At 34.9% G+C, this 115343-nt stretch carries 97 protein-coding genes, 1 tRNA gene, 5 pseudogenes and 1 riboswitch (1 of these 104 running past the window's edge); of the genes and pseudogenes, 15 read left to right on the top strand and 88 right to left on the bottom strand.

Features of this window, described 5'->3' with window-relative positions; genetic code table 11:
- The 4 genes and pseudogenes from AC6CHR_RS05965 to AC6CHR_RS05950 all read right to left on the bottom strand — a co-directional run.
- A protein-coding gene (locus AC6CHR_RS05965; protein WP_498247616.1) for a non-ribosomal peptide synthetase crosses the window boundary here: on the bottom strand, nucleotides 1–27 show its beginning. It extends 2595 nt beyond the left edge of the window; 27 of the gene's 2622 nt are visible here — the first part of the coding sequence; it begins with the start codon at nucleotides 25–27; its stop codon lies beyond the left edge, outside the window.
- Between the two features lie 46 nt (nucleotides 28–73).
- On the bottom strand, nucleotides 74–6361 hold the full coding sequence (locus tag AC6CHR_RS05960) for an amino acid adenylation domain-containing protein (RefSeq protein ID WP_498247615.1): 6288 nt from the start codon (nucleotides 6359–6361) through the stop codon (nucleotides 74–76).
- Between the two features lie 202 nt (nucleotides 6362–6563).
- On the bottom strand, nucleotides 6564–7238 hold the full coding sequence (locus AC6CHR_RS05955; RefSeq protein ID WP_498247613.1) for an MBL fold metallo-hydrolase: 675 nt from the start codon (nucleotides 7236–7238) through the stop codon (nucleotides 6564–6566).
- Nucleotides 7239–7735: 497 nt separating this feature from the next.
- A pseudogene (locus AC6CHR_RS05950) lies at nucleotides 7736–7882 on the bottom strand (GNAT family N-acetyltransferase); the annotation flags it as partial.
- A 167-nt stretch (nucleotides 7883–8049) separates the two neighbouring features.
- On the opposite strand from AC6CHR_RS05950, the pseudogene AC6CHR_RS05945 reads away from it, so the two are divergent.
- Nucleotides 8050–8293: pseudogene (locus AC6CHR_RS05945) on the top strand (IS3 family transposase); the annotation flags it as partial.
- A gap of 444 nt (nucleotides 8294–8737) precedes the next feature.
- The gene (locus tag AC6CHR_RS05940; RefSeq protein ID WP_498247612.1) at nucleotides 8738–9724 is read left to right on the top strand and encodes a DUF3231 family protein; all 987 of its coding nucleotides are present in this window, start codon (nucleotides 8738–8740) and stop codon (nucleotides 9722–9724) included.
- Between the two features lie 184 nt (nucleotides 9725–9908).
- Here AC6CHR_RS05940 and AC6CHR_RS05935 read toward each other — a convergent pair whose 3' ends face one another.
- Nucleotides 9909–10055, bottom strand: a complete 147-nt coding sequence (locus tag AC6CHR_RS05935; protein ID WP_498247611.1) for a hypothetical protein — start codon at nucleotides 10053–10055, stop codon at nucleotides 9909–9911.
- A 381-nt stretch (nucleotides 10056–10436) separates the two neighbouring features.
- Between AC6CHR_RS05935 and AC6CHR_RS05930 the strand changes: the two genes are divergently transcribed.
- Complete coding sequence (locus AC6CHR_RS05930) at nucleotides 10437–10604, top strand: hypothetical protein (protein ID WP_498247610.1); 168 nt, start codon at nucleotides 10437–10439, stop codon at nucleotides 10602–10604.
- A 75-nt stretch (nucleotides 10605–10679) separates the two neighbouring features.
- Nucleotides 10680–11186, top strand: a complete 507-nt coding sequence (locus tag AC6CHR_RS05925) for a hypothetical protein (RefSeq protein WP_498247609.1) — start codon at nucleotides 10680–10682, stop codon at nucleotides 11184–11186.
- 262 nt (nucleotides 11187–11448) lie between these two features.
- On the opposite strand, the gene AC6CHR_RS05920 is transcribed toward AC6CHR_RS05925, so the two are convergent.
- The 10 genes from AC6CHR_RS05920 to AC6CHR_RS05875 form a co-directional block, all read right to left on the bottom strand.
- A complete protein-coding gene (locus AC6CHR_RS05920) occupies nucleotides 11449–12756 on the bottom strand; it encodes a DUF4179 domain-containing protein (protein WP_498247607.1) in 1308 nt (435 codons plus the stop codon).
- Nucleotides 12749–13273 (bottom strand): sigma-70 family RNA polymerase sigma factor, encoded by a 525-nt coding sequence (locus tag AC6CHR_RS05915; protein ID WP_498247606.1) that lies wholly within the window; start codon nucleotides 13271–13273, stop codon nucleotides 12749–12751. Before AC6CHR_RS05915 ends, AC6CHR_RS05920 begins: the two co-directional genes overlap by 8 nt.
- A 422-nt stretch (nucleotides 13274–13695) precedes the next feature.
- Nucleotides 13696–13968: a hypothetical protein gene (locus tag AC6CHR_RS05910; protein WP_498247605.1), complete on the bottom strand. Its 273-nt coding sequence runs from the start codon at nucleotides 13966–13968 to the stop codon at nucleotides 13696–13698.
- A gap of 309 nt (nucleotides 13969–14277) precedes the next feature.
- Complete coding sequence (locus AC6CHR_RS05905) at nucleotides 14278–14910, bottom strand: lysozyme inhibitor LprI family protein (RefSeq protein ID WP_498247604.1); 633 nt, start codon at nucleotides 14908–14910, stop codon at nucleotides 14278–14280.
- A 242-nt stretch (nucleotides 14911–15152) separates the two neighbouring features.
- On the bottom strand, nucleotides 15153–15299 hold the full coding sequence (locus AC6CHR_RS05900) for a hypothetical protein (protein WP_498247603.1): 147 nt from the start codon (nucleotides 15297–15299) through the stop codon (nucleotides 15153–15155).
- A gap of 98 nt (nucleotides 15300–15397) precedes the next feature.
- Complete coding sequence (locus tag AC6CHR_RS05895) at nucleotides 15398–15616, bottom strand: hypothetical protein (protein ID WP_498247602.1); 219 nt, start codon at nucleotides 15614–15616, stop codon at nucleotides 15398–15400.
- Between the two features lie 165 nt (nucleotides 15617–15781).
- A complete protein-coding gene (locus AC6CHR_RS05890) occupies nucleotides 15782–16036 on the bottom strand; it encodes a hypothetical protein (RefSeq protein ID WP_498247601.1) in 255 nt (84 codons plus the stop codon).
- A 138-nt stretch (nucleotides 16037–16174) separates the two neighbouring features.
- Nucleotides 16175–16393, bottom strand: coding sequence for a hypothetical protein (locus AC6CHR_RS05885; protein ID WP_498247834.1), 219 nt, complete (start codon nucleotides 16391–16393; stop codon nucleotides 16175–16177).
- An 84-nt stretch (nucleotides 16394–16477) separates the two neighbouring features.
- Nucleotides 16478–16783: a DUF2332 family protein gene (locus tag AC6CHR_RS05880; RefSeq protein WP_498247833.1), complete on the bottom strand. Its 306-nt coding sequence runs from the start codon at nucleotides 16781–16783 to the stop codon at nucleotides 16478–16480.
- A 333-nt stretch (nucleotides 16784–17116) separates the two neighbouring features.
- The gene (locus tag AC6CHR_RS05875) at nucleotides 17117–18223 is read right to left on the bottom strand and encodes a glycosyl hydrolase family 18 protein (protein WP_498247600.1); all 1107 of its coding nucleotides are present in this window, start codon (nucleotides 18221–18223) and stop codon (nucleotides 17117–17119) included.
- Between the two features lie 354 nt (nucleotides 18224–18577).
- Here AC6CHR_RS05875 and AC6CHR_RS05870 point away from each other — a divergent pair, with 354 nt between their 5' ends.
- Together AC6CHR_RS05870 and AC6CHR_RS05865 are read left to right on the top strand one after the other, a co-directional pair.
- A complete protein-coding gene (locus AC6CHR_RS05870) occupies nucleotides 18578–18892 on the top strand; it encodes a hypothetical protein (RefSeq protein ID WP_498247599.1) in 315 nt (104 codons plus the stop codon).
- Nucleotides 18893–18947: 55 nt separating this feature from the next.
- Nucleotides 18948–19018 (top strand) — tRNA-Gln (locus tag AC6CHR_RS05865).
- Nucleotides 19019–19579: 561 nt separating this feature from the next.
- Here AC6CHR_RS05865 and AC6CHR_RS05860 read toward each other — a convergent pair.
- From AC6CHR_RS05860 to AC6CHR_RS05845, 4 genes are all read right to left on the bottom strand, one after another.
- Complete coding sequence (locus AC6CHR_RS05860) at nucleotides 19580–19963, bottom strand: VOC family protein (RefSeq protein WP_498247598.1); 384 nt, start codon at nucleotides 19961–19963, stop codon at nucleotides 19580–19582.
- Nucleotides 19964–20056: 93 nt separating this feature from the next.
- Nucleotides 20057–20335, bottom strand: coding sequence for an ArsR/SmtB family transcription factor (locus AC6CHR_RS05855; RefSeq protein ID WP_498247832.1), 279 nt, complete (start codon nucleotides 20333–20335; stop codon nucleotides 20057–20059).
- A gap of 696 nt (nucleotides 20336–21031) precedes the next feature.
- Complete coding sequence (locus AC6CHR_RS05850; protein ID WP_498247597.1) at nucleotides 21032–21658, bottom strand: class I SAM-dependent methyltransferase; 627 nt, start codon at nucleotides 21656–21658, stop codon at nucleotides 21032–21034.
- A 1201-nt stretch (nucleotides 21659–22859) separates the two neighbouring features.
- Complete coding sequence (locus AC6CHR_RS05845; protein ID WP_498247596.1) at nucleotides 22860–23015, bottom strand: hypothetical protein; 156 nt, start codon at nucleotides 23013–23015, stop codon at nucleotides 22860–22862.
- Between the two features lie 822 nt (nucleotides 23016–23837).
- Here AC6CHR_RS05845 and AC6CHR_RS05840 point away from each other — a divergent pair.
- Together AC6CHR_RS05840 and AC6CHR_RS05835 are read left to right on the top strand one after the other, a co-directional pair.
- Nucleotides 23838–24086 (top strand): hypothetical protein, encoded by a 249-nt coding sequence (locus AC6CHR_RS05840; protein ID WP_498247595.1) that lies wholly within the window; start codon nucleotides 23838–23840, stop codon nucleotides 24084–24086.
- 469 nt (nucleotides 24087–24555) lie between these two features.
- Nucleotides 24556–24995, top strand: a pseudogene (locus AC6CHR_RS05835) (IS3 family transposase); the annotation flags it as partial.
- A gap of 124 nt (nucleotides 24996–25119) precedes the next feature.
- Here AC6CHR_RS05835 and AC6CHR_RS05830 read toward each other — a convergent pair.
- Both AC6CHR_RS05830 and AC6CHR_RS05825 read right to left on the bottom strand, forming a co-directional pair.
- Nucleotides 25120–26928 (bottom strand): YhgE/Pip domain-containing protein, encoded by a 1809-nt coding sequence (locus AC6CHR_RS05830; RefSeq protein WP_498247594.1) that lies wholly within the window; start codon nucleotides 26926–26928, stop codon nucleotides 25120–25122.
- Nucleotides 26929–26930: 2 nt separating this feature from the next.
- Nucleotides 26931–28991, bottom strand: coding sequence for an efflux RND transporter permease subunit (locus tag AC6CHR_RS05825; RefSeq protein ID WP_498247593.1), 2061 nt, complete (start codon nucleotides 28989–28991; stop codon nucleotides 26931–26933).
- Between the two features lie 149 nt (nucleotides 28992–29140).
- Between AC6CHR_RS05825 and AC6CHR_RS05820 the strand changes: the two genes are divergently transcribed.
- Nucleotides 29141–29707, top strand: coding sequence for a TetR/AcrR family transcriptional regulator (locus tag AC6CHR_RS05820; RefSeq protein ID WP_498247592.1), 567 nt, complete (start codon nucleotides 29141–29143; stop codon nucleotides 29705–29707).
- 121 nt (nucleotides 29708–29828) lie between these two features.
- On the opposite strand, the gene AC6CHR_RS05815 is transcribed toward AC6CHR_RS05820, so the two are convergent.
- The 9 genes from AC6CHR_RS05815 to AC6CHR_RS05775 form a co-directional block, all read right to left on the bottom strand.
- Nucleotides 29829–34292, bottom strand: a complete 4464-nt coding sequence (locus AC6CHR_RS05815; protein ID WP_498247591.1) for a coiled-coil domain-containing protein — start codon at nucleotides 34290–34292, stop codon at nucleotides 29829–29831.
- Nucleotides 34270–35016: a DUF6063 family protein gene (locus tag AC6CHR_RS05810; RefSeq protein ID WP_498247590.1), complete on the bottom strand. Its 747-nt coding sequence runs from the start codon at nucleotides 35014–35016 to the stop codon at nucleotides 34270–34272. Before AC6CHR_RS05810 ends, AC6CHR_RS05815 begins: the two co-directional genes overlap by 23 nt.
- A 2-nt stretch (nucleotides 35017–35018) precedes the next feature.
- Nucleotides 35019–36527: a hypothetical protein gene (locus AC6CHR_RS05805; RefSeq protein WP_498247589.1), complete on the bottom strand. Its 1509-nt coding sequence runs from the start codon at nucleotides 36525–36527 to the stop codon at nucleotides 35019–35021.
- On the bottom strand, nucleotides 36518–37591 hold the full coding sequence (locus tag AC6CHR_RS05800; RefSeq protein ID WP_498247587.1) for a Wadjet anti-phage system protein JetD domain-containing protein: 1074 nt from the start codon (nucleotides 37589–37591) through the stop codon (nucleotides 36518–36520). The genes AC6CHR_RS05805 and AC6CHR_RS05800 overlap by 10 nt, the downstream gene beginning before the upstream one ends.
- A 133-nt stretch (nucleotides 37592–37724) precedes the next feature.
- The gene (locus AC6CHR_RS05795; RefSeq protein ID WP_498247586.1) at nucleotides 37725–38432 is read right to left on the bottom strand and encodes a M48 family metallopeptidase; all 708 of its coding nucleotides are present in this window, start codon (nucleotides 38430–38432) and stop codon (nucleotides 37725–37727) included.
- A 357-nt stretch (nucleotides 38433–38789) separates the two neighbouring features.
- Nucleotides 38790–44741 carry an LPxTATN C-terminal sorting signal domain gene (locus tag AC6CHR_RS05790; RefSeq protein ID WP_498247585.1) on the bottom strand — a complete coding sequence of 1984 codons (5952 nt, stop codon included), beginning with the start codon at nucleotides 44739–44741 and terminating at the stop codon, nucleotides 38790–38792.
- A gap of 282 nt (nucleotides 44742–45023) precedes the next feature.
- A complete protein-coding gene (locus AC6CHR_RS05785; RefSeq protein WP_498247584.1) occupies nucleotides 45024–45419 on the bottom strand; it encodes a VOC family protein in 396 nt (131 codons plus the stop codon).
- Between the two features lie 191 nt (nucleotides 45420–45610).
- The gene (locus tag AC6CHR_RS05780) at nucleotides 45611–46321 is read right to left on the bottom strand and encodes a GNAT family N-acetyltransferase (protein WP_498247583.1); all 711 of its coding nucleotides are present in this window, start codon (nucleotides 46319–46321) and stop codon (nucleotides 45611–45613) included.
- Nucleotides 46322–46552: 231 nt separating this feature from the next.
- On the bottom strand, nucleotides 46553–48835 hold the full coding sequence (locus AC6CHR_RS05775) for an ATP-dependent DNA helicase (RefSeq protein WP_498247582.1): 2283 nt from the start codon (nucleotides 48833–48835) through the stop codon (nucleotides 46553–46555).
- Between the two features lie 385 nt (nucleotides 48836–49220).
- Here AC6CHR_RS05775 and AC6CHR_RS05770 point away from each other — a divergent pair, with 385 nt between their 5' ends.
- Nucleotides 49221–51104, top strand: a complete 1884-nt coding sequence (locus tag AC6CHR_RS05770) for a sensor domain-containing diguanylate cyclase (protein ID WP_498247581.1) — start codon at nucleotides 49221–49223, stop codon at nucleotides 51102–51104.
- Between the two features lie 531 nt (nucleotides 51105–51635).
- Here AC6CHR_RS05770 and AC6CHR_RS05765 read toward each other — a convergent pair.
- Together AC6CHR_RS05765 and AC6CHR_RS05760 are read right to left on the bottom strand one after the other, a co-directional pair.
- A complete protein-coding gene (locus AC6CHR_RS05765) occupies nucleotides 51636–52694 on the bottom strand; it encodes an LLM class flavin-dependent oxidoreductase (RefSeq protein WP_498247580.1) in 1059 nt (352 codons plus the stop codon).
- Nucleotides 52695–53014: 320 nt separating this feature from the next.
- Nucleotides 53015–54916, bottom strand: coding sequence for a zinc ribbon domain-containing protein YvbJ (locus AC6CHR_RS05760; RefSeq protein ID WP_498247579.1), 1902 nt, complete (start codon nucleotides 54914–54916; stop codon nucleotides 53015–53017).
- Between the two features lie 251 nt (nucleotides 54917–55167).
- On the opposite strand from AC6CHR_RS05760, the gene AC6CHR_RS05755 reads away from it, so the two are divergent.
- Nucleotides 55168–55989, top strand: coding sequence for a zinc ribbon domain-containing protein (locus AC6CHR_RS05755; RefSeq protein WP_498247578.1), 822 nt, complete (start codon nucleotides 55168–55170; stop codon nucleotides 55987–55989).
- Between the two features lie 419 nt (nucleotides 55990–56408).
- On the opposite strand, the gene AC6CHR_RS05750 is transcribed toward AC6CHR_RS05755, so the two are convergent.
- The 16 genes and pseudogenes from AC6CHR_RS05750 to AC6CHR_RS05675 form a co-directional block, all read right to left on the bottom strand.
- A complete protein-coding gene (locus AC6CHR_RS05750) occupies nucleotides 56409–56969 on the bottom strand; it encodes an NAD(P)H-dependent oxidoreductase (protein WP_498247577.1) in 561 nt (186 codons plus the stop codon).
- 207 nt (nucleotides 56970–57176) lie between these two features.
- A complete protein-coding gene (locus tag AC6CHR_RS05745; RefSeq protein WP_498247576.1) occupies nucleotides 57177–57554 on the bottom strand; it encodes a DUF5367 family protein in 378 nt (125 codons plus the stop codon).
- A 294-nt stretch (nucleotides 57555–57848) separates the two neighbouring features.
- Complete coding sequence (locus AC6CHR_RS05740) at nucleotides 57849–58529, bottom strand: ABC transporter permease (protein ID WP_498247575.1); 681 nt, start codon at nucleotides 58527–58529, stop codon at nucleotides 57849–57851.
- A pseudogene (locus tag AC6CHR_RS05735) lies at nucleotides 58519–59262 on the bottom strand (ATP-binding cassette domain-containing protein); the annotation flags it as partial. The pseudogene AC6CHR_RS05735 and the gene AC6CHR_RS05740, both read right to left, overlap by 11 nt.
- A 526-nt stretch (nucleotides 59263–59788) precedes the next feature.
- On the bottom strand, nucleotides 59789–60349 hold the full coding sequence (locus AC6CHR_RS05730) for a YdhK family protein (protein WP_498247574.1): 561 nt from the start codon (nucleotides 60347–60349) through the stop codon (nucleotides 59789–59791).
- A 220-nt stretch (nucleotides 60350–60569) separates the two neighbouring features.
- On the bottom strand, nucleotides 60570–61112 hold the full coding sequence (locus tag AC6CHR_RS05725) for an NADPH-dependent FMN reductase (protein WP_498247573.1): 543 nt from the start codon (nucleotides 61110–61112) through the stop codon (nucleotides 60570–60572).
- Nucleotides 61113–61179: 67 nt separating this feature from the next.
- A complete protein-coding gene (locus AC6CHR_RS05720; protein ID WP_498247572.1) occupies nucleotides 61180–61503 on the bottom strand; it encodes an antibiotic biosynthesis monooxygenase family protein in 324 nt (107 codons plus the stop codon).
- A gap of 113 nt (nucleotides 61504–61616) precedes the next feature.
- Nucleotides 61617–62210 carry a TetR/AcrR family transcriptional regulator gene (locus AC6CHR_RS05715; RefSeq protein ID WP_498247571.1) on the bottom strand — a complete coding sequence of 198 codons (594 nt, stop codon included), beginning with the start codon at nucleotides 62208–62210 and terminating at the stop codon, nucleotides 61617–61619.
- A gap of 397 nt (nucleotides 62211–62607) precedes the next feature.
- Nucleotides 62608–63378, bottom strand: a complete 771-nt coding sequence (locus AC6CHR_RS05710) for a class I SAM-dependent methyltransferase (protein ID WP_498247570.1) — start codon at nucleotides 63376–63378, stop codon at nucleotides 62608–62610.
- Nucleotides 63379–63425: 47 nt separating this feature from the next.
- The gene (locus AC6CHR_RS05705) at nucleotides 63426–64178 is read right to left on the bottom strand and encodes a GNAT family N-acetyltransferase (protein WP_498247569.1); all 753 of its coding nucleotides are present in this window, start codon (nucleotides 64176–64178) and stop codon (nucleotides 63426–63428) included.
- 192 nt (nucleotides 64179–64370) lie between these two features.
- Nucleotides 64371–65456, bottom strand: a complete 1086-nt coding sequence (gene rsgA, locus AC6CHR_RS05700) for a ribosome small subunit-dependent GTPase A (protein ID WP_498247568.1) — start codon at nucleotides 65454–65456, stop codon at nucleotides 64371–64373.
- 194 nt (nucleotides 65457–65650) lie between these two features.
- A complete protein-coding gene (locus tag AC6CHR_RS05695) occupies nucleotides 65651–66901 on the bottom strand; it encodes an MFS transporter (RefSeq protein WP_498247566.1) in 1251 nt (416 codons plus the stop codon).
- 92 nt (nucleotides 66902–66993) lie between these two features.
- The gene (locus tag AC6CHR_RS05690) at nucleotides 66994–67590 is read right to left on the bottom strand and encodes a TetR/AcrR family transcriptional regulator (RefSeq protein WP_498247565.1); all 597 of its coding nucleotides are present in this window, start codon (nucleotides 67588–67590) and stop codon (nucleotides 66994–66996) included.
- A 437-nt stretch (nucleotides 67591–68027) separates the two neighbouring features.
- Nucleotides 68028–68723, bottom strand: coding sequence for a polysaccharide deacetylase family protein (locus tag AC6CHR_RS05685; protein ID WP_498247564.1), 696 nt, complete (start codon nucleotides 68721–68723; stop codon nucleotides 68028–68030).
- Between the two features lie 520 nt (nucleotides 68724–69243).
- On the bottom strand, nucleotides 69244–69630 hold the full coding sequence (locus AC6CHR_RS05680; RefSeq protein ID WP_498247563.1) for a TIGR04104 family putative zinc finger protein: 387 nt from the start codon (nucleotides 69628–69630) through the stop codon (nucleotides 69244–69246).
- Nucleotides 69611–69865 (bottom strand): DUF4190 domain-containing protein, encoded by a 255-nt coding sequence (locus tag AC6CHR_RS05675; protein WP_498247562.1) that lies wholly within the window; start codon nucleotides 69863–69865, stop codon nucleotides 69611–69613. Before AC6CHR_RS05675 ends, AC6CHR_RS05680 begins: the two co-directional genes overlap by 20 nt.
- 457 nt (nucleotides 69866–70322) lie before the next feature.
- Between AC6CHR_RS05675 and AC6CHR_RS05670 the strand changes: the two genes are divergently transcribed.
- Together AC6CHR_RS05670 and AC6CHR_RS05665 are read left to right on the top strand one after the other, a co-directional pair.
- Entirely contained in the window at nucleotides 70323–71339 is a 1017-nt protein-coding gene (locus AC6CHR_RS05670; RefSeq protein WP_498247561.1) for a DUF3231 family protein, read from the top strand.
- Nucleotides 71340–71444: 105 nt separating this feature from the next.
- Complete coding sequence (locus tag AC6CHR_RS05665; RefSeq protein ID WP_498247559.1) at nucleotides 71445–71744, top strand: hypothetical protein; 300 nt, start codon at nucleotides 71445–71447, stop codon at nucleotides 71742–71744.
- A 417-nt stretch (nucleotides 71745–72161) separates the two neighbouring features.
- Here the strand turns inward: AC6CHR_RS05665 and AC6CHR_RS05660 are convergent, their stop codons facing one another.
- The 31 genes from AC6CHR_RS05660 to AC6CHR_RS05510 form a co-directional block, all read right to left on the bottom strand.
- Nucleotides 72162–72728 (bottom strand): TetR/AcrR family transcriptional regulator, encoded by a 567-nt coding sequence (locus AC6CHR_RS05660; RefSeq protein WP_498247558.1) that lies wholly within the window; start codon nucleotides 72726–72728, stop codon nucleotides 72162–72164.
- 5 nt (nucleotides 72729–72733) lie between these two features.
- Nucleotides 72734–73447: an MBL fold metallo-hydrolase gene (locus tag AC6CHR_RS05655; protein ID WP_498247557.1), complete on the bottom strand. Its 714-nt coding sequence runs from the start codon at nucleotides 73445–73447 to the stop codon at nucleotides 72734–72736.
- Between the two features lie 332 nt (nucleotides 73448–73779).
- Nucleotides 73780–74937, bottom strand: a complete 1158-nt coding sequence (locus tag AC6CHR_RS05650) for an acyltransferase family protein (protein ID WP_498247556.1) — start codon at nucleotides 74935–74937, stop codon at nucleotides 73780–73782.
- 250 nt (nucleotides 74938–75187) lie between these two features.
- On the bottom strand, nucleotides 75188–75958 hold the full coding sequence (locus AC6CHR_RS05645) for a thioesterase II family protein (protein ID WP_498247555.1): 771 nt from the start codon (nucleotides 75956–75958) through the stop codon (nucleotides 75188–75190).
- A gap of 174 nt (nucleotides 75959–76132) precedes the next feature.
- Nucleotides 76133–76963 carry an ABC transporter permease gene (locus AC6CHR_RS05640; protein ID WP_498247554.1) on the bottom strand — a complete coding sequence of 277 codons (831 nt, stop codon included), beginning with the start codon at nucleotides 76961–76963 and terminating at the stop codon, nucleotides 76133–76135.
- Entirely contained in the window at nucleotides 76960–77913 is a 954-nt protein-coding gene (locus AC6CHR_RS05635) for an ABC transporter ATP-binding protein (protein ID WP_498247553.1), read from the bottom strand. The genes AC6CHR_RS05640 and AC6CHR_RS05635 overlap by 4 nt, the downstream gene beginning before the upstream one ends.
- A gap of 74 nt (nucleotides 77914–77987) precedes the next feature.
- Complete coding sequence (locus tag AC6CHR_RS05630; protein WP_498247552.1) at nucleotides 77988–78608, bottom strand: hypothetical protein; 621 nt, start codon at nucleotides 78606–78608, stop codon at nucleotides 77988–77990.
- 57 nt (nucleotides 78609–78665) lie between these two features.
- On the bottom strand, nucleotides 78666–79946 hold the full coding sequence (locus AC6CHR_RS05625) for a glycosyltransferase (RefSeq protein ID WP_498247551.1): 1281 nt from the start codon (nucleotides 79944–79946) through the stop codon (nucleotides 78666–78668).
- Complete coding sequence (gene rfbB, locus AC6CHR_RS05620; protein WP_498247550.1) at nucleotides 79939–81009, bottom strand: dTDP-glucose 4,6-dehydratase; 1071 nt, start codon at nucleotides 81007–81009, stop codon at nucleotides 79939–79941. The genes AC6CHR_RS05625 and rfbB overlap by 8 nt, the downstream gene beginning before the upstream one ends.
- Nucleotides 81009–81935 carry a glucose-1-phosphate thymidylyltransferase RfbA gene (rfbA, locus tag AC6CHR_RS05615; protein WP_498247831.1) on the bottom strand — a complete coding sequence of 309 codons (927 nt, stop codon included), beginning with the start codon at nucleotides 81933–81935 and terminating at the stop codon, nucleotides 81009–81011. The genes rfbB and rfbA overlap by 1 nt, the downstream gene beginning before the upstream one ends.
- A gap of 177 nt (nucleotides 81936–82112) precedes the next feature.
- Nucleotides 82113–83078 carry a dTDP-glucose 4,6-dehydratase gene (locus tag AC6CHR_RS05610; protein ID WP_498247548.1) on the bottom strand — a complete coding sequence of 322 codons (966 nt, stop codon included), beginning with the start codon at nucleotides 83076–83078 and terminating at the stop codon, nucleotides 82113–82115.
- 55 nt (nucleotides 83079–83133) lie between these two features.
- Nucleotides 83134–84339 (bottom strand): FAD-dependent monooxygenase, encoded by a 1206-nt coding sequence (locus AC6CHR_RS05605; protein ID WP_498247547.1) that lies wholly within the window; start codon nucleotides 84337–84339, stop codon nucleotides 83134–83136.
- Between the two features lie 107 nt (nucleotides 84340–84446).
- On the bottom strand, nucleotides 84447–85196 hold the full coding sequence (locus AC6CHR_RS05600) for a 4'-phosphopantetheinyl transferase family protein (protein WP_498247546.1): 750 nt from the start codon (nucleotides 85194–85196) through the stop codon (nucleotides 84447–84449).
- Nucleotides 85197–85237: 41 nt separating this feature from the next.
- The gene (locus AC6CHR_RS05595) at nucleotides 85238–85684 is read right to left on the bottom strand and encodes a 3-hydroxyacyl-ACP dehydratase FabZ family protein (protein ID WP_498247545.1); all 447 of its coding nucleotides are present in this window, start codon (nucleotides 85682–85684) and stop codon (nucleotides 85238–85240) included.
- Nucleotides 85685–85699: 15 nt separating this feature from the next.
- A complete protein-coding gene (locus tag AC6CHR_RS05590) occupies nucleotides 85700–86473 on the bottom strand; it encodes an enoyl-CoA hydratase/isomerase family protein (RefSeq protein ID WP_498247544.1) in 774 nt (257 codons plus the stop codon).
- Nucleotides 86470–87990 carry a phytoene desaturase family protein gene (locus AC6CHR_RS05585; RefSeq protein WP_498247543.1) on the bottom strand — a complete coding sequence of 507 codons (1521 nt, stop codon included), beginning with the start codon at nucleotides 87988–87990 and terminating at the stop codon, nucleotides 86470–86472. The genes AC6CHR_RS05590 and AC6CHR_RS05585 overlap by 4 nt, the downstream gene beginning before the upstream one ends.
- A complete protein-coding gene (locus AC6CHR_RS05580) occupies nucleotides 87972–88769 on the bottom strand; it encodes a 2-oxo acid dehydrogenase subunit E2 (protein WP_498247542.1) in 798 nt (265 codons plus the stop codon). The genes AC6CHR_RS05585 and AC6CHR_RS05580 overlap by 19 nt, the downstream gene beginning before the upstream one ends.
- Nucleotides 88769–88999, bottom strand: coding sequence for an acyl carrier protein (locus tag AC6CHR_RS05575; protein WP_498247541.1), 231 nt, complete (start codon nucleotides 88997–88999; stop codon nucleotides 88769–88771). Before AC6CHR_RS05575 ends, AC6CHR_RS05580 begins: the two co-directional genes overlap by 1 nt.
- A complete protein-coding gene (locus tag AC6CHR_RS05570) occupies nucleotides 88996–90906 on the bottom strand; it encodes an HAD-IIIC family phosphatase (RefSeq protein ID WP_498247540.1) in 1911 nt (636 codons plus the stop codon). Before AC6CHR_RS05570 ends, AC6CHR_RS05575 begins: the two co-directional genes overlap by 4 nt.
- A 17-nt stretch (nucleotides 90907–90923) precedes the next feature.
- Complete coding sequence (locus AC6CHR_RS05565; RefSeq protein ID WP_498247539.1) at nucleotides 90924–91970, bottom strand: 3-oxoacyl-ACP synthase III family protein; 1047 nt, start codon at nucleotides 91968–91970, stop codon at nucleotides 90924–90926.
- Nucleotides 91971–91987: 17 nt separating this feature from the next.
- Nucleotides 91988–92725 carry an SDR family NAD(P)-dependent oxidoreductase gene (locus tag AC6CHR_RS05560; RefSeq protein WP_498247538.1) on the bottom strand — a complete coding sequence of 246 codons (738 nt, stop codon included), beginning with the start codon at nucleotides 92723–92725 and terminating at the stop codon, nucleotides 91988–91990.
- A 10-nt stretch (nucleotides 92726–92735) separates the two neighbouring features.
- The gene (locus AC6CHR_RS05555) at nucleotides 92736–93479 is read right to left on the bottom strand and encodes an SDR family NAD(P)-dependent oxidoreductase (protein ID WP_498247537.1); all 744 of its coding nucleotides are present in this window, start codon (nucleotides 93477–93479) and stop codon (nucleotides 92736–92738) included.
- On the bottom strand, nucleotides 93466–94986 hold the full coding sequence (locus AC6CHR_RS05550) for a phytoene desaturase family protein (protein ID WP_498247536.1): 1521 nt from the start codon (nucleotides 94984–94986) through the stop codon (nucleotides 93466–93468). Before AC6CHR_RS05550 ends, AC6CHR_RS05555 begins: the two co-directional genes overlap by 14 nt.
- Before the next feature lie 114 nt (nucleotides 94987–95100).
- A complete protein-coding gene (locus tag AC6CHR_RS05545) occupies nucleotides 95101–95391 on the bottom strand; it encodes a phosphopantetheine-binding protein (protein WP_498247535.1) in 291 nt (96 codons plus the stop codon).
- A 36-nt stretch (nucleotides 95392–95427) separates the two neighbouring features.
- Nucleotides 95428–97764, bottom strand: coding sequence for a beta-ketoacyl synthase N-terminal-like domain-containing protein (locus tag AC6CHR_RS05540; protein WP_498247534.1), 2337 nt, complete (start codon nucleotides 97762–97764; stop codon nucleotides 95428–95430).
- Nucleotides 97765–97925: 161 nt separating this feature from the next.
- Nucleotides 97926–98216 carry a phosphopantetheine-binding protein gene (locus tag AC6CHR_RS05535; protein ID WP_498247533.1) on the bottom strand — a complete coding sequence of 97 codons (291 nt, stop codon included), beginning with the start codon at nucleotides 98214–98216 and terminating at the stop codon, nucleotides 97926–97928.
- A 785-nt stretch (nucleotides 98217–99001) separates the two neighbouring features.
- On the bottom strand, nucleotides 99002–99370 hold the full coding sequence (locus AC6CHR_RS05530; RefSeq protein ID WP_498247532.1) for a hypothetical protein: 369 nt from the start codon (nucleotides 99368–99370) through the stop codon (nucleotides 99002–99004).
- Between the two features lie 132 nt (nucleotides 99371–99502).
- Nucleotides 99503–100003 carry a GNAT family N-acetyltransferase gene (locus tag AC6CHR_RS05525; protein ID WP_498247531.1) on the bottom strand — a complete coding sequence of 167 codons (501 nt, stop codon included), beginning with the start codon at nucleotides 100001–100003 and terminating at the stop codon, nucleotides 99503–99505.
- Between the two features lie 78 nt (nucleotides 100004–100081).
- Nucleotides 100082–100612, bottom strand: coding sequence for a dihydrofolate reductase family protein (locus AC6CHR_RS05520; protein ID WP_498247530.1), 531 nt, complete (start codon nucleotides 100610–100612; stop codon nucleotides 100082–100084).
- A 269-nt stretch (nucleotides 100613–100881) separates the two neighbouring features.
- Nucleotides 100882–101202, bottom strand: coding sequence for a hypothetical protein (locus AC6CHR_RS05515; RefSeq protein WP_498247529.1), 321 nt, complete (start codon nucleotides 101200–101202; stop codon nucleotides 100882–100884).
- 173 nt (nucleotides 101203–101375) lie between these two features.
- Complete coding sequence (locus AC6CHR_RS05510) at nucleotides 101376–102131, bottom strand: hypothetical protein (RefSeq protein WP_498247528.1); 756 nt, start codon at nucleotides 102129–102131, stop codon at nucleotides 101376–101378.
- Nucleotides 102132–102273: 142 nt separating this feature from the next.
- Here AC6CHR_RS05510 and AC6CHR_RS05505 point away from each other — a divergent pair, with 142 nt between their 5' ends.
- Nucleotides 102274–103299: an acyltransferase gene (locus tag AC6CHR_RS05505; protein WP_498247527.1), complete on the top strand. Its 1026-nt coding sequence runs from the start codon at nucleotides 102274–102276 to the stop codon at nucleotides 103297–103299.
- Between the two features lie 37 nt (nucleotides 103300–103336).
- Here the strand turns inward: AC6CHR_RS05505 and AC6CHR_RS05500 are convergent, their stop codons facing one another.
- The 8 genes and pseudogenes from AC6CHR_RS05500 to AC6CHR_RS05465 all read right to left on the bottom strand — a co-directional run bounded on the left by AC6CHR_RS05500 (nucleotide 103337) and on the right by AC6CHR_RS05465 (nucleotide 111711).
- On the bottom strand, nucleotides 103337–103498 hold the full coding sequence (locus AC6CHR_RS05500) for a Spo0E family sporulation regulatory protein-aspartic acid phosphatase (RefSeq protein WP_498247525.1): 162 nt from the start codon (nucleotides 103496–103498) through the stop codon (nucleotides 103337–103339).
- Between the two features lie 515 nt (nucleotides 103499–104013).
- On the bottom strand, nucleotides 104014–105711 hold the full coding sequence (locus AC6CHR_RS05495; protein WP_498247524.1) for a methyl-accepting chemotaxis protein: 1698 nt from the start codon (nucleotides 105709–105711) through the stop codon (nucleotides 104014–104016).
- A gap of 168 nt (nucleotides 105712–105879) precedes the next feature.
- Nucleotides 105880–106109, bottom strand: a pseudogene (locus AC6CHR_RS05490) (IS5/IS1182 family transposase); the annotation flags it as partial.
- Nucleotides 106110–106227: 118 nt separating this feature from the next.
- The gene (locus AC6CHR_RS05485) at nucleotides 106228–106869 is read right to left on the bottom strand and encodes a 2OG-Fe(II) oxygenase (protein WP_498247523.1); all 642 of its coding nucleotides are present in this window, start codon (nucleotides 106867–106869) and stop codon (nucleotides 106228–106230) included.
- A 731-nt stretch (nucleotides 106870–107600) separates the two neighbouring features.
- Nucleotides 107601–108308, bottom strand: a complete 708-nt coding sequence (locus AC6CHR_RS05480) for a GntR family transcriptional regulator (RefSeq protein ID WP_498247522.1) — start codon at nucleotides 108306–108308, stop codon at nucleotides 107601–107603.
- A gap of 244 nt (nucleotides 108309–108552) precedes the next feature.
- On the bottom strand, nucleotides 108553–109962 hold the full coding sequence (locus tag AC6CHR_RS05475) for a GH1 family beta-glucosidase (protein ID WP_498247521.1): 1410 nt from the start codon (nucleotides 109960–109962) through the stop codon (nucleotides 108553–108555).
- A 768-nt stretch (nucleotides 109963–110730) separates the two neighbouring features.
- Entirely contained in the window at nucleotides 110731–110865 is a 135-nt protein-coding gene (locus tag AC6CHR_RS05470) for an anti-repressor SinI family protein (RefSeq protein WP_498247520.1), read from the bottom strand.
- Between the two features lie 27 nt (nucleotides 110866–110892).
- Nucleotides 110893–110979, bottom strand: a riboswitch (cyclic di-GMP riboswitch).
- An 84-nt stretch (nucleotides 110980–111063) separates the two neighbouring features.
- Complete coding sequence (locus AC6CHR_RS05465; RefSeq protein WP_498247519.1) at nucleotides 111064–111711, bottom strand: pentapeptide repeat-containing protein; 648 nt, start codon at nucleotides 111709–111711, stop codon at nucleotides 111064–111066.
- A gap of 313 nt (nucleotides 111712–112024) precedes the next feature.
- On the opposite strand from AC6CHR_RS05465, the gene AC6CHR_RS05460 reads away from it, so the two are divergent.
- Entirely contained in the window at nucleotides 112025–112795 is a 771-nt protein-coding gene (locus AC6CHR_RS05460) for a PAS domain S-box protein (protein WP_498247518.1), read from the top strand.
- 984 nt (nucleotides 112796–113779) lie between these two features.
- Here AC6CHR_RS05460 and AC6CHR_RS05455 read toward each other — a convergent pair.
- On the bottom strand, nucleotides 113780–115343 hold a 1564-nt coding region (locus AC6CHR_RS05455; protein WP_498247517.1), incomplete at its 5' end, for a class I SAM-dependent methyltransferase.

Below are 115343 nucleotides of genomic sequence, written 5' to 3'. Positions count from 1 at the left end.
ACTCTTTATAAATTTCGTACCAGTCATTTCAGTCACTCCTCTCAGCTCCATACCAACTCTAGTACTCCTCTTTTCAAAAAGAAAAATCAAAGTTTGGCACTTCCGCATGCATTATTTTTGGAAGTGCGGACAGTTGAATATCTTCTAGCTTCACATCAGGATTTTGGATAACTACATCAATGATTTCCATAAAATATTTTTGGAAGTTATCCATCGTTTCTGCTGTAAATAACTGTGTAACATATTCCCAATCAATTATTAACTTGTCTTCTAATTCATAGATTTGCATGTTTAGATCAAACATGACAAAGTGCTCATGCTCTGTAGACAAGCGAACATTTCCACCAAGGAATTTCATTTGGTATAAGTCAGTATTTTGTAAAGCGATCATGGTGTTAAAGAGTGGATTACGATTATATTGACGATCCTCTACCACTTCATTTACCAACTTTTCAAATGGGTACTCTTGATGTTCAAATACATCCATGCTTTTTTGTTTAACATCACGCACAAAGGCACTAAAAGATAAATTTGGTTGAGGGTAATTTCTAAGGCATAACGTGTTTACAAACATCCCCATAGCATTTTCTAGGTCTGGATAATTTCTTCCTGATACTGGTGTTCCTACTACAATATCTTCTTGTCCTGTAATCTTCATAAGGAACACATTATAAATTGAGACAAGTACTTGAAACAGAGTGGCTTCTTGCTTCAATGAGAAGCTGCGCAGGGCTACAGTTTGTTGTGCATTCATTTCAAAAGACAAAATCTCACCAGATAAATCAAGCTTATCCTGCCGTTTTTGATCAGTGGGTAGCTCTAAAGTTGGTGCCGGTTCTTTGAAGACATCTAGCCAAAATCTTGCTTGTGTTTTTTCGATTTCTTGTCTCCGCTCTTGATTCATCCATTCTGAGTAGTCTTTGTACTGAATAGGGAGCTCAGGGAGTATTTTCCCTTCATACAATGCTTGCAGTTCTTTAAAAAAGATGGTTAATGAGAATCCATCAGTAATAATGTGGTGCATTTCAATGAAAAGTTTGTGGGTTTTGTCCTCCATATTGACCAATCCCACTCTTAATAACGGGGCTTGAGATAAGTCAAATGGCCGCATATATGAGACTTCACGAAGAGCTTCTTCGGACTCGTAGTATTCCACATCCAACACAACATGCTCCCAAACCTTTTGGTTTACTTGTTCACTCACATATACAAACGAAGTTCTCAATGACTCGTGCCGCTCAATCATTTGTTGCAATGCAGTTTTGAATCTTACAATATCTAATCCTTGTTCAAGCATCACAGTAATTAATACATTGTAGTTAGTAAGTTCAGAATTCATCTCTTGCTGTGTATATATTCGTCCTTGTTGCGGAGACATTGGGTAATACTCTTTTGTCTGTGCAACTGGAATCGTGAACACTTCCTGATGAATATCATTTCCAATCTGTTTGGCCATAATTTCAATTGTTGGATTCTGAAGGATACTTGTTAAAGAAAGGCGGATTCCGAATTCCTTCTGAATATAAGCATGCAAGAGTGTAGCTGATAAAGAGTTGCCTCCTAAGTCATAAAAGTAATCGAATACACTAACCTTATCCAAACTTAAAGTTTGTTCCCACAATTGGACTAATTTCTTTTCTGTTTCATTCCTTGGTGCTGTATATTCAACATTAACTGCTTCATGTTGGGAAGGTTCTGGCAATGCTTTTCGATCAACTTTGCCGTTTGCATTGAGCGGAAATTCTTCTAACTGTAGAAAATGTCCCGGCACCATATAAGCTGGTAAAGACTGACGAAGATACTCTCTTATATCTTGATGATCAACCTCAACTTCTGCTGAAGTCGTGTAAAAGGCACAGAGATATTTTTCTCCACTCTTTGGTTTCTCTTTTGCCAAGACAATTGCCTCTCTAACTGCATAATGGCTCAACAATTTACTCTCCACTTCACTCAGCTCAATTCTAAATCCTCTAATCTTCACTTGATGGTCAGCTCTTCCCAAGAACTCTATGTTCCCGTCAGAATGCCACCTTGCCATATCACCAGTTTTATATATTTTTTCAGTTGTATTAAAAGGGTTAGTTATAAATTTTTGCTTTGTTAGTTCTGGTCTGTTAAAATAGCCACTTGCTAAACCATCACCACCAAAGCACAATTCACCTACCACTCCAATCGGTTGTACCTGATTGTCCTTATTTAAAATATAAGCTTGTGTGTTTGAAATTGGTTTTCCAATGGGAATACTGCCTTCAAAATGTCTCTCTATCACATAGCTCGTTGAGAAAGTCGTATTCTCTGTAGGCCCATAACCATTAATGACCTTTAGTTGTGGACACTCTTCTCCTACACGGTTGATATACTTTGGCGATAACGCATCACCACCTACAATCAAATACTTCATTGAGGCAAAGAGAGAAACATCTTTTTCAACTAATTGATTAAAAAGTGGTGAAGTAAGCCACATTGTATTAACAGAGGTTGTTGCAATCGTTTGTTTCAATAGAGTAGTATCCAAGATCCCTTCCTTGTCGACCAAGTATAGAGTCCCCCCATTTAACAAACTTCCCCAGACCTCAAACGTAGTCGCATCAAATCCAAACGCGCCAGTTTGTAAAATTCGTATGTCCTGAGAAAAAGGAATATAGTTGGTATTTTTGACCAATCGAATAACGTTACGATGACTAATACACACCCCTTTAGGCATACCAGTTGTACCTGATGTATACATTACATAGGATAAATCTCCAGGCTGGTTCTTTACTTCAGGATTAGGGACGCTCTCGCGAGTCAAAAACAATTGGTCAATACAGATAATTTCCCCAGCAAATACGTTAGTCTTGGCCAAATGAGAAGTTGTCAGCAAAAGCTTAGTTTGACTATCCTCCAACAAGAAGGCAATTCGATCACTTGGGTATTCCATGTCTATTGGAAGATAGGCGCCACCTGCCTTTAACACTGCAAGCATACTAATTACCATTTCAAGTGAACGTTCTAACATTAAACCAACTAATTGATTAGGGTGAATCCCCTGTTTACGTAATAGCTGTGCAAGGTTATTGGCTCGCTGATTCAGTTCAGCATAGGTCAAGTTCTCATCATTAAAAGAAACAGCTATCTGGTCAGGGAACTTCATCACTTGCTCTTCATATAACGCTTGAATTGTCCTATTTTTAGGATAATTCGTTCTATTATTGTTAAATTCAACTAATATTTGATGTTTCTCATTTTGGGATAAAATGTCGATCTCTTTAAAAAGCTTATAAGTATTTCTAGCTACCTCACTTAACAATTTGACAAAGTGCTGCACCATACGTTCAATTGTTTCTACTTTAAACAGATACGTACTGTATTCTAGGTCAAACGAAATACCATTACCTTTTTCTATAGCAATTAGGGTGAGATCCACTTTAGATGTCTTAAAATCAAAATTGTATGGCCTTACCTGTGCCTCTCCTAATGATAATTGACTGTCTGTCATGTTTTGCAACACAAACATGACATCAAATAACGGATTTCGACTAACGTCTTTCTGCAGATTAATCTGCTTAATTAGCTCTTCAAGTGGATAATTTTGATTTTCGTATATACGCAAAGATTCCTCTTTAACAAGACTTAATTGCTCCGCAAAGTTCTTTTCTGGATCAATTCTTGATTTTATGGCAAGTGTATTGGCAAACATTCCTACAGTATCAGCTAAATCTGGGTGTTGCCTATTTTCAATTGGACTCCCCACAATAATTGTTTCTTGACCCGTATACCGACTCAACAACATTTTAAAAGTCGTTAACAGCGTCATATAAAGAGTTGCTTGACTATCCCTCGCCACCTTGTGTAATTGACCTGTTAACTCCCCGTCAATTTCAAATGAAACTTTTGCTCCCTCAAACTTCTGTACGTCAGGGCGCTTAAAATCCGTTGGAAGATTCAGTATTGGGATTTCATCTGAGTAACTCTCCAACCAGTATTTTTCCTGATCAGTAAATGTATTGCCTTCTAACTGTTCTTGATACCATTGAGTATAGTCTTTGTATTGGATAGGGATAGGTTGCAAAGCTTCTCCCGCGTACAATTGAGATAACTCATCGATTATGAGATTAGTAGAAACACCATCAGCAATAATATGGTGATAATCCAGAATAAAAATAGATTGATAGTCATTTATCTTTACAAATTTAGCTCTAATTAAAGGAGCTTGTGATAAGTTAAAAGGTTTTACAAATTGACGTATTGATACGTCAACCTCCTTTTCTTCTACCTCCTCATAATCTAAGCTAAATGGTACCTCGTCATGTATGATTTGAACTGCTTTATTATCTTTTACCATAAAGCTTGTTCGTAAGCTTTCATGGCGTTGAATGAGTGTTTGTAAAGCTTTTTCTAGATTGACGAAATCTAGTGCACCTTTAATTTCAAACACATTAGTAATGTTATAATTAATTGATGCCGGATCAAGTTGATGAAGCATATACATTCTATTTTGGGCAGAAGACAGGGGATAATTAGACATTTTACTTACTTTAGGAATCGGCTTATAATCCTCATTGCCTTCTTTACCCATTATGTAATCCTCTAGAAGCCTTATCGTCGGATTTCCAAAAATGATATGTAGCGGAACATTTACTTGCAGCGCCTTTTGAATATTCAATTTCAAACGTATTGCCTTTAGTGAATGTCCACCTAAATTAAAGAAATTATCATGGATGCCAATTTGCTCTATTCCAAGTTCCTCTTTCCACAATTCAGCTAATGTCTGCTCAATTTCATTCCGAGGTGCAACATACTCCAGATTGTTTTCAATTTGCTCCGGTTCTGGTAATTGTTTACGATCTAGTTTACCGTTTGGTGATAATGGAAAACTTTCCATTATCACCAAACGATCAGGAATCATAAATCCCGGTAAAATATCCATTAGGCTCTCTTTTAATTCCTGCTCTGTGACTACCTTTTTAGGAACAACATAGCCACATAGATACTGTTGGTGCTTCTTATCTTGACGAGCAATGACTACTGCATTTTTAACTTTCTTGTGCTCACGCAGTTGATGCTCTATCTCCCCCACTTCAATCCGAAATCCTCGAATTTTTACTTGATGGTCAACCCGTCCGATATATTCAATATTTCCATCAGGAAGCAAACGAGCTAAATCTCCTGTACGATAAAGACGATTTTCACCCTCAAACGGATGTTCAACAAACTTTTCAAGTGTTAGTTCTTCTCTATTTAAATAGCCTCGTGCCAACGCTTCTCCAGCAATACACAACTCGCCTATTTGTTCAATTGGCTGAGGACGCATCTTTTCATCTACTACATATATTCGAGTATTATCAATAGGCTTACCAATTGGCACTATACCGTCCATCTCTTTACTAAAACAATCGTAGAAGGTCACATGAACAGTAGCTTCTGTCGGTCCGTATAAATTAATTAATTGAGTACTATAATGAGCTTTAATACGCTCATCGAACGTGTCTACATAATCCTTTTCTAGAGCTTCTCCAATTGCAAAGACTCGCTTTAGGCTAGATAATTTTTTATCTTTATCAGAGTCATTGGCATAATCTAAAAAAAGATTTAAAAGCGAAGGTACGAAGTACATGGTCGTGACCTTATGTTTTTCAATTGCCTTAATAATCGCTTCTGGATCTTTTTCTCCTCCTGGTTTAAGTAAACACAGTGTTGCCCCTGCAAACATCCACCAAAACAACTCCCATACAGAGACATCAAAAGATATGGATGTTTTTTGCATTACTACATCTTCTTGACTGATTGGATAGACTTTCTGCAGCCAGTTAAGACCGTTAATCATTGAACGATGTTCCACCATAACCCCCTTAGGATTCCCTGTGGAACCGGAGGTATAAATAACATAAGCTAAGTCGGAAGAAGAGCCAATAGGTCCTAGATTTTCGTCATTCGAATCATATGAAGCTTCATCATTTAAATCAATCGTAAGGTATTGATTATCGAAGGAGGTTAAAAATTTACTTTGCACTAGTGCAATCTTTGCTTGACTGTCATTAAGTATGTAATTAACACGAGTCTTGGGATAAGTCGAGTCTATTGGTACATAAGCACCTCCAGCCTTTAAGATCGCACAAATACCAATCATCATCTCTAATGAACGTTCGGCCATAATTGCAACGAGACTTCCAGGTCCAACTCCTTTTGATTTAAGTGTTCGTGCTAATTGATTTGCTTTCGAATTAAATTCTTGATATGTAATATCGTTTCCATCTCCCATAATTGCCAATGACGTTGGAGACTTAGCGACATTTAACTCAAACTGTTCGGTAATTTTAATTCCAGTGTTAAAATCAGCTTTAGTGTTATTAAGATGGAAATTGGATATCTTATCCCTCATATTTCATCCTCTACTTTGCAAAATTATTTTTTAATTTCCCAATGCAATTTACATATCCTTGTTTAGTGCTCAGTAACGAAATACTGCGGAGGCAAACATAATCACTATCCAGTTTAAATTATGTTGCTAATTGCGTATAAACTGACTGATTTAAAAGTAAGAAAATGATTGAATTGATTAAGAGCCGTCTTTTATCAAGTTTTTAAAATGGAGAATGCTTTTGATTTTTACGCATTCTTAAATTCACAAAATGTTCTTTTGAATTTAATAGAATATAAATATTGTATTTCTCTAATTCACCAAAAAGGCATCCTGGTGTTTTTCCGTACGAATGACCTGGATAAATTCGTACATGCGGAGCTACAGTCCTTTTTATACGTTGAAAACTCTCATACATCTGTCCTGGAGATCCCCCATCTTTATTGCACATTCCACATCCTTCAGTGAAAACAGTATCGCCTGTAAAGAGAGCATCTGAGAGGAGAAAGCAACTCCCACCCGCAGTATGCCCAGGAGTGACTAAGCATTGGATACGGGTATTCCCCAAAAATAGAATTTCCATATCATCAAAGCAGATTAATTTTGGGGCATGAAATTGATAGTAATTGCATTCTATACCTGACATATACACTGATGATCCATACCTTTCAACCAAAGGCTCTACCATATTCACATGGTCAAAGTGGGAGTGTGTCAGCAAAATAAGAGAGGGTTTAACCCCTATTTCCTCAAATCGAGATGTAATCAAATCCAAATCCCATCCTGGATCAACGATTGCCGTTTTACGGGTAACAGTGTCCACAATGATATACATGTAGTTTGGTAGGATAGGAGACCCAGCCTTCAATTGATAGAGTTCGTAGGTGTAGTTGTTCATACTTTATTTCTCACAATGGCAGGTTCTCCTTATAATGAATAAGCTTCATACGGGTACTCATGGGATTCCTGATAGAAGGTGTAAAACACTTAGAAGTTTGGAACAGGTTTTTAATATTTTTTTCATGAAGCAAGCTTTTCAACATTTTGAGGCTAACTACCTCTATACAAAAACTACGAAATGTCAAAAATCCTTCTTATTCTTGTTTTTTTACCCTATTAATAATTTAATCTAAAATCGAAATTTTCAATATTTTGGATAAATTCAATTTAACACATTAAAACGGATTCAATAAAGGATTACTTTTAGACAATACTCGACATTGTTTTTAATAACTATATTTCAAGAGGTACCGCCAACATATCTAATTTATAACGTAAGGAAATAACAAAATTAAGAAATTAGACTTTTTTCGTTACTCCAGAAAAGAGCCGTATTCTCGAATTATTCAGATAATTAAAAAGAGATACAGTTATTGAACATTAAAAATCCATTTGTTAACAGAGGCTTTTATAATAGAAAATAGTTGCATCTAATTTACCAGTCGCAGATAACGCATAATTAGGAATTCTTCCAGCCTGAATGTAACCCATTGAAGTATAAAGGTGATTAGAAGGGTCTTTTTCTCTTGTATCTAGAACCAAGCTCATCACTATGTTCTCCACTTGATTTTAATTGTTTGATTTTTACATCACTAACCAACAAAATCACCCCATTTTAGTAACTATTACCTCAATTTAACAGGAAGAACGGTTTTCTCACAACAACAATGTTAGATATTATTACAAACATTTTTTGAACATTACTTCCCGTTAAAAAAGTTACAAGCCTTCATTCAAGAAAAGAAAAAGTCTCAGAAAAAGACAAGACGCAAATAATCTATGAATTAAAGCATGAATGTAAAATCAGAGAATTAATTAAGATCGCTGACATTTCAGGTAGTACATTATTACTGGGTAAAACAAACGAATCCACCTGACAAATATAGTGAAGGTAAAGAAGTCATCCGACAGATCTTTGAAGAGCATCAAGGTCGTTATGGTTACCGACGAATCATTGCTTGTGCAATTAAAAAGTAACCCAGGATTTCTTTCAAAATAATCCCCCCATTTTAAGATAATTATAAATTATTTATCTTTATTTTCTTGATGTTCATCAAGGTTGTACAATTCCCAGAATGAGTGAAAAAATTAAAAAAGATACTAAAAATATTTTCAATACATGTCCCCCTTACAAAAAACCAAAACTTTTCCAGAAGAAAATCCCATAAAGTAATGTTAATTTGAATAAGATCTCTCAGTATCAAATGAATAATGTATACAAAACTAGTTGACATAAAGCTTCTAATAGTCAATAAAAAAGACCCTCTATCTGTTAAAGGTCTTTTTTGGCCTGCAAATTCAACTAAACCTATTTTAAGGTGTATCCGCAAGAATAGATTTAACCAAAATAACTAACCCTATAAAAAAGTATTCTTTTTGAAAGGGTGATATTGGCTAGTGGACAACCAGAACATCAAGTTATCATCTACAGAAATTGCGAGCTTATGGAGTACATATACTTATGATAGTGCATCTATCTGTTTTTTTAAGCACTTTTTGCAACATCTCCAAGACGAGGATATCATTTCAATAGTAAATGAAGCTTTAAATTTTTCTCAATCGCAAATGAAAAAAATCGAAAATATATTTAAGGAAGAAAAGTTTCCAATCCCTCAGGGGTTTTCGGACATCGATGTTAACTTATCGGCCCCTGCGTTATTTGGTGATTTATATGCGTTAAGTTTTGTATATGGCATGAGTAGAATCGGAATGTTAAACTATGGAATTCTCACGTCAAATATAGCACGGGATGATGTACTTGAACTTTTCTCCCAAATTCTTGCTTCATCAAATGAGCTATACAAGAGGTCAGTACGCTGTATGCTATCAAAAGGTATTTATGACCGTCCTCCAATAATCCCTTATCCTCATAAGGTAGAGTTTATAGAAAAACAATCATTCTTAACTGGGTGGTTTGGTGAACAAAGACCAATAAATTCGGTGGAGCTCACAGAGGTTTTTTTTAACATTGAAAGAAACTATTTTGGAATACTTCTATTATATGGGTTTATCCAAGTCGTGGACGATAAAGAAATCAATCAGTACTTAAAGAGAGGAAGAGATTTAGCTAATAAACAAGTTAAATATTGGAACAACCTTTTGAAAGAGGAAGATTTGTTGGGGACGGTTCCAGTTGAAATGGAAGTAACAGACTCAAAGATATCTCCATTTTCTGAAAAATTGATCATGTTTTTGATTACTACATTAAATGCGGCGAGTTTTACGTATTTTGGACATGCTTTGTCTGTTTCAATGAGAAGAGATTTAACTGCTAATTATTCCAAACTTCTAACTGAAGTGATGGCATATGCAGAAGACGGATTTAATATAATGATCGACAGAGGTTGGATGGAAAAGCCGCCTGGAGCAATTCAAAGGCCTTGAATTTATTTGGTTTTAATCTTAATACTATTGAATAACTTTTTTTAAAAAATAGTTGATATAATCGAAGTTATAGGTAATGGAAAAGGATCTTCAGTTGAAGATCCTTATTTAGTGTTAATACAAAAGTGTTATCTGAGGAAATTATAGCAAATGAAATCATGTTAAGAAAAATGAATAGGAAATATTAATTATTATATAAACCTCTTTCAATACCACTAAAAATTTCTATCAATTGTGGTAAATGAAATGATATATATAGAAGACAAACTGTTATACTAGCTAATAGAATAAATTTTTCCCATTCTAGATTTTTTTTCTGCTGTTCATTCATCATGGTAATCTCCTACTAATTCTAATTTATGTTCTCTTGAAGTTTTACAATAACCCCCATGTCTCATATCCATAAGTGCATATCTTCCAAAAGATTTCCAACCAGTTATTGGTTTAAATCTTCCGTTTCGTTATCTATATTGCCATCAGATATAACCCATCTTCCATAATCGTAATTTTGACTTCCCATTACTATTCTTGGAGAAACAGGTACAAAATCATGCGCAGCGTTGAGATTTGAGAGTTAAAGTGTTGATAAGGGAAATTTCACTATTGCTTCTCATGATTGTTATTGTACAACTAGTAAATATACAAATATCACCTTTTTTAGAGACTTTGGTCCATTCGTGATACTAGAGAAAAAGAAACATCTGTTCATGAAGTGGGTCATGCTTTTGGTTTAAAACATACAGATGATAAAGCTTTTGGTACAGCAATTATACTAAGTGGTCCTGATTTCATAGATAAAGCTTCTCCACAAATTGATCATTGGGCTGGATTAAGAGCTAGATACTATTATGGGGGTATTGATATGAAGATTAAAAGATGAATTATAATTGGAACATTATCTTTAATAGCATTATACGGGTGCACTTATCCTTATCATTTTTTACAACCTGCAAAAATGATTGAAGGGCATGGAAAACATTTAAATTTTTCAACGATTGAAGAAATGGAAAAAGAGTCCACTCTAATCGTAATAGGCAAGAAATTATCAAAAGAAGACCCTACTTTTCTTGATGAAGGTGTTGGTGGAGTTATGGCAGGATATACAATTTCTGATTTTGAAGTGAAAAAAGTATTAAAAAATACCTCAGAGCTAGAATTTGAAAAGAAAGACGTTATTCCGGTATTAGAAAATGCAGCAACCAAAACCGATTTATTAGGAAGAAAGATTTCTTATTTTCAAGAGGGATATGAACTAATGAAAAAGGGAAAACATTACGTTTTATTCATGGATGAAAGTAATTCCGATCCAGGTACTTTTATTCCTGTAGGTGCTATCTATGGAAAAGTACCTTTAGAAGCAAGTAAAGGTACTTTAGAATTTAAAGGCGATGACGAACAAATTAAGGAAATTACAGAAATGTCGATCAAAAAGTATAAAAAAGAATTTGCCTCAGAGAAATAATAAATCTGAATCTTCATTTGAAGATCCTTTTTGCTGCTGCTTGTTAAAGTAACGCACCTTTTATTTGAAATTAATAGAACTTATTTTTTTTATGGGGGTATCGTCAGAAAAATGAGGATTTACAACGTTAAGAGAAAACAAATAAAAAAGCCTAATTTCTGATTAAAGATACCGAGAAATTAGGCTATAGTTACTTCATAAGGTGACTGTTATTGAATAACTAAAAAAGTCGGTTTCCAAAGTTGGAAAAGAACAAAATAAATTACGGGATTTCAATTTCAAATTCTTCAAACATAGTTGGTTTTGGTGACTTATAGGTTTTAAGCTGTAAACCGTCCTGCTCACCGGTTGAAAATCCTTGCTTAAAACTATTTCCTTTTATTCTTTCTGCAAATGGTTTATCTTCTAGCATTAAGTTTTTACCGTTAGCATCTTCTAGCCATATCGGATTTCTTGAAAGTCTATTGTCGACAATGGTATCACTTTGAATGTCAAAATGCACAATTGTCCTATCTTCTAGATAGGTTATATCTGTTATAAGAATCTTTCCAAAATCACCTTGATCCAATACAAACGGTACACTTTGATCATCTACTTGTATAGAAACCTCTTCTGCCCTTCCGTCTGTCATTGGAATTATATAAGGAATAATCCTAACCTTTTTTGTTCCCTCTTTTAAAGGCGAATAAAGTATATCCAGATCAGCCACTACTTTCCCATTTTCTGTTTCTCCTTCGCCACTTTTACTTACAATGTCTAAGAAATTCCCTTTCTCATCGATCATGTAAAAATCTAGCATATATGGATCAAGCTTATTATTTTCTTCATCCATCGTTATGTTTACTGCAAGATCAGTTCCAGCTGGCCCAAGCTTCAAAGAAGTAATTTGAACCTCTGCTTGTTCTATTTTTTTAACTTCCTGTGGGCGAATAACTGTCACTTCATTTGATTGCTTTACCGGAAATTCGAACTCCCACTTTCCTGGAATAAGACCAACAGCTTCAATTTTTATTTTGATATCAAACTCATCTGGGAGTTCCACTGTTGGATTAATATCTAACACACCTTTATATTTCTGCGGTGTGATAAAATCTCCTGAAGAGCCAGAACTAAAGTTAATTTCCTCTCCATTCACTTCAATGGTCGGTCGTTCAAGCTCACCAATGGCAAACAATGATTCTTGAGTGTAGCCAAATGTTAGGCGTGTTCCATCATAAAAAATTTCATTCATTGTCAAAGTAATCCCATTGTCCTTGGAAGTTTGATCGATAATTTGAGTTAGGCCACTTCTCCCTACTATTCTTAAACCTTCATCACTCACGTCATTGAAAAAGGTCCCTATAATAGGAATATGAGATGCAACTTTTGCCATGGCTGGAGAAATACTTGCTGAACCTATAAACAATCCAAATCCTATCACGGCTACGCTAAGCGAATAGAGAGCTATTTTTTTCTTCGATTTTTTGACACGACTTTCATTTATCGTACCTTTAATAATAGAATCAAGCTTATCTATTGGAACAGATATTTTGTCCATTTCTTTTTTGAAATCCGGCCATTGACTATTCATATACACAATCCTCCTTTAATAATTCTCTTAACAGATTAACTCCACGATGTATATTTGTTTTCACGGTTCCTTCGGGACAATCTAATAATTCAGCAATTTGTTTAACTGTGTAATCTCTGTAAAATCGTAAGATTAAAACGGTTTTATACTTTTCATCTAACCCTATGACCGCCTGAAGTAAATCGGAGTCTTTTTCACTTGGTAGATAGGGATTTATCTTACTTTCTAACATTTCTCTTTCCATTGGAATAATTCTTTTTTTCCTATTTAAAAGATCAATAGCTGTGTTGATAAGAATACGAGTCAACCATGTCGAAAAATACCGTTCATCCTTTAGGTTTTTAATCGAAATAAAAGCTTTATATACCGTTTCTTGAAAAACCTCAAGAGCATCCTCTTCATTTTTCATATAAACATAGGCAATTTTATAAAGTTTCACCTTTTCTTTCACTATTAACTCCTGAAATGCTTTATTATTACCTTTTTTCGCACGCTGTACTTTCTTTAAATCCGACAAATTCCTGTCCCTCCCTTTCTCTAACTGTTAGACAATCGAAATATGTAAAACGTTTCAATTTATTAAATTTTCATATAGATTAAAAATGCAAAAGAAAAATTAAGCCAATTTTCATTAACCTTTTTGAAAGAGGTATTTGATGGTAAAAAATTATCCTTGTCAAAAATTTGACAAGGATAATTTTTTTGATATATTGAACAATCATTTACCCCAGAATATGGCCGATTTTTCATGACTGACATTTTCTAAACAACCTGATTTTAAATTAAAATTTTAATGTTACTTAACAATTCCTTTAGATTACCAAATCCAAAGGGGTAAAACGGTGTAACTTTTTATAAACGGTACGACTTTCTTTCAAAGCCACGAAAGTTTGATCATTTCTTATTAAAACAAAGCTATCCGTTAGCACAACGATAGAATTATTTTGATGATGATGTAGAAATCGGAGATTTTTGTTTCTCCCAATCTGCAGGACCCTCATTAGGTTCAATAAACTTCCGCCAATACTCTCCACTTTGCTTATCAAATATTATGATATTACTATCATTCGGTGAGATTATCTCATACCTAAATTGTACTTCCTGCGTTGTATTAATGTGTTCGGATTTTAAAGACTCTGAAATTAACCAAGCCCCTAAAAGTAAGCATATTCCCAACAAAATAATAGAAAAAGACAATAGATGTTTATTCATTTTCTAACCCCATTTTAAGATAATAATTTCATTGTATCATTTAAAAGTTTAAACATTTTACTTTTTTCTTATTCCACTACCCCTCCCATTTAGTTGAAGAAAGATAAAGAAAAAAAGGCTGCCGTAGCAACCAATATTACTATTCAACTCTTGCTCCTTGTTTAAGTACAATAATTCCCAAGCATCTTAAATACCTACTTGAAAGTAATCTGTTGATTCTGTATCAGAAAATCATAATCTGCACATTGAATCAAGTAGTTGGGTCAATGGTTTCAAATGAAGAACCAATTACCGGTCATTGTTGAGAAATCACTTCATATAATTTGCAACTAACTCATAACATCTTTCTCTTGTAAGACTGGCTTGCGTAGCCACATATTCTAATGCTTCCGTCGAACCACCTTTATACTTTAGTGATGCTTCTTTAGCAACTTCATCTCTGTGTTTTATCCAGTTCCGTTGTTCTTCTATTAATTTATCCATCTGTTCTGTACTAAGCTGTTCTTTCAACACTCCGTAAATTTCGTTTAACTCCACATCCCACTTTTTATACCTCTTAGCCTCTTGTTCCTCCAACTCTAACATTGTTGTTCCAGCTTCTGAGTTTCTATCTGATTCTTCCATATCATTAAGTTTCTTGAGATATTCTTCCTTTTTGCTTTCAGTAATTTCACTGTCACTATTACTGAACTTCAACGGCTCTCTATCAACTGATTCTGTAGATGTATTATCAGAAGCATCTTCTTGGTCGTTTAATTTGGTGTTGTCAGCACCTGCTGAAGAGTTTTCTGTTGTATCTTTTTCTGTTAAGTCTTTATTTGATGAATCGTCATATGTACTCCGAGTTGAGTTGTTAGTCGATGACTGGTTGTTCGATTTTGCACTAAACTCATCAGACGAGTTTCCACAACCAGCCAATACGACTAATACTAAGGTAAACATTACCGTTAAGAGTTTTTTATTATTTTCCACTTTAAAAGCCCCCTCTTAGAAAATCATACCAATACTTTAACATTCCTCCAAGTGAAAATTCCTTATATCGTTTTGGAGAAATACCTCCTTCAAAACGATATAAGTGGTCGAATAGAGAGAAATATGAACAGGAAAGATGATTTGTCTAAACAAGAGTTTGGAGAGGAAACTTTTGCACTTGCACCACGATGGAAGTCTTGCTTTCCTTTAACTTATTTACTAAATAGTTTAATTCCGGAGATAAAAGTAATAATAGCAAGAAGTGGTAAACGTAACCATGCCATATATAGCCAAAAGTCTCCACCATATATAGCCACTGGATCAGAACCAAAATCATCGACATAAACTGCAATGTTCAAAAATAGCTTTAATACGATCTTTGACTACCCTGACTGTAATTACAAGAATAGTAGATGAAAATAGCAAAATAAAAAGGACATCCTATACAATAACCATTCTAAGAACAGCACCATATTGACTTGTCAACAGCATCTTCAGGAATATAAATAATTCCACCTTTAATTTCATATGGTATTTCATTCAACTCCAATAACTCAGTTGCATTACTACTATCACCAGCTCCCCATTCAACAAATTCTCCGTCATTTTCCTTTTGACAGGAAGTTGTTAAAAGTAGAATGAATATGCAATATAGGATTATTTTTATTCTTTTCAAATAATCTGAACCCCTTCCCTTTAATAATTATACATTATTTGGATATTTTACGTTGGTAAGATTAAAAGAGAGAGTTACCACAACAGCTAAAGCTTCCCTGCAGTACAAAAGTTCCATTATTCTGGAGTTCCCTCGTTCAATTAAAGCTCCGGTTTATTGTGCTATTTAAAATAAGGTTAAATAAGAGAACAGAAATATAAATACGATATACTTATAAGCGGTCATTGATGATTTCTTCTTATTTGCATTATTCTTAATATCTGCTGTTAAAAAAGAGAGTAATACAATAATAAAAATATATGTAATTGATTCTTTTATTGATGTTAGCCTAGTAAAAAGTGTTAATAGTAAAATGATGCTTACTAATACCATTAACGAGATGGTAATATACTCTGGTTTAAACCTTGGAACGTTTTGCAAGTTAATCATCCTCCAAAACAATTATCAACCATTTAATTCTTGTTTATTAAACACCATTTTCCGTGACCATCTGTTTTCCCAATCGTTTAATCGGTTCTGATATCATTTATAAAGTATTTAAGATGGTTTTCTATTCCACTAATTGATGTATAGGTGGTAAACATCTCTTTTTCTACTAATTCTTTTTATGTTTTCTATGAGTTCATTCTTCGAAGCTTCTACTCCTCGAGAGATTGTCTCTGCAACATCGGTTAGGAAAGCTATTCCATCTCCTTCAATTAGTTGTACTGGATTTTCATTAAACGGTTTAGTAGCATTTTCAAAGTGGTCTAATCTTTCTTGAAGTTCAGACCAAATAAGGGACTTTAACTATAAATAGTCTTCTGAATTACTTAAGTTACTAATATGTAAGTCTAATCCAACCTTTGAAGCAACCGGGGACTATCTTGTAGAAATAGAGGATCGTTGTTTCCTTTTATTTGTTTGAGATGTTATAGAGACATTTGAGTTTCTATCTCCATAGATTTCATTGTTTTCTAATCCTAAATAAAGCAAAAGCTTGGATATAGGTGCGCAAAGCCGTACTTCATTAGTCTGGACCAATTTACTTTTTAGAATCGAAGTAATTTCATCTCTGTAAAGATTACAAAAGTCCTTGAAATGAACAAACGATTCTTCTATTTCTCCTGGATTTTCAACTAGGTTTAGGTAATATTCTTGTAAAACGTGTTTTTTACCTTTTAGTATTGAATATGAACAGGTCTCAAAAATGAGTTAGGAACTGGTTTCCATTCCCTAGCGTTAAAACATAATTCGAGCATCTCTTCATCTTCAGAAATTTTAAGAGACAAAAAATCATATAGCTTACTTGAATTTCATTCCTCCTACTAGTTTTAAAAAATCCAGTATCAATATCCTAATATTACCATACATAGTGTTCTAACTAACCTGTCTTTTGTTAAAAAAAATCCTTAGTATCAGATGAAAGCTTATACAAAACTAGTTAAAATAACGAAATGCAAACGGTACTGAAAAAGGAGATAGCCGTGGCCATCCCAACAGGATATGGAGGAGGATCCATTACTTATTTACTTTCATTTTCTCGGGTATAGTCGTCCAGTACATTGGGTCTTCCAAACCGAGCCGCCAAATCCCGATTCCTCGTAAGTTATATTTTTCTACAAGGTTTAGCTTAAACCGCAGACTATCGCTATTTCCAAACCAAACCTGGTGGCTATGATGTTCTTCATCTACATAATTGAAATGAGGTGTTTGCGAACGGGAGTCCCATAGAACTTTAGCTTTATATTTTGTTTTCTGACCCATTATTTCTTCATAGGAGCTATACTTGGCTTTGCCTTCTGTTGTATCCCAGTCCCATCCATAACCAGCAATACCGAGTAATATTTTTGAGGGCGGTACTTCGTGTTTCAAAGCATAACGAATCGTTGCTTCTGTCCAATTGACTGATGCTGTTGACCCGGGTTTTGTTCTTGTATTGTGTTCATCGTATGTCATAATCATTAACCCATCAGAATATAGACTGAGCTTTTCGTAATCAAACCACGGTGACCAGGGATTAGCACGGGAATCACCTGTATTTGCCGGGACTGAAACCGTAATTACTTTTCCATCATGATGGAGAGCATCAGACAATTTTTTTATCAGTTGACTAAAGGAATCTCGGTCAGTCAAATACAAATTTTCCATGTCAATATTAATACCGTCATATTTATACTGATTCATTTCATTACGTAAATTCTGAATGAAAACATCGCGATTGCTATCATTATCAAGTACATTACTTGCTACCTGCTTGCCCTTCTCGACGGTTTCATAAAAAAGATTATGTACAACCATATATACCTTCAGGTGTTTTTTATGAGCACTCTGAATAACCTTTCTCTTATGATCTGCTGTAACGGAATCTATCAGACTGCCTGGACGTTTATCATCAAGTTTATACCAAAAGGGTGCAATGATGCTTAGACTGTCGAAATGTGAGTTAACTGTAGGTTGAGACCCTGGATACGTTCCTTCCTTTTCAGTGTAAAAACCTAAAACTTCACGAGGAGTTTTATTCTTATAGTCTTCCTCTTTTCTTTGTAACTGACTACAGGATGAGTTTAGTAATAATGCCATGGATAAAGCAATGATGGTGAATGACCAATAACAATTTTTCGCCATAATACACCTTCTTCTTATTTATATATTTCTTAAGTTGATAAGAAAAGGTGTAATTTATTCACGAATTGACTTTATACCTTAAAAGGGTCTTTGGAAAAGAGTCTTACACAAAGATGGATTTATATATATCGATAACAAAAATGATATTTACCATTAAATTTAAAAGCTTTATGATATTGTCGAGATAAATAATATTTACTATTCGTTATTCTTTTCCCATCCCCCATGCCAATTATGGGCAAATGAAAAAAGGATTTACCTACATGAATAATCTTAAAGGTTTTATACATAATAAACAGGGTTAAGGGTTTAGCCTTTAGAAAAAAATGGTGTAATCAGGAGGTTTTTAAAAAAATGGAACAAAATAATCAGAATCAACAACAACTTCAGCAAGCTATCACTGCTGCTCAACAGGCTATTCAATCTGCTCAAGCTAGTGCAAATCCACAACAATTGCAACAAGCACAGCAACAGCTTGATCAAGTTCAACAACAACTTCAACAAGTGCAAAACCAAGCAGGGGCTCAAGCTAATGCTCAACAATTGCAACAAGCACAACAACAAGCACAGCAACAATTACAACAAGCAAAACAGCAGATTCAACAGGCTCAACAACAAGTTCAGCAAGCCCAAGCTACTGCTCAGGTACAACAAAATTCAGGTCAATAAAAAACCCACCAAAACCGTTACCAATAATATCTATCCCCTTAAAAGGGGATTTTGTTGGACTATAGCCAAGTGGTAAGGCAACAGACTTTGACTCCGTGATCGTTGGTTCGAATCCAGCTAGTCCAGTCAAGAAACTTTCACCTATATTTCCTATACTAAAAAACCACCATTTAGGTGGTTTTTTAGTTTGAGAAGATCCCTAGGATATCTCATGTGTAAGCTTAACTACACAAGAAAAGCCTTACTCCTTCTTAAGAGTTGAATTAGAATAAAAATACAAAGTAAGACTTTAATTATTTAATTCTTCTTTCTTTGTAAGTTTGTCTTTATCAAGTGTTCCTAGTGATTGTCCTAATTATTCAAGGCTAGGTTAACATAAAGGTCTTGTGGGCATAAAAAAAAGGATCCTTCGAAGATCCTTTTGTCCATTCCTAGAAAATATTATATAGTCAGTACTAACCAATATGTCATTAAAGCTCCAATCGACTGTTATCACTTGAAGTAGTTTTCACGGAAGTAATTAAAAAAATTAGGCTGTTTATGCGAAATAAATTCTTGTTATGATGTTTACATCCTTACAATAATTATAGCTAATTGACTATTGATATTCCATCGATTAACACAGCTTTTACTAAAACTTAAATAATGGATTACTTAATACTTACCAATAAGTTGTTTAGTACTAGGTTACTTCTGTATTATCTGAATAAGGTTGCCACATGTATCGTCGAAGACAGCTATTGTGACTTCGCCCATTTTTGTCGGCTCCATAGTAAACTTCACGTCGTTTTCCAATAATCGTTCGTACTCTTTACGAATATCAGCAACGCCAAACATTGTTGCTGGAATTCCTTCTGCAACAATCTTCTTTTGATACTCCTTTGCAGCTGGATGTTCATTCGGTTCGAGTAAAAGCTCGGTACCATCTTTATCATCGGGAGAAACAAGCGTTATCCACCTAAATTTCCCCATGGGAACGTCCTCCTTTTTTACAAACCCCAGCTTTTCAGAATAAAACTTCAGTGCCTTGTCTTGATCTTGTACGAATATACTGGTTACAATGATTTTCATACTGTTTTTTCCTCCTTTGCTATTTGTTACGGATAGTGCTGTGCTAATAATCTGGATGCAAACAAAACAATCAACACTGTGGATTTTATTAAATTACTCTATCCATCCTTTCAGCAAATTTTTAAGTGGTTCGTTGTTGAATGTAACTACTCGATATTTCCCCTTTTTTTTTGAGATTACGAGCCCAGCAGCTTCCATTGTAGTGAGATGTTTAGCGATCGCTTGTCGCGAAATGGAAAGCTCGTGCTTCATAATGAGACGTGCCGTAAGTTCATACAACGTCAGTTCGTTGCGTTCGGATAGTTCGTCTAATATAAGCCGCCGAGTCGAATCACCAAGTGCTTTGAATATAGCGTCTTTGTCCCAATTCATATATCGAGTATAAGCAACTCTATGGTTGCTTGTCAAACGTAAGCAACTGTACGGTTGCGTAACATAGGAACCGGATCATGCACTATTAACAAGTTAAAGTCACATAATTGTCGTTTGAACTATTATAGAAATTTAAACTGTATTTCATCAAAAAAGTGCATTAATCCTCCTTGGAGCAACACACTAATTAGATTTATACGCACTTTGTATGTTTTTTATTTTTAACAAGTATCTTATTGAATCTGCCTCTTTCAATATGAAAGTGTATGACCCATTCTTGAAGTAAGACACCCTTTAGCCATCCATGTAGCAGAAATATCATAGCTACTTCACAGAGAATCTATGTGGAACTTTCCATTCTGATTCCTACTCCAGTCAATCCAATCCATAGTACCATTAATTGCGACTCACTCAATTTTTTAAACGAAAGAGATCGGTCTTGTCATATTGAGGAACAGAGTAAATCCCAAATAACTCAAGCTCTTGTAGCTTAGAAATAAAGTTTGATCTTTTCTACCTAAGTTATTTAAGAAGATTCCGAACTAATACACTTAGATATATATTTCATCTATTCCTTCTATACATATTGTATTTCATATAAACTTTTTACCCATAGCATGTCTTGGCGATAGATTGTGTATATATACACATCCTATCCCCTAATAATTCACTAGTTTGTTTTTTGTATGGCTATCTTTATCGTTCTTTCTTACATTTTACCATTATAAATTTTATTGGAGGTTTATCTTTCATGTTCTTATTTGGCTCGTCAATTTCTGAAAACTCCACCAGTCCATATTTTCCAAATTCTTGTTTTATGGAGTCAGAATCATAAAAAAACATTTTTACGTCTTCCATTATCTCGAAATAGTCTTTATCTAATTGTTTGCCCTTTCCAAACATTGGAGCTTTTTTTGAAACAGTTGTAAAAATCATATATCCATTTGGCTTTAACTGATTATAGCAATCTTTAATAAACTTATCTCTCTCACGTTTACTCAATAAGTGAATAAGTGCATAGCAAAATATACCGTCATAGAGTCTGTTATCAAAAGGCATATCAGTTACTGAACCATGAAAAATACTACCATCAAGCCCGTTTTGCCTTGCCAAACCCATCGCAGTTTTTGAAATCTCAATACCTGTTACATTTAATCCATTTTCAATAAAAAGCTTTGCATTTCTGCCATATCCAATACCTGGTACCAGTATGTCCTTAACATTTCTTTCAAGAAAAAAATCCTTTGTTAAGATTGCAGAGTCTGACGGTTCAAATCCCCACATCGTTTGTTTTTCTATAAAACTAGATTCCCAAAATTCCATTATTTATCTATCTCCTTTAATTATAGTCATAATGACTCTTTAATAACTATAATCGGTATTCACCTTTTTGTAAATAGTAATCCCTTTACAACTAACGTAATGTATTCTCATATTTCATTATCATTCTTGTCGAACTAAAAAGACCCTATACTATACGTACAAACTTTCACAATCTCCTTTAACTTTAACTTAGTTGTCTCTATATGTTGTTCAATGATAGGGCTTGTAAAACTAGTTATTGTTAAACAATCTCACCAGTTAGTTTTAACAATAACTGTTTTACTTCTAAAACAAACCCATAAAAGGCATTACCATGAGATAGGTACACTTGTGACTTTCATCGATCAGCATACCCCCTTACCTAATCTTAATTATGCTTGTGGAGACAATAAAACCTGCGATAATGCCATTTATTGTTTGGAATGTAGTTGAGGCTCCTACACCAAAATATCCCCCATAACATATGATGAGAATGGTACGTTAAAATTTAAAACTCCGGAGTAATACAAAATTGGAACAACAGATAAATATAAGAACGGTAAACCAAATACAGTCAACTTTCCATTTCCCTTTTATTGTCAAGCATTTAATAAAATGAGGAAGTGATAAAAATTAACCCTATAATTAGTGGGAAAATTGCTTTAAATAGGGCATAGGGAAAGAAATCATAATTCGTTTGACTTAGTGAATATAAATTAGCTTGATACCTTAATCCAAGAAAGGTCATTATTAGAAACAAAATCAAATAACCTGCCATGTTAATTCAATAAAAAAGAAGTTGCTGAAACAACTCCTTGTTAAGCTAAATCATCCTTTAGTTAAATAAGTAATGAGATGAAATTTTTTCAGCAATCATTATTTCTATTTTTATGTCATGTAATAGAAGTAATTCCAGATTCCAGATTTTTTTATTTACATTTTTAATATCCTCATATAAAAATATCTTTATCTTTTTTTAATTGCTCTACTTCACCTTGTAATTCTTGAAAAGACAGTAAATCAATTAAGTACCATTCGTTCTCAAAAAATACATTCCAATAAGTATAATTATTATCACCAATATACCTAAGAGAAGACGTTTCAATATAATTCCCCCAATAATATTAGTTACTTCAATACCTACTTATAGAGGTAAATATTCACCCAAATCTTCAACTCTTGCACTCGATCGTTGTACAAAATAATTTATTATCTGCAACTGTTAAAAAATTAAATTTTTCAGAAACAGAAAGCCATATATTATAGCACTGCAAATCACAATAAATAATCCAACCATTACAAATCCGTAAGCAAATCCTTTCCCCATTGAAAATAAATCTAAAAACATACTTTTAAAAGTATCAAGCATCTTAGACATATCCATCCCCCACTACCAAACTATTAGCTACAGTTTACCATAAAAATACAATAGGCTTATTAAATCATTCTGCCACTTGTTGAAAAAGTCCTTACTCCTTGTTGTAGTTAAGATCCTTTAGCTCAATAAGCTCTTATTCTTTAATATTTATTAAATCATTAAACAAGTAACCTACAGCCCTCAATTAAAGGGGGAAATGACAGCAAAATCGTCGGATGCTACCTTTTCCCATATAACTAAAATTAAGAAGGTTTTAGCAAATTTTTGAAGTTATTAAATAAATTTTTTTACTAGATTATAGATGATGATTCCTATTAAAATTCCAATTATCCAAAAAATAACTTTTTTCACAAGGTGAAAACTCCTAATTTATATTAATTTTGCAATAAGATCTCTATGTATTTAGATCCCACCAAAAATCGAGATAGCAATAAGAAAATATATTGAACCACAAATTTCCTTCCCTTATCTATACTATCCTTAAACCTATTTTATCATAGACTTAGCTTTGGAAATTACTTCCTATCCTCCGTATATGGAATAAAATTTAATTATATTTCAACTCAAGTTACCTATACTTGACAAAGAAATAGCTGCTATTAATTTAAGAATAACAACAACTAGAACTCTTAACTTTTTAGAAACAATAAGTTCCATTAATAGAAATATTTGTAGAAAAACTTGGAATTTTTGAAAATTTTAGGTAATATTAAATAAACCTTCCCATTAAATTAATACCTAAATGGATTTATAGGAATAGAAGAGTTAGAACACGATATAAATCGTGAAATAAACTTAGAGTAAATAAGGGAGTTAGAGAAAATGAGTAATAATGAATCACCTAATTGGATGAAACCAGTTTGGAAATTGAACCGTAAACAGATATTTATCAGAGTGTTAGCAATATTTCCTATCGTTCTGTTTTTTAGTGTTCGTTTATTGATATTTAACCCAGATTTTGAACCTGAAACTATTCATATATCAGCTGTAATGGGCTTTATAGGAATATATTTACTTTTAATACTGATTACCTTCATCAATTGGAAAAAAGAAAAAAAGGAGTCGGTTTGAACTCACCCCTAAAAGATAAATACGTTTATTAACCAAAAAATCATTTAATAGAAGGACGAGTAGTATACTCGTCCTTCTATTGCGATCTATATAATTCGTATGTCAACGGTAAGCGAAAGGAAAGGACCAAACTTTCAGGAACTAACTGTCAATTCACTGCGTCTAGACCCTCTTGTTTTAATCAAACTTCAATGATAGATATGTATTTTAAAAAACTATCCCCATTAGTTTAACTAATAATAGACTTCTCCTTTTTATTATCGGATATATCTTCGATAAATCTTTTACTGTATAATCTGCTAACAAGTAATAGATCGTGTAGTCCATGTAAAAGCATCGAGATAAATATCATAATTAACCAATTCCTGAAAAGTTACTCGGTTGAGTTTAAAATGGACGTACTTAATTATATAAACGAGATTGGAGCTTCCATCGAAGAAACCACTTTAGTATTTAACATTCCTTCCACGGTGAAAAGCTATTTTCATCACCAATCCTCGATTTATATAACGGAGAAATTATTGCATATAACGTTGAACAACGTCCAGTTTACCCACTAGTTTCTAAGATGTTGGAAGAGGCTTTACTTTAAAAGAAGGAGATTCCCCTATCCTTCATTAAGATCAGGGCTGGCACTATCAGATGAAGCAACTTCAGAAGGCATTGAGAGAACAAGAGATTACACTAAGCATGTACCGAAAAGGCTATTGTTTAGATAACGCAGCCATGGAGAGTTTCTTTGGGTTATTAAAGAATGAGTTACTTTATCTTAAAGATTTTAGAAGTATGGAACATTTCAAACAAGAATTAATAAAGTATATTCACTATTACAATCACAAAAGAATTAAGGGAAAATTAAATGGCATGAGTCCGGCTCAATACCGAATTCATGCCCAGGAAGTTGCTTAAATTTCGTGTCTAACTTTTTGGGTTCAGATCAAATAGAAGATCCCGTTTACTATGCTTTTTGAATGAAGCACATATTTCTTTTAAAAATGGAACTTCAGTTAAAAACTAAAATCCCTTCTTTCTTTTATGAAAATAAATCTAATAATTGTGTCCAGAATCCCTTTTTTTCCTCTACCTTTATTTCTTTTGTTTCTTTTTCTTCTATTTTAATCGTCTCCGTTTTTATGACAAATTGTACAGAGTTGATCTTTTCGTTCTCTGGTGAAACAAAGGATTTTGCTTCAAAATCAGATTTATCAAATTCAGCGATCATACTGTCGATCTCTTCCTGCATTTGATTAGGTATGTCGCTTGTTTTTTCAGATAATTCATCTGTCCCGTTGTGAAGTTCGCTTACTCCTTTTTCTAACTCATTAGTGCCACCAGACAATTCATCTATACCAGAATGAAGCTTGCTGTACGAGCTAGATAATTGGTTCACACCTTTTGTATAGCTTACTAATCCGGTATGGAATTCTCCGTAATTAGCGGACAATGAAGCAATCCCTTCTTGTAATTTCGTAAGAGAATCTGTCATATCCATGCCTTCTAAAGAGGATGTCAATCCATTGGCAACAGTCGTCAATGTGGTCTCCATTTCTTTAATCGAACCACTAATCGTTTCTAGCGTTGAATTGACTGCATCAAATCCTTCTTTCACTGCAGTATACGTCCCTTTAGCAGTTCGTGCAGCTTTATAGGTCTCAGTTAATTGATTAAGTACCGCTTGATCAGCATCACTCTCATATAAGCTTTTCATTTGTTCTTCTGTGATATTATGCTCAGGAATTGCTTTCATTGCTTTATCTAAATTGTTTAAGGCAATGGAATAATTTTCTTTAAGGGCATTTAGTCCCTTACCCGTTTCGTTTAGTCCATTAGCAATTTGCGAAAGTCCTTTTGGAAGGTTCTGTAACTCAGTCATATCTACTTCATCTGAACTCTCAAGACCTTTACTTATTGTCGTCAGTGCTTGGTCAATTGATTTTGAAGCAGTAACAAGTTCTGAGGATGCATTGCTAATTTCGGCTGCTCCGTTTTTGTATTGTTCAGACCCGTTACGTAAACTAGCTACACCATCATTTAATTCGGTAACTCCCTTTTCCAACTCTCCTACACCTTTGTTTACATCACTGATGGCATTTGTTAAAGTTGTCATTTCCCCGGTCATTTCGTCCATATCGGGTGCATCGATTGCCATTGATGATGGGACGGCTGCAATATCAATTCCTTGTAGCTCGAAATCGACAACATCAGCCTCAAGACTAAGCTCCCCCTCTTTCTCAGGCATGACAGTAAACGTAATTTGCTTATCTTTACCAGCATTAGCAACCATTCCATCAGGAACTTCGATATTTGTGAAAATATCAGGGTTTAGCGTTAGTGAGATTTGTAGCAAATAGTTTTCAAAAAAGATTTTATCTACATTTTCATTCGGAGATGTATTGATTTTCAGTTGAAAATCTCCATCTTTTCCTGCTAGTTCTCCCGGAGCGATCTCTTTCCCATTTAATAGATAGGAGATTGAGATATTCCATGGTAGTTCGCTTTCTTCCTTCATGTCTCCTTGATAATAAAACTTCCCTTTAGGAGCATCGATTCGAACAGCGTTATCCTCTTGTTCAATTTCCGAGAGGTCGGTTAAATTTTTAATGCTTTTGTATGGACCGTAATCAACAATCGTTCCTTCTTTTTTCACATCTAGGTTGTTAACTACATAAATTTCCTCTAATTCTCCACTAGCATGTAAAGTTGCATACACCACTTCATCCTTGGAGGTTAGCTCCCCATTACTTGTTGTTTTTGAACTTTTAGTTGACGCTGCATCAACAAGAAATGAAGGCAAGATCAAAGAAATTGCTAGAGTAAGTAGTAATAATCGTTTTTTTCTCATCATCATTTCTCCTCATAATAGTTAGCTTTTAACGTTGTCTTTTTAATAAACTTATCGAAAATGACAAGCATGGCTGGTAGGAAGCAGATCACCATAATGAAAGCAAGTAATGCCCCTCTTCCAAGTAATAATCCGATTGATGAAACCATTGGGTTCGAAGAGGTAATCCATAGAATAAATCCTACGCTCGATAGAATCGAAGCGGAGATTGAAATAGAAAATAACTTTTCATCCAGTGATTTCTTTATAGCCTTCATAGCCGACATTTCTTTTCGATTCTCTTTATAATCTTCCATCAGTAAAATCGCATAATCCACCGTTGCTGCAAGCTGTACCGTACTGATAATCAGGTACCCTACAAAAGATAAGGAGGAACTACTAAAATATGGAACAGATAAATTGACCCATACAGCACATTGAATCGTTACCAGTAAGATTAAAGGAATCGAAATAGATTTAAACGTGATCAATAGTACTATTGCAATCGTAATGATTGTTAATAAATTTACGAGTGTATTATCTTTTAACACCGTATTTTTAATATCATACAATGTGACACTTTCACCTACACTAAACGCCTTATCGCCATAATAACTAGCTGCTGTCTCTTGTACCGTTTCTACAATCGAAAACGGTATATCTCCTTCTGCACTTGCATTTGTATAAAGAATAATCCGACTATAGTTCTCTGAAAAGAATTCATTTGTAATCGACTCATCTAAATAATCCGAGGGGATCACAGAGCCAACTGTCGTTACATAAGAAATCACGTTTGTCACATGATTAATCTCTTCTAATTCTTGTACGAGCTCCGTCTCTTTTGCTACATCACCCTTAGGCACTAATAAAACAAGTGGTGTAGACTCACCAAAGACTTCTTTTATTTCAATTAAATCACTTCCAGCACGAGTGTTTTCTGGTTGCTCGCCAAGACCATAAATAAAGTCCGTGTTACTTTGAGCTAAAAAGGCCGGAATAAGAATAACAAAGGCAAGTATTAAACTTGGTATTCTTATTTTGATCAGTTTATTTCCGATCCCTTTGAAACTTGGAACAAAGTTCTTATGCTTGGTTTTATCCATCCATTTATAAAAGAGCAGAGTCAGAGCTGGTAAGAATACCATGACACTAATAAAACTTAGGACAATCCCTTTAACTAAATTCAAGCCTAGGTCCGCACCGATTTGGAAGTTCATAAGCATTAGTGCAGTAAAGCCAAAGAATGTTGTTGCTGCACTTGCTGTAATCGCTGAAAACGATTTTTTCATTGCAAGCTGCATCGCTTCTTCTGGATTATTTGTTTTCTTCAAATAGTCTGAAAAACTATGTAGTAGAAAGATCGCGTAATCGAGTGAAACGGCCAGTTGCAAAATCGGAGCAACGGATTGTGTGATAAAGGAGACTTCTCCTAAAAAGATGTTTGTCCCTAAATTAATCAGGACTGAAACACCAATGGCTGTCAGGAAAAACACTGGCTCTACCCAAGAAGTCGTTGATAAAACGAGAATAAGGATAATAATTGGTACCAATAACATGGCTGCATAGAGAGATTCGTTACCAGCCATTTTTTGTGAAGTTGCTGTATTTAACGCTTCACCGGCAACTGCACCTTCCTCTCCAATTAATTCATATATTTCATCGGTAATGGCAACCTCTTCTCCACTCTGAATACTTAAAGAAAACAGTGCTTTGCCATCCTTATAATAATCATCTACAATCTCAGTGTCTGCCATTTCTAATGGAGTTTTCAAATCGATCATATCATCTAACCATAACACATCAGAAACACCATCAATAGCGGTTAGTTTTTCTTTGTATTCCAGTGCCTCTTGCACCGTCACGTCATTGACCATGACCCTAGAATTCGGGACCGCACCGGTAAATTCCTTTTCCATAATATCGAGCGCTTTTGTTGATTGAGCATCATCAGGTAAGTAATCTACCATATTATAATTAACTGACACAAAGAATTGTGCCACTGATGAGAGTACCGCAATGAGCACAAAAGCAATTACAATCATTTTTTTATGTTTTAAAATTCGTGCTGCAATGCCAATAATCATTCACCCTTTCCTTGAGTTCCTATCATTTTTACTTTATTATTATAACGACATCGTGTTGGTTATTCAACAAACAGTTCTCCTCAATTCGTCCAGTTGACAACATTTATTGCAAATATGTTGGATTACGTAAAAAATAAAGGTGGCACATAATGACTTCTAAACTTGACAGGCGCAAAAAATATACACATATGGTTTTAAAGGATAGTTTAATAAAGCTATTAAAGGAAAAGAAGATCTCTTCGGTTACAGTAAAGGAAATATGTGAGCAAGCTGATATAAACCGTTCAACCTTCTATTCCCATTACTCAGATCAATATGATTTACTCAATAAAATTGAAGAAGAAATGATTGAGGATATGAATAAAACCCTTAGTGCATACAATCTTTCCGAAAAAGAAGAAGCACTACAAATGACCGAAAACGTATTAGAGTATTTAGCTACAAACCGCGAAGTATGTCAAACTCTCTTAAGTGAGAACGGTGATACATACTTTCAAAAGCGTGTCATGATGATCACCCAACAATATACAATGAAAAATTGGATGGTCGATAATACCACTGACGAAACCATGTCAGAGTATATCAGTTTATTAGTGATAAGTGGTAGCATTCACGTTATCCAAAGTTGGCTGAATAATGGTATGGATAAATCACCTAAAGAAATGGCAGCAATGATCAATAACTTTGCAAATAAGGGGCTTTCTTCGTTACAGTAGTGGATGAAAAATTTTCAGGAGAACATAGTCTATAAAATAATTATCCTAACTAAAGGAAATCTCACTTCTATATAGAAGTGAGATTTCCTTTTTTATGTCTTTACTTTATCAGTATAATCCCTTATTGAACAACTTCCTCTCCTTGGTAAATCCGAAAGGCTGGAACAATAGTGTCCGAAACAATTTCTTTGCCATTTTCACGAATGAAGTCCAATTTATAATAGGACTCAAACCTTTGGCTGATTTCCGTTTTCACAAGTTCGGGAGGAGTGACGACAATGAATTGGAACTTCAGCTTTTCGGCTACTGCGAAGATCGGGTCAAGGACATGAGCTGATGCTGCTTGTCCGAACGGATTATCACAGACTAATGGAACCCAACTATGATCTGTTTCGCTTTTGACCGATAATAGCATCATCATCATGACCATTCGCGCTGATAGCTTTTGTCCTCCACTACCATCGGATTTTGTTTTAGAGCCTTGATTAATTGTCTGCCAGGTTGAATAATGCTCTCTTTGCGGTTTCCCGTACATGAAGGCATTATCTGTTCGCATATTATAAACGAGTAGCTCAGGATATCGGTTACGAAGTGATACAAATAAAATTTGCTCATCACTTATCAGTTGGTTTATTTCTTGGTCTAAGGCTCGATTTTGATCATCAATCAAATCAAATTGTTTGGTGATTTTGTTAATGGCCGTTACAAAATGCTGCTTTAGAAGTGGCTCAATATCTTCAGCCTTTTTCGGTAAGATATCCTCTTTTAGCTGGACCAACGGAAAGGATCCTCGTTCATTTTTCACTTTCATTTTCGCAATCATTGAACGAATCGCCTCTGAAATGCTCATCACTTTCATGCTAGCACGGCTTGCCCAGAAGTTTTGTGCCTTTTCTGCTCTTTCTTTATCGCGTTCTAATTGTTCCAAACCACTTTGTGAAAAACGTTTCATATTTTTCACAACACTTTGAATATGTGTATAATGTCTTGTGTCCATATGGTCTAGCGTTGTTAATACTTCATTTTTAAAACGAATCTCCCAATCTTTCCCTTCAATTGTGAGCTTTACATTACGCAGAGATTGTTCGATTTTCGCGTGTTTCTCTTGTCCTTCTTCCTGAATAGCTTGATGTTTTTCACACCAGGAGAGAATACAGGCTTTCCCTTGACTCTTTATTTTTTCGATATCCTGCTCAGTAAATGCTGCAGCTTCCTCCTTTAGGATAACAGACAAGGTTAACAAATCGCCTTCATAACCAGTTATATTCGTTTCTGTTTCTTTTAAGTGCTTCTCAGTATTCTTACTTTCCTCTTTTGTTATTTTCGTTACGTCTTTTATTTCTACGGCCTTTACTTCTAGATCGAGTGTCTCCCATTCTTCAGGTTGCTTTTCATGCTTGACCACTTTCTTTGCTAACTTTTCACGCTGTTCGGTCGCGTGCTTGAAGGACGTTTCAGCTACGGTTACAGCCGTTCCTTGTTCCCGTTCTTCTTTTTCCGCAGTTTTCATTTCTTTCTGTGCTGTTTGCAACATATTTTCTAATATACTAATAGGTTCATCGGGTTCTTGTGCTTGATTCCAATCCTTATTATGAGTATTGAGTTTTTTCTCTAATTTCTTTTGCTGTTTTTGTTCGCTTTCTTTTTTCGCCTGAATCACGAGTAATTCTCTGGATTGTTCTTCTTTTGATTTTTGCAGCTGTTTTAGCTCATCAATGCTTCCATTTAGCTCTTCTACTATTTGTAGGGATAAACGCGGAACCTCTTCATACAGATCTGCTTTTTCATCAGGAGGAAAGGTCGCTTCTTCTATAAAAAAGGCAATTTCCTTTATATGTTGTTCGATTGTAAGTTTCCATTCGAAATACGTTTGATTCCATTTGTTTTGCAGGTCAACGTTCGTTTGGTGCTCGATGTTTATTTCTTGCTGCTCTATGCTCAATGCTTCTTTATGTTTCTCTTTTTCTAGTTTCACCCGTTTATTTTCTTGATGAAGCGTTCTTTCTCGCTCAAGATCCACTAACGTTTCAACATCTTTTGAAAGCTTTTCGACCTCTTGCTTCGTATTCTCTAACTCTTCTTTTAGCTGAAGCAGTAATTCTTTTTCTTTTTCCTCTTGTGTGATCATGTCCTGTAATTGAGTTTTCTTCGTATTAAGGACATTCTGTTCCTGATTAATCGCCTTTTCAATATCACTAGAAAGCTCACCAGCTAAAAATCGATCGATTTCTTTTAACATACGTCGTAAAGAGGTTTCTGTTTTTTCAATTTCAATCAGAGTATCTTTCTTTTCTTCTATTTGTTTAGCAATTTGTATTTTCCAGTTGGTGAATTGATTTTTCTCCGTTACTAGCTCTTTCTCCGTGCCATGAATCATCACTAAGGATGGTTGCTTATTTTCCTTGTTCATATCCTCACGCAAGAAAATCGGAACAGGACTTTTAAACATTCTCCCTGCTAAAACCTGTTGATTAATTTTTTGCCATTGATGCTGACTTACGACTAATCCGTATGGTAAAAGCGGATATGTGACAAGGTAATTCGCCATCTCTTCCATGCTTAATGATTGAAGAAATTGAGTTCCGTAAAACACATCAATACCAGTCTTCTCATCGATCGATTCCTTTAATTCTTTCACATCTTTATTCGGAATCCAGAAATGCTCGTCATTTAAAGAGTGGTCTAGTTGTGTTTCCCAAAGTTCTTTTTTAAGTTGTTCACCTTGTTGCAGATTTAGACCCACTATTTCTTCTATCTGTATGGCATATTTCGATAAGAGTGAGTGAGTAAATGGCTCTGATACATCATCTAATAAACCATGAAGCTTATCTGCAAGTTTTGCCTCTCGTTGCTTTTTCTCTTCATTGGCTGCCTTTAGTTCTTCACACTTTTCTTCTGAAAACTGAATCGATTGGCCGAGTGTACCACGTGAATTCGCCAGTTGATTTTGCCGTTCACTAGATTGTTTCTCTTTTTCTTGCAGTTCTACTAATTTAGCCTTTTTGTCTTCAATTTGTTTAGAGAGACTCTCGATAAACCCCTTTAAATCATAGGTTAAGCGGTCACCAAACTTTTTAATAAGCGTTGCTTCCTTTGATTCAAAGCTATGCATTTGTGTATATAAAAAGTCAATTTCCGTACTAAGCTGAGCAATGTCTTTTGTCTTTTGTTTATCTTGTCTGGACAGCTCAGTTGCTTTTTTCTTTAAGAACTTTTGATACCCCGCATACTGCTTAACAGCTTCTTGTATCGATTGAAAGGAATGCTCCCATTCAGTTGCTGCTTCCTTTTTGATTTCGTCCATTCTTTGATTCACTTGCTCTAAGCCACTATTTTGTTCCAGCGTGATAATCTGCTGTGAAAGAGAGCGAATGGTTTGTTCGTTTTCACTCCACTCTTTCAATAATAGCTGAAAAGAAAGCTCTTCTTTTCGTTCCTGTTTCCCTTGAACGAACTCTTCTAAAGATGTATGCTTTTTCTTTTCTTCATCTAATTTCTTTTCCCAATCCAAAACCTCTCTATGCGCTTTTGCATATTCTAAGTTGTCTTTTTGATAGCGTAAATCAGCTTGCTTTAGCGTTAATTTCTCAATATCCTTTTCTAACATCAGGATCGTTTCTGCTTCCGATTGCTTTAAATGCTCTAATGCTCCAAGAAATTGTCTTCCTAGCTTTGTACTTTCTTCGACAATTTCCTTATGCTCGACTCCTTTTGCTAAGTGCTCTTCAAATGGAACAATGTCTTCTAAAAACTCTTTATGTGCTTGCTCTCTTTTTAAAAGTACAGGTAGGTCCTTGGCAATACTTGCCTGGCTCTTAAAAATCTCCACCAAATCATTCTTTTGATGTTCGGTTCGATGCAAGACTTGACTAACAGTGGGGATGATTCGTTTTTGGAACAGAGAATGATCATCTTCTGCTCCCTCAAAGTATTTCCCAACCCCGCCTTCATCTTTATTGATGTCCTTCATAATATCCCAGTCTTTACGGTTAATTCCATATGTATCAAGGATGCGATAATGTTTTTTCGTATCTCGGTAAACGTCATATCCATTCCATTTTAAATAATCCTTCAAGCTTTCCGTTTCAGCCACTTCATCATTTTCATAGAGTGGAATATGTTCAAGCGCTGCTTCTTCATTCCTTTCATATTCTCTTGTATAAAAGCTAATATTAGGAAGGATCTTTGCTTCTTGTTCTAGTGTTTTGCTGTCATTTCCACTTTCTTCACTCATCGAAATCCGCTGTTCGGCTGAGAACATCCCTCCAGTTATCAGATGCCTACGGTCAGCACCGTCCAATTCCCATTGAATGACAACATGAAAGGTATATGGAATAAATTGCTCTTTATTATTAAAAAAGAACTGTTGGTAATAACGATTGTTTTGTTTTCCCCACGCGGTTCCTGGTTTGAGTATTTGGAAGATCGTTTGAAGGAATACACCTTTACCTCCGCCATTCATCATCGCAATGAGGCCATTTGTTGATGTCTCTTCGTTATGGAAATGAAATGTTGTATCTTTATATTGCTTTTGCATGCCATCATATTTCAGGCCAACAATTCTAATTCGATGGATTTTCGGCATGCTCATCCTCCTCTGTTGTCATCATTTTCTTAAACATTTCATACCGGTCATAGTCGTGATACAGGTATTCAATTCGCTCAAAAAGCTCTTGTTTTGGAATCACCTTGGGAATATCGTCGCGATCAAGAATAACGATCAAACCCTCCGTCTCTAATAAACGCATTGCACTTGCAATTAAACCAATTCTCGTTCGTCTATTACCTTTTTTCATCCCATAATCTTCAGTATCAACCTCCATGTACTTCCATGTTGTCACAACATCCGTCATATCAATTCTTTCTTCTTCTCCGAAGCTAGGTTTCGCTTTAAGTATGCTTTCCCAATTCACAATGAGGTCGTTAATATGCCGTTCTAATGCATAATAGCTAATTCCTTCCCGTTTCGTACGGACCTTCGCAGCCTGATTACGGTCTATTGATGCTAAAAAAGACATAATAACTACACTAATAAGATGAAAATGTTTTTTATTTTCGATTTGCTTATGCTTTTCTTTCATGTGGGTAAAATTCGTAGCAAAGACGGAGCCTGTTGGCTGGACAACTAATTGAATGCGTTTAGGTGATTCAATGATGTATGTACCTGATTCGTCTGCTAATAAAAGAACCGTCTGTCTCACTTCCGGATCAAAATACGTCTGGAAATGCTCACTATTTTCGTCGATCACTTTATCCTTAACTAACGAAAAATAGATAGCTGATGCTTTTTTGATCGTTTCTGCATTCATCCTTAATCCTCCTCTACACATAGTTTAAAAGGGGTCATTTTCATTCGTTGCCATAGAATAGGCTCTGCTCGATGATCAAAATCGGTAAAAATCTTCATGCCTTCAAACACTTGAAATTGCGGATATTCCATCATTAATTTATAAAGGAGAATTTCCCTCTCATCACTAAATGTTTCTTCCTTCCGATGTAAGACTTGAATCTTCAGTGGCTTTTTATCAAACATCATCCATAAATCAATCGATTCAGATTCCTCAAACCATAGATCCTGCACCTCTAATGACAGATCCGCTAAATCCGCTAACGAAAACTGTTTGTATGTTTGTAAATATTGAAAAACATAACTCCATGCCTTAATAACAGAATCCCAATTCGTCACCCGCTGCATCGTAATGCCTTCTTCTACCTCTTCTTCAATTACCGGATTCATCTCATGATTTTCATCGAATTCTTGCTCTCCCCAAATCCAATCAAGTGGTAAAATAAATTCATTCTTCGGTGAAAATAATGGAGATAGGACTCTTTCTAGTTCCGTCATACGATGAACTCCTTGCTTCATAAACCAATTTTCATAAAAATGCTCTCGAAATGAAACTAGACTGTTTTCCCAAAACAATGAAGGGTTTTCCGCTTTTAATTTCATCTCATATGAAATATTCTGAATGACTAGCTTAGCAAACCGATCATGTAATTGCCTTGTATGGCCAATTTTTTCTTGGAGAAGCATCAATTCTTTCTGAATATAATCATCTTCTTCATTTCTTCGTTTCGTTTTATCTATCATACTAGTGATTGTACGAAAGTGATTTTTTTCTTCTTCAAATTGCGTTTCAATTTCTACACGATTGTCTGCCCTTTGCATTTCCTCTTCAACCAATAAGATTTTGGGATTATTAATCATTTCCTTTTGAAAGGTGAATTCATTTGCCATTAAGCGGTTTACTCGTGAAATGAGGTGATCGAGGTTTCGTATAGCTTTTCTAAAATTACCATTTTTAATTAACTGCAAACTATAGAGTTGTTCAATCGTGATCGAGAATTCCTCAGCCATTTCCCTGCTCATAAAAATCATTTCCTGAGCAACATCTGTGAGTTTATAAATTATAGATCCGCCCATCTCTAAATTCGTATATAATTCATCCATTGTGACATATCGGAAGACCTGAATCTCCCAAGATTGTCTGATTTCATCGTAGTATAAAGCTTCAAACGGTTTACTAAACTCTTCTTTTCCTTGATATAAAAGCCCACTCGTAATCCGTTCAATTTGCTTATCGTCTGCTAAAAGTTTCATTTGTTTAATGGAATCCTGCACCATATGGTTGATATCGGATTTGCGTCTATGATCATCATCATTTAATTCTCTGTAAAAAATAGTGAGGAGCACTTGCATGAGAATGGTTTGGATATGAGGTTTCAGCTCACCGACTTCCATTCCCCTCCCAAGCTCAAACAGTGGATTTAATCGTTGCATTCGCTGGGCGAATCCTTCCCATGATTCGTTCACATCCATCTCCTCCAAGTTTCGATTGTTAAGACTTCTTGTGGGATCCGCTTATTTTCCTGCCACAATTGCCGTAATAATACTTGCTCATCTTCAGTAAACCATTGACAGAATATATCTAAGTATTTTATGTTTTGTGTTTGACCGATTTTCTGGTTATTCTTTTGTTCCATACACTCAAGCATTTTGCGGTATATTTTTAAAGCAGGCTGAATACAGCAATCCGGGTATTTTTCAATAAGGCGAATGACAATCCCATATCCTGCGGCATCAAGATCTCCTGCGTAATAGAAAAGATAGGATTTTGGCGGAAACATTCCGAAGAAAAAGGAAAAGCTCCGTTCAATTTTAGTCCCTTCACCATATATAATCAGTTCAGGTTCATAATCAAGTAGTCCTGCTTCCAATAATTTAATAGAAGTATGGAAGAAAGATAGATTTTCAACGATCAGTACCCGCTGAATATCGTTTATTTCTTTGCCCTGTTTCATCCAAAACACAAAAGGCTCCCCATAGTTGACCATTTTAAGTTGCTCTTCTGGTATCTTAACTCTAGCTAAAAAACCTTTTCCTTCAGGAAAGAGATCACTGTCTAGTAAGAACTTTTCTTGTCCAAAGAGCTCCAGGCTTCTTTCCTCGACAGATACGATTTCCCGTTCCTCATCTGAATGAAGAAACGTATATACATTTTGGATTCGCGTCCATTCCTCTTTCGTTTGCCATTGTGGATGACGTTCATAAAAGGAAAAATCAAACTGATCACTTAATTTCATCATCTCGAGACGATCCCATTTTGCTTCCTGAACTTTTATATTCACCCAGTAATATAAGGCAAGCGCTGGTGTTTTTCCATTGTATTGATTATTTTGAATAGGGATCAGTTGTCCTTCAGCTTGCAATCTTTCAATTGCATGATAAAACAACGAATAACCGTCCATTTCATAATAATCATCCAAAAGCTTGCGTAACTGATGTTCTAAATCGTTACTATTTATTTTCTTTTTTTGTTTAGGGTGTTGAATATCTCCAATAAAACCTCTCACCCTTGTTTCAATGATATCGATTGTACCCACCTACTTACATTCTCTTCATTCTCTGGTATAGATCCTACTACCCAATTTGGCCATCATTATATTAATATTATAAACTTAAAAGAGGTGCCTGTCACTTTTGCCTACGTGCAAAAGTGACAGGCACCAACGAAGTTTATACAGTCATTTTCCAACTTGATAATGCCAACCAGTTTTCTTTTTCTTTGTAGTCAGGCATAATATGTCCAACAAGGCGCCAAAAGGATCGATCGTGATTCATATGGACCATGTGACACATTTCGTGAACAACTACATAGTCAATGATCTCACGTGGTGCCATGGACAACCTCCAATTAAATGTTAATTGTTGTTTTGAATCACAGGTTCCCCATGTCCTTTTACTGTCAGAAATACGGATTGATCGTGGTTTTGTTTTGAAGTTATGTTGATATGAAGAGATACTTTTCTCTACGACTGTTTTACACTGCTGGTAATAAAAACGTTTTAATGCTTGTTTTATTTTTTCATCATTAAGCTGCTTTACATGGACGTGTAGTATTTCTCCTTCAAATACAACATGGTCTTGCGTTACACTTACATCTTGGAAAATCTTTATCGGATAGGCGTTTCCTAAATATAGAAAGTTTCCGCCTTGCTCATAAATCTTTTCTTGTGGTCCCTTCAATCTATCATTCATTTCTGCTGCTTTTTCCTGAATGAGGTCCCACTTTTCCTCTATTAACTGAAGTACTCTTTCATCAGCTGTCCCTTTCGGAGCCTGGACTTCAACATTCCCATTGCTATCTATCGAAATCCCTATGGAAGTTCTATTTTTGTACTTTATGTCAAAACGAATTGTCTTACCTGAGTAGGTATGTATCATGTTATCACCTGTAGGACCCTTAATGCCCTTATCCCTTGTGTTTATTTACTCGTTATTTTTAGAAATTCCTGTCGAATTCATCTCCATATATTTTATCGTTCTTTTTCTCTTTTTTCTTAAATGGTGTTTTTGCAGAGAATGTTATTTTCCACCCAAAGTACTAATGTACCATGAATCCAGAATCTATTCTATGTAGATTTGTAACTTGATTATTAAACAAATCGTCCTAATAAATCCTTCCCATCAAAGAACAATTCAGCCTAGTTCAAACAGAAAAGGTAAAACCTTTCCGCTATAAAGCGAATAGACTTTACCTTTCTCTGTTATAAAGTTCAAAAGAGTATAATCCCGACCTAACTAATCTAATAGTCTCATAGTAATAACAGTACTTTGCCTTGATTTTCTTTCTAAATGGATGACAATCCCTGTTAAGATTAACATGACCCCAACAACAAACCAATTGAACAAGTTGGTTGCAGTATCTGGTAGAAACTTGTTGTTCGAATCTACAAGATAAGTGTTATCCTCATCATCTTCATTCTCTACATTTTTATTGTTGGTATTATTATTGATTTGGTTGGTACCATTCTTGTTACTTTTGTTCGTACCGTTGTCTTTACTATTATTTTTACCATTGCTATTGTTATTACTGTTGTTATTGCCATTGTTGTTGTTTCCGTTATTGTTTCCATGTCCATTTCCGTTGTCTTCATCAGGTTCTTCCTGTTCCTCATCTTCGTCTTTTCCCGGAATTTCACCTTCGGAGGACTCGAAATCACCTGTATGAAAACGGAAGATATTAGATGTTCTCGTAGCTCCAATTTCATCGGTAATGTCCATATACCAAAAGTACGTGTCATTTGGCTGTAAGCCTGTCCACTCGGTAGTAGCGATATCACCTGATACCACCGCTTCGTCAACACCAATTAACTGATCAGAATATACATTCACACTGAAGTAATCAGTAGCTACACGCTTATTGATATCCATTAATTGATAGTCAGCTGTGAAGCTATCCACGCCTTCTTCATCAAAGAAATTATAGTCATCTAAAATTGGCGAATAAGTTTCAATACTTACACTTTCATCGACTGGATTAAAGGTTAAGTAACGTACATATCCATCTCCACCGTTCGGTCCGCCTTGGTAATCCGCAAGCATTTCAAGCACTTTCCGAGTCGATCCATCTTTATTTGGAATTTCAGAAACGCGTGTTGCGACACCATGGTAATGACCACCCATGACCATTTTTACATTCTCATTTGGCACAATGATTTGATCGTACACATTTTGCGACATTTTCGATAAGGTTGCACTGTATTCTAAATACGCGTGCATGACTAAAATCGCGTTACGGTCCGAATGTTTTTGTAAGGCTTCATTTGCCCAGGCAATTGATTCTGGTGTATCCTCCAGACCAAAACCAAGGTAGAGAACAATGAAATCATGGCCTCCAAATGATACTAGATCATAATGGTTTCTGTTATTATCCATGGATCCACCATACCATGGATTCGTTTCATAACGATCTTCTCCAACCCATTTATGGTAATAAGAATAATCGATTCCATCAATTATCGCATCATGATTCCCAGCAAGCACACCGTATGGTACCCCAGCGTTATCTAGCTTTTGTAAATTACGATCCGTGACAGCCCATTGCTCATCACTATTCGCAACATTAACAAGGTCCCCGGAGTGAATGGCATACTCAAACTCTCCGTTATTGTATTCGTCGACGATCCAATCACCTAAACCATCCCAAATATACTGATACGATTCCGCATAATACTGAGTATCAGTAAACCAGAGTATCTTAAATGGATCATTTGCATTTTTCACTTCATCCTGAACCATTGCTTGAATTTTACCATCTTTAATATATTTAGCCTTATCTACCTCAGCTGTAAGAACGATTTCGCTTTCAGCAGAATCGCCTGTTTCAGATTTTAAAGCCATCCATTTTTCTTCCCTATTGTCCCACGCATATAGTGTAACCTTACGATTTGGGAAGGTTTTCCCTTTCCAATAAAGTTCAACGGTATCTCCTTCGGTTAATTCTTCTTCAACAGTGACTTCAAACCGTTGATATGGGAAGCCCATCGTCGAATCATTTACTAGGTATTGTCCATCTTCATAAGCAAGTTTGGCTTGATCAGCCTCAGAAATCAACGTTTCACCTTCAGATACTACTGTTAACGGAGGTTCTCTGTCAGCAACATTGCTAAATCCATCTATTCCTTCCCCACCTGCAAAGTCATACTTGCTTCCTTCGTAGAAATGGACATTCAGTTTATCTTCACTTGGATCGGTAACACTCGCTTCAAGAGTTACTTTCTCAGAAACAACTTCACCAAAGTCTGATGGAGAAACTCCAGATGGCTGATTAGGTATTTCAGTACCAATTGAAAAATCCACCGAATACGATGATGAATTCCCAGCACCATCATAAACATTCACATGTAATTCATGCTCCCCCACTGCCAATTGTGCAGAAGATGTTTCATACGGAAATGTAATAGTATCACCATCAAGTGTTGCTTCAATTTTATCTAGACCCGTCATATTATCGTTTGCTTCTACATCAAAGGTGAAGTCGCCTTTCAATTGTGCTCCGTCAGTTACCATTGTCCCATTCGAATAAGAAATCCCCTCAATCACAGGATCAGTATTATCAACAGTGACCGTAGCAACATCTGCCTCAACGTCATCTTGATTCAGCTTGAGTTCATAAGGTCCATCTGCTAAAGCCATCGTATCTATTTCAGCATACTTAGCAGTCAATTTCTCATCTGGAATCGTAAAAATAAAATCACTTTTCATTGGCTTCGTAAAGTTTGTATTAGTTGGTGCACTACCGTCTCCTAACACATAGTATACATTTTCTTGATAAGGGATTTCCGTTTGCTGTAAATTCCCTAAATAGTTACGAACTTTTTCAGGTTTTATCGTAGTTCCATCTGGTAAAACAAGATGAACATTGATAACTTCAAAATCATCAAAATTGGTTTTATTAAAATGCTCTTCATGGGTATCTAGATCATAAGGAACATTTTCACCACCTGAATGAATCGAGACAATGCTATCAGAAATAAAATATCCAGGTGACATCTCATAGTTGTACCATGCCCCATCTACATAACTTGGTAAAATTCTAGTAAAGTATTCTCGTTCCCCAGCAGGATTTTTTGCACTTGCAGAGGCCTGATAAATATAGTCAATACCTCCAGCTTGGAAACCTAATTCCGCCTTACCTGGTAATGCAGGAGTTGTTGCAAGTTCCTCACCATTAAAGGACATTATCATGGAATCACTTGCGTTTTCGCCATATGCGTATAAACCAACCTTGCCGCTAACCATATCGCCGTCCTTTAAGGATAAACCGACCTCAGGTAGTTCCGTTCCAATTTCTCCTTCAATGACCGTGATTTGGTTTCCACGTGAATTATAAGGAACATTCGTTACATTGCCGCTCTCATCTTCAGCAATGACCATATAACGATAAGCACCCAAGTCATTAATATTCAAATTCACTTCATACACGTATTGACCATCTATTTGTTCCTTAATCTTCATTTCAAAACGATTGGTAAAATCGGTCAACAGATTTTCAGCTGTTCCATAAACAAGTTCAGCTTTTGCTAACTTTTCAGAGCTTGTTATCGTTATTTTATTGTCAGTACTTGCTTGCATTTGGTAGAACGGTTGATCATGCTTAATCATTGGAGCAACAACATCTTTTCCAGCAACTTCTGGAACTTGCCCCTCATCAATGCTACCAGGATTCGAAAATGGTCTTGTTTCGATGCGCTTCATTGATTTACCGGATTCAGGATACTGGAATAATACTGCACTATTCCGAATATCATTAATCATTCGATCTGGGCTGCCAACACTTGATGGATCATACCAAGCTTCAACAATCATATCGTCTAAGCTACCTGTACTTGAAATGGCTAACCCGCGCTGCAAAGAGTTAGGCAAGTTAAAGTCAGCAGAATTTTTATTATCATAAAAAACAATCTCATTCTCCGCGACGTTAGAATTGTAATGTGTATTGAAATCATCTGCTGTTGTATAACCAGCCGTAACAGCTTCCTTGGCAAACCAGATGATTCCCGCACTATACGGTTCTATAGCCGTATCTTCGGTTATTGTCCATTTTTTTGGTGCGGTGGTACTACTAGGATACAGATAGAAAAGGGAATATCCCTTCAAATTCAATTCTTCATCAGAGTTATTGTAAATCTCCATGAACTCATATTGATTTCCGCTACCCTTGCGATAGTCACCTGCAGGGTTTGGCGTCATTTCGGTAATTAAAATTTCCGGTTGCCCACTATCCTCAGGAGCATTTACATTGATTTCATAGATTTCTGATTGAACCGTTGACTCACTATCACTTGCTTCAATATAGTAATGGATCACACCTGGAGTAATAGAGTCAGCAGCAATACCATAGTTATAGGTTGAATTTTTGCCAGATTCCATTCCTGTTTCAGTAAATTCACCGTATGGGTTAAAACGGTAAAATAACTTCACCTCTAGTTTATCGCCATCCACATCATCCACCATTGCTTCTACAGTTAAATCTGTACTTGGTTTAACAGAAGCAACTGGGCTATGGCTAATAACCGGCTTTGTATTTGTTGAAGCGACAAGCTGCTCTGGTGCAACTACACCAGGGGTTGGTACTTCTTTTCGAAGATAAGCATCAGCGGTAACTCCCTCTTGTGGAACACGCGTATGAAGACTCATCCCATCAGAAACATCGTCACCAGTATATCTGATTTCACTAATAATCTTGTTTAGATCCTCTTTCATTGTGATATAGAAGCTTCGATCACTGCTGTTAGGTACTCCATCTTGGTTACGAACCATAAATACCGGCACTTCAGCAGGGATGTTATGATACGCTCTAAAATCGGCTTCTGTTAACTTTGCAGCATCATCTGTAATCGACTCGTGTGTTCGTTCTATCCATAGGACCGCTGGACTGTTTGCCGGAATCTTTATATTTCCATCACTTGCATCATTCGTGGCTGTTACAGCCAAATCTTTCGTTCCAGTTCGCCAGTCATAGCGAATTTTATACTTACCATTAAAATCGAGTTCCTCATCACCATGGTTGTATATTTCTACAAATTCAAATAAATCATTCGCTCCTGCCCCTGTGATGTCACTATTGTCTTTATCGTTTGGGTATACTTCTGTAAAAAAGATCGATCTAGCATTTTCTTCTGATGGTTCTTCTATTGGTTCTTCTATTGGTTCTTCTATTGGTTCTTCTATTGGTTCTTCTGGAGCTCCTTCTTGCTTGGTTGGAACGATTGCTACTTCAAAGGAATCAGATTGGACTAATGATAGCCCATCATTGAAAGTAATATAATATTGAACGGATTCTCCAACTATTTCTGTAGCTGGAATACGATAGGAATATCCGTCCTTATCGGCTATCATGTCGACACCTTTATACTCTTCTAACTCTCCATGGCGATAAAATAGTTTACCAGTTAGCGAGTCTCCTTCTGCATCTTCAACCATTGCTGTTACTGTTAAGTCCGATCCTTCTTCGATTGACTCAACAGAATTGTGAACAATTGTCGGTTCATTATTCACCACGGTCGGAATCAGTTGTTCTTTATTGACATCTCCTGTAGTTGGTTTCCCTTTTTTTTCAAAACTTTCCACTTTAAGGCCCTTTTGTGGGATCTTCGAATGATAACTTAAGCCATCTCCAACATCTTCACTTGTATAATGAATATGACTAATCACATCATTATTATCCTCTTTTTTTGTAATATAAAAACCTCTATCCACATTATTCAAGCCGTCTTGACCGCGTAATTTAAAGACGGGAACTTCGGCAGGAATGTTATGATAAGCCCTGAAATCTACTTCTGTTACTTCCGCTGCCGGACCAGTAATTTTAGAACTTGTACGCTCCACCCATAACACTGCAGGGCTATTCGCCGGAATAACAGTTTCAACATTTGTTGGGTCATCCACTGCTGTTACACTCATATCTTTTACATTGGTAAGATAATCATATCTAATTTTATAAAGACTATTAAAATCCAACTCACTATCATTTTGATTATAAATTTCGATGAATTCATATAAATCATTATCCCCCGCCCCTTCAATCTGGGCATTGGATTTATCATTGGGATACACTTCTGTAAACAATACCGGCATTGGATTCGCTTCGGTGGCAAGTTTAATCGTATTAGCAAGTACGCTGGTACTATGTGCAAATGGATTTAATAAAATAACCAAACATAAAATAATAGAAAATACTCGTTTCATCTTTTTCCTCTCTCTGACTCTATAAGTCTGTCTTTTATTTGGCGTCAAATTATAACAAGAATCAGTTCCAAAGACCCTTATTCCCCTCCTTTTTTTGATAAATTATCCTAAAAAAGACGCTACTATTAGTTTAAAGATGTAATATTTTCTAAATATTATGTTTTTTTATACTTTTACTAATTTAATGTAAATTGGCCTTTACAAAGAGAATTCATTAAAAGAGGTGCCTGTCACTTTTGCCTTTGTGCAAAAGTGACAGGCACCTCTTTTAAAAAGATGGTTTTATTTTGCATTCTCATCTGGTTGATGAATGCCGAATATATTTCCTTCCGTATCAAGATAATATCCCTGCCACGCCATTCCAGGAAGCGCATATTTTGGCATGGCTACCTTGCCGCCATTATTAAGAATTTTAGCTTCAATAGAATCGTACTCTTCCACTCCCATTGTACAGGCATACCCAGTTAAAGCTTGGTTAGGTTCTGGGCGAGGACCCTGACGTTGCATCAATGCTCCATTAACTCCAGGCTCATTCTCACCACCAGTCACAGCTCCAAAATAAGGCATTCCAGCATAACCAGTATAATCTTCAAATGTCCATCCAAAAACTTCTCCATAAAACGTTTTAGCACGGTCCATATCATCTACATGAATTTCGAAATGAACTAATCTTCCCATGATTTCCTCCTAATTTCTATTCGAACTTTGTTTTCCTTTAGCCATCTAGTATGTATTTACTTCCAGTTGTCTTTGGTACACCATCATCATTATTGTAACAAATATGGAAACTTATTCAATTGAATATACTGTAGTCAAAAGCTATACCACTGTTTTTAATTTTAATGTTAGAACTAGTGAAGGAAGATTACTTATCCTTCTAAATCTTTCACCATATAGTCATAATTATGTCCATTAATTTGGATGACTTTTTCCTCAATAAAACCTATTTTTTTATAAAGACCTTTAGCAGATGGATTGTCAAAAGCTACATTAAGTGAAACTCTAGTATATCCAATTTGTTTTGCCCTTTTTTCTACTTCTTTCATTAAAATTGTTCCTATTCCATATCCTTGAAATTTGGGACTAACACATATTGTATCAATGTAATAATCCCCAGGATCTGCTTCTTTATCAAAGCTAATGTCCTGATCAGGTTTCTTCTTTCTCAATTCACTTAGGATTGGTTCATCCAAAAAATGCGCATCATCTCCCCGATAAGAAATGATAATTCCTACCACTTCATCTAAAACATCCGCGATAATCGTATTTTGGAAACTAAGACGGTTATTTTTTTTATGAAAAAAGCAGCCTAAAGTTTCTCGGATATTTTCAGTATTTGTTTCACCAGTTAGCTGTTCAGCAATATCATCAATAGCAAGATGAATAAGTTCGGAAGCTTTCTTAGAATCCTTTTCAACCGCTAACCTGTACGTTAATTCTTGTGATACAGTTTCCCTCCAGCTTATTCTATTAGATACATCGCTAGAAGTGTCCCCTGTGATAAAGCAGCAAGATTCATCAGAATCTTGCCCAATATAATTGATTTGTTTACCTCTTTGTGCCATTGGTTTTTTTTCCAAAATACGATCTCCATTTAAATTATTTTTTTATCTTCTAATTCTATTGAGGAAAATTAGAGAGAATCACTGCTATTGTTCAAGTTATTTAGCGCATCTACTTATTAGCGTTATTCTAAAGTATTTGGTAGGTGAAGTTGTTTCAAAAGTCTTATAAGGTTTCTGACAGTGTGTTTCTCAGTAACAGGTTTTCCCTTTTCGGATTCATTTCTTACAGCCAATGTACAAATAAACTTAGATAACCTTAAAATCTCTCCATTCAATCGGTAAAAGCTCTTGATATTTCCGCGAAAGAAAACGATCATCAATTAGGACAATCACTCCCGTGTCTGTTTCAGATCTGATTAATCGCCCTCCTGCTTGTAGCACTTTGTTTATGCCAGGGAAGGTATAGGCGAAATCATATCCGCTTTTTCCTGTTGTTTGAAAATAATCCTTGATAATATTTCGTTCTAGACAAAGCTGTGGTAAACCAACTCCGACAACAATTACACCATTCAGACTGTTCCCTTTTAGATCAACACCTTCAGAAAACACACCACCTAATACCGCAAAGCCAATAAGTGTTTCGGAACTATCTTTTTTGAACTTCTCTAAAAATTGCTCCCGTTCTTCCTCGTCCATCCTATTAGTTTGGATGATGGAACGAATTTCAGGGTTGTTTGTAGTAAAATCTTCATATACATTTTTCATGTACTGATAGGAAGGAAAGAAAATCAAATAGTTTCCTCGTCGTTGTATTACTAGCTTTGAAAGCATTTCAATCATTTGTTTTTTCGTATGGTCTCTGTCATGATATCGAGTGGAGATTGGTTGAATGAATACTTCTGCTTGTTCCTTTGCAAATGGTGAAGAAATCGCAAGGGTATAATCCTCTGGTGTACCACCAAGCATATCCATAAAATACTGGAGTGGTAATAGTGTGGCAGAAAAGTAGACAATTGTTCGGAACTTTTTGCTAATCTGCTGCAAAAGATAAGAAGGGTCCAAACAAAACATTTTTAGATGAACCTCATTTTTAACAACTTCCACATATGTCACATACCGTTCATCAAAAAGCTTTGATATGCGAACAAATCCAGTTGCAGCATAATAGGTATCTACTAGCAATTGCTGATCGTTCGACTTTGTTGGTTGCAATAATTCAATCTCAGCGTTTCGAACGAATTCTTCAAGCATCTCGACTAAATCCGTTTGTAAATCCTTCAGCACAAGTTGTCCTTTCTCTGAATACTTCTTCTTTAATTCAATAAAATATTTATTTAGTTTAGTTACAGAATCATATACATTGGAACCTTTAAATTCACGTTTTAAGGTAAGAAAGGTTGATTTTGCTAATTCTGCTGAAAACATCTCGCGAGCCCGATCCACTAGATTATGTGCTTCATCTATTAATAATGCTGATTGTCTTTTATGCTCATCGAAAAAACGCTTTAATGATACTTTCGGGTCAAAAATATAGTTATAATCGCAAATAATGGCATCGGCTACAGATGATAAGTCCAAGGAAAACTCAAATGGACAAAGCGTATGTTTTCTCGCATATTCCTCAATTTTCGCTCGGTTAATAAACGTTTCATTAGACAATATATCTAAAATAGCTTCATTGATTCGATCATAATATCCATTTGCAAACTCGCAATACTCCTTTTGACAAATGGTTTCTTCTTTAAAACATACTTTTTCCTTAGCAGTAATCGTAACAGCGCTCAAAAATAGACCTTTATTTTTCAATTGGGAAAAAGCTTCTTCTGCGTTTTGCCTTGTGATTGTTTTAGCTGTTAAATAAAACATTCGTTCAATCTTTCCTTCTCCAATCGCCTTAACGGTTGGGAACAGGGTAGAAATGGTTTTTCCAATTCCAGTAGGTGCATTTGCAAATATATTGTTTTCCTCTGATATTGTTTTATAAACGGCACCTGCGAGCTTACGTTGACCCTCTCGATATTTTCCAAAGGGAAATGGTAATTCAGAAATGCTTTGATCCCTAAGTAGTCGATGCTTTTGCATAAGGGATGCATAGGGCGAATAGTGCTTTACAAGCTCTTTTACAAATTGTTCAAGTTCCTGAAATGTAAATCGTTTTTGAAATTTCTTTTGCTCATCTGTTATAATATGTATGTACGTTAATTGAACAATCATATCTTGCTGTTCATAATCTTTTGCATAGATATAGGCATAAACCTTAGCCTGTGCCCAGTGCACTAGGTAGGTATCCTCTTCTATTCCACTCAAGTCTTTTGAAGTTGACTTAATTTCATCGATAATGATTTCATCATTACGAAAAATCACCCCGTCACATCGACCTTCTATCACAAAATTCATCGTTTCATATTCGATCTCCGTCTTAAGAGAAACTTCCTTTTTATCTGTTTCTTGATACGTACTTTGAATGGCCTTGTGAGCCTTCGTACCTTCTGTCATAGTAGAGACGGTTCGAAATTTATTGTCGATACTTCCACTACGAAATACATACTCAACTAATGTGCGTACAGAAATTTTTATTTCGGGTAGCATCTAATCACCTAATTTTTCAATTCAATTAGTTCTATCGTACAAGGTTTGACAACTTTACGCAAAGATAAAGATGGCTAGGTAGAAACGATTTCTCCGTCACTTACGAACCATCCCTAATAGTTACATATGAATACCTTTTTGCCATAACATCACTAGTCAGACCAAATAAATCAACAGGTTCAGCAAATGATTCTGAAAATACCTTATTATTTAATAATATCTTCAGAATAGAACTTCATTTAAAGAATATCTATTGGGTAGGATTTTCTGAGATATTATTATATAATACGGTGAAATTACTGTTTATTAATGTAGAAAACTCTCTATTCACCTCAATGAACTTATACATAAGTAGCAGCAAAGATCTGCAGAAGGGACATGTTTCTTGAAACTAAAGTCATTGATATTATTCACTTTTTTTGTCGCACTACTACAAGGATGTTCCAGTCAACCTAATGAAAATGATTATCTCGCAACAAATGGTCAGCTAGACTTAACCGAATGGAATAATGAAGACACCGATACGTTAATTCCTTTAAATGGAATGTGGGAATTTTATTGGAACCAATTACTTACCCCTAGCGATTTTCAAAATAAGGCAACTATTAATAAAACTGGTGATATCTCTTTGCCTAGCAAATGGCATACCTACAATAATAAAGACGGTGTCAAACAGCTCCCAAAAGAAGGCTTTGCGACTTATCGACTAGAGGTATCCATAGCAAATTCGGATGAAATATTAGGAATGATTGTCCCTTATATGCATGGGAATTACAATCTCTGGGTCGATAATAAACTGCTCGCTAAAAACGGACAAGTTGGTACAAATGAGGATACCAGTGTTCCCGGTAAAGATCCTAAAGTTGTTTATTTTTTACCAGAAGATGCTACATTCACTTTGACCTTGCAAATATCTAACTATTACTACAAGGACGGGGGGATGTTTCTGCCTATAACTCTAGGTGAATCTGAGAATATTCATGATAGCCATTCCAGAAAAATCATCATCCAATCAATCTTACTTGGTGTCCTGATTTTAGCAGGGATTTATCATATTGTTCTTGGAATCTTTAGAAGAACAGAACGTTATTTCTTTTATTTCGGAGCATTCTGTTTAATGGTTGCTTTCCGTTATCTTATGATTGATAATGTCTTATTCACAGACATGTTTCCTACCTTTGATTGGGAACTTACGATGAAACTCGAGTTTATTAATCTTTATAGCCATGTTCCTCTTTTAGCCATGGTATTATACAGCTTATATCCTACGCTCAATTATAAATGGTTTACTTATACGTGTCTTATCGTTGCTATTGTTTACGACCTATTGACTATTTTTACTGAAGCAAAAATTTATCACTCCTTCATCATTTATTTTCAGCTATTTATGATTATATGTGTATGTTATGCGCTGATCATCGTCATTAAATCGATGAAGAAGAAGCAACAGGAAAGCTATTATATCTTTACTGGTATGATCATTTTGATGGCTACTATTCTGCTTGATATATTCAGGAATATACTTAACCTTACTGAACTGAATCTATATCCTATCGGTACGGCTATATTTATTATTTGTTTTTCTTTAGTCCTATCCAAGAGACTTTCCACCTCGCTAGATCTTTCAGTTGAGTTATCTGAAGAACTGGTTCAACTGAATAGTGATCTAGAAACCAAGGTTGAACAGCGTACGATGCAAATACAACAATCGAATCGTCAATTAGAAGAACTGAACGATAAGCTGAAAAAAATGGCGTTAGTTGATGGACTGACAAATATTTCAAATCGCAGACAATTTGATGAATATTTTGAAGAACAATATAACATCTGTAGCACTGAAAACAGATCTCTTTCCCTTTTATTTTTAGATATCGATTACTTTAAAAAATACAACGATTATTATGGACATCAAAAGGGCGATGAATGTTTAAAAATGGTCGCTAAGGAATTAAACGATTATGTCACAGAATTACCAGAAGGTATTGTATCCAGGTATGGCGGAGAAGAATTCGTTTGTGTGTTACCTAGCACTACTGAGGGTAATCCCGAACTATATGCTCAAGAACTTAACCGTAGAATTGAACATTTACAACTTCCACATGAAAAATCTCTAGTTTCCAATTATGTGACAGTAAGTATTGGGCTAACCACTGTTATACCAAGTACTACAATAGAGAGGAAAGATATCATAAAGCAAGCCGATCATGCCTTATATCAAGCAAAAGTGGCTGGAAGAAACCGAATAGCAATATATTCTGACATTAATTAATCAAAATTCATGCTTTCTTATCTCTTAAAAAAGAACTTTCCCAGATTAAATCGGTGAAAGTTCTTTTCTTCTTAAAAACTTTTCAGAGACTTTAGTGGTTATTACGCATGTTTTGGTTACAGATTTCTTTTTAAAGTAAGTACATTAAATTGAACCAACAATTCTTTTCCTTACCATTCCTTTTTTTAATAAGGCTCTTTTCTAAAAGTTTGTTGCTCTAGTACGAATAAAAATCGGCTTTTGGATTTTTATTATCTAAATTGAAGCGATCTCCAGTGGGATATCAGCGTCATTTAACGAAAAGAGCACGAAGATAGGCTGAATACGTAAAGATTTACTTATTACGAAAAACAACAATCTTTGCGAAAACAGCCTTTAATAAAAACAAATTCAAGTCCTACCTTTTTAAACCTTATGCCTTTAAAACAAAAAAACACATACAAATATTGATTTCAACATTTGTGCGTGTTTTATCGTTTCTTAATTGAACTTGTTCGTCACTAAAGATACCAATGTTCGGGATTTAATTTGTTACTTCCTCTCACCATGATCTACACACCTAGCCACTTCCTCCCTTACCATCGGTGCAACCTCTTTACCAAGAAGCTCAATCGCTCTCATCACATCGTCATGTGGTATTGAACCAACTGGTACATGTAACATAAAACGTGTGATCCCGACATTCTTTCTCAAGTGAATTACCTTCTCAGCAACCGTCTTCGAATCACCGACATACAAAGCTCCTTCAAAGCTTCTAGCAGAATCAAAGCTCGCACGGGTATATGGTCCCCACCCTCGTTCTCGACCTAACTTGTTCATAACTTGTTGAGTGGAAGGGAAAAATTTGTCCGCTGCAAGTTGGGTATTCTCAGCAATAAAACCATGCGAATGAGAAGCAACTGGTAATTTTGAAATGTCATGACCTGCATGAGCAACAGCCTTTTTATATAATTCCACAAGTGGTGCAAATTGAAGTGGACTCCCGCCAATAATCGCTAATACGAGTGGTAAACCTAATAGACCTGCTCGGACGACAGATTCCTGATTACCACCACTACCTATCCAAACGGGTAACGGATCTTGAACTGGTCTAGGATAAACACCTAGGTTATTTATTGCTGGACGATGCCCACCTTTCCAGGTTACTTTTTCGGATTCGCGTATTTTTAGGAGGAGTTCTAGCTTTTCCTCAAATAGTTGATCATAGTCTGTTAATTCATAACCGAACAAGGGGAAAGATTCGATAAACGATCCACGACCTGCCATGATTTCTGCTCGTCCATTTGAGATCGCATCGAGTGTAGCGAAATCCTGAAACACTCGCACTGGATCTGCAGATGATAAAACTGTAACCGCGCTTGTTAGTCGGATTCTCTTTGTTTGTGACGCAGCAGCAGCTAGTACAACTGCAGGAGAAGATGCAGCAAAGTCTTCACGATGGTGCTCACCTACACCAAATACATCGAGGCCTACTTGATCAGCAAGAACTATTTCTTCTACAACTTCTCGTATCCTTTGCGCATGACTAACTACTTCTCCTGTTTCTACATCGGGTGTGGTTTCTACGAATGTACTTATGCCTATTTCCATTTTGTTTACCTCTTTCTATGTAATTGATATATCTCGATTCAAAGACAATACAGTGTCAAAAGTTTATACTCTACATCATACCAAGTAAGATGATTTATTCCATACTGTTGTACTTGTTTACAGTTCGCACAAAGGAATATGGTATTATTATCTTTTTCTAATAAATAGACTAATTAAGTCTCTATTAGTAATTATACATAATAATACCTATAGTAACCAATTCGAAATAGCTAATCTTTTTCGAATAGAATGTTGTTTTTTATTTTAAAATTGTATGAAAAGAAGGAACTCACTAAGCAGAGTTCCTTCTTCCTTTACTATTAATCTTCTTTTACAATTGTCTCGAACTTCATTTCTTGTGATTCAGGTTCTAAAGCACCATTGTATGCCCAAGAATAATTTTTTATTTCAGAGGTGCCATCCGCATTGATAATCTTGATTTCTTCATTTGTGCTCACAATTACTTTTCCACCATCTGCCCAATAATCAATGATATCTACAGATACGATTTCTTCTTTAATGCCCTTTTTAGATAAATTTGTTACTAAACCTTTTTGTGCTTCGTGGAGCTCACTTCCTTTTAATAAATACGGTTCTACTAATGAGAAATCGTTAGTATTAATCGCATTTACAAGCCCATTTAGATATCCTTCTGTTAATTCAACCATCTCCTCAGGAACATCAGCACTGTTAGTAAAGTTGGTATCTGATGTGGATACTGAAACTTCATTAGAATCTGCAGACCATTTAGAAGTAAATGTTTTTGGTTCTTTTACATTCATTTCTTTTGTATTTGATGTGTCAAAACCATATGTGCTATCCGTGTCATGAAGCAACCATTTACTCTGTTTTTCGTCGTACTGTAGGTAGAATATTTGTTGATCGATTGTTTCTTCTATAGTAGATTTAAGATCTTCATAACTTGACCAAACTTTCGATTTTCTTTCGCCTATTATAATAGCAGACCATACTCCATCGTTTTTTTCGACGGAAGATGAACTTAAATCAAAGTTCGTACCTATGTACTCATATGAAACGTTATATCCATCTTCTTTATAATAATTCGCTTCATCGATGATTTCGTCTGTGTACTCTTTTGTTGCTGTAGTTAATTTACTTGCATCTGTTGTTGTATAGGCTTCTCCATACTCTGTGTAAAAGTTATGTATAGCTTGCATGACTTGATTTTGAACATCTTCAGTCATAAAGTCGACTGTCACATCGCTATCTGTAATCTCTACTTCCTTAGATGTAACTTTCCCCCAAGGAAATTCGCTTTTGACAGAAAGCTTCATCGAACCATCTGTTAACACAGGACCAAATGTTGCATTCTCAGTCACATTTACACCAACATCTTTCCCGTTTATGTTTAATTTTGCTTCTGTGTCGATGCCATCAGGTAGATACACGGTTACTTCTTCTGCCTCAATTTTAATAAATTCATGTTGTTTCTCATTTACAGCATTTAGTAAAAATTCATCCTTCGCAACCAAATCAATAAGATCTGTCTTTAGGTTAGCTTCTACCTTATGATAACCTGGAACAAATGGGCCAAATGTCGATTCAAAGTCTGGTTTATCTGCCCTTCCAACTTCTTCACCGTCAACATATAAAAGCGTATCTTTATAGTTTGTCCCTAATTGTAAGTATACTGGATCAATATTTAACTCGAATTTATCCCAGAAAAGGATATTTCCGTCTCGTTCTAAGTTAATCATCCCTTCTACTACAACACTATTAATTAATTCTTCTAGCTCGGCTCCCTGTTGCACCTCTTTTGATGAAGCCACTTTAGCCTGAGTTTTTAAAAGTTCTATTGTTTCGTTTATCTCTTCAGGGTTTTCTTTAAAATAAGTTAATAACCCTTTAACACTCTTTTCATTAATATCTAGTTTCTTATCATTTGAGCTTAGTAGTTTGGAAACGGCCTGTTCATCGTTTTCATTTAGTGCTGTTTCAAAGTTTGTAATTAAACGTGTCTCCGATGTTAGCGCTTCTCCGACTTTATAACCTCCAAATAATAAAACAACTGCTGCCGCACCAATGATAAAAATGATTTTATTTTTTTTAGACATTGGTTTTTTAGGTGACATTGGCACTGATGTGACGCCATTCTTCTGTAGAGACTCTGCCTCATTCTTACTACCTACTAGTGTTCCGCATTCATTACAAAATGCCTGTTCATCGTTGATCTTGTTTCCACATTCTTTACAAAATTGCATCATTCATACTCCTTTAATCACTTATTCAGATTAATATATAAAAAGATTACTAGGTAATTATATCTATAAAAGACAACTTATGAAATAAAAAAATAATATTATTTAGCTTTCCTTTGTGGTTTGACCTGCTTTTTTCTAAAAAAATCAATTTCTCCTAACAAATGAACCAAAAGTCCTATATAATAAATAAAGTAGTTTTAGATTACTTCTGGTAATCTTGTATATTAAAGAACTAGAAAGGAAGAATCATCATGTATCAATGTCCGAATTGTCAACATCAAAATAATGGAGGGAAATTCTGCGAAAAATGCGGTAGTAAACTAAATAGTGTATCATCGACAGAAGCAATAGCTGAAACAGCTGGAACCTCCACCGGAACTACTCAAGATTTTAGTGGCCAAGGAAAACAATATTTAGAAGGAGCGAAAAATATATCTAAATCCTACTTCACTTACTTTGTGGAAGTAATGAAAAAACCATATGCCTCTTCGGTAAATGTTGGCCAAGAACATTTCATCAATGGTATTATCACAATTGTCTTGTATTCTATTTTTATTCCATTAATGTTTTATTTTGCATTAAAAGGTGTATTAGCAGAAATGAGTGGATTGGCAAGTGAACTTATGGGGGAACAAGAAGTTTCGATTCCATTTAGTGATATTGTCTTAAAACCTACTTTCGCTTACATTTTCTTTATTTTGCTAATCGCTTTATTCACATTTGTTGCCGTTAAACTAGGGAGCGTGGATGCAAGTTTCAAAGAAGTATTTGCTCGTTTTGGATCTTTCCTTATACCTTCTGTTGCCATTTTAGCTATTGCACTTATCTTTTCTATTGTAAAAGTTAAACTATTTATTTTTATCGCACTTATTGGTTTTCTAACAAGTATTTTTATGGTACCACCATTAGTAATTGCAAGTTATAAAAAACAGACTTCAGATGGCGTAGATGTTATCTATGGTTCGCTAATTACATACACGTTAACATTCATTGCTATAGCAATCATGAGTGATATGCTATTTGAATCTTTAAAAGGTTTCATTACAAATATGATTGGTGGAAGTTTATTTTAAATACGAAAAAACCTGATGTTATCTTTCATCAGGTTTTTTACATTTTTTTACGAGCATTAGTTGTAAAGTACGATAACACCTTAAGTTGGAGGCATTTCCTTATTTCTGAAAACCTAGTAAACTCCTTACCATTAACCAAAAAAGCAAGACCCGCCCCCACAAGATCAAAGCAGAACCTAAGCCAACTGCCGACATCTAAGTTTGAATCTGATCGTCCCCCATTGTATTCATATCAGGTAAAAACAGCCAAGTAAGAATAGCGATTATACAGAGGAGTGCGCCTGTTACGTAATAAAATCTGACTTTAAAAAGTGATGCTAGAGGTTGCTTTACACGGTAGGCATCGTTATTTTGTTTAAATCAAAAAAAGCACCTCCAGGAATGGAAATCCTTCTTTGATAAATTTAATATAGCAACTATTACAGAGTATCAACAAAATTCAAATAATCTTGAGCGCTTTTTTCCAATTGGCTTGAACCCAGCTCATTTTCTTCTTCTTCGTTTCCACCCGGCTCATTTTCTTTTCCATAAAACGCAAAAGTCGAACGATAATTTGCATGGCAATACAGGAAAGTTGTTTCAAATGGAGCTAATATTTGTTCAAGTGTATACCGATATCTTCCGTTTTCACTATAATCTTCTTTTTTGATTCCCGCAGATACACCTAAAGCAACTTTACGATTCTTTAAATGATCCCCTCCATTTGAACCATAAGCCCATCCATAAGCTAAAACATCGTCCAACCATTTTTTAAGAAGAGGTGGACAATTAAACCAATATATAGGAAACTGCAAAACAAGATTACCATGCGATTCAACCAATTTTTGTTCTATTTCCACGTCTATGTTTCCATTAGGGTAAACCTTAGACAATTCGTGGACAGTATACTTTTCTGGATATTTTTTGAGTTCTTCTACCCATCGTTTATTAATGACGGATGTTTCTATACTTGGGTGTGTTACGATAATAAGAGTTTTCAAAGATTTGTCCTCCTTAAGTATTATTTGTATCTTGAGTATAAAGAGCACACGGTATCCACTTTTAGTCGAGGTGCTTTATAAAGGTGAGTGTCAAATCATACATAAAATACTTTTCTATAAGGAGAGGGACTAGCGAACATAAAACCAAATAAATCACCATTACCTGCATCAAAAAAATGTTCCAATAGTTTCAGATTGTTTCTATATTCATGACATAAAATTACCTTTGTTTAATCGAAAACCTGTTAAAATAATCAAACTATACGCCCAAAGTAACCAAGCACTGAAAAATGGTAAGGCATCAATATGTAACTGTGGAAACACCTTTTGAAAATAAATAATACTAAATATATCTAAAATCATTCCCGGAAGTGCAATTTGCACTGAAGTTTCGAGCCATTTATATTGAGGTAGTCCCCTTAAAAAATAGTAAGGATATGTGGCTAATGCAATTAAAGGTATTGCTAGAAAAAAAGTGATAAGCAATGAAAGTTCGTTACCTGGGATTAGAAATAAATGCCCAAAGAAACGGAAAAGTAGTGTAGCTAAAATCCATATAAAAAAGCCCCAGATTACATTTATCATAAATTTACTCCTTATCAATATTTATGGTAAATAATTCGAGGTTTATACCTTTTTTCCTTCCTTAAAATAGAAATTTTTAGGTGATTAAAACGTACTTTTTATAAATTGATTCCAGTGAATCCTGGCTGAAGAGATGAATAAGCTGTTTTTTTTACATATCTTAGCATTCTAAATCGGTTCAATTAAAAAGAATTACACGCTACAATTCGTGGCTATTTCATTATAAAAGTAAATAAATCTGGTATGCATCTTCCCACCCTTTTCGACAGATCGGAGTGTATATGCCTATAAAAGTCAAATCTCCCCTACCTTCTCAGCATATTTTATTGAAAGATAAACACTAATTGCGCCTAAAACACTCAATATTGCTAGAACAGGCTCCGGATTAAGATGAAAATATGAGGAGAAATTAGGTAATTGCATAGATACGATCGCGCAAATAACAGTTGGAACTGTTGCTCTTTGCCAAATAGCAAAGTAAAAAAGAGGGATGAAACAAATCAGCGTAACAACGAAAGAACGAACAATCATATGACCTAAAGAGCTGAACACTTCCGAAGCCGTCAACTGCCATTGAATGATCGGCATAAACTGATCGAATAAAAGGGTTACCACACCTGTAAATAGAAACGATATCATCGAAGTAAAAAAGACAAAAAGTGAGATGAATAGTACTTTTGCTCCAAACAGTTTTTTTCGAGTTATTGGATAACTGAATGCAAGTGAGATCGTTCTATTTTTATATTCATCAATGAACACCTGACTGATTAGTGATGCTCCAAGCAAGGAAAATCCACCTTGCACAGCTCCGATTAATCCAATCATGGAATGAAAATTTAGTCCGAAATCAGCACTTACCACTTTTATAAAAAACACAGGCATAAACATAATAATAAGCCAGTAAATGATTAGCTCCCCGATTATTGATTTTTGTTTTAGTTTTTTCCATTCTAGTAACATCAATTTATTCAACATGTTCACCCCCACTAATTTGCTTATAAAAATAATCTTCCAATGAACTTGTGTGTTTTTGAATTTCTTCTATTCCAATATCATGTAGGACTAACATCTTTGAAATGTCTTGTTGGGACATTGCCAAATCATAAATTCGAATTCTATTACCTTGTATAATTTTCATATTGGAAATATGAAGTTCACCTTCGAGCAAATAAACTGTTTTTTCCAAATCTGTTGTCAGAAGCTCAATATAATCGGTCCGTTGCTGTTGAATATCGCCTAAACTCACCTCATTCAAAAGCTTTCCATTATCAATTACACCGATCCTGTCAACAATCTGTTCCATCTCACCTAAAATATGACTTGAAAGAAGAAACGTTATCTCGTACTCTTTGTTAAGCATTCGGATTAAATCGCGGATATCTTTAATTCCAATTGGATCCAAACCATTTGTTGGTTCGTCTAAAATGATTAATTCTGGCTTCGTTATGATGGCTCTGGCAATTCCAAGTCGTTGCTTCATTCCAAGTGAAAAGTCCTTTACTATTTTATTTTCAATCCCTTTTAAATGCACCAGATCCATCGCTTCCCTTATCGCAGCTATATCATAAAACCCTAAATATTCACTATGAAGTTCTAAATTTTCCATCGCTGTTAAATGTTCAAAAAAGATTGGATATTCAATAATACTACCGATTCGTTGTAAAGAAGACTTCGATTCCTCAGTTAACAATTGACCAAATAACTCTATTACTAACAGCTAGAGTACATGCAACTATTCGAAGGGCAACAAACTACCTTTCTACTGAAAAAAATCACCTTATCCACAATACCCTCCATTATAAAGAGCTTACGCTTGATATGAATACTTTTTCTGCAAACGTTAAGGCTACATCTATTAAGCTTACATCAAAGGAATTTCATATGTTGAAGATGTTTATGACAAATCAAAGTAGAGTATTTGAAGGATGTAATCCTATATGATTTGGGAGTTGCTTAGAGGAACCCTTTTCCCAATAAATTAGGAATTAAAGATATGAAGGGAGTTTTTGAGAATGTAAAACAAATTGAGCAAACCTATCTGAAAATGAAACTGATAGGAAACAGTTTCATTTTTTAGATAGGTTAAGTTCATGTGTAGACTTGTTTACGAATTGGCGAAAGCAGAGAGACAGGTAATGATCTATAAGTATAAAGGTATTTAATCATTTCCTTAAATAGCTGTTCATTTTGTAGGTTTATTAACCATTATAGCCGTTATCTATGTTCCAACTTAATCAATGCGTAGTAAGTTCATTTTCTGTTACCCATTTATGATTTTTTACTGTATCTCCCCCTGTTGTCGATGTGTAATTGACCATATACACGGTCGTTGCTTCAGCTGATTCAATTTCAGCTGTTGCCCCTTGCATTCCGTTCATATGGTTTGCCTCTAAGATAACCTCAGTTCCTGGTTTGAATAGATTATCAGCAGCATTTTCAATTTCCTCTTGAATTACCCATTTATGGTCTTCAACTCTTTCTCCACCTGTGGTAGGTGTATAAGAAACAACGTAGGCAGTGGTTTCATAAGCTCCTACAATTGTCGCTTTAGCCCCTTTCATTCCTTCCATATGATCGGTTTTAAGAATCGCTTGACTCCCAACCTTATGTTTTGGATTTTCTGCTACTTTTAATCCCTTGGGCACTTCACCTGAGCTGGAATGATTCATGCTTTCATGGTTCATTTCTTCGTGAGTTGTTTCTTCATGTCCTTTGGTCTCATGGCTCGTATTATTTCCACATCCACTTAAACCAATTATTGCAGTTAAACTACATACGATCATTTTCTTTTTCATTTGAATCCTCACCTCAATAAAGTTTAGTTTCCTTTATTAAATATATACCCTATTAGGGTATATAAGCAAACGAAAACATACTTTTTTTCAATCTTAATTATTACGTTTTCACGTTTCTTACCAGAAAGAAGACTAAATTCAGAAGTTTAGTCTTCTTTCAAGTTTATTGTAAATTAAAGAAAACTAGGGGGTTAAGTCCCTAGCTAGTAAACAAACCTGCCTATCGTAAATTTTTTAATGCACCACTCCATGCGACCGTTTGGTCTAACATAGCATTGACATTACCAAGGTGTAAGTTAGCTGGTTTAAATGTTTTGTAGTTTTCAAAGTCTGTAAATAATGATAATGTTGGATGTACACGAACGTCAGCAACTAGTAATTCACCTAAGATTCCACGCAAATGTTCAGCTGCACGAGCTCCACCAGTTGAACCATAGCTCACGATGCCCGCCGCCTTGTTGTACCATTCGTTACGTGCGGAATCAAGTGCATTTTTTAATGATCCTGTAATACTGTGATTGTATTCCTGTACGATAAACACGAATCCATCTAAGCTAGTTAGTTTTTCTGACCAAGCTAGTAATCCTGGTTCGTTACCTGTACCTTCACCAACAAATGGTAATTTAAAGTCTGCTATATCTACGATTTCGTAATTTGCATCTCCTCGTTTATCAGCTATTTCTTTTACCCAATTTCCTACTTGTGGACTAACTCGTCCTTGACGTGTGCTACCTAAGATAATTCCAATCTGTAATTTTTCCAATGTTTCTTCCCCCTCATTAATGAGTAAATAATTTCTTTTTAAACAAATTAGTTATCATATAATTGATTTACAGGACCCCTATTTCTTCCACTAATGTATAGTAACCACCTTCAGCTTCTTCAATTAGATGTTTAATCTTATTAATATGAATAGTAAAATCACTTTTCCCTACCCAATTTTTATGACATTCAACACTCTCAAAGGTAGATATCATAATAGCTTTATTACTATCAATAGAACGATGCCAACGACTACTAATCCAACCAGGAACACCTTGAGGTTCTCTTTTAAAATTGTGTAGTTCTTCAGCTTGGATAGCGACCAATTCCTCTAGTTTGCCTGGTTTGGCAGTAAATACATTAATCCATACTACTGAATTACTTGTTTTCATCTACCTATACATCCCTTCCTTTAAATGATCTTTCCCAAAGCATATTGATTCCATCAGTACCTTCTATAAAGAACACGATAGGGTATTTGTTCTGAATTCATCACCCTTAAAAACTAGGGAGTTAAAGCCCTCGTGAATGTTTGCACACTCTGCAATATAAATGCATCCAGGGACACGGTTGGAAAATTCTCATCGGCATCTAGGTTGTTCATAAATGCACCGAAATTCATCATCATGAATGATAACGCCTGTAGCTCTAGGTCTGTGTCAATAAGTTTTCCCTTTTCATACATTGTGTTTAAATAGTTTGTTAACATTTCTAGCAATAGTCGAGGGTGCTTTTGAGTCCTTTCTCGTAACCCAGGTAAATTGCCTTCCTCCTTGATACTTATCATAATCATTTTCCGGTTACGATTCATAATTTCATGATATGTTCGACTGATTAGTAGTATGTCTGAATGTAAATCCCATATGATTTGCCTTTCATTAAAAAGTTTTGTCATCTCTTCTGCATAGTGATAACGGTCAAATGCCGTTTCTAGTAGATTTTGCTTGCTTCCGAAGCGACGAAACAGCGTCTTTTCACTCAAACCTGCAGTAACCGCGATTTCTTGAGTAGATACACCATTGTAGCCTTTCTCTGCTATTAGATCGATCGCTGCTATCAGTAGCTTATCATCGTTACTTAGCTTATTACTGCTACTCATACTCTCACACCTTCATTAAATTAACTGTCAGTACTTACTGACATTTGATTTTAATTCAATTTCATCATTTATACATTTGTCAAGATTAATTTCGTTTTTGAAGTAAGCATTCATGTATGACGGCATAATTGAAGATGATGATATAGTCATGTAATTTTGAATAACTAAAATTCACGCTCATTTTCAATCTGCCCTAAGGTAATAGTTGCGATCTCTTTTTTGGGGGAACCTAGCATACTGTAAGCAATTAATTTATGTATCTCACCTCCTTCGGCTACGATTGGAAGCCTTATAAGCGTCCAATCACTATCTTATAATTGGTCAATATAATCCATTCTTTTTCCTTATTAACAATCATTTCACCCAGAAAATGAACATCTTTGCCAAAAGCTATTTACTACTTCTCTGTTATCGTCTTTAAAGAACCACTCGTATCACCTATGTAACAGGTATCATTTAACCCCTCTCTTTTTCTAGCTACAAAAGTAATTGCCCTTGTTTTTAATAAAATTAATTTTTCATCTCGATTTATCTTGTATTCTAATGGTTTGACGGACGTTTGTAGGACTTCCCATCCGCTATAAATACTATTCAATTTATTTAGCATCGTTTCAGTTGATAGATTAACCTCAATAAGTGCATCTAATTTCTCGTTCGTTTCCCTATCTATTTCTTCAACCTCAGAATTTACGATCAAACAATTGATTCCATTGCTTTTTGTCCCATCCGCTATTTGTCGAACGACACGTTCAAAGATGACTTCCGTTTTCACATGTTCCAAAGTTGATACGGCAACGATTAAATCATACCCATTAGACTTAATTTGATAGTCTCCTATATCAGCTTTATCCATTTCGATGGTTTCTTCAACATTATATTCCTTACAATAAACTGCTAACTTTCTTAACGCCGAATCCAATAAATCTACACAAACAACTTTTCCGTTATTTTCTTGTATTGCTTGAGCTAAAGGAATACTATTTCTACCAACCCCGCACCCTAAATCAAGGATTTGGATTGGCTGTTTCTGATTAAGTAAAGGGAGTAAGTCGATTACTGTTTTCACAGGCTTGCTTAACCATGAACCCTCTTCAAATAATTGATTGTTTTCATAGAAAAAATCGTGATACTTTTTCTCTTCACTTCGAATATATTCAATTTTAGTCAATGGATTTCCCCCAAGATTTATTCATTAGTCTTTTCATACATAAAATCTTATTCTTTTATTCTATACCAATATTTGTATTTCTCTGTAAACCCTAGTTTTGAGTAAAGTGTTAATGCTGCAGTGTTATTTAACATAACTTGAAGGTAAGCATATTTTGCCTCATTGTCCTTACCCCATTGTAAAATATGTTGGACGAGTGTTCTCCCATACCCTTTATTTCGATACTTTTCGGTTGTTACTATATCAAATAATCCTATGTATCCACTTTCTAATACACACATCCCACAAGAAAGTAATTCATTGTCATCATTGTATAATAAAAAATAACATGTTTTCGGAATGATCTTTTTTAACATTTGCTTTAATGTTTGTTGGTCTTTTCTATCTACATGATTTAACTTGCAGAATTGAACAAACCAATTATCAGTTAATGTTTCGTTCGTAATAAGATTTTGTGTTAATGAAATCTCAATTTCATCCAAAGATAACAATTGAACACTAGTCAATCCTTCAAGAGAATACCCGTTATTTTCAAGAACAGTATCTAAATCTTCAGGGTGAATTTGTGATGTCAATTTATACACTACTTTTAAATTTTTTTGTAGATACAACTTCTGACAATATTCGAGTTTACTATTTAAATCTTCTTCCGAAAAGTGAATAGGGTTGATTGAATTTGCTCTTTTTGTATATCCATCCGCAAATCTTAAAATCCAACCATCATATATTTGTGTTTGTAATGCTGGTAATGCATTCATCGATAGGTCCTCGACTTTTTGTATCGTTTTATTTATAGTCATTGTTACCACCTCATTCAAAGACAATTTGTAAAATAAATCATAAATGGATAGAATTATACGTTTTATTTCATATTCCTTCTTTTTCCACTAATTTGTGCTCATTCGTAGGTCTGATTCCAAGTAATAGTATATAAAAAAACCGACCCATTTTTTTGAGCCGGCTTCCTTACATTTTCATATAATCCTAAGATTTTATCTTCTTTTTTTACTGTTTTTTTCTTTGAGGAATTTCCTAGCATTTTTCATACCACCGACGCCACTAAACATTTGATTGATTTTTTCTTTTTCAATCATTTTCGAATTCAAGCTATCATACTTTGTTTCCCGTTTCAGTTTCCAATAGCTTTTTAGTCTGTCTTCAGATAAAATACCGTCGCTTATGGCCTTTTGTACTTCGCAGTTTGGTTCAGTATTGTGGGTACAGTCGCTAAATCTACATGTATAAGCAAGGTCTTCGATATCAGCAAATGTTTTTGACAGATCGGCACTTATCATACCAAGTTCACGCATTCCTGGTGTATCGATAACAACGCCTAAATCCTCCAGGATGATTAGCTCACGTCTTGTTGTGGTGTGTCTACCTTTATCGTCATTTCTTAGCTCACTTGTATCTAATATACATTGACCGAGCAGACAATTAATTAAGGTCGATTTACCAACTCCAGATGAACCAATGAAAGCTACTGTCTGACCATTTGATAGATATCTTTTCACTGATTGATAGCCCTCAGTTGATAGACTTGTTGTAACAAGCACATCTACTCCAATTGCAATCGATGAGATATCGGTAAGTCTACCCTCTATATCAGGACAAAGATCAGATTTTGTAAGCACAATTACTGGTGTAGCACCGCTATCCCAAGCGATAGACAAGTAACGTTCTAATCTACGTAGATTAAAATCATTATTCAGCGACATACAAATCAACAATGTATCAATATTAGCAGCGACAATTTGTGTCTCATTTGTCGTACCTGCCACTTTTCGAGCAAAAACACTTTTTCGTGTTAGCACATGGTGAATAATCCCGTTATCTTGTGAGTTATCAAATCGATCAACCATAACAAAATCTCCAACGGCTGGATATTCAGAATGATCTCTTACACTGTGGCGGAATTTCCCTGATATCTCCGCGGTAAACTCACCTTGTTCGATAAATACTTTGTATACATGTTTATATTGTGATGAAATTCGACCGATAACAAGGTCGTTATATTTAGTAGACTCCTGGATAAATTCTTCAGTAAGTCCTAGATTTTTCATATTTATTGAATTCAACTTTTTTTCCTCCTAAAGGTTGATTATAACGTTTGGGAGGTTTTATGCATGAATTATTTTGCACATACCTCCCCATTTGTTACAATCTCAACAATCTGCTTATTCAACATAAAACAACATCTCCTTTCAATGGTTATTAATAGATTAACATAAATTTCCTTTTAGTAAAATGAACCGATTTGACCCTTTCTCTGCTAATTTTCGGGTTTTTCCAATACTGGCTTTCCTGCTTCAAGTAATACTTTGTTACGTGCTAAGAAAAACGTTAATAGTAAAATGAGTAAACCCGTCCCGATAAGTAGCCATTCGATTTTAATGACATCAGCGATCGGCCCGAATATGAGCATTCCTAACGGCATCATTGAGGTTGAAATCATTCCAAATACACCAAAGATTCTTCCTAAATAACTTTCTTCTACTTTCTCCTGTAATAAAACAGTTGTTGGCGTATTAAAAACTGGCATCGCAATTCCGAATACAGCCATGAAAATTAAATAAATCCAAAAGACAGGAACAATACCGAGCGCAAACGTACAAACTCCCATTAATAGGCTGGCAAAAACCATTGTATGAACTTTGTTTTTAAAGCCACCCCAAGAAGCTATCATTCCTCCGCCAGCCATCATACCAATCGAAAATGCAATTTCGATTACCGTTAAGCGCCACACATCATCACCAAAGCTTCGTGTAACCTGAAGTGGTGTCAAAAATGCTGCTGGTGCCATCAAAACAAAGAATACGGCGAAGAATAGAAAGAATTTCTTCAGAAAATCATGATTTTTAATGTATGTTACTCCTTGAATAAAATCATTGTAATAACTTGTTGTTTGTTGTTCGGTTGCTTTCTTGTGCACCGAAATCTTTAAAAAGGCAAGTAATGTTATGATCGCAATTGCTGCGGTAATAACATCGATAAAGAAAATAATCTCCAGGGATGCCATTGACAACAGTGCTGCACTTACCATCGGTGCCACAAACATAATAATGGCTTGTAGACTACCATTTGTTCCGTTTACTTTCGTCAGTTTATCCTTTGGCACGATTTGAGGCAAAATCGCTCCGACAGCTGGAGTTTGAATACCCGTTCCAATTGCCCTAATAGCAGCCATAACAAATAATAACCAAATCGCATCATTTCCCATTAAAAAGACAATAGCGAGTATGAGTGTTGAAATGGCAATGAGTCCATCTGATAAAATAATCAAGATTTTCCGATTGTAGCGATCCGCCCAAACCCCTGCAAATGGCGACAAAATAAAGGTGGGTATAAATCCACAAATGATAAACAACGTCATCATCATACCCGACTCTGTGGTAAGTGTTATATGCCACATAATCGCATATTGTACTAAGGCTGAACCAAAAAGGGATATCGTCTGACTGCTTAAGAATAATATGATATTCTTTTTCCAATTTTCCATTACATGTTCCTCTGTTCCGTTCATCTAATTCACGACCTTCTCTGTTCCTACTTAGATTTATATAAGTAGGATTTTTTTATTATAGATATTTATCCGATACCAACCAAAAGATCTTCTTAATCTTTCGATATCATTCGCATTAATAGATCAACTTTAGGAATCTGGTAAAGACTGTTCTTTTGCGAATTTATGACCATTACGCCAGAAAGAATCGATAAGTAGCTAGAAATTAACTCTTCTAGACTCCCTTCAACAATTTCTCCTAACTGTTGCCCTTCCTTAAATAGCGGTAATAACTGATCAATATATCTTTTTAATGGATATTGTTCGATTACCTGCCTTGCTTTTTCTGGAACATTAGTAGATGTTTGTGCTTGATGAATAAGCATGAAATAATACCTACCATCCTTATCAAGAATCGCTTCAGTTAAAAGTCTAATTTTTTCTCTTGGTGAGACTGATAGTTTATAGATTTTTTCAATAGTAGAAACCGACTCTTCCATTGCTACTTGAATAAGTATAGTAAAAAGTTCATTTTTCGATTTGAAATAACGATAAAAGAGTCCTTGACTGACACCTGCCTCTGTGGCGATCATATTCATTTTTGTACCAACAATCCCATACTTTGAAAAAACTTTAAGGGCTCCTAGCATGATTTGCTCTTGACGCTCATCATGAATTTGATGAAGTTGCTCTTCATTTAGCGGAGTCATTCAACTCATTCCCTTCTTTTTTCTCTGTCGAATCACCTTTGTTATTATACATCATTATTTTCATGAATGAACAATTCATTCATTAATAAATTTAAGTATCTTAATGTAAATGTCAATTACTAATTTTATAGGTAGACTAAGTCATTTTCATCATTCACTTATACGAAACAAGTCAATGTGCTTTTTACCTCGTTCCTCCACCTCTATTAACATAGTTACCAAGTCTATATACCTTCAGTGATGAACTCTAAATATATATAGTTCACAAATTAAAACAACGCCAAAAGTCAAGAGATTCTTGAGGATTGGCGTCTCATCTTACATATTTTTTACGTACTTACTTTCCTATATAAATAAGAACTATGATTTTACTAAGAATATAGGTAGATGAAGAAGTAGGATATGAACAAACAGCTACTTGAAATATCAAAAACAAATCATTTCTGAAGTTCATCGACCGTTACAAAAGTATAACCTTCGTTTGATAATGCTTGTAAGACTCCTTCGATTACTTGAAGTTCTTTACCTGTGTCATCATACATTGGATGCAACAAGATAATCGAACCAGGTTTTATTTGATCCTCTACATATTTCACTTTATCAGAAACTGATGTGTCATAACTATCAGGCTCAATGTTCCAAGTTATTGTGTCCCTATTATGTTTGTTTAGGTAATAAGGTAATCCTACAAGTTTTTTTCCGTTTGGTGGACGAAAATCAATTTCTCCCATATACCCTGCTTCTTGAATTAATTGGTCTGTTTTTTCAATTTCTTCTTTAATATAGGATGGTGTTTTGAAAATCATTCGATTATGAGAATACGTATGATTTCCAATTTGATGTCCTGCTTCTACAATCTTTTTAGCTTCCTCTTGATTCATCTCTATTTCTTCACCTATGAGAAAAAATGTTGCCTTTGCATTGTATGTATCTAATAATGTGAGAATCTGATTAACGTTTTTCGTAGGACCGTCATCAAAAGTCAAAGCAACCACCTTTTGATCTGTCTCCACCTTTTCGGTTAAACCTCCAAATAACTGGAATGTTCTAGAATTCATTAATTTATATGTACCAAATAATAAAAGGAATACGAAACATAACGCTATTCCAATAATGATAAATCTCTTTTTCATAGTTATGACCTTTCTTTCTAGAAGTTTTTTCCTACAATTGCTTATTATATCAGATTGGATACTTTTCACACACCAATTGTACAGGACGTCTAGGTCAGCGGAGTATATCTGTAGCATTTATTTTAATAACCGCTCTCGTAACCATTCCGTTCTTCAGCTTGATCTACCTTTCCAAATTAACTTCGTTTTAACAAATCCGTAAACACCCAATGATGATACCTAAGAGCAAAACAAAAAGCATATCTGTCTCAAAGTCTTTTATGATTCGGCTCTTTTCTAAAAGTTTGTTACTCTAGTACTATGTAAATTGAAGCGATCTCGAGAGGATATCAAAGTGATTTTACGAAAAGAGCATGAAGATAGGCTGCATTCTTAAAGATTTACTTTTTACGAAAAACAACAATCTTTGCGAAAACAGCCCATGATTAACCCTATAACAACCCAGGCCGCTATAGCACCTAATAGAGCTTGTAATAATCCCATCAAATCTATTTCCTCCATTTAAATGTTCAGCAAAATCCTAGCCTTTATCTGATCTATATGTAACGAAGTAGGGCAGAAATAATGATAAGATCATCCCATATACAATCATTATGAAGGCTGTATATGGGATAGATATAGACCATTTATATAATAAGAAAAAACCTAATAACATCAGTGATATATACATAAAAAATACGACTAACATTCTTGAAACAATAGTTAGCTGATGTTTTGTTGTACATTTTCTGCATTGGATAGGACGGTAAGAGCCCCAAAGAGACTTCATTATTTGACCCCAGTTAAATTGCGATTTACACTTATCACAAATTTGTAATTCGATCTTTGCCTCATTCCCTCTTAACCATTTAAAGTCTATTAGTTTATTAATTAATTTCGCTATACCCCTAAAAAGAATAAAAGGCAAAAGTCCCCAACAATTGAAATGCTTGAGTGATAATTCCTACTACACTACAAATCATTCCAGAGATTGCTAACCCTCTACCAATTCCATTTGTCTTAGCTATTTCTTTTACTGCTATCGTTGAAACAATTATCCCGATTATACCAAGAACCAAACCAATCATTGGTATGAAAATGGAAAGAATTCCAAGCGTTAAAGAAATAATCGATTTACTGTTTGTTGGCATATTGTCTGCCAAATCGATCCCACCTTTTTTTATTTCTCTATTTCATTATTCCTACATTTGAGCGTCTGTTTTTGATAGGATCTTTACTAATAGTGCTTGTCTCTATTAACATTGAAGGTTTATCTCGTTTCAGACGTTTGTTAGTGGCGGTCCAGAAGTCTCACGTATTCCACTTCAAGTAGCATAACGTGGTAAGTCTAACCTAGCCAAGTTTTTTTACAACAATCCAAGCGAAAAACCTAGATAACCCTATTATTATACAAATTTTCCATTATTAATGATAGGCAATATTAAAAAAGCCTTCCTACATAAGTTTATAGAGGCTTCTATGTTCTATTTAACCGTCTTTGTTTTTACTACCAGTCATCAATATCCATTCTAATATGAAGGAGAATAGCGATTTTTGACATAGTTAAACATTTTTTTGTAAAGAATATATGTGTGCCATATAATTTAAGGAGGAATTCAATTGGACCATGAAAACATTGATCTAACATCATCTGAAATTGCTACGCTTTGGACTTCATATATAAATGATAGCATGTCCAAGTGTATGTTAACTTATATGTTAAATCATAGCGAAGATAAAGAAATTAAACCAGTCATTCAATTTGCACTTGATATTTCAACAGAACACTTGGATTTCCTTTTTTCGCTTTTTGAAAAAGAGCAATATGCCATTCCAAACGGTTTTAACGAAAATGATGTGAACGTAAATGCTCCTAAACTGTATTCTGATTCCTTTTGTGTAACCTATATTAACCATATGGCAAAGGTAGGGATGTTAGGCTACAGTGGGATGATTTCGATGAGTGTAAGAGAAGACATCCGCGAATATTATACTCGAGCTTTGATTGAAACAACCAAGCTTTATAATAAAAGCACGAAAGTAATGCTAAACAAGGGAATTTTTGTACGATCTCCATATATTGCCGTCCCTACTCAAACGGATTATATAGACAGCAAAAAATATTTAAGTGGACTAAATCCGTTTAATCATAAAAGGCCACTTAACTCTATTGAAATTTCTCACTTATTTATGAATATCCAAACGAATACCATTGGAGTTAAGCTTTCTCTTAGTTTTGCACAGACGTCACCTTTAAATGAAGTCCAAGACTTTATGTCAAGAGGAAAAGAGATCTCGCAAAAACACATCACTTTATTCACAACGACTTTAATTGATAGTAATATACAAGTCCCTGGTTCAGCTGATATCTCGGTCAGTGATTCCACAACACAAGTATTTTCTGATAAATTAGTGATGTTCCATATGTCCCTTTTAAGTGCAGCAGGAACTGGTAATTACGCAACTGCAGCTGCTGCAAGCCAGCGGAGTGATTTAGCCATTTCATATGAACGATTATCACTTGAAATCGCTCAGTATGCCAAAAGTGGCGCTGACATAATGATCAAACATAATTGGCTTGAACAACCACCAGGAACCAAAGACAAAAATGATCTAGTCAAAAAGAAAAAAGGCTGATATATAGCCTTCTTGCTCGCCTGAATAAAGCCCTAAATTAAGGAAATTATACAATAGATAAAGTATAATTTACATCTTTAAAATTCAGTTTTAGGTGGTTAAGTAATGAACCCTCATTTTGATCTCGTTAAAGGGGATTGGTATCCTATTTCACTTAGCATTTTACTTTTAATTATTTTTATTTTCATGCCGAAAAAAATCAATAAACAAGAAATTTATATTAGTTTTGGAGTTATAGGCTATCTAGTATGGATGGTAGATATGACTTTAGCCGCCCCTTTTGATATTTTTGATATTGGAACGAAAAGTGATGGTTTACCTGAATTGTTACTATATGGTTTTATTCCATCCTGTATCGCTGTCATATTCTTAAACTTTTATGACAGAACCAATAAGAAGAACTAATTATCAATTTCATTTATCATTATTTCACTTTTATTGGAGTGGTTTGCTGATTTAACCGGCATTATGACTTCGAATATTTGGAAGCTTTATTATTCAATCCTAGTTTTTACTATTGTTTTTTTCCTCTGATTATGCTTACCTTGGCATTTAAGTTTCATTAGAAAAACAAATAGCCACTAATTTGCAGTTGAAACCATATCACCTAATGAGAATTATTATCGATGCTCATATGAACCTTTGCGAATGCTGCCTGAAATAGCTACTATCCTTTTTTTCGTAATCGAATTTTCACCTCAGACAATAAAATAATGACTCATTTACAGAAGAATCAAAAATATGAATTGAAGGTAACTACTGTTGAATGATTAACAAGGAGATTTCTTGCTGCATCTTCAGTCAAACTGTTATCGCTCCAGACTATCGCCTTGCCAACCCATTCACGAAGGTTTCTAGGATCATTTCTAGTGAGTCCCCAATATCTAATTGTATATTAAACCCACCCTTTCTTTCTAAATCGACTATTCCATGCAAAAAACTTCTTAATCCCCTTATGACATGAATGATCTCATCTTTATTTAATCGATAGAGAGACAACGATTCCTTTGTCAAATCGATAATTGAATCACCAAAGAAATTAACGGTTTGTGAGGAAGGATCTAGGGCTGTTAATGATGCTTCATAATGACCAGGAAATTGGTTGGCAAATGATAAATACGCTTTTCCTAACTCTTGAATTGTATCAAGCCCCTCCTTCTTATTCTGAGTGGCTTCTTTTAAATGTTGGTAAAGACTTTTTTGGGCTTTGCTGGCCATAGCTTGCTTAATGTCTTTTAACCCTTTGAAATGATTATATAAAGAAGGAGACTTTATCGTTAACTCTCTTGCAATATTAGCCATCGTGACAGCTTCCATTCCTTCTCTATCTGCTATTTCTAATGCTTTGGTGATGATAATTTCTTGATTTAACCCAAACCTTGATGACATATTGACTAAGCCCCTCTAAATGATGTTTTCGCTTGTGCGATTGCTTGTTTCATTTTCTTATCAGGATTCATGATCATTCTTCCATGCCCAACTGCAAGTATTGATGGATTAAAACTTAACAGGTGTTCGGCAGACTCTATCGATCGTTGTTTATTCCATGTTGCCATCGCTGGAAAAGGAAAACTCCAACGCATTGTTCCTGATACAGCGATTCCACCTCTTGTTTGAAAAGCATCGCCTGCTAGTAAACCGTTCGTTCGAAGATCCAAAAACGCCATCATTCCAGGCGTGTGTCCCGGTGAATGGATAGCTAGCAATGAACCTATTTTATCTCCATTACTTAATAAGGTATCTGGCTTTGTTTTAATGTTTTTAGGAATGCCCCCTTTAATTGGCATCCTTCCCTCTTCTTTTTCTAACGATACATCGCCTTGAAGAATCTTCAATTCCCGTTTCGGTATTAATATTTCTACATTGGGGAGTTCACTTTTCAAACCATCTAATCCACCAACATGATCACTATGGGCGTGTGTTAACACTATTTTACGAATCGGTTTTCCTATATCAGCAGCTGTTTTCAATATGGTTTTTGTACAGTATGGAAGGGCTGTATCGACTAATGTCAAATACTCTTCTTCCTCGACAAGATAACAATTTACAGGGAAAAAGTTTGGCATGAAAGAAAGTTGATAGATATTATTCACTTTAGTTAATTTCATCTTTAAACCTCCAACTAATGGTATTAGTTTCATTATAACTAATACCATTAGTTTCACAAGACCTATTTTTATAAACCAACAATTTTTAGACTATTTTAATAATAAAAATCCGGAAATTGTCAGAAACAATACATCTAATTGTAAAAAATGGCATCTCTGAATGAAATGACTGCATTTTTCATGATATCAAATTTGTCGAAAAGGATGTGTGTAAACAGTTGAATGAAGTGGTTTGAGTTTGACATAAGGCAGACAGAGTAATGAACGAGGAAATATGATATTTTTCATTTGTGCAGTACACCATGCACTGCACAAATGATAGACCCTACTGTTTAAGAAGCATTGTATTTAATCACTTCATGACCACTTACTGTAGGTTTACCTTTATTCAAATGAGTTGAGAACGTTCTGCCAATTTTGATGCATGGACGTTCAACAAAATACCAGGCGATAGTCGATATAATCATTACTGTCGGTAACGTTATGATATAAATGAACCAAATAGGTAGACTACCATGTAACAAATAAATCATCACAAATAGGACTGGAAAGTGAAATAGGTATAAACTATAAGATATTTCCCCTAAAAAAACGAAAGATTTATTAATTAAAACCTTTTTTACTTTATTTGATGTTAACGATAGTAAAATAATAATAATTGCCCCAATTGCCACACCATAATCTCCAATTTTCTCGGTAAATGGTAACAATGTAAAAAAGTAAATCGCCATTGCATATGCATAAGCCATTAAGCCAAACAAGAGCAATAACACTTTAGTGGATCTTTTCATTCGCTTATATATCTTAGTCAAGTTCGGTATGTTTTTGGCTGTTAAGGCACCTAGCATGAAAATAGCCGCATAATGTAACGTATCAAATAATGTTGTGTGAAAACCATTACTCACTTCAATGTGGTATATTTCATTAAGTCCACTAATAGCTGATAGTAAAAAGCAAATGATAAAATTGGTTTTATTGGAATACTTTATGATAAAGTACATGATTACAGGAAAAACGATCGAGATCCGCATTTCATGAATTAACGACCAAATCACTGTGTTAAAAGCATCCGTATATAAATTACCTAAGAGATTTACATGCGATACTATCAACTCAGTGTCTGCCTTTTCCGTCCAAAACAGATTAAACCATGGGCTTAGACTATCAATCCCACCTTTTGAAAAGAAGTAAAAACATAGAATTGAAAAGACAATCGCAACTAGATAAGGAATATATAACCTGAAAATTCGTTTAATTATAAACGTTTTGTATGAGAAGACCTTACCTGTAAAAAAAGGCAGAGATAAGACAAAACCACTTAAAACAAAAAATAAAATAACGGCTCCATGACCATTTATTGTGACCCTTAGTGGAGAGTACCACAAAAGCGATGGGAAAGCAGGAGCTACTAAATACATATGATATAATAGCACCGAAAACGCTGCCAATCCTCTTATTGAATCCAATTGCTGAAACCTCTGATTTTCCATTCAACACACTCCATTATCTATTGTTGTTATCCATTTTCTAGATTCCTTTTTGTTATGTTAAACAGAATGGAACACATTTTAAGAGGGTGTTACCCCTATTAGAGATAAATTTGTCACTGGCAAGAATCTCCATGGTCAAATTCACCGTATCATTCGTCCTCATCACCCATCATTCTTGTTTGCTTGTCCTGTGACTTACCCCCTTGTTCTTTCATGCTTGATTCAATCCATTGTTTTTCATATTTACTGCTTATTTGTTTTCATATATCTTCTGATCGATTTTACAATGGACAATCTTTAGAATCTCCTTCACATGCTTACCCAAATAAAAATGATCACCATTAAACATCTGATGTGAATACGCTAATGACGAATATTCTCTCCACTTTAAAACGTCTGAACGCTTCACAATATCACGATCGCCATAAAAACAAGTGATATTAACCGGCAATGGTATTTTTAACGTATTTCTATATGTCTCAGCTAATTTAAAGTCAGCTCGTAAAAGAGGTAAATACAATGCTCTGAAAATAGGATTATCTAAAATTTCAGACGGAGTACCATTGAGTCGTTTTAATTTATTGATAAATTCTCTATCTGGTAATTGATACAATTTATTCACACTTGAAGGAGTGTCAGGTGTTCTACAACTAGATAAAAATAAATGATTTGGGATTTTTTGATGATTTACCGATAGTTGACGGCACAGTTCGTAACTAATCATACCTCCCAAACTATGTCCCAAAAAAGAAAAGGGACGTTCATCTAGTAAACTAGGTAGTTCTTCTACTAACTGACTCATTACACATTCCATGTTATCTAGTGGTTGTTCCCCTGTTCTCTTGCCTCTTCCAGGTAATTGGATCGCAATAAGTTCAATTTCCATTTCTTCACAAATCGTTCCCCATTTTCGAAAATAGGAAGCACTGCCACCTGCATGGGGAAAACAAAATAATTTATGCTGACCATCAACCGAATTTAGTTTAACAAAGCTGTTTGAAAGATAGCTTGGTTTCGACATATTCACTCCTCCCTACTAGATTAAATGTAACGATTACACTATTTATCTGCGATTGATTTTTATATATTTTCTTTTGCGACGATCTTTAGAAAAATAAGAAAATGTCATGACAATAATACCGGCATATACAATCCGTTTCATATACGATCACTCCTTTCTGATATTTTATATCGTTTAGCGTTCAACACGCCAATCCATCTTCCAAAGAACAAGTGATAAGCAAAGAACGAAGAATCCGCCCAATATAATCATATTCAACCCTACACTGTTTTCCCAACCGGTCGTAAATAATGTGTGGAACGATTCCGCTACATATGTCGTAGGGATTGCATAGGATACATACTGTAAAACGATAGGCAATTGCTCGATCGGTATCATAATTGGTGTCAGAAAACTAACTAACATCATAAAGCTTTGTGAACCTAGATTGGTCACTTGGTGATTAGGCGAAAGAAAACCAATTAACATACCCAGTCCGACACAACACCCTATACATAGGACCATGATCGGTAAAACAATCCAACTAAAATTCAATGTAACACCAAATATGATTTGACCAAGAAATGTCATAATCAATACAGACGGTAATGTCATGATAAAACCACTTATTAGTTTCGATACAATAAAGTTCACCTTTGAAATAGGTAATGATGAATAAAAGACAAAATGACCGCTATGTTTGGCTAAAGATAATTCAATGGCGAACGTATTGATTCCCATTAAGATAATTGGAAAAACCATTGTCCCAGTGATCACTCTTGTAATCGTTTCTTCTGTTGGATTCACCATAAAAAAGCTTAAAAATGCGATGGTGATTAAAGGAAAAAGCGAGATCATCAGGACTGACCATACCCATGAACCACGGATATTTTTGAACTCAATCCTTAATAAGTACCATAGCTCTAACAATTTACTTTGAATGGCTTTTAGGCCTTTTGGCTCTAGTCCTGCAAGAGGGATTGGTAAATTTGTAAATCTGTTCTGCTCTCTTATTAGTTTACTCATGATAAATTTACACCCTTTCCACCAAAATGAACGTATACATCTTCAAGTGATGGAGGCACCACTTTATATTCCTCACAAGCTAAGTCATTCATATAAGCCGCAATTTGTTGTAAATATGTAGATGATTCTTCTTGTGTAACGAATAACCGTAATTGATTTTCTCCGAGAATCTCTACTGGATAAGACCATTTAGCAAGTACCTTTTCTGCTACTTCACGTTGACCTATTCGGATAGATAAATCTATTTTAAGTCGTTGGTCTACTTTCTTTTTCAATTCTCCAACTGAACCGACTGTAAGCATTTTCCCTTCATTTACTACCCCTACACGATCAACAATGTGCTCTGCTTCATAGGTATTATGGGTAACAAGTATAATTGTGGCTCCAAAGTCACGATTTCTTTCTCTAATCGTATCCCAAACAAGCTTCCGTTTTAATGGGTCTAGTTCATTTGTTGGTTCATCAAAAATTAGAACAGGTTGGTTGCCCACCATTGTTGTCGCTATTCCTACGAGTCGTCTCTGCCCACCTGATATTCGCTTAAGCTGTTTTTTATGAATGGTTCCGAGTTCTAACCTTTCCAGCCAATAATCTGTATTACTTTTAGCGTCTTGAAAGCTCATTCCTCTTAATCTTCCAGTAAAAAAGATGGCTTCTTCTACAGATAACGAAGCCATAGAATGAGGTTCTTGGCTATAATAACCGACAAGCCGGGAAACCTTTTTCGCTTCCTTGGTCACATCCATTCCATATAGTGAAACGACCCCTTTAGACGGTTTCAGTTGACCAACCATTTGTTTCACTAATGTTGACTTACCAGCACCATTAGGACCTAACAAGCCTAGTATTTCGCCATGATACACATCTAAATTAATCTGATTATTCGCAACGACTTTTCCTTTTTTATATGTTTTATTTACATCTTTCACTTCATAAACGATATCTTTCATAATCCACCTCACACATTCACATTTCATTCTATTTACTCAGTTACTGTACAGTTGATAATTGCTAAACGAGCATCTCAAAATCTATTAGCTAATGTATTTGATTCATACTGAGAAGTAATCTTTGCTTTTCCTTTCGCCGATAGTAAAAATGATCCCAACCATACAAATCCTAGACCAGTAATGATTCCTCCAATCACAGTTAGGCTCGCAGCAGCACTCGTTATCACAGACGCCATTGCAAAAATAAAAGTTCCTATGATTAAACACAATCCACCTGTTTTAGGTAAAATGCCTTCTTTCATAATCGAAATTCCAACGATGATCATTCCAACTACGAAAAATAATGGGCCCACCGAGAAGATCATTTCTGAAACAACATCATCAAAGGTAGGACTCCCATTTATACTCGCAGCTGCTGCTGTTTCTAAATAGACAACGGCTGTGACAAAGACAGAACCTACAACACTAAATAACATTCCTAAGGTACTTAATAAATTGTTTTTACTTCCTTGAGCTTCATATAAACTTATAAACGCTAGGATAAGACCTAGATGGCCAAATAAGACGAAATGATGACCAACAACTGTACCCTCCGTACCGCCTTGCAAGTTGATTAGGTGTGAAATACTTAAGAATAATCCCGATATAATACTTGCAACTCCACCTATTGATCTAAATAAAAAGTTTGATGACATGTACTTTCTCTCCCTTAATAAAGATTATCTACTTTATGAAAAACGAAAACGTTACGATTAACTAACAATTTCTTCGAGATACTTAACGGTTAACTTGTAAGCGTCATATCTAGCAAATTCACTTTGAAGTCTTGTAACCTTCTCTTTATACATATTGTTTGTTAACAATTGCTGTACAGCTGTACGAATCTGTTCTTCAGAAGGGGCTTCTGTTTTTAAATTTATTCCAATCTCTGCCCATTCTACACGAGCACTTACTTCAGGCTTATCCTCTGAAGTCCCTGCTGTAATAAGAGGTACACCATTCTGGATAGCAAAATGAACACCACCATAGCCTGCATTTGTAATCATAGCGTCGACGTGTGGCAATAAATCAGAATAAGGGATGAATTTCTCAATACGAACATTCTTTGGAATTTCAATTCCTAAGTCTACGTCTTTTTGATTTCCTGTTGTGACAACCACTAGCACATCTTCATTAGCTAGAGCTTTAATAGTAGGAATAATCAATTTATTCATATCAGTATTAGACAATGTTCCTTGTGTCACATGGACAACAGGTTTACCTAGATGGATATCTTCCCACCACTCAGGAAGCGCATTGTTGGAAGGCTTTATCATATTGTATGGTCCAACAAATTTTACATTATCAGGTAAATCTGACCGCGGATACTCGAATGACGGACAAGTCCCCTGCAGATATAAATCTGATTCAAAGACAGCTACATCTAAGAAGTAATTCCTTAATTTTGGTAATTTCATCTGTTTCAGAATTTGATTAAAATGTTCTTGTTCTTGTTTAAAAACCACTTTTTGCACAAAGAAATTAAAGAATTGATTTTTAAACTTACCTGTTAATGATGGATTAGGAATCATTCCTAGACCAAATGGAGGTGTATCCTTACTAGTAACAGATAAAGGAAGAATCCCATAGCAAACTACTTTTATTGAGTCTTTTCTTAATCTTAATGGGATTAACCCTGTAAAAGTGGGATCAATAACAAGCACATCAGGTTCAAACTTTTTACGAATTTCGTTTAAGTCTTTATCAAACCCCTCCATTGTATTAGCGATAATATGCCGAATCCCCCATTTGAACTTTTTGAGTCCTTCAAACTCAGGCATTTCAGGGAAATCCTCCTCAAGGGTAGAACCTGAAAAGTTTCGAAGACTTTTAAAAGGGATATAGGTTGCCCCAGTAGCCTCTACTTTTTTTTGAAAATGAGTACTCGTATACCAGGTAACTTCATGACCTTGTTGAATGAGCCTTTCAGCAATTGGTAAACCAGGATTAATGTGGCCAATAGACGGCCAGATTGCAAATAAATATTTAGCCATTGCTTAGCACCTGCTTATCTTTGTTTATTTGTCCTTCACCCACATACCAGTCAATTGTTTGACTTAGTCCTTCTTTAAACTGTATGGTGGCCGTCCAACCCAAGTGTTCTCTCATTTTGCTAGAATCAATCGCATAACGCCAATCATGGCCAGGTCGATCTTTAACAAACTCTATTAAGTGATGAAAGCTATCTAGATCATAGTCTAGTAATTTATCTTTGGCTTTTTCATCTAAAAGTGTACAAATGGCTTGCACTAATTCGAGATTACTCCATTCATTATCAGAGCCAATATTATAGGTTTCTCCACTTTTCCCTTGATGAAATGCTAGATCAATTGCCATAACATGGTCTTGAACATGCAACCAATCTCTAATGTTTTTTCCGTCACCATAAATGGGAATCTGTTTTCCCGCTAAAGCAGACCGAATAACGGTAGGAATTAACTTCTCCTTATTTTGACGAGGTCCGTAGTTATTTGAACAGTTTGTTGTCACTACGTTTAATCCGTAAGTCTTGAAGTAACTTCTAACAATGAGATCTGAGCTTGCTTTGCTGGCACTATAAGGGCTATTTGGCGCATAATTACTTTCCTCAGTGAAGGAACCTGTTTCAGTTAATGATCCATACACCTCGTCGGTTGAAATCTGATGAAAGCGACTTGTTTCATAGCCTGGTTTTACTTCATTCACATCAACCATCCAGTATTTATATGCCGTATCCAACAAATTAAATGTACCCATAATATTAGAAACCATAAATACTTCAGGATTTGAAATGGAATTATCTACATGGGACTCAGCTGCAAAATTGATAACTCCTTGAATGTCATATTCTTTAAATATATGTTCGACTAGCTCTCGATTTTCAATTGATCCTTTTATAAAGGTGTAATGCTTTGAATTACTTAATTCGCTGGTAAACTCTTGCGCTGCATAGGTTAATTTATCAAGATTTACAATATGATAATTAGCATACTTTTTAAGAAAATACTGCACAAAGTTAGAACCAATAAACCCGGAACCACCTGTAATCAACATGCTCTTATCGGTGTGATTATTCATTATGTTAAACTCCCCACTTTGTTAGACTGTTGATCTTTATATGCATTTGAAAAGTCACTTTCTTTTTGTTCAGCTATTTCAAATAAATACTCGCCGTATTCGTTTTTATATTTTGAGGCAAGTTGTTTTAATTGAGCAGCATTAATGTAAAACATACGGAAAGCAATTTCTTCTATACAGGCAACCTTTAATCCTTGTCTTATTTCAATGGTCTCAATAAATTGTGAAGCCTGCACGAGTGACTTATGGGTACCAGTATCTAACCAAGCATAGCCCCTACCTAGAGGTTCAATATGTAGGTTCCCCCTTGATAAGTATTCTTTATTAATATCGGTAATTTCTAATTCGCCGCGTTTTGAAGGTAGAATCGATTTCGCTATTTTCACGACATCATTATCATAAAAATAGAGGCCGGTAACTGCGACATTCGACTTTGGATGAACTGGTTTTTCTTCAATAGAAATGACTTTAAGATCATAATCGAATTCAGCTACTCCAAATCGCTGCGGATCTTTCACTCGATAGCCAAACACTGTAGCACCTTCTGTTCGCTGGGCTGCAACTTGCAATGTTTGCACTAATCCTTGTCCGTAAAAGATATTATCACCTAGTATTAACGCAACAGAATCGTCACCGATAAATTCCTCTCCAACAATAAATGCTTCTGCAATTCCATTTGGTTGATCTTGAATTTCGTAGGAGATTGATAGCCCCAAATGGCTTCCATCTCCAAACAATCCTTCGTAGTGTGGTAGATCTCGCTGTGTTGTAATCAGTAATATGTCTTTTATTCCTGCAAGCATCAAAATAGATAGAGGATAGTAGACCATTGGTTTATCATAAATCGGTAATAAATGCTTTGATATGATATTGGTTAAAGGAAAAAGCCGTGTTCCGTGTCCTCCAGCAAGCAAAATACCCTTCACTATTTTCATCCCCATTCCTTCATAAAGCTATTTTTTCAAAGACTTTTTTTCGAAAAAAGTACTACTAAAGGTAAATAGACTGGCGTCTTGTTCATTTCGTTTCAATAAATTGATATTTTCATTGAAAATCATTTTGTTTTAATGGCAAGCAAACTGATAAACTGATTTTCATGGAAACTAGTGAGATCCCCCAACCATAGTTGGTGAATTTTGGCGATACCATTCGACTGTTTCGATTAATCCGCTCGATAAATCATATTTAGGCTTCCAATCTAGTTCAGATCTTAACTTATCGCAACGAGGCGCATATCGATCGTGATCTCCAGCTCGTTCTGGGACACGTTCAATTAATGACCAAGATCGGCCAGTTAACTGTAAGACTTCGTCAATGATTTCATAAGTAGATGCTAGGTTATTACCTGAAATATTATAAATCGACCCTTCTGTTGCTTGCTGCATAATGGTATACAATGCAGAACAATGGTCATAAACATGGAGCCAATCTCGGACGAGTAAGCCTTCTCCATATAAAGGGATTTTCTCTCCTTTTAAGGCATTTGTGATAACCTTAGGGATAAATTTATCCGGTTGTTGGAAAGGTCCATAATTATTTGTGCATCTTGCAATGACAACATCCAAACCTTTAGACTTATGATAAGATAGCGCTAATAAATCACTACACGCTTTACTTACTGCATATGGATTAATTGGTGAAAGGACATTCGTTTCAAATACATCTTGATTTCGCTCGATTTCACCGTATACTTCAACACTGGAAATTTGAATAAATCGGCTAACTTTGTATTGATGAGCGAATTCTACTAACATTTGTGTCCCCAATAAGTTATCAAAAATGTAAGCTTTTGGATCACGAATACTCATGTCAACATTCGTTTTTCCTGCAAAATTCACGATAACATCTATTTTCTCCATAAACGCCTTCCGTAACGCTTCCGTATCTTCTATTCGACCTTCGATATGTTGATAGTTTGGGTTGTCAGAAAATAGGTTTACGTTTCGATTATTTGTCGGATTCGTTGTAGTAGACAAGTTTACAACGTAATCATCAGTATTTCGTTCAAATATATATTTAGTGAAATTCGTTCCAATAAAACCAGCACCACCAACTAATAATACTCTCAATTCATCACCTACTTATTTGAATGTAAAAACACAATTTTTTTAACGATCAAGTTCATTATTGTGATATTTGCGTTTCAATATCTTTCATTGTCATATTCTTAGCCATTCTATTTCGAAGTGGTGTATTATTTAAGATGAAATATAAAGCTCGTCTGTAAAACCTGCCGCTTGTAGATTTTGCCATCAATAACCGTTCTTGAGTACTTTGTAACCTATATAGAGCCTTCACTTCATCAAAACGCTCATCTTGGAATTTAGTTAGCACATGTGCAGACACCATTTCAGATGATAACTGGTTACGGATCGTGCCAAATAAAACGACAGCATCCTTCATTGCTTGGGTTACTCCTTGACCCGCTATCGGACCAATCGTATGGGCTGCATCACCAATAAGTACCAATCCATCTTTATACCAAGTGGTTGCTAACGCTCCATTGACTGAAAGTGGTTTAAATACTGACCAAGAAGTTAGTGTTTCTTTTAGTTCAGCCTCTGCTTCAGGGATAGCTTTGACTAGTTGGGCAACTATTTCATCTAAATTTTGATTTTTAAATGTTTTCAAACCACCTTTAGGCATGTCAATTCCTACTTGCAACTTGTTAGGGTAAGAAGGCATGAGAACTAAGTAACCTGCTTCATGTATGCGAACTTGTATTATTTCTTGCCAATTTGCTGGTTTTGGAATTTTTGTCCATAAAATATCCATTTGAAACTCATGTTTATGGACAGGAACACCGGACAATTTTCGGATATGAGATGCTCGTCCATCAGAGCCAACAACTAATTTACTCTGAACGTCAATAAGATCCCCAGTTTTCGATTTAATGGTTACACCTTGCACGCCTTCATTCGTTTCAATTAGTTGAGAGGATGCATAACCTGGCTTAAACACAAACCCCTCATATTTTTGACACTCTTCAAGCATTAATTGAAGGACGTGACTCTGTGAAACATTTATCCCTGAACGAAAATGACCTGATACTTCATTAAAGGCAAAGGAAAGAATCACTTTATTATCTTCAAGAATTTGATAACTTTGAATTGGCTCTCCTTTTTGTTCAATGGCTTCTAAAATGCCTAAACGCTTCATTAGTAGCAAAGCACCAGGTTGAAGAAATTCACCTCTAAATTCACGACCAAAATCAACCTGTCTATCAACTAAAACGACATGAAATCCCTCTTTAACTAATAGGAGAGAAAGTAACATTCCTCCAGGACCAGAACCGATTATACATACATCTGTTTTCACAACATTTGTCATAGGAACCCCTCCATTACTTCAAAACTTGATACGTTCATTGTCTACATTTCTGTAGACTTAGTTTGCTTGAATCACATCGCCCATGAAACCCCGAAATAGAAACGAATCTAGAAGGCTAAGATTCTATCATCTAATCCATGCTTTGCCGGATTTCCAGTAAGATCCCACCACTTAACGTTGTCTTCGATGTTGCGACTGCGAATGGCATAACTACTTATATAATCACTAAATGGTATGAAGGTGTATAAATTCCATTTCAATCCTTCTATTTGGTTCTTAAATTGGTATTGAAAGGTAAACTCACCTTCTTCACGATCAAAAATTAATTCGATATCATCAAGTGGAATGGTAATTCCTTTTCCTTGCCCTTTTAAATAAGCTTCTTTCGATGTCCACGCATGGTAAAAATACCTTTTTTGTTCTTCATTTGGTAATCGGTGATAAATTGACTGCTCATGCAAAGTAAACCAGCGGTCAATAATCGATCCTCCCTTATAACCCTTTTCCGTATATTCAAGATCAATACCGACAGATTGATTCATGCTAAAGATAAACATCACCATATCTCTTGAATGAGAAAGGTTAAAACTGAGACTTTTATCATTTATCAATGGGTCAATGAAAGGTTTTCCATATTCTCCATAGCCGAAGCGTATATATTCACAAGGTAGATTAAGGTAGGAACCAATGATTTTCCGTAACAAATATCTACTAACTACATAATAGTTTTTATCCTTCTCGAATAAGTAGTTAATCGCCTTTTTCCGTTCATCACAACTCAGTTTCCCCTCGAGAAGATGTGCATAAGGTGCCCATGTGTTAAGGCTTGCGGCCCATATGTGGGTTTCTCCAGGCAATATTGTCACCTTATTGATTTCTGGAGACGTTCAACCGATCTTCATTCTTTCAACTCCTCAGGTAAAAAAAAGATTAATTCTCCTTTAGCAGCTTTAACTTTTGAATCTTCAATCGTAATTAATGCTTTGACAGTGATATAATTCCCGAACGTTTCTTTCTCCACGGCAGTAATGTATAAACTATCACCTGGCCTACCAGAATTATAGAATTTGAAATCCTTCGTTTGAACCAAATAGCCAATTCTCGGCTCCGTTTCTTCCATTTTATTCAAAACTAATAGCATACTTGCTTGAGCAGCCATTTCAATCATTAAAACGCCTGGAACAATCGGATCTCCCGGGAAGTGACCGGCAAAAAAAGAATCATTATACGTTAAGTGTTTAACACACTTTATTTTGTTTTCGCTCTGTTCGATAATTTTATCTACAAATAGGAAAGGTGGTGCTTGTTTTAACAATTGATGCGGTCTCATATTAATTGTCTGCATGAAGAGCTCCCTTATTTAAAGTAATTTTTTATTGTTTACAGCCATTAAGTTCGTTTTGACTTTCGGATCATTAAAAGCCTTGACGATAAATTGCTTTTCTAAGGTTAATTGTTCCTTTAGTGAATTAGAAAGAGATTCCCTTAATAACATTTTTGTATTCGAAAGAATGTCTAATGATAGATGTTCAAATTGTTCGCCAAGTTGTTTGGCACGCTCGATCATTTCAATACGCTTTGGGTAGGATTCATGAAACATTCCCCATTGTGTTGCTTCTGCACCGGTAAACATCCGCCCTGTGTATAGTAATTCAGTTGTTCTTGTCATCCCAATTAATTTAGGTAAGAAGTAACTAGAGCTAAGATCAGGTGTAACACCCATCGCTAAAAAGCTCTCAATAAACTTTGCATGATCAGTTGTTAAACGGTAATCGCACGCTAACATAATGTTAAGTCCGCCACCATAGGCATAGCCATGAATAGCTGCAATAGTTAGCTTAGGTGATTCATAAATTTCGATAATGATTTGATTTAATATAGAAATCACGTCATCTAACAGCTCGACGCCATTTTTTTGTTCTGTTAGCATCATTAATTGGTTTATATCTGGCCCCCTAGAAAAATGGGCTCTCCCCGTGCTAGAGAAGATAATGACATTACAATCAGGTTTGTTATTTGCCTCAATTACCGCTTCTAAGAGTTGTTGAGCCATCTCTAAATCAAGACTATTTTTACTATTATTATTATTAAATTCTAGATATCTGATTGAACCATTGTCTGTTCTTCTGATCATTTCGATACCATTTCTTCCTTTTTGAATACTTCCTTTTTGTTCATTAGCTTTTGATATAATTTATAGCTAGAGAGGAGAACGGATACCACTCCACCACCTGGATCTGTCCAATGCCCTGATAAATACAAGCCTTTAATTGGTGTTTCGTGTTGTGGCCGTGAGATCATTTGCTTCATATTTTGTTCCCACCCGTAAATAGCACCAAAACTATTACTTGTATATCGCTCCATTGTTAAAGGCGTACCAGACTCCACGTAATCTAAATGTTCTGATAAATTAGGGATTGCCTTTTCAGCCAACTTAATCAAAGCTTGCTCGTATTCTGACTTCAATTCCTTCCAATCATCACCAATATCATAAGGAACCAATGTGGTAATGATGACTGTATGCTTGCCCTCGGGAGCTAGTGAAGGGTCCGCTAATGTTGGGCATGAGATGGCCAACCCACTAAGTCCTGCTGAACCTAATTCTTTGAGTTGAGTATGACGATTATAAATTTCATCATAATTATAGTCATTGTAAACAAATGTTTCGTGAGTCAACCCCATCTCTTTTAATGGCAAATCAGTTCCGATAAACACCTCAAATGCAGACATCGAAATCGATAAATTAGCAATTTTCTTATTGTATCTCGTTGGGAATTTATCTTCGCCAACTAATTTATTCATCATTTTTAACAGATCACCATTAGAAATGATGACTGGAGCTTCAATATATTGTCCCTTTTTAAGATGAACTCCTTTAACGGCTTTATCTTCTACTTCAATTTTGACGACTTCTGCATTTAAGCATACTTCTCCATTACACTCTTGTATTCTCTTAACAAATGCATCGGCAAGAGTCTGAAAACTTCCTTCTAAATAATAAATATCTTCTTTAAAATAGCTCATAATCGCATATGAGAAATACATTGCAGAACCAGATGCAGGTGAAGTCCCATAGTAGCCCCATAATGCTGCTAACATATATGCTAATTGAGGATCTTTGATAAAGCTTTTGAGCATCTCATCAAATGTCATCGTGCGATATTTCATCACAATCGGATTAGATAGTGCATCGAGTGGACTTTTGGAATGCAACATATTGATTGTTGCATCATATAACTCTTCCATTTCAATGATGAGTTTATGTAAATTGTCCTTTTCATGTGGAAACATCTCTGCATATGCGTCATAAAAACCTTGGACACTTTTTCCTACGGTAAATTGGTGCTCAGGATAGACAGCGGAATAAATATCATCTAACTTAATAAAAGGGAGTTTATCTGCAAGACCTGCATGATCAAGGAGACTATGCAATAAACCGTTCCCCTCAGCTCCGGCAACAATACGAACGGCCGAGTCAAATAAGTACTTTTTCCGTTTAAAAGAGTGAGCATATCCACCAGCGCGATAGTGCTTTTCTACAACTAATACTGAGTAACCTTCCTGTGCTAAGTAGGCTGCAGCTCCTAATCCCCCCATCCCAGCACCAACTACAATGACATCATATTGTTCTTTCAATGGTTTTCTTGACATCTATCTGCTCCTAACAATTCATATTGTTCTAATTCCTTCTTTACATCACTCAAGATATCAGAAGCCATCGCTCCATCAATTGCTCGATGGTCAAAGGAAAGAGTGATCCCCATCATTGGACGTACTAAAATCTCTTTATCGATTATTACTGGGGATTCTTTAATAGCTCCAACTCCAAAACTGAGTGTCGATGATATGACAGGATAGGCATGATCAATTGCTCGATGTCCAAAAGAAGTAATTGAAAATGTTCCTAATAATTGCTGTCTTTTTTGAAAATTATTGATAACATTTCGATAAATATATTGTCCGATAACGAGTGGTAATGATTGTAGCTTTCTAATCTGTTTAAATTCTTGAATCTCTTCAAATGGTAGATCCCGATAATAATTAACTCTTTCTTGGATATTTTCTAAGGATAATTGATTAACATTTTCTATTAGCCCTGAAAGAACTGCTCTCGTACCATCTATCTCTTTATCAATCGTAAACTTTGCATGAATTTGCTCATAATAGGCAACCTTTGGACTGAAAGTTCCTCTTACAGCCGATTTCGCTTCAGGGTAATGTTCGATAACCTTAGCTACGATTTGTGTAAGAAAGGTAATAAAACTATATTTCACACCTTGTGTCGAATGGTATCGATCCCTTACTTGAAGAATATTGCTCATATCTACCGTTGTATCAATATGGACGGTGGGATAATTTTTTGCATATTGTAAAAAATAAAAAGTATGAGATCGCTCTTTCGGAAATCGAATAACTCGGGTGTTACCCATTATTTATAACTCCTAATAAGTTCAGACAGCTCTCCAATTGTTTTTGCTTGATGATATTCTGCTAAAGGGATACGGATCCCAAGTTCTGATTCAATATTTGTTAAAATTCGCAGAGTATTGACCGAGTCCCACTCTTCAATTTCGTTTGGTCCAATATCAAGGGACAACATGTCCATTTCAACATCAATCACTTCAGCTATTAATTCAATTAATTGTTGTTCACTAGTCAAGACGTCACTAACTCCTCACTTTTGGAATGTATTGTAATCCATGGAACTTCTTTTAATGAATGTTGTAGATTATTGACGAAAATAAGTTGTGAAGAGGTATCATCCACCACTTGGAAGCCATGATTTTTGTAAAAATCCTTCACGATTTCATTTTTTTTAGTAGGGATATATTCTGCATACAGCTGTTTCACACCTTGATCTTTTGCCAGCTTCATTACTTCATTGATGATTGCTGTCTCAATACCTCTAGAAAACACTCTGCAGCTCATTAAAATATTCCGAATCCAGATTGTTTTTTCATTGTTAACAAAATCTTTTTGCAAAATGACACTTGCAATAATCCCGTAATCACCGAATTTATCCTTCGCTTGAAAGCCTCTTATTATAAATTCTCCGCCTTTTACCATGTTTTCCATTTCAGATTGCTGATATCGGCGGGTTGTCAGGTTAAACTGATTTGTTCGTAAATTCAATTGTGTCAGTCGAGGCAAGGTAAATTGATCTGGATGCAGTATTGTTAGTTGAATGTCTAGCCCATGTAAGTAGTCGTCAATTGAAGTCGCACTGTTTTTGTAGATTTGTCGTTCCTCTTGTTGCTTATAATTATTCGTACGTTTTTTATCTTCCTCTGTTAGCTCTAATGTATTAAACCATCCAGTTGATAATAGGTCTCTCACATAGTTAGCAGGTTCCTCAGATATTTCTGGAACTGTAATATTGTCTAAATGGTTTCGGACCATTTCTCTCTCAAATGGATTATCATCAATAAATACAAGACTATCGATTCCAATATTTAAGCTTTTTGCGATTTTTTCTATATTTTCATGTTTTGGTTCCCAATTAGCATAAATCCTTACAAAGTCCTCTTTATTCAGCACCATGTCTGGATGGGAATCCAATACCTCATACACATTCTCGATATCATTTTTACTACATATTGTTAGTAAAATCCCTTGTTCTTTTAAGTGCTTTATTTTTCTTTGAAAATCAACAAAGACATTTCCAGGGAAGTCATTGCCCAGTTTAATTCCCTCAATCCCATCATCACCGACAATACCACCCCATAGGGTATTGTCTAAATCAAGTACTAAACATTTTTTGTTTAACCCGTTATTCGCACGTACTATTTTCACGATCTCTTCTGTAAACGCTAAAAACATATTTCCATTCATATGCAAATGAGCGTAATAGTATAGTCTGGCATCTGGACGCGTCGATGCTTGAATATTTTGTACGAGAATGTTTGAGTCAATGACAATACACTGTTTTAATTCCGCTGATATCTCAAATAAGGCAATTTCGAATTTTCGCCATTCAATACTTAATCTAGCCTTATTTTTGTAATCGAGAAAAGAATCATAGGTATTTGCTGAAATTGGGATAGTGTTCATGATCATAATACCTTCACAATGTTCCGTGTATGTATGGAGTAGGCTTCTGATTTCTTCTATTTTTCTTGTTACCAATTGATTAAGGTTGTCTGAATTCCAGCCAACATGTAATTCATCAAGGAAAATGTGTTCGTCTAATAAACATAGCGTTATATCCGGATGAAACGAGTATAACTGACTGTCCGGATTTAATAATTCATAGTGATATTGATTAAAATCTGCAATATAAATGGTAGGCCATAGATTATGCTCTAACATCAGTGCGCGTAGGTAGGGAGCCATTGAGTTACAGGTAAAGTTACTCAATATCGCAATTTTGACTTCAGTCACATTACTGTTCTTTTCATTTTTCCAGTCCTTAGCAGTCATATCTCTTAAAAGATGTCCGATTTTCTCCAATTCATTTGCTGAATTTGCTGTTTGAATCAGCTCAATGATTGTATTTTTTTCGTTGGCACATTCATTTTCTTTCTTGATTTTACGGAGTTTTGTAATAGAATCGTCTCTACCACTCATGTTCATCCCCTCCTTCATCATTCTTTTTTCAGAGACATCCCAGTCTTAATCCACATTGATGATTCAATTGCTACAGCAACTGCTTTTTCGCCAACTTTCATTTTCTCTTGAAGTAAGCTCAATTGAATATATGGTAATGCATTTCCGTTATTTCCTGTATATTCAACACAATTTATCGCTTTTTCATTTGGGATATTTAGATACTCATTAATTTTGTTTGTCATATTACCACCAAGCTGAGGTGCTAGAAAAAAGTCAATTTCTGCGAAGTCCCACTCACATTTCGCTTGTAACTCGTTAATCATTTCTTCTGCCATTTTAGGGACGTTTTGTTCAATTGCTTTATAATCCTCTTTTGCCGATTGATAGATCTTTCTTCTATCTCTTACACTCAATTCATGAATGTTTTCTGGTATCACTCCGAACCAATTCATCACCTGTCCTGGGTCGCGGTCAAGTCCCTCAAATCGATTGATCAGTTTTTCAATCTTTAATCCTTCTTTTTCCATATTTGTCGAAAGGATCGCTGCTCCTGCGCCATCACCAAATAAAGCATAATTGATTAGTTCATGTGCTCTTAATTTAGAGAAATCTCTGTCTAGATCTAAAAACTTATTACACACATCCGCACCTATCACTAATGCTGTGCGATAAGTTCCCTCTTTTAAAAATTGACAAGCAACCTCTATTCCTTGTAAAGCACCGGAACAACCAGATTGAACTTGATAAGTGGCGATATTATTTAAACCTAATTTACTTGCTACCGTATTGACGGTTGCAGGCATTAAATGATCCGGAGTTGCAGTAGACAAGACAATTAAATCGATGTCTTTTAATTGAACCCGGCCATTTTCAACCGCTTCAGTCGCTGCTTTAACAGATATATCCGATAAATGATATTCAATTTTCTTCTGATAAAGATCGGTAGCAAAATATCTTGTTTTTGTTCCAATAATCTCTTCAATCCAATCTTCGCGAATACCAAAAATCTTTTCCATATCCAAATTAGTAATCGGCTTCCCTGGTAAGAACTTACCAACGCCTATAATTTTAATTTCGTTCACTCTGAACCAACTCCGTTCTATAAACCTGTTTCTATTCCTGTTCCAATATGTATGTCTTGCCCACTAATAGCTGTAGATGGAGGGTTAATTAATAGATTTAAAGCGGAAATTAATTGAGTTAATTCAAGTAATTGAGGCTTTAAGCTATAAATTCCGAGCTTTTTTAACACTTCTTTTTTTTCTTCTTTTCCAAAGTTGTTTTGATAATAGCCGAAAGTCATTACATTAACCGTTAGTCTAAATGCTGTAAGTTCTCGAGATAGACATTTCATCATTGAAATTTTACCGTGATTTAAGATTGGTGAACTTGGATACCCAGCAAAATATAAGGCATCATACACGATTGGAAAGATAATCGACCCTTGCTTTTTTTTAATCATCATCGAGCTTACCAACTTGTTTAATAGATATATCTTCTTAAATTGTTCCGTTATATAGTTTTCAAACTGATCCATATTATTTAATAGTAGTTCTTCTTCATCAACCATTTCGTTCCCATGTATCAATACATCGATTGATCCTGAATGCTCAATCATCCGATCTAGTACTTGTTGTAGGTTTGCTTCACTCATATTGTTCACGACAAACCCATTAAAGAGATGTTGATTGTGTGAAGCTATTTTCTCAAAGTATGTTAATTTTGCTTCTTCATCATCGAATAGCAAATATACACTATGTCCATTCTCAATAAGAAAATCTGCTATTAATTGGTTGAATGGTTGATGACCATTCGATATGAGAATATTTTTTTCCATTCTCTTCCTCCTATCTCATAAAGCCTCCATCTACTTTAAGAACAGTGTCTGTAAAATAATCAGATAAATCACTAGCAAGGAATAATACTGAATTTGCGATCTCATCTACTTTCCCAAGACGTTTCATATTGGTAAACTGAAGAAAATTTTGTAATTTATCATCAGGCACATGTGAGATCATCTCTGTCTCGATCATTCCTGGGGCCACACAATTTAACCTAACTCCACTTGTTGAGTATTTACGTGACAATAATCTGGTAAGTCCCATCATCGCGCCTTTCGTAGCACCATAATTACTTTGTGCCTCTCTTCCAAGTACACCAGTTACAGAGGCTACATTTATAATGCTTCCTCTACCTGCACCCACCATGTGAGGTAGTGTCGCCAGCGTACAGGTGTATGCTCCTCGGAAATTGGTATTAAATACATCTTCCCAGTCTGCTTCAGGCATATTAAAAACGATATTGTCCCTCGTAATGCCTGCGTTATTAACAAGGATATCTATTTTTCCATAGGTCGATATCGTACTGGTAATAAGTTGATTGATAAATTCTTTGTCAGTAACGGATCCTTGTGTTAAAACAACAGTGCCATCGCGGTTATCAAAGTCGTCTTGGATCTCTTTGGCCGCTTTTATACTATTACTGAAAACACCAATAACTGTGGCACCCTCTTCAGCTAAGCGGTATAATATTGCCTTCCCAATACCTCTTGTTGCACCAGTAACAATTGCCACCTTATTATTCAGTAACATGTACCATTCTCTTCCTCTCTTCTAGCAAAATATGATTTGCAAGGTTATGACCACTCCAAATACTTCCACTATAACCCCCACCAGGTTGAGTCCAAGCTCCAGCCAAATAAAGGCCTTTTATGGGCGTTTTTTGGGACAATCGTCGATGCAATGATTGTTGAACAATTTGAGCTGCTCCATAAATAGCACCATTCGTATTTTTCGTGTACCGTTCATTTGTGTGTGGGGTTGAAAGCTCTACATATTTCACATGGTCTAAGACACCAGGGTATTGTTCATTTAACCTATTTAATAAGATGTCTGTTACCTCTTGCTTTTTTTCTTTATATATTTCTTTCTCCAAGTTAGCCCACGGTTCATAACTACTTAATTGAAATAAGGATAAAGTCGTTTTTCCTATTTCATGATATTCTGGATTAATATTTTCATAGATTGTGATACAGAAAGGTGCTGTTTTAGTAGAGCCATTTTGTACCTCTTGATAAGCCTTTTCTATGTCATAGTCTTCATTTATAAAAATTTCATGGTTTGTTTCGTTGTACTCTTTTGGTAAATCAATATCTAAGTAGACATAAGCCTGAACACATGAAAGACTCGGGACTTGATTGATAATTTTCTTCGTGTACCTTTTCGGTAGAGAATCATAGCCTACTAAATCACCAAATGTATGTTGTGGATTCGCATTAGAAATAATATAGTCTGCCAGAAATTGTCGACCTTTTCGCGTTTCTACTCCATAAGCTACTCCATTCTTATGGAGTATTGTTTTAACATCCTGTCGAATCAATACTTGTCCGTCGTTTTCAAGAATAATTTCCTTTAAGGCATCACTTAGTGATTGTGATCTACGGTGTGGATAATAACCACCATAAATATGATATTCGGTCCAAACATAGGCATAAAATACAGCAGCCATTTGAGAAGGTGGTAATCCAAAATACATCCAATATTGTGATAGAACAGAAATTAATTCTTCAGACTGAACATAACCCGTTAACATTGAACGTAAAGTATCGTTTTGATAATATAGAACAGTCGGTGCATCTGATGGTAAGTCAACGGTCTGTCCACTATTGCTTTTTACTGTTATTTTTTGAATCTCGTTCCGAATTTGAATGAACGTCTGAATCAGTAATTCAATGCCTGCTTTTTCTTCCGGAAATAAAGTTATTAATTGTTGGTAGTAATCTTGATAATTCCCACTCTGTGCAACAATCTTTTTATCAGGAAATACGGCCTTATATAGGAAATCAACTTTATGAAATTCTACTTTTTCAAATACACCTAATTCATCAAGTATCTTTTTTAAGCCTCCCCCCTCACCTAAATCACCCATTAGGTGAAGAGATACTTCAAACTCCAGTTTTCTCCGTTTGAAAGATGTAGCATAGCCTCCTTGTAGATAGTGTTGCTCTAATACTGTGACTTTTTTCCCTTGCTTCGCTAAGTAAGCGGCTGAAACTAGCCCACCTAATCCCGAACCGATAACAATAACATCCTTACACATACAATAGCCTCCACGTTGTTTTTAAGAGGTTGACACATAGGGTATTGACCCCTCACTCAGACCTGAGAGGTCTAAATCCTTAGCTTATGATCGTCTCTTATAGCTTAATAGATTTTATGAAAGCTGCTCTTGAGTTTGTTGAATTTTAGAAAGCACAAAAGTTGATAGTGTTTCAACTGAATAAAAATGTTTTTGAATTTGATCCTCTGGCATACCTTGTACTTTAATGGTAAATTCCTCTTCTAAACCGGCTACTACATCCAATGCTTCTACTGAATCTAGACCCAATCCTTCTAAGAATAACGGTTCATTATCCTCAATCTCTTCTGCAGTAATATCCTCTAACTCTAAACGATCGATCAAAATGTTATGCTTAATGATGTTCTTGATTTCCTCAATATTCATTCCATACATCTCCTTTTATTTTTCACTTTAATCTAGTTATTGAATTGAACTCAACACGATAGCAACGTTGTTTCCATTAATGGAAGAACTAACAACCATACCTCTTTTTAGCTGTTTTTTCCCGAAAGAGTTCATTAATGTGTTTGTAGTTGCAGCAATTTCATCTACTTCATTATGAAATTGCTGGCTATGATAAATAGCATCAGCTGCTATATATACATGATTAAGGCAACTGAATGACTGAGCATAACCCAATCTATCGTTAAAACAATGAGTGGGAATATCTTTTCCTTCTAAGAACGTATGAATGATCGCTTCTTCATCTAAAGCATCTAAACCAATAGAATTATAAAAGATAAAATCTAATTCATCTGCCTTCACATTGGCTTTTTCTAATGCTTGTTCCATCGCATTGACCAGAGTATGATTTGATTTCGTATTAGTAAAACTTAAACCGATTCCTTCGATCTCTGCATAAACCTTCTTATTTTGACTAACTGCTTGGTCATAATTAGTTAATAGTAGTGCCGAAGATCCTTCTGTAGGCATATAAGAACTTTGATCGATTCCGTATGCTTGATCTATTGTCGAAGCTAATTCTGAACGTTCATCGCCTGCTGCAGATAAGCAGTAAGGTTGAATACCATCTTTAATGACCTGATAAGCGTTTAATATACTGATGAGACCGTCATTCCCCCCCGTACTTTGGGAGCTTGCATACCCTTTTATCCCTAATACTCTTGAAACTTTTCCAGCAGTAGAGTTAAGCACCATGTCAGGAAAATAGATGCCACTTGCAAACTCTGGACCTTTGTCAAAAATTGAATTTAAATATTTTGTTGCACTTTGCAGGCTTCCAAGGGAAGTGCCATAAATTAAACCGAAATCACCTTGATTTTCCTCATTAATATCAACATCTGCATCTGTTAATGCTAAATCAATCGCCCCAATACTAAACTGGGTTAATGAATTCATTCGACGCTTATAAAGTTGTTTGTTATAGTCCTTTAAAGAAAAGCTATCTTTCGATAAGATAGGTTGTTCAGTAAGCCATTCTAGTAAACTACCACTTTTGTATTTTTCGCGGTTCACGATCCCCATACCAACAATGACAACCCGTTGTTTTGCTTCAGAAAACGCATCATTACTGGTCACCTTATTAGCACGCCAATTTCGCGAAACAATCGAACAGTTATGTCCGCCAAATGCTGAATTATTACATAAAAAATATTCAGGTTTGCTCGTTTTCATTTGGTTTGCTATAAGATGAATATCTTCACAACCTTCACGTGCCTTTTCAAAATGCAAGGTCGCAGGTAATAAATCTTCTTGCATAGCCAACAAAGTTGTTACATATTCGATGGAAGCTGCGGCACCTAAATTATGACCGAAGTAAGATTTACTTGAACTTAACGGGATACTTGAAAATAAATCTTGTCCAAATAATTGTCGAATACCGTTTAATTCTGCCGTGTCATTTGCAGGAGTTCCCGTTCCATGAGTATTGATGTAACCGATTTGCTCTTTATCTACACCCGAGTTATTTAGTGCCATCTCGACAGCTCTACTAATTCCTCTTCCTTCAGGATCTGGAGCTGTTTCATGATGTGCATCATTGCTAAGTCCGTATCCGCAGATTTCAGAGTAAATTTTACATCCTCGTTTTTGAGCACTTTCTAAGGTCTCCATAATGACAAATGCTGCCCCTTCACCAAGACTTAATCCATACTTGTCGTTATAGGGAGAACACGGCTCTTTATTTAAAGCCTGTAACGTATTAAACCCTGCATATACAGAAAGAGACATGGAGTCAGAACCACCGGCTATCATGACATCACAATAACCATCTTTTAACAGATCATAGGCATAGCCAATTGCGTTACCACTAGCTGCACACGCCGTATTAATCGTGTTGACCGGACCGTTTAAATTGAAGTGGTTGGCAATGTGATCTGCTTGTTGGAAAAATGGATATTTCAATAAATTCTTATGTTCTACATTTGTTAAATTATTGCTGGATTCAAGAGAGTTAATGCCTCCATTGCATGTTCCGTAAACAATCCCAGCTGTTAATCCCTCTATGCTCTCATTCAACTCTATCGCGCTATCTTCTATAGCTTCCTTAATTGCCACCATTCCATATTGAGCAGATAAGTCATACTTTTCCTGCTCGTCTTTTGAAAAATACTGATTAGCATCAAAATCTTTAATTTCCGCTCCCATTTGACTAATAAAGGATTCAGTCGAAAAGCGAGTCATCTTATCAATAGATGTCTTATTTTTTTTCATATTTTCTAATACTTCATTGCGATTATGACCTAAGGCGCAAAAGACTCCTACACCTGTAATAACAACTCTCTTGTTATCTGCCAAGATTCTTCACTCCTGCTCATTTACATATTTTTAAAATGGAAGGTTTACATCCTACTCTCGATATCTAGCATGATGACGTAGATAATCTAGGGAATAAGTTACAGGATGTTAAATTTCTCATGAATGTTGACAATTCACATGTAACTGACTAAGTTTTTATTTTATGACAGTTGCTCTTGCGTTTGTTGAATTTTGGAAAATACAAAATTTGATAGGGTTTCGACAGAATAAAAATGTTTCTGAATTTGATCCTCTGGCATACCTTGTACTTTTATTGTAAATTCCTCTTCTAAACCCGCTACTACATCCAAAGCTTCAACTGAATCAAGTCCTAATCCTTCTAGAAATAATGGCTCATTATCCTCAATCTCTTCAGCTGTAACATCCTCTAATTCCAAACGCTCAATTAAAATATTTTGCTTAATGATGCTCTTAATTTCCTCAATATTCATTGTTTCCCATCTCCTTTGGTTTTTGAATTCTTCCGAATTAATCTTGATTTTAATAGAACTAAGGCACGATTGCAGCGTTGTTCCACTAATGGAAGAACGAACAATTTTCCCCTTTCTTCGAGCTCTTTAGGAAAAAATTATTCAAAAAGATTAATATTTCATTTCCTGTAATAGTATTACACAGAAAATCGAGTATTTTTGTTAAAATATTCTAAACTTCATGTAAATTCGCATAATTCGACATTTTTCAAGACTATTTAACTAATATTTTTTGATTGGCCATATTTAAAGGTGATTGATGAAGAAAGTTTTTCAGACTAAAACGTAGGTTTTTATTTGTGTTGGCAGTTTTATATAATGCTGTATTCGCAAAGATTGTTATTTTTTGTAACATGTATCGCTATATGTATTTAGCCTATCTTCATGCTTTTTGCAAAATTATTTTGTCATTTTCTTTTAAATAGCTGTCATTTCTACAAATAAATCCAAATGTCGATTTTTCGATATCTTAGAGGAACAACTTTTAGAAAAAAGAGCATAAAAAAAATAGCTCAAGAGAAGATTATCTCTTGAGCTACAAACTAGTTATAAAGTAATTGGTTTTCATTCTTTAATTAATAAAGTACAGGTGTAGATTCCTTTATAATATTTACAATAACTTAACATACTCAATCATTTCCAATGAACTACTTTCTCTTCTATCCAAAGAAGTTCTTTCATTCTTATCTTCCTTTTCCGCAAATAGGAAAAATCATGCGATCCTAAGACACTATTATTTCTATTCCTTATACAGTTACACGTACTAGATAATAGGAACATGTTTCAGCTAACCCATCTTTTGTAGCATGTTCTTCGAAAATAGTCGCTATGCCTGACAGATTTGCAGCTTTTATTTTTTCAAAGACTTGAAGAATTTGCCCGAAACAACGCATTCTTATTATATCTAATGGTGAGTGCAAACATTCGGTACTATTGACAACTTTATACTCTGAGTATGAGAAATCACCTATTTTTAGCCTTTGGCGAATCGCATCTAAAATTGGAGTTCCTTTTGTTGCTTCAAAAAGAGAGGGGAATAAAAAGGGTAGTTCTTTTCCTAGCTCATCTCCAGGGTGTAGCCCAAGTATGACACCACCGTAAGTTGGTCGTACCATTTTAATGAATGCGGAGGTAACCAATCCGAAAGAGTGAACGGGTCAATTAAATCCATAGTTGATTTCTCCTTCCACTTGGCAATAAATATAGGACGAGACTTCCAATTCATCTCACTTTTTCAAAACCTGAATCTAGTTAAGGAACGATAAATTTAACATCATGAGTTCCTCATCAAAGTATGTATTATTTATTTTTAATGCTCTACTATCTATTCCAAATGTCTCAAATCCTAAAGAATTATAGAGTTTTTTTGCTGGTATATTACCTGAAACAACGGTTAAATATAGTTGTTCAATACCCAGTTGTAACGCCTTGTTTATCGCTTCTATCATTAGATTTATAGCGATCCCACGACCACGTTTAGAGGGTGATACATACATTGAATATATATTGCCTCTATGTTTAAGTTTGTTTTTTTCTTCTATTACTAATGTAACGACACCAACTAGGTTTTCATTTTCGAAAGCACCAAATGTAAAACTATGATCTTCTTGCAACTTACGCTCAAAATCTTTTAATGAAAACTCTATTTCCTCTTCATAGCTTGAACCAAATGCCTCGGGATGAGTTTGTAATGCTTCTAATCTTATGTTTCTATACTTCTCAGCATCCTTGGATTCTAGAATCGTCATATCAAACGTAGCCTCCAAACTAGTTTGTTATTTCTTTTTCTATAAAACTACAACTCAAATGTACTACTACAAACAGTATCATTTCAATACATAATGCATTTCAGCAAATTGTTTGTAACGACGAACATCCACTAGCGTTAGATTGTTCTCTTGCTCTCCCGGCATAAACAATGGAATTCCCGTTCCGATGATCGAGGGAGCAATTTGAATCATAAACTCATCTACTAGCTTTGCTTGAAGAAGTGGGTAAAGTACCTCCCCTCCACCGACAATCCAAATTCGTTCCCCGTCAAGTTCCTTTAAGGACTTAGTGAACTCGACTATATCATTATTAATATACTCGACAAATTCATCTTTTCCATCCAATAAATGTGAAAAGACATAACACTGTTTATCCTTATATGGAAATTCATTCGGTGAAAGAATCAAGACCTGTTGGTACGTTTTTCGTCCCATTAGAATTGTATCAACGGATTGATAAAATTCTGCGAATTCAGTTTCCTCCTCACCTTCAGTCCCAATTAGCCAATCTAATGAATGATTCTCTCTAGCAATGTAGCCATCTAGACTCGTTGCCCCGTAAAATATCAACTTTCTTTTAGTACTCATCTTTACATCCTCCAATAATGATAATGATCTATAAATCTCTTGTTTCCTTTTTGCTTTATCGTTTCATATGGGTTAGATTGTCATATCAAACGTCGTAGCCCTCCTAATGAGTGTTGTTATTATTATACATGGAGATGTAATTATTTCCCTAACCATTTCTTATGAAAAATAGTTTACTGTTCTACTGAAAGTACACATTAATTATTGAGAAAAACTAGGTAATCCTGATAACTTTATGAATTTCCTAATTTATTATATAAAAAATCAATTTATACAGTTAGGCTGATCCCTATATTTTTTAATTGCATTTCTAAATACTTTGGTTTCACTTTTCCATCTTCCTGATGTTCAACCGGATAATACTCCTTCATAAAAACCGGCGCATCGAAACTTAGCCATATCGACCGATAAATGTTTTGTGCGTCTTTTACTGTTAGGTATTCTCCGTTTTCTAATTCTATATCGTCATCTACTCCAAATTGAAAACGACAGCATTCACAAATTTCATAAGAACCCACTAATTTCTCATAATCCTCATAGGCTGGTTCATCAAATCCTTTATACCCACATATTTGACAACTATATTTCATTTGAATTACCTCCTATCCTTTGTACCTTTCCAATCTACTTAAATTTTTCGAGTAAATACATTCAGTTATTGGCAAGCAAAACTTAAAGATACGACCATGACTAAAGGAATATTTTTAATTTCATCTCAATTGTTTCCAATACCTTCCGAGCGCATTTTTTTGATTTATGTACATTATTCCTTTACCGAGATGACAACATCACCATAAATCTGATCATCTAACACAACCTCTATCCTCCATAAACCTACTGAAGGGAGTTCAAAGTTAGTCGTAAACCGGGTTAAACGATCATACCCTTGACTTGGTTCATGTATTTCCATAGCAGGTAAAGCGGTTAGACGTTCTCCTGTTTCCTTGCTGTATGCATAAATTGATATTTTTTTGCCCTTAAACGTTTCAAATAGCTCTGTAAAAGAAAATATGCAGCCATACTGACTTCCTACAGAAAGTTCTGGATCAGGATTCATCCTAAACAATACCTTGTCATTTTCTTTATATTCATTTCGAGGTTCCCAGTTTGTTAGCGTATTGAGTAGAATACTTGTCTGTTCTTTATCAATTTCACCATACCCCTCTTCTTCATTGTCACTTATGATCGTTGCTGTTTCTGTGTGAGTGTTCAACCAAACCCTATATACATACAATCTTTCTGGCATGTTTTTATTATCTTGAAAAAACAAAGTGGCTGTTAGATCTTCATATCTAGCAATTTTTGGTTGGATATTCGGTTCCCAGTTTATCTTTGAAATTATGCTTTTAAACGATTCTAATGAATTCTTGTCTGTTATCACATCACTTTCTTGAGCTATCCCCTCACTGTTTACCTTTTGGATATCTACTCTTGTTAAATTTTCTTTATTTAACCCTATACAACCGACAAAAAATAGGGTGAAGACTAATATAATACTAAAATGGACCAATCTTTTCATGAAACACCTCCAGATATATAGACGTTTTTCATTACATTATGTTGCAACAAATTCACCTATCATCCCCATTGTTAATTTTAATGGATATTCACTTTTTTTGTAGGAGATAATAAACGAACTTCAGGAATTAGAGGTCAGAAAAATGGAAAGAAATTATGCGATTGACTTTATTAAATTCTTTGCAATAGTAGCTGTGGTCATTATTCACACCTTCCCAAGTGACCATTTACTTGGATACTTTATTTTTGACAACTTTTCTAGGTTTGCCGTTCCTTTCTTCTTTGTTGCTTCTGGGTACTTGTTTGGCCTTAAAGTAAGATATAAACCTAAGTCTATGGACTATTTCAAACGATATTTCGGTAAGATTTTAAAAATTTACCTATGCTGGTTTTTGTTTTATTTCTCATATGATCTTTTACGGATCTTGTTCGAAGGTGGAAACGATAAACAGGAATTATCGAAGTATATTGAGGGTTTTTCTGCACTGAATATCCTTTATTATGGGCAAGGAACGAGTGGCTATCAGTTGTGGTTTGTGATTTCCTTAGCCTGGAGCATTGCAGTTATCTATCTATTCTTTCGGCTAAAAAAAATCACATCTTTGTTATTTCTCAGCTTCTGTTTAAATATGGTTGGTCTTTTCGGGCAATCTTATTCTTTATTTTTTGAGTTACCAGTCGAAACAACCCGTGCCGCTATGTACATTGGGTTATTTTATACAACCCTAGGATTCTGGTTTGTCTCACCATTACCTAACAATTCGTTTAAAAAGTGGAATAACAATACCTTTCTTTATTTGTTTTTCTTTTTCTCTATTCTCCAGATCATTGAAGGTTATTGGTTGGAAAAGGTGTTACATGCCAGACATGGGGAGTATTTTCTATCAACCATTTTTCTTACGATATGTTTGTTTAAGTTTTGCTATAATAACCAACAGCTTGGGATAGGACTATTCATTACTAAAATTGGCGGGAATGCAATAGGTATATACGCGATCCATGTTTTCTTTATTGATATCGTTGATCTATTGTTAAACGCTTTTGGTCTTGGGCATGTATCAGAACATATAGTCTGGAACATGATGGATGCCTTTTTAGTCTTTAGTCTATCTTATATGACGTATCAAAGTCTTCAATCTATTAAGGGTAGGTTGCTTTTTGGGAAGTAACCACCACTTGTTTTATTAATGTAAAATCATTTCCTTACTAAGCAGATCTTTTCGACAGCTTTCTCATTTGTAGAATGATTAATATATCAAGCATTTTACTAAGTTTAATAGTCTCTTCCGAGGAAAAGCCTTTTGACATACCGACTGAAATCATTTTTTGACGTACATTTTCAATGTGTTCAAATAAATCATTGTTCACAATCTTCTCTCCCTTTTACAACAATAAATAGATTTTACCAAATGGAAGCGCATACAATGAAGGAGATTCTTTCAACAAATACCGACAATATTATAATACTTATAAATGAACAGTGTATTCTAGCACCCTTTTGCCCCCAAGTCACTCAGAAATCAGCATCTGAATATTCAAAATTACTCTTTGGTTCAAACTTAATTTCAAAAGGTAAACGACAATAGGACGTTCTTCCCTCTAATATAACAAGCATTGACGTACTATCATCCAATCGGGCGATAGTAGCCGCAGGATATTTTCGGCAAAGATTGTTGTTTTCCGTACAGAGTACTAATGTATACTTTGTAGCTATATCTTCATGCTCTTTTCGCTAAAATACTCTGATATCCTTTTGCACATAGCTTTAATTTAAATCCGAAAAATTTAAAAGCCGATTTTTTCATTTGCACTAGAGCAACTTTTAGAAATGAGCCTAAGCAAAATACACAAAAATCCCCACTTTTAATAAGAGGGGATTTCGTTTATAATCTGAAACGTTGAATTAATTTTTTTAGATCATCTGCTATAACAGTTAAGTGATTCGCACTACTTGCTACTTGTTGCATAGAATGGCTTGATTGTTCAACAGAGGCTGCTGTTTCTTCAATTCCTGCAGCTGATTCTTCGGAAACTGCAGCAATTTCTTCGATGGATTTATTAATAATGTCGCTATTTTCCGCCAAATCACCCAGGTTTTGTGAGATATATTTAATTCCTTTCGCTACTTCTGAAAGGGAACGATCAATTTGTTCAAATGTATTACCTGTAGTAACGATTTGTTCCTTTCCCTTTTCAACTTCTCTGTATCCACCTTGTAATGAGTTTGTTACATCGTTTGTCTCATTTTGAATATTACTTACTATCTGTGTAATATCTACAACTGATATAGATACTTGCTCAGCTAGTTTTCTCACTTCATCGGCAACTACTGCGAAGCCTTTTCCTTGCTCACCAGCACGTGCTGCTTCTATTGCAGCATTTAATGCTAATAGATTTGTTTGTTCTGCAATGTCTTTGATTACAGCAATTAGCTTAGATATTTCTTTAGATTGTTTATCTAATCCAATGACCTTTTGAACGGCATCTTTTACGATCGTATCGATATTTCCCATCTGTGTAATAGATGAAGACATTAATTTACTACCTTCTGCTGTCAAATCAATTACATGATGTGAAGAGGCATATACAGACTCACCTTTAATATTCGCTTCCTTTATCTTATTCGAAAAGCTAACCATTGCTGTTGAGAGGTCGCTACTAATTCCGGCTTGCGTTTCTGAACCATTAGCAAGTTCTTGCATTGTGATTGCGATTTGGTTACTACCATCATTTACTTCATTGGATGTTTTTGTTAGACTACCACTTTGGTTGGATAATGTATTGGATACCTCGCTAATTTTCGTCAGTATATCCCTTAAGTTTTCATTAACGCGATTTGTTGCATGTACTAACATGCCTATCTCATCTAATGAATTTGTTACAAGTGGTTCATGACTCAACTCGCCATTTGCAATAAGGTCCATACGTTTTCTTAATTTATTTATAGGCCTTGCAATGTTTCTAGGAATAAGGATTGATATAATAATTACAATAGCTAATAATACTAAACCAAATATAATCGAAACAATATAGGTAATCTCCGCGACTTCTAGAGCTTTTATGCCATTTTTTTGACTTTCATCTCCTTTCGCTAAAGCCAGTTGTGTCATCTGGTCAACCACTATTGTTAGTTCAGGTTCAATTTCATTGTTTAGGATTCGTTTTGCTCCTTCAATATCCCCTTTTTCATAGGTTGGGAAGAATTTTCCCTCAAATAATTTGTATATTTCATCTGTTTGTACGGCAACATCTTTAATGGTTGGCTTATTAGATTTTTCTAATAAATCATTTTGGATTGTTAAACTTGGTTCCTTTAATGCAAAGTAGATTTGTTTATACTTTTCTTCTCCTGTTAATACATATCCTCGAAGCTCACTCTGTTGTTGTGTAAGGATGCCTAACAAGCTAAAATCAGATGCCATTAACGGAATATCTTGTTCAGATAGTGTTCTCGTATGTTCTTCCATTTTATTTATAGAACCAACTAAATAAAAACCAAAGCCAAATACAAGTAATGCAATGAATAGAAATGATGCCATTAGCTTTGTTCTTATACTCTTAAACTTTACTAGATTTTTCATGAAGTAACCCCTTTTATTAAAATATTATCTTCAGTCGAATGATTAGATTCTCTCTATTTTTTCGTCATCATAATTCAACTTACTTCTTATATCGACATTAAGTTGAAATGATTGAAGTGAAAAAAGTTTTTCCAAAAAAATTGTTAGAGCTATAAAATTTTGATCCTGTTATTTTTTTGAACATTTTGCTACTTGATTTTGTGTCTTTGCCAGTACGGATAGTCGATTACACGCTAGCTTTGTTCCATTATAAATAAGGTGAACCAAATCAAAGTGCACCTTCGCAAAATTTTTCCCTTCCGATAACGGATTTAGTTCGATTGGAACTACTCTTTTAAATAGGCATTGACTCGTTCGATTGTGGTCCTCTGTTTATGGATATCTGGCCATATCTGGGAACGGCTGGTGCAGTATTGCTTGAGTCATAGAGACTCAAAAAGGGCGACACTTTTTCAAGTATCGCCCCTTACATTTTTTCACAATCTCTTGTTCCTTAAAATACATTTGATTGACAAATTACATATTCTTATCTCTTTGTCTCCTCATCCATTTTGTTGCTACCCACTTATCTCCAGTAAGCACTGGTGCACCTCCATGTAAGGTTAACTCGTTTAAGGCATGATCATCATAAAAATATTCAAAATAAACCGCCATTCCCTTTTGTGGAGAAATTGAAAAATTCAGTTTAGGAAAGAATGTTTCTCCACCATGTTCTACATCGCTTAAATACATAACAAGTGTGCTAATTCTAGGATTGCTTACTATTCGATCTTTAGATGAAAAAAAGTCATAATGAGCTTTATACTCTTGACCGATTTTATAATTAAGTATTTGAAGACCTTCTCCGTGTTCAAAAGGAATATTCATAATAAGAGATACTCTTTTTTCAATTCTAGCAACAAAGTCGCTTTCACCTTCTTGAAAAAACATACTACTACTTGTTCTAAGTTCATCTATTTCACTTGTTTTTCCAATTTTCGAACGCTGTATCCTATCTTTCGACAACCTAATTAACTCATCACATTCATCTTCGCTTAAAACATTTCCTAAAATGACGACTAATGGTTCATCTAGTTTAGCAATGATGTTAATTTCTCTATCTTCTGTTATTATTTTATTTCCAATGTGATTGAAAATCGTTTGTTCTTTCAGCTTCAACTTCCATCATCCTCTAATCTTAACTTATCTATTTTTTTTTTTTTCTATCTCCTGATTTCAAAGAAGCTTCTAATTTCCACGTTTTCACATTCTCATTCTCCTTAGAAAATCTAATCTTCCTTACTTGACTTAATTCGACAAAAATTTTAAATATCCTTTTTCCTCTTTAAGTAAGGCTGTTTTCGCAAAGATTGTTGTTTTTCGTAATAAGTAAATCGTTACGAATTCAGCATATCTTCGTGCTCTTTTCGTTAAATTACTCTGATATACCTCTAGAGATCACTTCAATTTAGATCATAAAAATCCAAAAGCCGATTTTTATACGTACTAGAGCAACAAACTTTTAGAAAAGAGCCTTAAGTAACCAACTTCGTTCGTACAATATATTCTACATAAATAAAGATAATACTCTATTCGAAACCAGATTATATTGCTCCCATTAAAACCTCATATAAACTAGCTGTTCTTTTGTTATTTAAACAGATTGAATCCACTATTACTAGTTAATCTTCTGCTGCACGATTTCATATGACCACTAATCATAAAAAAACCAAATAGCTAAGCAATTTGGTTTACTAATCGGTATGTTTTTTCTGAATATTTCCAGTGAAACGAATCTACAAAAACAACATTAAATTATTTTATAAAATAATTTAATCCCTGCTAATACTAGGAAACTGGTTCACTCCCAAGAAAGCATAGAAGTTCGGAACCTTTTAAATCTTTTATCATTATTTAAAATTAATTCGATTTAAGATTTTTGCTTTTTGATAATGAAAGATTGATTTAGATAGTTCAAAGATTGTTCCGTTCGTTAAGCAAACTGTATTTTCAATAATCAGCGCTGGATCTTGCGGATTAACTTTTAGCAATTTAGCACTTTCAACGTCGATTTTTTCGCTGTTGATGACTTTGTCAGCAAAGCCAATGTTTAATTTTAGATCATCGATAAGATAACTGTATATCGAACTTGTCGCGATATCTTCATTTAAATATGGAACAATATCTTTTTTAAAGTAACTAACTTCTATTGAGTACGGTTCATCATCTACTATACGTAAACGTTTAATAGAATAGAGTTTTGTTCCCGCTTCACAGTGAAGTTGTTTTGCTATACCACCGTTAGCTTCTATTACCTGTATATTTAAAATCTTGGTTTCAATGTTCCTCGAGTTCAAATCCTTTGTTAGCCCTCTAAGACTGCCTAAATTTATATAATCCGTGTCAGATTCTTCTCTTAAAAACATTCCACTACCTTGCACCTGGTAGATGTATCCTCGGTTCACCAGCTGATTAATTGCTTTTCGAATCGTATTTCTGCTGACTTCAAATGTTTTTATCAGTTCGTCTTCCGTAGGCAACTTTTTCCTTTGATCAAATTTCCCATCCCTAATTTCCTGTTCTAAATCATTTGCAATTTCTTTATATTTTACTGTCATATAAACTCCCTATTTTTCATTCAATCGTATCTAGCCTCTATTATACACAAAACCTCTTGATTTAAAATCAAGAGGTTTTCTTATTATTGGCTTTTTCAAAGGAATTTGTTGCTATAAAACCTTATTGAAGCCATTTTAATAGAAAAATTCTGAATCATTATTCGAATGGAGCATGATGTCAGTCTCTACTCATAAAAATGTACTTGACCAATAAACAACAATATTTACGAAAGCATCCTTTTACTTACAGCTCTTCTCCTCTTGTTTCAATAATATGTTTATACCAGTAAAACGAGAGCTTTTTCTTTCGGTTTAAATCGTCATGATGATCCACGTAAATAAATCCATATTGCTTTTTATATCCATTTAACCAGCTTAATAGATCAATGACAGACCATGCGTAATACCCTTTTAAATGAATGCCTTCATCGATTGCTCGCTTAATCACTTTTAAATGTGCTTCAATATACTTAATACGGGGTACATCCACTATTTCACCATCAATAATTGGATCCTCATCACCAAGACCGTTTTCTGTTACATACATTTTAATATCACCAAAACGATCCTTTAACATATGCAGCCCATCTAAAAATCCTTGAGGTGAGATTTCCCAGCCCCATTTTGTATATGTTTTATCTTCCATTTTTACAGTCCGATAAAAACCATCAAAAGACGGGTTACCTGGAGCTAGCGTAGATGTCTCTCTAGAATGGTCCATTTCTGAAAATGCTTCTTGATTTTTTTCTACTCTTATTGGTTGGTAATAATTAAGCCCAATAAAATCATTTTTACTCGCATTTCTTTTTAATGTATTTAATTCCTCTTCAGTCCAATTAGGTGTCCAATCTTTCTCCTTTAGTTGCTCAACTACATAAGAAGGATATTCACCTTTTAATATCGGGTCATAATACCAAAAGGTTTCATATTCATTAGCATGTCGAGTTGCTTCAATATTCTCGGGTTTATCATCCACACTGTAAGCTGGTAAGAAAACATGAGTAATACCAATCTCACCATATTGGTTCAGTTTTTTATAGACTTCTACAGCTTTTGCATGTGCATAAAACACATAATGTGTCGCTTGAAAGTACTTTTTCTCATCGTTTTGGATACCCGGCGGATGAGCCCCTTTTAAATAACCTAATCCACAAAACATAACTGTTTCATTGAATGTAATCCAGTGTTTGACTCGATCTCCAAATTCCCGAAAACAAATATCTGCATACTTGACGAAGGCATCAGCGGTTCGCTTATGAGTCCAACCACCATCTTCTGCAAGCGTCAAAGGCAAATCCCAATGATACAGTGTAACAAATGGAACAATACCATATTTTAAACATTCATCAATAATATTATTATAAAATTCCAAGCCACTTTCATTGACCTCTCCATCACCTGTTGGCAAAATACGTGCCCATGATACGGAAAACCGATACGATTCAAGACCCATCTCTGCCATTAATTTAATATCTTCTTTGTAACGATGGTAATGATCTATCGCTACATCTCCATTTGTACCATTATATGTTTTCCCTGGAATCTTTGAAAAAACATCCCAGTTTGTTAATCCTTTACCATCTTCATCCCATGCTCCTTCAATTTGATAAGAAGCAGTAGCAGCTCCAAACAAAAAATCATGTGGAAACTTCATTATCCACCCTCCATTTTCATACTATCATTTAATTTATTACTATATATCAAATTTATAGGCATAAATTATAGGTTAATTATAACCTTTTGTTTAATAAGAGACCACAAAAATCTCGTAAACAAGTATACATATGTATAAAAGGTAGTATCTACTATTATCGGAAGATTAAATCTCTTGTCTAAAAAATACAAATAATAAAAGACATTAACTCTGCTGAATTAACGCCTCACTTTTAGTTAAAATCGATATATTTTTAATAATAATGAGCTTATGGACCAAAAACCAGAGTTCCCCAAATCAGATAGATTGGTGGAAAAAATAAAACTACAGTCGTTAAATTGCCAACAAACCCTAACTTATCTAAAAGACTAGTGAGCGAATCCTCATTTATCACATGCATGCGCCTACTAAGAAAGCTGATAACTAACCCACAAATTCCAAGACCATAAAAGACGATGAATTCTGAATTGAATATGGAAATTTCCCAAAAGTAAAAAAAAACAGACAACAATAAAAGCAAAACGCCTAACCAAATAAAAATTTTCCTGATTGCATTTTTAATAATAATCTACTCCCAATTAATTATTTTTTACGACCATTATGTTTTCATCAAGTCCTTATTAAACCAAATACTTCTATTAAGAAAGACATTCTCTTGTTAATTAAGTTTCAATGAAGGTTAATATTTATTAATATATACTTTAACCTTTCACAACATAATGATTGTATTGTGAAACAACCATAAAAATAACTAATAAAAAAAAGACCCTATTCAGGTCTTGAATACTTATTGAAAAAATCTCTTATGTCTTCGATGGACATCCCCACTTCGAGAGCATATAAAATCAGTTCTGCCCATTCATGATCCAGGTCATTTTCGGTTGAACCTAAGGAATTTACCATATGAATCCTCCTAAAATAGTATATATTTTAGGCAGCTCAGCCATCTTAGCTTAGATCTACCTTAGATCTGTAACTTTGCGTCCCAAACTTTCGAAAGGTTTGCCTTTTCCTATTGAGTGAACACTTCATAGTTAAATAGTACTGTAATATGGATGATAATTAAATATAAATATTAAATATCAACAAAATTATTTCATATTATTCTTTAATCACTAACCCTAACAATTTTGAGAATCCAATTGCTTGATCGGAAGAAACTTCACAGCCTATCAAGCTTTCTAGAGACACATTCAGTTTTTCAAATATACAGGTACTGATATCTATTCCTTTAAGTACAGTTTGTGTAAAATCTACATCATTAAGATCGCACATATTAAGATTTACTTTGTTAAGCTTGCATTCGTAAAAGTTAGCACTTCTAATAGAAGAATGGTCAAAACTCACTTGTTTGAGACGTGCATCGGCAAAGTCAGATAAACTCAGATCACAGTTTTCAAACGATACGTTACCCAGATTAGCATTAGAAAAATCTAAGCCTACTAGTTTACAGTCTTTAAAAGCAACTCGATGAATAATGCCATTACAAAGCTTCGCATTTGAAAAATTACAGTTTTCAAAAATCACATCAGTCATATCATTATGATGAAAAATAGCATTAGTAAATGAAACATTATTAAATATCACCTTAGAAAAAATGACTCGATCAATTTCCTCGTTATCAACTTGTGAACCTTCCACCAAACAGTTCACTAATTGATAGTCCTCATCATAATATATATCTTGGAAATTACTTTTTTCTATATACGATCCAACTTTTGGTTGGTCAATTTTAATCTTTTTCGACATCATACACCTCTATCATTTAAATTGTTATATATGACATACTACATAAAAATTAATTCGGATATAAGTCTTTATTTATTTTGTGATTTGTGGACACACAACTATTTTGGTAGATGCTAATCACGCCATGCTACCATTAGGAGATTGATAGCTATCTTGTAGGCTAGTTGACTCTTGCTAATAAGTTGATTTACTATTGAGCCTTATATGATTATAGTTTGCCTACATTTTATCTTCTAATTTTTTTAATAGAATAACATCACTTGATTATTACTGAAATAACATTTAACGTTTGTTTAAAGGAGTGCAAATAATTATGATAGAAAATATTACAAAGATCGACTACCATCAGGTAATCGAATATTCCCTTGAACCGATTGTAATCCATACAAATCTTAAAATTATCTATGTTAATCATGCAGCTGAAAAGCTTTTCAGAGAGACGAAAGCAAATATTATTGGAGCAAGCCCATTGGATATATTTAGAGACACATCTAAGCTTGCAATAGAAACTAGGATCGATTCGGCATACCAACAACCAGCAGAGGTTATTGAAGAAATCGTCTTCAGAATGGATGGAACAAGTGTTGAAGTTGAATTATATTGTCACCCTGTAAAAATAGGAAGTACAAAAGCAATACAAACATATGTGAGAGATATAACTGGAAGGAAAGAATCTGAAAGAAAAAACAAAGAAATAATAGAACAAATAAATGAACTTTCATTAACACTTGTCCCTTTACTAGACGGGATTGCCGTACTGCCCTTAGTAGGTTCATTTGATGAAAGTAGAGGTAGACAACTACTAGATGATGTCCCAATTAAGGTAAAGACACAAAATATAGTGTGTTTAATCATCGATTTTTCTGGTATCTATAATTTAGACGACGTTGTTGCTCATTACCTTTTTCAAATAAATGAAGTACTTACATTACTTGGAGTTCGCACTATTTTAACAGGGCTTAGACCAGAACTTGCTCTCATTGCCAACCAACTAGATATTGATTTAACTTCAAAAACCATTCACTCTACTGTGAAATCTGCACTTAATTCCTTGGGGTTTAACAAAGGAAAAGAAATTAACTAAATTAAGTATGCTTATATGATACTTAAAAAAGCTATATGATAAATGAACCTCTTTAATCCCGAGATTGGATTGAAGGGTTCACCAAAATGGCAGAACCTTCATTGTTCGTCTATCAGATAGAATTTGATCCCACTTTAAGATTTATCCAACCTAATTGCTCATTCATTAATTCTAGATAGTTTTATATCCCGCAATGGTACAAATAATTTATAATCGCTTGTTTTTATAAAGCAATGATTGGGTATAGAAAGGATAATAGATAAAAAAGACATGGGAGGTTCTACAAATGATTAGGAAAAAAATCAAAAAAATGCTGATAGATCCTAAATTACGAAAAACACTTATTAATAAGGTAATACCTACTATAAAAAAAGAGATGAAAAAGAGAAACTCTAGAAAATGAAATTTCTTTTGTCCTTTCTTAGTATTCCTTTCTCCGCGGAAAATAAAAATATAGAAATATCGCAGTCACAATCTTAGAATTAGGTTCCTGATCTTATTTATCATATGTTTCATTTCCCTGTATCCCTCTTTTCAAATTCTTAGAAAATGAATCCATATCAGTAAATAACTTATCTATTTTTTGGATATCTTCCTTAAAAAAATCTCACTAAGAATTTATTTAAAAAAGAAAGAGGGTAGCATCAATTGGAGATACTCTCTTTCTCTTATTGAAAGGCTGTTTTCGCAAAGATTGTTGTTTTCCGTACCAAGTACTAATGTACACGTTTAAGGATATCTTCGTGCTCTTTTCGCTAAATTACTCTGATATCCCTTTGGACATAGCTTCAATATATATAAAAATCCAAAAGCCGATTTTTATTCGTTCTAGAGCAACAAACTTTTAAAAAAGACCCTATTGAAATGATCATTCAACAAATTGATCCAAAAACAATGTTTAATCGAACCCATTTATCGCCACTAGATACCCTATAGAATTCATGATTTTCTCTACTATCGTTATTGCTAATCTTAAAAAAGATCTCATCTGTATTTTTCAATAACAATAAAGCACGTGCTATCAGGCATACTTGTAACATTCCCGCTTTCATCCATTACCTTTACTTTAGGAAGAAGGAATTCTTCGTATCCATCCTGCAAGTAATGTTGGAATGTAACAATTGTAGCTTCTTCACCAAGAGTGTCTTGGATAACGGTTTTGTATTCATTAGGTGTAAAGTAACCGAATTGCTCTTGCACCTCATGTGGATATGCTTCTTCTCCCCAAGTATACGTGTAGAGAAACTCCATCAGGTCGTTCACAGGTAATTTTATCGTTTTCTCGTCTATTTGATTATACGAAATGATTCTTCCTTTAAAATCATGAACATATCGTTTAAAAAATGACATTCCTCCTTCATCATGAAACACTAGCAATCTCATTTCTTCTTTTGGTTCAGTCATAATACCATCTCTGATGATAATTCGACCTCCAGGACTTAATACTTCAAATGAACTTTTTAATGCTTGGGAAACGACATCAGGGTTAAATTTCATTCCTTTATACGGAATATATGAGTACATTTCGTGAAGAATCGATGAAAAGACAATGGTGTCGATACTATTTGGTTTGTAATACGATTTAAGTTCTAATGCATCGGCTTGTTTAACAAACCAGCCTTTATTTTCACGGACTTTCTTTTTCGCTAATTCCTCTACAACATTTGTTGAGATATCAATCCCAATGACCTCTGCATTTGGATGATGTTCTGAAAGTACATCTAACATCACCCCTCCTCCAGCACCGATATCGACCATCACGGTTCCTTTAGCGTAATCTGCTATCACTTTTTTGTGGTCCTGTCCATTATTCATGTCAGTTAAATAGGTCTGTTCATTCTGTAAGCGATCAAAAGCATCTTTTCTGAATCCAAAGAAATCATATAGGAGAATAATAGACCGTTCATAAAGAGGAGACTTCTCTGCTTCTTGGCAAAATTCAATCAACTTCTCTCCTGCCTTTGAATAAGCGAATTTCACTCCAACCATTTCAGATAATGAATTATATGGAAGGATCTCCAATGATACATGTTCATTGTTTGGGATGTCACCTCTTAACATGTCTTCCATTGGAATATCTTTCAAGTACGCTTCGATCATTCTCTTTTTGTATAAATTTACAGCTTTCTTTCCTTTATAATCGTAGTAAATATCTTTCATAAATGGTTCAAAACTTACTTGTTGTAGCGACAATGGATTTGCTTTTTGATAGATTAATAGGAAGATCTTAAGAAATTCTTCGAATGAGAAATCATGAAGTGCTGTTTCTACATACCACATATCTGTTTTGCGTAGGAAAGAGTTATACATTGTAATCATTTCTTCACGATTAAACCACTTTTCATAAAGTGATTTGAAGTCTTCTCCCTTTTCAATAGACCCTTTTCTTAATTTCTTGATTCTTTCGTCCATCGCATACTCTTGATCTCTTTTTCCATCTACAATCCAACTTATCACCTTTACTACCTCACCACGGACACCATTCCATATATCAGGAGATACAGCTTTTATAATGCATTTATTTAAAAGATATAGGACTCTAGCTATG

It is taken from the genome of Metabacillus sp. GQ13 (assembly GCF_059758525.1).
The sequence above is the reverse complement of the archived record's forward strand: the minus strand, read 5'-3'. Positions and strand labels throughout refer to the sequence as shown.

Excerpts from the sequence above, each read along its gene's own strand:
- AC6CHR_RS05960 (WP_498247615.1), bottom strand. The coding sequence starts at position 6,361 with ATGAGGGATAAGATATCCAATTTCCATCTTAATAACACTAAAGCTGAT.
- AC6CHR_RS05955 (WP_498247613.1), bottom strand. The coding sequence starts at position 7,238 with ATGAACAACTACACCTACGAACTCTATCAATTGAAGGCTGGGTCTCCT.
- AC6CHR_RS05935 (WP_498247611.1), bottom strand. The coding sequence starts at position 10,055 with ATGAATGAACAGCAGAAAAAAAATCTAGAATGGGAAAAATTTATTCTA.
- AC6CHR_RS05925 (WP_498247609.1), top strand. The coding sequence starts at position 10,680 with ATGATTGAAGGGCATGGAAAACATTTAAATTTTTCAACGATTGAAGAA.
- AC6CHR_RS05920 (WP_498247607.1), bottom strand. The coding sequence starts at position 12,756 with ATGAATAGTCAATGGCCGGATTTCAAAAAAGAAATGGACAAAATATCT.
- AC6CHR_RS05910 (WP_498247605.1), bottom strand. The coding sequence starts at position 13,968 with ATGAATAAACATCTATTGTCTTTTTCTATTATTTTGTTGGGAATATGC.
- AC6CHR_RS05905 (WP_498247604.1), bottom strand. The coding sequence starts at position 14,910 with ATGTTTACCTTAGTATTAGTCGTATTGGCTGGTTGTGGAAACTCGTCT.
- AC6CHR_RS05875 (WP_498247600.1), bottom strand. The coding sequence starts at position 18,223 with ATGGCGAAAAATTGTTATTGGTCATTCACCATCATTGCTTTATCCATG.
- AC6CHR_RS05870 (WP_498247599.1), top strand. The coding sequence starts at position 18,578 with ATGGAACAAAATAATCAGAATCAACAACAACTTCAGCAAGCTATCACT.
- AC6CHR_RS05860 (WP_498247598.1), bottom strand. The coding sequence starts at position 19,963 with ATGAAAATCATTGTAACCAGTATATTCGTACAAGATCAAGACAAGGCA.
- AC6CHR_RS05855 (WP_498247832.1), bottom strand. The coding sequence starts at position 20,335 with ATGAATTGGGACAAAGACGCTATATTCAAAGCACTTGGTGATTCGACT.
- AC6CHR_RS05850 (WP_498247597.1), bottom strand. The coding sequence starts at position 21,658 with ATGGAATTTTGGGAATCTAGTTTTATAGAAAAACAAACGATGTGGGGA.
- AC6CHR_RS05845 (WP_498247596.1), bottom strand. The coding sequence starts at position 23,015 with ATGTCTAAGATGCTTGATACTTTTAAAAGTATGTTTTTAGATTTATTT.
- AC6CHR_RS05840 (WP_498247595.1), top strand. The coding sequence starts at position 23,838 with ATGAGTAATAATGAATCACCTAATTGGATGAAACCAGTTTGGAAATTG.
- AC6CHR_RS05830 (WP_498247594.1), bottom strand. The coding sequence starts at position 26,928 with ATGAGAAAAAAACGATTATTACTACTTACTCTAGCAATTTCTTTGATC.
- AC6CHR_RS05825 (WP_498247593.1), bottom strand. The coding sequence starts at position 28,991 with ATGATTATTGGCATTGCAGCACGAATTTTAAAACATAAAAAAATGATT.
- AC6CHR_RS05820 (WP_498247592.1), top strand. The coding sequence starts at position 29,141 with ATGACTTCTAAACTTGACAGGCGCAAAAAATATACACATATGGTTTTA.
- AC6CHR_RS05815 (WP_498247591.1), bottom strand. The coding sequence starts at position 34,292 with ATGCCGAAAATCCATCGAATTAGAATTGTTGGCCTGAAATATGATGGC.
- AC6CHR_RS05810 (WP_498247590.1), bottom strand. The coding sequence starts at position 35,016 with ATGAATGCAGAAACGATCAAAAAAGCATCAGCTATCTATTTTTCGTTA.
- AC6CHR_RS05805 (WP_498247589.1), bottom strand. The coding sequence starts at position 36,527 with ATGGATGTGAACGAATCATGGGAAGGATTCGCCCAGCGAATGCAACGA.
- AC6CHR_RS05795 (WP_498247586.1), bottom strand. The coding sequence starts at position 38,432 with ATGATACATACCTACTCAGGTAAGACAATTCGTTTTGACATAAAGTAC.
- AC6CHR_RS05790 (WP_498247585.1), bottom strand. The coding sequence starts at position 44,741 with ATGAAACGAGTATTTTCTATTATTTTATGTTTGGTTATTTTATTAAAT.
- AC6CHR_RS05785 (WP_498247584.1), bottom strand. The coding sequence starts at position 45,419 with ATGGGAAGATTAGTTCATTTCGAAATTCATGTAGATGATATGGACCGT.
- AC6CHR_RS05775 (WP_498247582.1), bottom strand. The coding sequence starts at position 48,835 with ATGCTACCCGAAATAAAAATTTCTGTACGCACATTAGTTGAGTATGTA.
- AC6CHR_RS05765 (WP_498247580.1), bottom strand. The coding sequence starts at position 52,694 with ATGGAAATAGGCATAAGTACATTCGTAGAAACCACACCCGATGTAGAA.
- AC6CHR_RS05760 (WP_498247579.1), bottom strand. The coding sequence starts at position 54,916 with ATGCAATTTTGTAAAGAATGTGGAAACAAGATCAACGATGAACAGGCA.
- AC6CHR_RS05755 (WP_498247578.1), top strand. The coding sequence starts at position 55,168 with ATGTATCAATGTCCGAATTGTCAACATCAAAATAATGGAGGGAAATTC.
- AC6CHR_RS05745 (WP_498247576.1), bottom strand. The coding sequence starts at position 57,554 with ATGATAAATGTAATCTGGGGCTTTTTTATATGGATTTTAGCTACACTA.
- AC6CHR_RS05740 (WP_498247575.1), bottom strand. The coding sequence starts at position 58,529 with ATGTTGAATAAATTGATGTTACTAGAATGGAAAAAACTAAAACAAAAA.
- AC6CHR_RS05730 (WP_498247574.1), bottom strand. The coding sequence starts at position 60,349 with ATGAAAAAGAAAATGATCGTATGTAGTTTAACTGCAATAATTGGTTTA.
- AC6CHR_RS05720 (WP_498247572.1), bottom strand. The coding sequence starts at position 61,503 with ATGAAAACAAGTAATTCAGTAGTATGGATTAATGTATTTACTGCCAAA.
- AC6CHR_RS05715 (WP_498247571.1), bottom strand. The coding sequence starts at position 62,210 with ATGAGTAGCAGTAATAAGCTAAGTAACGATGATAAGCTACTGATAGCA.
- AC6CHR_RS05705 (WP_498247569.1), bottom strand. The coding sequence starts at position 64,178 with ATGACTATAAATAAAACGATACAAAAAGTCGAGGACCTATCGATGAAT.
- AC6CHR_RS05695 (WP_498247566.1), bottom strand. The coding sequence starts at position 66,901 with ATGAACGGAACAGAGGAACATGTAATGGAAAATTGGAAAAAGAATATC.
- AC6CHR_RS05690 (WP_498247565.1), bottom strand. The coding sequence starts at position 67,590 with ATGACTCCGCTAAATGAAGAGCAACTTCATCAAATTCATGATGAGCGT.
- AC6CHR_RS05685 (WP_498247564.1), bottom strand. The coding sequence starts at position 68,723 with ATGAAAAAGAGATTTATCATTATTGGAATAGCGTTATGTTTCGTATTC.
- AC6CHR_RS05665 (WP_498247559.1), top strand. The coding sequence starts at position 71,445 with ATGAACCCTCATTTTGATCTCGTTAAAGGGGATTGGTATCCTATTTCA.
- AC6CHR_RS05660 (WP_498247558.1), bottom strand. The coding sequence starts at position 72,728 with ATGTCATCAAGGTTTGGGTTAAATCAAGAAATTATCATCACCAAAGCA.
- AC6CHR_RS05655 (WP_498247557.1), bottom strand. The coding sequence starts at position 73,447 with ATGAAATTAACTAAAGTGAATAATATCTATCAACTTTCTTTCATGCCA.
- AC6CHR_RS05650 (WP_498247556.1), bottom strand. The coding sequence starts at position 74,937 with ATGGAAAATCAGAGGTTTCAGCAATTGGATTCAATAAGAGGATTGGCA.
- AC6CHR_RS05645 (WP_498247555.1), bottom strand. The coding sequence starts at position 75,958 with ATGTCGAAACCAAGCTATCTTTCAAACAGCTTTGTTAAACTAAATTCG.
- AC6CHR_RS05640 (WP_498247554.1), bottom strand. The coding sequence starts at position 76,963 with ATGAGTAAACTAATAAGAGAGCAGAACAGATTTACAAATTTACCAATC.
- AC6CHR_RS05635 (WP_498247553.1), bottom strand. The coding sequence starts at position 77,913 with ATGAAAGATATCGTTTATGAAGTGAAAGATGTAAATAAAACATATAAA.
- AC6CHR_RS05630 (WP_498247552.1), bottom strand. The coding sequence starts at position 78,608 with ATGTCATCAAACTTTTTATTTAGATCAATAGGTGGAGTTGCAAGTATT.
- AC6CHR_RS05625 (WP_498247551.1), bottom strand. The coding sequence starts at position 79,946 with ATGGCTAAATATTTATTTGCAATCTGGCCGTCTATTGGCCACATTAAT.
- rfbB (WP_498247550.1), bottom strand. The coding sequence starts at position 81,009 with ATGAATAATCACACCGATAAGAGCATGTTGATTACAGGTGGTTCCGGG.
- AC6CHR_RS05605 (WP_498247547.1), bottom strand. The coding sequence starts at position 84,339 with ATGACAAATGTTGTGAAAACAGATGTATGTATAATCGGTTCTGGTCCT.
- AC6CHR_RS05595 (WP_498247545.1), bottom strand. The coding sequence starts at position 85,684 with ATGCAGACAATTAATATGAGACCGCATCAATTGTTAAAACAAGCACCA.
- AC6CHR_RS05590 (WP_498247544.1), bottom strand. The coding sequence starts at position 86,473 with ATGATCAGAAGAACAGACAATGGTTCAATCAGATATCTAGAATTTAAT.
- AC6CHR_RS05585 (WP_498247543.1), bottom strand. The coding sequence starts at position 87,990 with ATGTCAAGAAAACCATTGAAAGAACAATATGATGTCATTGTAGTTGGT.
- AC6CHR_RS05580 (WP_498247542.1), bottom strand. The coding sequence starts at position 88,769 with ATGGGTAACACCCGAGTTATTCGATTTCCGAAAGAGCGATCTCATACT.
- AC6CHR_RS05570 (WP_498247540.1), bottom strand. The coding sequence starts at position 90,906 with ATGAGTGGTAGAGACGATTCTATTACAAAACTCCGTAAAATCAAGAAA.
- AC6CHR_RS05560 (WP_498247538.1), bottom strand. The coding sequence starts at position 92,725 with ATGGAAAAAAATATTCTCATATCGAATGGTCATCAACCATTCAACCAA.
- AC6CHR_RS05555 (WP_498247537.1), bottom strand. The coding sequence starts at position 93,479 with ATGTTACTGAATAATAAGGTGGCAATTGTTACTGGTGCAACAAGAGGT.
- AC6CHR_RS05550 (WP_498247536.1), bottom strand. The coding sequence starts at position 94,986 with ATGTGTAAGGATGTTATTGTTATCGGTTCGGGATTAGGTGGGCTAGTT.
- AC6CHR_RS05545 (WP_498247535.1), bottom strand. The coding sequence starts at position 95,391 with ATGAATATTGAGGAAATCAAGAACATCATTAAGCATAACATTTTGATC.
- AC6CHR_RS05535 (WP_498247533.1), bottom strand. The coding sequence starts at position 98,216 with ATGAATATTGAGGAAATTAAGAGCATCATTAAGCAAAATATTTTAATT.
- AC6CHR_RS05530 (WP_498247532.1), bottom strand. The coding sequence starts at position 99,370 with ATGGTACGACCAACTTACGGTGGTGTCATACTTGGGCTACACCCTGGA.
- AC6CHR_RS05525 (WP_498247531.1), bottom strand. The coding sequence starts at position 100,003 with ATGACGATTCTAGAATCCAAGGATGCTGAGAAGTATAGAAACATAAGA.
- AC6CHR_RS05520 (WP_498247530.1), bottom strand. The coding sequence starts at position 100,612 with ATGAGTACTAAAAGAAAGTTGATATTTTACGGGGCAACGAGTCTAGAT.
- AC6CHR_RS05515 (WP_498247529.1), bottom strand. The coding sequence starts at position 101,202 with ATGAAATATAGTTGTCAAATATGTGGGTATAAAGGATTTGATGAACCA.
- AC6CHR_RS05510 (WP_498247528.1), bottom strand. The coding sequence starts at position 102,131 with ATGAAAAGATTGGTCCATTTTAGTATTATATTAGTCTTCACCCTATTT.
- AC6CHR_RS05505 (WP_498247527.1), top strand. The coding sequence starts at position 102,274 with ATGGAAAGAAATTATGCGATTGACTTTATTAAATTCTTTGCAATAGTA.
- AC6CHR_RS05495 (WP_498247524.1), bottom strand. The coding sequence starts at position 105,711 with ATGAAAAATCTAGTAAAGTTTAAGAGTATAAGAACAAAGCTAATGGCA.
- AC6CHR_RS05480 (WP_498247522.1), bottom strand. The coding sequence starts at position 108,308 with ATGACAGTAAAATATAAAGAAATTGCAAATGATTTAGAACAGGAAATT.
- AC6CHR_RS05475 (WP_498247521.1), bottom strand. The coding sequence starts at position 109,962 with ATGAAGTTTCCACATGATTTTTTGTTTGGAGCTGCTACTGCTTCTTAT.
- AC6CHR_RS05470 (WP_498247520.1), bottom strand. The coding sequence starts at position 110,865 with ATGGTAAATTCCTTAGGTTCAACCGAAAATGACCTGGATCATGAATGG.
- AC6CHR_RS05465 (WP_498247519.1), bottom strand. The coding sequence starts at position 111,711 with ATGTCGAAAAAGATTAAAATTGACCAACCAAAAGTTGGATCGTATATA.
- AC6CHR_RS05460 (WP_498247518.1), top strand. The coding sequence starts at position 112,025 with ATGATAGAAAATATTACAAAGATCGACTACCATCAGGTAATCGAATAT.